This window comes from Butyrivibrio sp. AE2032 (genome assembly GCF_000702965.1).
Window position 1 is genome coordinate 173,015 of the sequence record NZ_JNLF01000004.1, and the last position, 115,343, is coordinate 288,357.

The following is a 115,343-nucleotide window of genomic DNA, read 5'->3' on the forward strand; positions in this document are numbered from 1 at the left end:
CCATAGTTACGTTCACAATATAAACCGGCGGCAGTTGCTCTATATGGAAGAACAACATGCCGCCGACAGCTAATGCTACACCCAGTATGAAGAACAAAGAACCCAATCCGGCTCTAACCCTGAAATTCTTGGATTCAAGATCTATGATCATAAGCCTTCTGGCCTCTGCAAAAGATTACTCGATCGTCAAAATATCAGAAAAGCCTGTTACTTCAAAGATCTCCATTATCATTTCATTTACATTGGTAACTTTCATACCGTTCTTCTTTGAGAAGATCTTATGAGTGGCAAGAAGAACACGGAGTCCTGCAGATGAAATGTAATCGAGACTTCCGAGATCAAACAGCAATTCATCAACACCGTCCACAACGGGCTTGAGAGCTTCATCGAGCTCGACTGATGTATTGGTATCGAGTCTTCCCTCCAAAGCAAAAACAGCCTTGTTCCCATTAACCGTCTTCTTGATATTCAGCATTTGAATTCCTCCTTATATCGGCATGATAATGCGTCAAATTTATATGATAAGTATAACACATCATTTTCCGAACGCTCGAAAACAGATTATTAACTTTTTAATATCCCTGAATGAACGGATATCACACCGCGGACGAAGTCTTTTTGCGGATAAGATAAACGGCAATATACACTATGAGTACGACTGTAAGGATCAAAACGGCGGCACCCGTTATCTCAAAACCGTCAAAGCAGTAATCCGCATATTTCTGCATTCCGGGATTATATACGGAATAAGGCTCGATGAACCTCTCATCTCCGTAAGAGCCCTCTTTGTCCCTGCAATATATTCGGAGTTTTTCTTCTTCTCCTTCAGTTCCGTCTATATAAGATGACCCGTACTCAAAAAGGAGATTCACGTCCCTGCTGCCGATATCACCCGCGAAGAGCCATTCCACGGTACTGTAGCATTCGTAAAGTTTACCGTCTATCAGCACATTATCCTCTTTCCTGCATCCGGTATAGACCTTACCGTAGCCCGCACTCTCCGCTTCGCTTTTCTGACGGGCATGCGTATCAGATACGCTTTTCGAGACGCATACAAGACCCGCAACGCAAGCTCCGCACAATACGGTCATTACAAGAATGAGGACTGCCAATACTTTCCAGCCTTTCCGCACCTTAAGCGGTCTTGACTCTATCTTCTCGTTATTGCTGCGCTTTACCATATCGTTTATCTCCTCGATGTCGTTCTCGGTCCTGACCGAGTCGAGGGCATAAACGACAACGCTTATCGCTCCGACATATATGAACGCCATCCAGAAGTTCGAAGGATAGAACCACCCTGCTATAAATCCGAAAGCGATGACTATCCCGGTGATCACAAAGTATTTGATGATATATCCAGTAAGGATCGGTAATGCCGTTATCTCATCGAAAACATAGTTTACGACAGAGAGGATAAGCGCCAGTCCGAAAAGCAGGAATACGAGCTTTATCTCTTCCGTAAAACCGACGCCCGTGATCGAAAAAGCAAAGACCGTCAGTATCATGAGCGCTGCGAAGATACATGTATCTCTTAATATCTTTCTCATAACAGCTTTCTCCTGAAGATCTTCTTTATGTCCTTTAGGTATTTTCTGGACACGATGAGTTTCTCACCGTTATCGAGCACAGCCTCCAGATGGCTGTTCTTTATCTGCATGATCTCCTTTAAGTGCGAGACATTCATGAAACAGGTTCTTGATATCCTGACCAGATCGGTATCCGCGATCGCGGAATCAATGTCCGACATGCTTCCGTCGTATCGGTAAACATCTTTACGGGAATAGATGAATGTCTTTCTCTCGACATTTTCGATGTAGTATATCTCCGAGATATCAATGCTCACGGTCTTCCCGTCAGCCTTGCCGGTAAAGCCTATGCCGATGTTCTTTATCCTGGAGATAAGCCTTTCAACAGACCTGTCGTACTCAGGATATTCAACGATAACCGTAAGCGGCTGATCCTTAACCTGTCTTTGCTCTACCCTCATTTATCCTTACCAAAACAATCTTAATGCCAATGCACAGCACATCGGCAATAAGGAGACATATCCCCGCAAGGAAGCTCCACGGAGCCCATGTAAGCGCTATAGCCTTTATCCCTGCTCCGAAGATCACGGGGAATAGTATAAATATCAGTGCCGTTATCAGCGCAAGTACAGATCCTGTCACGATCAGGAGAACTTTCTTCCTTGTCATAAAGGCAAATATAAGTCCTGCGGCTCCCAGTACCGATACCACAGTAAATATAATATCAAATACTGTCCAGACATCACAAATCAAACCGCTCTTTCCCTGACCTGAGGCCATTGAAAAAATGCTGTTGCAGAGGCTGTCCGTGGTTGCCGCCACATTGAGATTGGTAAGCACGCACACACCGGTCTGACTGCTTCTTGAGAATACGATCCTTGATGAATAATTCGGCGTGCCTCCGGAGTGGCCGGTAACGCCGCCGTCAAACATTTCCCAGCCGGCATAGTAATCCCCTTCGTTCTCCAGTCTGGAAAACACCTGTTCCATATCAGTATCGGCGCCGCCGATCCACGCCTCCATCCATCTGCCGATATCGGATGTATCCGAATAGAAATAACCTGCGGGTATGCTTCCCTCCCTTACAGGTATCTCATAATCGAAGACGGTCCTGAAGCCGAGTCTCGTGCCGGTAACTATACTTTCCCTGCTTTCAGGAATTCCTGCATAAGTCGAATCCAGTCCAAACGGCTCCAACACCAGTTCTGTCATCGCTTCACGGTATGAAACGCCTGTAACATTCTCTATTATCAGACCGAGCAGATCGTAGTTAACATTTGAATACGCATATTCAGTACCGGGCATACTCTTAAGTTCTCTTCCAGATATGCTCTCCGCCCATTCTGCAAGAGTCATGTTCTCATCCGCCGAAGGATAGTCCGTCTCACTGTTCGTATAGCCGCTCCGCTGGGTCATTAGATCGTCTACAGTTATATCCGCTTCCGAAGACATGTAATATGCCTTAAAGCCCGGTATCAGGTCGGATACCTTATCCTGCCCGCTTATAAGACCTTCATCCATCAGTTTCTGCGCAGCAAGGCCCGTGAAAGCCTTCGTCATGGAACCGATCTGGTACAAAGCCTCACTATCACCATAGTAAGTTGTCTCGCCGTGGTCAAAAACTACAACGCTCACATCTCTGCATTTTGTTTCCGCCTTGAAATCAGATATGAGACCGTCGATGCCGCTTCCGGTTCCAGCCGCAGAAGTAAGATCAACGAAAAGCATCACGGCTGCAAGAATAAGGTTTCTGATCATCGTCACATGCATTCCTTTCGGTTTACTTAAGCGCATCGTAGCTTAAGCAAATGCAGCAGACAATAAGAGCCTTCACTTGTTGCAAATGAGGTTTCGCGAAATGCAAATCCGGGCGGTGTCACGCCTTCCTGACTGCACTCTTTTTGAAGATCTTGGCCTTGAACTTATTGATCCATTCGGTAGCTTCTTCCATGCGCAGTATAACAGCCATGGCAAAGTAAACGACTATCGCAACAACACCCTTGACTGCATCTATCATGAGCTGCATGATCTTTCCGCCGTTTGCGGGAAGCCAGATATTTACAATAAATACGACAGCACTCATGACAGCGGCGCAGAGTGCAGCCTTCAGGAGAAATCTTACTATCCCGTGCGGAGCAAGTTCCTTACGTCTGCAATAAGTGATGCCGAGCATGATCATCTGGCATATATTGGCAAAGGAATAAGCGAGAGACAAAGAGATCGGGCCGGCACCGAGCGTGACAAGCAACTGACATGAGAGCGGAGTCATTACAAGTGAGATAAGGCCTGATATCAAAGGCACCCTGGTCTGACCGATCGCATAAAATGCCTGATTGAAGACATGCACAACAGTCGCAGTCACGATAGCGATGCAAAAGCCAAGAAGGAATGTTGACGCTGAATGTGCATTGAGATCCGTATAATTGGACGAAGGCCACTGATAGATTGCCTTTACCACATCGACGCTCAGCACGGCGATTATGGCAGCTGACGGTATGGTCATGAAAAGCGCGCTCTTCATTGAACGGGAAACGAGTTCAGATGCCTTCGAATAGAGGTTCGATTTGTAGGCGCCTGCGAGTTCCGGCGTCATTACTGTCGTGATCGCAACGACGAAAACGGTATAAGGTATCTGCCAGATCGTCGATGCATTTCTGTAACCCCAGACATGGATCTCTCCGAACTGCAGTGCAAAACGGTAGAGGACTACCGTGTTTATCTGGATTATGGATGCAGATATGAGGATCGGGATCGCGCGCCTGAACAGCTGAAGGAATTCCTTGTCCATCGGTTTGAATATGAACCGGAACTGCTTCATCTGCCTGAAGCCGAACGAATACTGGCATACAAAATATATTGCTGTAGCAACAAGGATGCCGGCAGTAGTCATTACGAGATTCTTCTGTGAATTGCCGCCGAAGATGATAACGGCGACGATGACCAGGATATTATAAAGCAGAGGTCCGAATGAGGTAATGGTAAAGCGCCTGTACGATATCAGGATACCGTTGCACAGCGCGGCCAGCATTATGAAGAATATCTGCGGGAATAAGAATTTGGATGCCTGAGCAGCGAGCATCAGGACCTCAGGCTTTATGTCATCCTTCCCTATCGCATAAAGATTATAGATCGGTTCTGAGAATATGGTGCCTAATGTGCATACTACGAGCATGCCTACACTTACGACTGAAACAAAAATGCTTATCGTACGGACGCCTTCCTTCTCCTTACCAACCGCAAGCTGCGCGCTCAGATAAGGCGCAACAGTGGAAAAGATGGCTCCGCCGATCAGGAGATTAAAGAACAGGTCCGGTATCGTGAATGCAAGCGAATATGCAGCGCGGTATATGCCTGCCTCGTCGCAAAACTTCCTGCCGAGAATGACATCGCGGATAAGTCCAGAAAACTTTACGATGATGCTGCCCAGGCCGACAACAAAAGCGGCCAGCCCGAAGCTCATACCCTTTTTCTTTTTTGGTGACGCAACTGCTTTGTTGCCTGCTCCGTTATTCTCAGCCACTTATTCTCTGCCTTCCATGATAAGCGTAATAGCGGTATTCAAAGCCGCAAGAGCGGTCGTCGAACGCACAAGATCTCTTCCGCCTCCGAGATCCATCCTGTATGAACCCGAAATGCATCCTTCCACATTTGGTCCTGAATAGCAGTACCCCACAAAGACCGTTCCGACAGGCTTTCCGGGGAGAGCTCCAGTGGGACCGGCTATACCGGTGACGGCAACTGCCAGATCGACACCGAGGATGGCTTTCGCACCCTCTGCCATTGCAACGGCGCATTCATCCGAGACTTCAGTATTTGCATCTATTATCCCGGACGGAACACCGAGCACGCGCTCCTTTATCTCATTCGTGTATGAGACTACAGAACCCTTGAATACTGCAGATGCGCCCGGTACATTAACGACTGAAGAAGATATCATGCCTCCTGTAAGACTTTCGGCAAAACCGAAAGTTATCTTCTTTTCTGAAGCAAACTGAACGAGTTCTTCAGCTTTGAGACTAAGTCCTTCGCTCTCAGTCATTGCCCTTCCTCGCTTTCCTCTCGAGCCATTCGGTCTCGGTGATAAGGATCTTTCTGGGCTTGCTTCCCTCAAAAGGTCCGATGACCTTCGCCTTCTCAAGTTCATCTATGAGTCTTGCGGCTCTCGGATAACCGATGCCGAGTCTTCTCTGGAGTACGGATACGCTCGCGCTTCCGTTCTCGATTACCGTCTGTACAGCCTGATCGAAAAGATCGTCGCCGTCAGAAGATCCGCCTGAAGAGCCGCCCGAAGAAGAACCGGAACCCTGGTCTTCGCCAGAAGTTACTCTGTCGATATCCTTGATGATCGATTCGTCATACATTGACCCGTAAGTCTTCTTGAGGAAGTTGACGACGGATTCGACCTCTGCGTCAGACAGGAATGCACCCTGGCCTCTTACAGGCTGGGGAGCGCTCATCGGTGCATAGAGCATGTCGCCCTTACCGAGGAGCTTCTCGGCTCCGTACTGATCGAGTATTGTTCTGGAATCTACGCCTGACGTAACGGCGAATGCTATTCTGGAACCGATGTTGGCTTTGATGACACCTGTAATGACATCAACGGAAGGTCTCTGCGTTGCGATCAGCAGGTGGATTCCCGCTGCTCTTGCGAGTGCCGCAAGTCTGGAGATATATGTCTCGACTTCCTTGGCAGCGACCATCATGAGCTCCGCAAGCTCGTCGATAACTATAAGGATAAGCGGCAGATGCTCAGCTTCGGGAACATCCTGATACTTTGAATTAAAGCCTTTTATGTCTCTTACCTGGCCTTCTTCAAAGAGCTTGTATCTCCTCTGCATCTCAGCAACTGCCCAATTAAGTGCGCCTGCAGCCTTCTTCGGATCGGTGATGACCGGCATGATGAGATGCGGTGCGCCGTTATAAACAGAAAGCTCAACGACCTTGGGGTCGACCAGGATCATGCGCACTTCTTCCGGTGAAGAATGAACAAGGATACTTGTAAGTATGGAGTTGATACATACCGATTTACCCGAACCCGTGGAGCCGGCGATCATGAGGTGAGGCATCTTTGCAAGATCGCAATAGATCGGTCTTCCCGGGATATCTCTTCCGAGAGCTACGGTTAGCGGTGTTGATGCCTTGAATTCCTTTGTTTCGACCAGGCCTCTCAGGTGAACGGCAGTCGGTACATCATTAGGGATCTCAATACCGATCGCACTCTTTCCGGGGATAGGCGCCTCGATTCTTATGGAGATTGCTGCCATTGCGAGCATGATGTCATCCTGCAGACCGGTGACTCTCGATACCTTCGTACCTGTCTCGAGCGTCAGCTCAAATCTCGTGATCGACGGACCATGCGTTATATTTATGACATTTGCAGTAATGCCGAAGCTCTTAAGGGCTTCTTCGAGTTTTCTTGCCTTCTCTTTGAGTTTTCTGTCGAGATCCTTGTCAGCCTGCTGCTTCTCATCAGGTGCCAAAAGATTGACAGGTGCGGGTCTGTAATTTCTGAGTTTTCTCTTCTGCATCTGAAGCGCTGCTTCATGCCTCTTAGTCTCTTCAGCATACTCAATGTCAGGAACGTTCTTTACGGCATTATCCTTCCTGGCATCCTTAAACACCCTGCCTTCGGTCCTGCTGAAACCCTCTCTGTCTTCATTGCCCGCATTAATGGTTATCTCTCCGGGGTCTTTTGACGGAACGGGTGCGGCCGGAGGAACCGGTACGGGAACAGACTGTCCCTGTGCTTCAGCCGGCTGGTTATTCACAAACTGGCTGATCCACGGCTCTCTTACCGAACGTTCGGGTTCTGAATAGTCATAGCCGGAACCTTCCGCTTCCTCCCTGATCTCATAAGGGTCTTCAGAACCGCTGTAGATATCTGTTTCCGCATCAGATGCTGATGGTTCCTGACTGCCCTTGTTTTCGGACGGAGTCAGATCATAGAAATCGTTGCTCTTGGGATCGAGGAAAGAAAGCGGCTTCTTGGCCTTTGTCTTCTTTGCCTTGCCGGGAACGCTCAGAGGGTCTGTAGTATATCCGAAATCAGCAGAAGGATCGCGGCCCTCCGATACCTTGTATTCCTTCTCGTTATAAGCGATCTTTCCGGGCTCCTGGTCAACAGCATGCACCTGTCCTCCGGTAAGCTTATCGACATCTGTAAATCCCGAACTGCCGTCGATCGGAAGATTTGTCATGAAAGGTCCCTGCTTCTCGGGATTTCCGCCGTTCTGAACAAAGCGCGAACCGCTGTTTGCGCGGTTATTATCCGAGATCATGCCGTTGTTGCCATAAGTTACGACAGCAGTCCTGCCTGAAGCATTTCTTCTCTGAGGCTCAGGATCACCGTATCCGTTGCCTGAATAGATCCTGTAATTCTGATCTCCCTGCTTATGTCCTTTGTGTGAGACGACGGAATCGTATACCTTGCCTGATGCGGTGCTGATGGCTTGGGCCGTCTTCTTTGCGGTTGCTTTTATGGATACCCTGAACACGAGCAGGATCTGAGTGAGCAGGAAGACAATTATTGTCATTACTCCGATCACTTTGCCTGTAACCTCATAAAGCGCTACGGCTATACCGCCGCCGATGATGCCACCGGTGAGCACGTAAGAAGAACTTGCAGGGTTGCCGATAAGATTTATGTCTGTTCCCGATTCCCACAAGAGCGAAAGAGCCTTAAGCGCCGATGTCTTGCCTTCGGCGTTCTGGCACAGTCCCTCGAAATAGATCATGTCCATCGATATGAGCGCAAGGAGCGCCGATACGGAAACAAGAAGCAGTATTATGCTCCTGACTCTGATTCCGGATACGCCCTGCCTTTTCTCAAAAAAAACATCAAGCGCAACATATAGTATATAAACGGGGATCGCATAGGCAGCAACACCGATAAGTCCGAGGAAAAACGACTTAACGGCTGAACCGATTATACCCGTAAGGGATACAGGAAGATAAAAGATCAGGATTATTGCGATCGCTGCAAAGAACAGAACGATCCCGGCAGCTTCTTTGCGTGACGTGTCTCTGCTCAAATTCCGAACCTCCTGGCAGCCTTATACAAAAGGACCAGCGTCTTGGCGTCCTTTATCGAGCCGTTTTCGGCCATCTCGAGAGCTTCTTTCAGCGGTAACTTCACTGTAGCTATATATTCGTTCTGGTCGGGATCTCCTCCCTGATAGACCAGACCTGTCCCGATAAAGAGACTGATGATCTCGGAGCAGTATCCGGGAGTGGCAGCAATGGCGCCGACGCTCTCGATATTTCCTGCGACAAATCCTGTTTCCTCAGTGATCTCTCTGGTAACGCAGGCAAGAGGCTCTTCACCTTTCTCGAGTTTGCCGGCAGGCGCTTCGAGCATTACCTTCTCAAAGGGGCTCCTGAACTGCTTTACAAGATAGCAGAAGCCTTCATCATCAACGGGAAGGATGCATGCTCCGCCCGGATGCTTTACGATCTCCCTCTTGGCAGCTCTGCCCTCGGGAGTAGTGATATCCTTTACCTCTACGTCAAAGATCCTGCCTTCGAAAACAGTTTTCGAAGAAACAGTCTTCTCAAACAACATATCGTCACTGCAATTGATCTTACCCATCAATCTTTCCCCTTATTGCTGCTGATCTTCTTCCATTCTGCCACGGCGAGCTCGTCACAACGGTTATTGAACTCATTGTCTGCATGTCCCTTGACCTTATGGAAAACGACCTTATGGGTTGAAGTTAGCACCAGAAGTTCCTTCCAAAGGTCGCTGTTGGCAACTTCAGCCTTGGCGCTGTTTTTCCAGCCGTTCCTTATCCATTTGCCTATCCAGTCCTGAGCGAACGCATTTACCACATAGGCACTGTCACTGTAGACATCGACCTTACACGGGCGTTTTAAAGCACGGAGGCCTTCTATGACCGCCATAAGCTCCATACGGTTATTGGTCGTATTATCCTCGCCTCCGGAGAGTTCTTTTTTTGCTCCGCCGGCCATGAGGATAGCCGCCCAGCCGCCCGGTCCGGGATTACCCGAACAGGCACCGTCTGTATAGATTGTAACCTCGTTGATGACTGCCATAGAGTATTGGCGGGCTTATTTATTGCCCTTCATCTCCTGGGTCTTGTCGTAAGCGGCCGTAACTGACTTGATGACCGCATTCCTGAGGCCGTTCTCTTCGAGTGCCATTACTCCGGCAATGGTGGTTCCTCCGGGGGAGCATACCATGTCCTTAAGTACCGCGGGGTGCTTTCCCGTCTCGAGAGCGAGCTTGCCCGAACCTGCGACGGTTGCAGCGGCGATCTTAAGAGCGTCTGCCCTCTTGATGCCGAGGCTTACCGCAGCATCTGCCATCGCTTCGATAAAGAGCATGACATAGGCGGGACCGGTTCCGGATACGCATCCTATCGCGTCCAGCGTATTCTCATCGCAGAGGATCGATTCTCCGCATGTGTTAAGAAGCTTTATTACAAAATCAGATTCCTCACTGCTCAGTCCCACGGGGCAGACAGCAGATACGCCGAGTCCTACCTGAGCGGGAGTGTTCGGCATGATCCTTACGAACTTTCTGCCTTCACCGAGGATCTTCCCGATCCTGTCGCATGTTACGGCTGCGGCTATGGAAAGAACAACAGCACCGGGCTCAAGACTGTCCTTTATGCTCTTTAACGCATCGTCGAAATGGACAGGCTTTACTGCCATCAGGATATAATCGGCACCTTTGACCGCTTCCTGAGCGGAAGATGCGGCATTTACTCCGAGTTCTTCGGCGCACTTGGTGCACGCCTCCTCATAAACATCAAAGCACCAGGCTTCCGACGGGCTGATGACTCCGCCCTTAACAAAACCGCCCAAAAGAGCTTTTCCCATGTTCCCGGTACCGATAACTGCCAACCTCATAACTTTTCTCCTTATTTATATATAAGATAAGCGCTACAATCTTAACATTACCCTTGACATAGTGCAAACCAACGAATAAAATACACGTTGCACATAGGGGAGTGGCTCAACGGTAGAGCAGCGGTCTCCAAAACCGCCGGTTGCGCGTTCAAATCGTGTCTCCCCTGCCAACAAAAAAGAGTTTCCGATACTTCGGGAACTCTTTTTTTGTAATCAAATTGTCCCAAAAACGGGTTATTTCTTCCTTATCAGCGATGCGCCGCAGAAAGAACACACACTTTCATTCTCCGCCCTGACGGAACCGCAGTTCGGACAGTTGGTGTAATACTTGTGCTTCAGGAACTCGGCTCTTTCATCCAACTCCTTCTGGACAGCCGCATTTTTTTCGACAAGTTTTTCCGTAACCTCGTCTTCGGTTTTCGTCTGCGCTTTTCTCTTATAGATCTGACCCGCAACTATATACGCGGCAAAAAGAACCATAAAGATACAGGGCGTATAGAAGACAAGGTTATCGAAGAAGACGAAGGGCGCACCCTCCAGGCCCGAATTCTCGAAAACCGGTATGACCAGTTCATAGTAAAAGTTAGTGGCAAAGAGAAAAAGGTTTAATAAGATCCCCGCAATGCCTATCGGAAGGGAAAACTTGAAAAATCTGTCTGCCATCACCCTCTCCTTCCCGGATGCTTATCCGCTTCCTCGTCTGCTGCCGAGATACGGTGAACCGCACCCGATAATCCGTAATCAAAAGACTTGACCTCCAAAGAAGCCCCGCAGAACGTGCATGATCTTAAGGCTTTGGAAGCCTCCGCGCCGCAGTTCGGGCAGTTATTGTAATACCACTTCCTGCTCAGTTGCGATGTTATGAACTCCTCGGTCTTGAGTCTTTCTTCTGCGGCATCGATATCACCGACGACTCTGACCGCGCACTGATATAAGAGCTTGTCCCTGATCTTTACTATCAGGCAGCAGATAAGTGAACTTAGCAAACACAACAGCGAAGGAAGGTAAAAGATAAACTCGTCAAAGAACTTAAATGCCTGGTCGCTCATCGTCGCCCTCTCGAAAAAGGGTATAACGGCTTCATAGAAGAAAAGATTGACCACCATGCATACAAAGCCGATCCACATCCACATAAACAGGTTCAGCCATAAGATCTTCGGAGTCCTGCCGATCAGTTCGCCTACTTTCTTTTTGTTTTCCTCTCCGTATTCCTTGTCGAAAAAAGATATGCAGAAACAATCTTTGGACTTGGCCCAGGATTTTCTGTCACGGGAGATACCGTAAGGTCTGTCGCCTTTCCATATCCTCATACCGAAGGACGGAACATAGCCCTTCAGGAAGTATGATACGACCGATGTCCGGTCATATTCTTTTAGACCGTACAAATAGAAGAAAATGCTGACAAAGAATATTATAAGATTCAGCCAGTTAAGTCCCGGAAGAAAACCTTCCAAGACCATGGCCAACATATACAAGAATATAACAAAACCTACGATGGCGTACGCAGAAAAGCATCCCGTTAAGGATTCATCCCCGTTACCCGAATAACCGCCGCCCGAAAAACCGCCGCCGGAATAACCGCCTCCGGAAAAACCGCTTCCACCGAAGCCGCCGCCGAAACCGCCGCCATGATGTCCGCCTGAGTGGCCTCCTCCACCGTGAAATCCTCCGCTGGCCATATTCCCCTACCCCCGAAAAACATTCTGAAAAATATTATAGATTACGGGGCAATTTTGTAAACAGACAACGGAAACAGATGTTGTATGTCAGGTTGAAGCAGCGGATTCCTGTACGGACTCCTGTACAGATTCCTGCACTGTTTCGGAAACAGCTGCAGAAGATGCAACTGCGAATTTCTCTTCGGTATCAAGGTTATATCTTATCTGTGAGCTGTTCAGAAGCGCCTTGGGCACCACATCGAATGCGATATAGTTGACTTCGTTCTTTGTGACAGGGACCATCCTGAAGGCATAATCTCCCCTTGAATCGAACCTTACATCACTGCCGTTATATTCACCCATCAGCTTGAGTGAGATATCCATGGCATCGTTCATCGTCAGATCGGGATAGAGCGTCAGCAGGATGTTCGAAAAGTACATCCAGACAGGGTTTACGTCTTCTGCATATTCGATATAGATCCTGACATAAGCCAGTTCGTTGTCGGTCTTTCTCGTCGCACCGTCGATTCCGGAATTTACCAGATAGCTCCTGGATTCACCTTCGAAAAAGTCTGCAAAAGACCTGTTCGCGGAAACGATCGCCTTATCGCCTAAAATGCTCGGATTTGTATCAGGATCAACATAATCGATACCAATGAAGCCGATGTCAAGGCCATTATTCATCAGCGCCTTGGAAATATCCGCAGCATCAAATCTGGTCCTGAATTCTTCGAGCGTCATTCCCATGGAAGGACAGATAACGTTGGGAAGGATGAAATATGCGGCACCGACAATGATAGCCACAAATACGAGCAGGAGCGATACGGGAATGAGCGGATCCCTCTTGCACTTCTCGCCGAAGGAAAGCTTTCTGAACTCCTCATTGGCCTTCTTTGTCTCTTCATCTGCTCCGGCTATGCGGACGGTATCGGCAGCATTTTCCTTGCCGTCAGATTCTTCTGCAGTTTCTTCATCTGCAGCAGTTTCCTCAACATCTGACTTCTCTTCAACGGGCTCTTCAGAAGACTCTTCAGACTTTTCTTCCACAGTCTCCGAGAAAACCTCTTCCGTTTCTTCAGCGGCATCCGCCTCAGCGATGTTTCCGGCGTTCTTAACTTCGTTTTCTATATCATTGTTCACGGGCTTTTTACCCTTATTCTTATGTTTTGACATATAGGAATCCTCCCCTTAGACGCGTCTATTATAGTGATAAAGTCCGTTCTTGTAAAACAAGGAACGGGCAAGTTAACCGCGAATCGTGTAAAATAGTTGCAGAAACGCTCATTTCAAAGGGGGATACGGGAATGGCACATCTTTTGATATCAGGCGGTACAAGAGGTATCGGCAAGGCCTGCGTAAAGCTTTTCGCCAGCCATGGCTATAAGGTATCGTCATTAAGCCGTTCAGGCAGATCTGACGAGATCATCGAAGGCGTCACTTACTATCAGTGTGACGTAAAAGATCCCGAAGAGGTCGGACTCGCAGTAAAAAGCGCGGTAAGGTCTTTTGGTGAAGTGGATGTTCTTATCTCGAACGCAGGCATCTCGGTATCAGGGCTTGCACAGGACATGAAGTTCACGGATTACAGAGACGTAATGGATACCAACTTCGGCGGACTCTTTAATCTGGCAAATGCAGTTATTCCGGGCATGGTGGAACAGAGATCTGGCGTAATTCTTGCAGTATCTTCGATGTGGGGACAGACGGGCGCTTCCTGCGAGGCACTCTACTCAGCGAGCAAGGGCGCTGTCGATTCATATATAAAATCACTGGCGAAAGAACTCGGTCCTTCAGGCATAAGGGTCAATGCCGTATCACCCGGTGTCATTGATACGGACATGATGAAATGCTATAGCGATGAGGACAGGGACGCACTCTGCGCGGAAACTCCCGCAGGCAGACTCGGTACTCCTGAGGAAGTCGCGGAAACCCTTTATTTCCTGCAGTCTGAGAAGGCTTCGTTCATCACAGGACAGATAATTGGCGTAAACGGCGGATTCCTGATTTAATTGCTTTGTTGATTTCAATCATTTAAAATATTAAAACTGTCGCGCATTTTTGCGGCAGTAAATATGCCTCAGAAAGGAGAGGATTTTTATGGCTACAAATAATTACTCCAAGATCACACCCGAGATCTTGCGTCTTGCGCAGATCTGTCAGTCAAATGCCATAGATCCGGAGCTCTACACCAAATATGATGTCAAGCGCGGCCTGAGAGACATTAACGGTAAAGGCGTCCTTACGGGACTTACCAAGATCTCCGAAGTCAATGCAACGCAGGTCGTCAACGGCGAGACAGTCCCCGCTCCGGGCGAGCTGTTCTACCGCGGCATCAATGTAAAAGAGATGATCAAGGGACAGCCCGAGGAAATGCACTGCGGTTTTGAAGAGACCACCTATCTTCTTCTCTTCGGAAAACTACCGAATGAACAGGAGTTAAGGGATTTCCGCGCGCTTCTCGCAGAATCGCGTTCCAAGATGCCGAAGAACTTCTTCAGGGACGTTATAATGCAGAAACCTTCATCAGATCTGATGAACAATATCCAGAGAGGCGTCCTCAATCTGTACGCTTACGATACGCAGGCTGCGGACATTTCGATCCCGAACGTACTCCGCCAGTCGCTTGAGCTTATATCAATATTCCCGAGCATCGCTGTCCACAGTTATAATGCAATGCGCTATTATCTCGACCGCGATTCACTGGTTGTACACAGACCGAGACCGGACTTATCGACTGCTGAGAACTTCCTTTACATGCTGAGAGCGGACAACAAGTTCACACCGCTCGAAGCAAAGATATTAGATGTATCCCTCATGCTCCACGCTGAACATGGCGGCGGCAACAACTCCACATTCACGACTCATGTCGTAACAAGTTCCGGCACCGATACCTATGCATCGGTCGTCGCTGCACTGAGTTCCCTTAAGGGACCGAAGCACGGCGGAGCGAACATTATGGTGGTCAAGATGTTCAAGGAACTCGAGAGGAGCATCTCCGACTGGGAAGACAATGACGAGATCCTCGCTTATCTCGAGAAGATCCTTCACAAGGATGCATTTGACCGTTCAGGCGTCATCTATGGCATGGGTCACGCCATCTATTCGATCTCCGATCCCAGAGCACAGATCTTCAAGCGCTATGTTAAAGACCTCTCTGCCGAGAAGGGCCGCAGTAAGGAATTCGAATTCTATGAGAGAGTCGAAAAGCTCTCTGCCGAGCTCATCGCAGCTGAAAGAAAGATCTACAAAGGCGTATCCGCAAACATCGATTTCTACAGCGGCTTCGTTTATTCGATGCTCGGTATCCCGATGGAACTCTATACTCCCCTCTTTGCAATCGCAAGGATCTCGGGCTGGTCGGCACACAGGATCGAAGAGCTGAACGGCAAGGGCAAGATCATCCGTCCCGCATATAAGAGCGTTCAGGAAAGAGTCGAATACCATCCCATAGAAGAGCGCTGATGATCCTCTTGCTCCAACAAGTTTGACCTATGGCTTGATTCCGTTTGAATCAAGCCATTTTTCCACATCACCGGGCAATGCCGATCCGCCGGAATAATGAACAGACAGTCCCTCGCCCATATCTGAATCAGGAGCGAGTTTTGCGATCGCAGTAAGGCTCTGGCCGAACCTTCCGCCGCCGTGAGAGCAGAATCAGACATGTTTTTCTTTTGAGTTTGAGGGCTTGTTCTGAGCCATAACTCCTGCAAGCGGATGCGGAACATAAGGTTCCTCGAGATACAGGATTTCATCGTCTGTCAGCTCAAGTTCTGTTGCTCTTACCGCACCTTCGATGTGATGCATTTTCGTCGCACCGACAACGGGGGCAGTTACCTTGGTAAGGAGCCAGGCAAGCGATACTTCAGTCATTGAAACGCCGCGCTTTTCCGCCAGCTCGGCAACACGGGCGATGATGATGTTATCAGTATCGGCTGTTGCATCGTATTTGAATCTGGCATAGCTGTCTTCAGCTGCACGTTTGGTATCACCTTCTCCCGGTCTTCTCGAAAGACGCCCGCTCGCAAGCGCACTGTATGGAGTAAGGGCAATATTCTCTTCGGAACAGTAAGGGACCATCTCTCTTTCCTCTTCACGGAAGATCAGATTGTAATGTCCCTGTACTGAAACGAACTTGCTGAAACCTTCCTTTTCAGCTATCGCATTTGCTTTGGCTATCTGCCATGCAAAGCAGTTCGAAATACCTATATATCGCACCTTTCCTTCTTTTACAATGCTGTTAAGACCGTCAAGGATATCGTATACAGGAGTATTCCAGTCCCACATGTGATAGATATAAAGGTCAACATAATCCATGCCGAGATTGGCAAGACTCGTATTGATCATGTTCCGTACATGCTGCTGTCCCGATATTCCCCTTTCGATCTCATCCGGAGTACGTGGAAGGAATTTTGTAGCAACAACAACATTTTCACGCTCTGCAAGATCTCGGAGTGCCCTTCCTACATACTGCTCACTCGTGCCGCTTTGATAAGCAATGGCCGTATCAAAGAAATTCACGCCGAGATCAAGACCCTTCTTGATGATCTCCCTTGAATGTTCCTCATCAAGAGTCCAGCTGTGCTGCCCTGTTGCAGCTTCGCCAAAGCCCATGCATCCCATGCAGATACGCGAAACATTCAGATCAGATTTACCGAGTTTTGTATATTTCATTTTAAGTGCCCCCTTATGCTTTTATCAGAGAAGTCTCAAAAGACAGTTCTTTGTAATGTCATAGACCGTATGGTAAGTAAAGCCGACATGTGCCTCATCCATAGCCTTACGCTGTTTATCCGTCACTGCCGTATAAGGATAGATACCGAACATAAACGGGAAGAAAACATATACGAAATCACTGATGTCATCTTCACTCTTATCAGGACAGAACTTTTTAAGAAGACTTATCATGATCCTGATAGATTCACCGTAAGCGACCTTGAAAGAGGTCAGGAGTTCAGGTCTGCTGTTCGACTCCATATCGTAGTTATTCATTGCAAGCAGCTTCAGGAGCTGCTCCCTTTTTGATATAGACGAAGCGATCTTATCCGCAAGCTGTTCCCTGCCAAGCTTCTCATTCCCGTTCAGGATGCTCTGAAGATCTTTATTCCAACGGACGTATTCCCTTTCAAAAAGCGCAAGGAATATCTCCTCCTTCGTTTGGAAATAGTTGTATATCGACGTTCTCGTGAAAGAAGTCACATTGCCTATCTCCTTTAAAGTAATGTCCTTGAAGCTCATAGTCTTATAGAGCTTCTCACAGGCATTGACGATCTCCTCTTTTCTCGCAGCAGTCAGTTCCGGTGATCCCTTTGGCATTTCCTTTTCCTCGTTTTCTTCATTCTGACACAGTGTCAGTTTTATTCTAACCACATTCTGACACAGTGTCAAGATAGAGAAACCGAACGATCATCTGGACATAAAAAGAGGCCTCTCTTTCGAGAAAGCCTCTATAACTCAAAAACCTGTTAACCTTTTAAGTCAGGGATAAACCTTCAGTTCTCCTCTACCTTTCCGAAAAGGTTAAGTCTGAAGAGCATTGCCTCATCGTCAGGATCGGAGCAGCTAATCTTGGCATTGCATACGATACCGCCTTCGATGAGCTTCATGATGCCTGTGATCTGGCTGAGCTTGCTCTTGAGGTTGAAACGGTCACCCTCATCTGTAAGAAGGATTACGTCTCCCTTGCACTCGTCAAGTGCCTTCATAAGTGTAGCAACATCAATGTTGTCTAAGTAAAATGCTTTCATATCTATTACCTCCTAAAAAGTATTTTCTGTCCTTTTTCTATCCCCAAAGGCTTTCCCTTTGGACAGCCTAATAGTACACTTACTCCCCATTCCAAACAATGGATTTCTTAAACATATTGCATAACACAAAGGTTCTGCTTTTGTGCATAATGCACAAGAGCAGAACCTCGTTTTTTGTGTTAGATAAATTGTCCAGAAACCCGCAGATTTAATAAATACGGGTATTTCAGGCATTAATCGCTGATGAGTTTTGATGCGTACTTTGTGTTGTCGAATGTTGCGAAGTAATCGTTAAGAGTCTCAGCCCTTCTGATCTCTTCGACGGACCCGTCTTCCTTGAGAAGGAGTTCTGCAGACCAGAGTCTGCCGTTGTAGTTATACCCCATGGCAAAACCGTGTGCACCGGCATCGTGAATGGCAAGATAATCGCCCATTTCGATCTTCGGGAGCATCCTGTCTATGGCAAACTTATCGTTATTCTCACAGAGGGAACCTGTTATATCATACTTGTGATCACAAGGTTCATTCTCCTTGCCGAGAACGGTGATGTGGTGATAAGCGCCGTACATTGCAGGTCTCATAAGGTTAGCTGCGCAAGCGTCAACGCCGATATATTCCTTATAGATATGCTTTTCGTGTATAGCCTTTGTGATGAGCATTCCGTAAGGAGCGAGCATGAATCTTCCCATCTCCGTATAGATGGCGACATCGCCCATGCCTGCAGGAACAAGAACGCGCTCGAACTGTTTTCTTACGCCCTCACCAATGGCCATGATGTCATTCTGGGTATCTTCAGGTCTGTATCCGATACCTACGCCGCCTGAAAGATTAATGAAAGCAAATTCAATGCCGACCTTCTCGGAGATCTCGGCTGCGAGTTCAAAGAGCTGGCCTGCAAGAGTCGGATAATATTCGTTTGTAACAGTGTTACTTGCAAGAAATGCATGGAGTCCGACCTTCTTTACACCATGTGCCTTGAGCTGTGTATAGGCGCTTATGAGCTGCTCCTTTGTCATTCCGTATTTGGAATCACCGGGATTATCCATGATGCCGTTGCTGAGCTTGAATACTCCGCCCGGATTATATCTGCAGCTCATCACCTCGGGAAAAACAGGTCCGAGGATCTGCTCAAGGAAAGGGATGTGAGTGATGTCGTCGATATTGATGATTCCTCCGAGATTTGCGCAGAGAGCATATTCTCTTGCCGGAGTATCGTTCGAGGAAAACATGATGGGACCACCGACGGCGTCTGCCAGGATGAGTTCCGCTTCGGATGAACAGTCAAAACCGAATCCGTAATCGTTGATGATGTCGAGAATGTAGGGATTGGGTGTTGCCTTTACGGCGAAGAATTCGTTAAAGCCCTTATTCCAGGCAAATGCCTCTTTGACGAGCTTGCAGTTCTCTCTTATTCCCTTCTCGTCGTAGATATAAAAAGGGGTGGGATGTGTCCTTGCTATCTCTTCGATCTGACTCTTGGTTACAAACGGTTTTTTCTCCATAACTATACCCTCTAAAAAACAATATGAGGTAAGTTAACATTTTATCGGGCGAAAAACAAGAGATTTGTGCTATATTTACTCTTAATAAAAGGCGGTCATTCCGCGCGGCGTGCACCGTCTGAAATAAGGGAGGAATATCATTATGGACCAGAACAGCATTCCTGAAGAGTATCGTCCGATATCAATGTGGGGTTACTTCGGATATGAGATCTTGTTCTCTATTCCGGTAATCGGCTTCATCTGCCTCATCGTCATGGCATTGGGCGCCAGGAACGTAAACAAGAAGAACTTCGCCAGATCTTACTTCTGCTACACGATCATCGTATGTGTTGTTGCACTGCTGATCTTCGCGATCGCATTCTTTACAGGCGCGATCTCTTCACTTACGGGCAATTAACCCGTCTCGATTACCGTCTCGACTGCAACAATGTCCTCGTCTTTATCGAAATTGCCCGTTATACCGTATCCGGTATTAGGCACGACACTCGAGTAAACACAATCGGCTGCGATCAACACCAGGAGGGTCACTGCTATAGCCAGCAGGACCCTTCTGTTTATCTTGCGTATTAACGAATCCAGGAGCGGGGCAAGGACATAGATAAAGGCTATGGCGCAGATGCCGAATACAAACAATCCCTCGGCGCAGACCCTTCCGTTGATATTAAGGAAATATCCGTCATAATTCCACCATTCGTGACCGAACAGTTTCTCGAGCAGCCAGCCGGTAAAATACTCGACAGTTCCGCAGAGCGTGATCGCCGAGATAAAGAATATAAACGGTCTCTTCCTGAGGCTTGCGAGCAATATGAGAACGATCAGTCCGCCGAACCCGTAGATCGGGAGCCAGGGGCCGTGAAGGACACCCCTGTTTATCAGCCTTCCCTTCATGAGGAAGTAATACAGAAGTTCCCAGGTCCACCCGAAACACGAGAAGATGAAGAACATCATGACAAGTGAAGCCACCGAATAATGTCTCAGATAGTGGATATTCTCAAGAGAAGGGATCTTTCTCTGATCCGGGATCGGTGAAAGCCTTGACGGATAAGATAATCCGTCTGCCTCGTTCTGATATGCCATCATCTTCATCTTGCGGGACTCGCGGTTCTCATATTCGATCTCATCCTTGCTGTTCCAGAGGACTACACCGAAATACTTGGCAAAGAACTTCTCTCTTCTGCTGTCGAGGCCTTCAACTGAATACTCGGGCCTTGCCAGTTCCTCCTTTACATCCGAATATGTATCGAGAAGCGTATTTGTGTCCGCTCTGACAAATAGATATTCATCGTTAAGGATCTCCGTTCCCTTGAGTTTCTTTTCCTTTGAATAATACCTTAACCTTGAATAGAACTCTGAATAGCAGCAGACATAGTAAGGATTTGCATAAACCAGATTGGATATGCCGAGCGTGAAAAAGCCCAGTATAAACCAGCCGGTAAAGCTCATAAACAGGAAAAACAGCTTTCTCTTGTTCCCTTTCATCATCCTCCAGGAAAGAAGCAAAGCCTCAAAGGGTCTGACATCCGGGTTTTCCGCAATGATATAAGGTACCATCGCCAATCCGCAGTGGATCACAGGATAAAGGACCACAGTAGACATTCCGACTATCTCGAAGACGGTCTTAAGTCCCATTACTAAAGATGCTCTCACCCATCGCTTAACCCGGATAAAATAAAGATATCTCGAGAACGGGACTCTTTTATATATCCTGCCTTCAAGGAATATCCTTCGGCTGGCTGCCAGATAAACATTACGGACAAACAGCCATGTGAACGCTGCAAAGAACAATGCCATCAGGAGCATCAGCACCTGGGCTACGTTCCTTGAGCCTACAAACTGCGTAACTATGGAATAGACATTTGAGATTATCGTATCTTCAACAATGTAATTGATGACCTGATTCAGTATTCCCCTCGTCCTTCCGAAGACTTCATTTGTCGCCTCATCAGAGAAAGACTGGTTATACAGCATCTGCTCTACACCCGTATATATTGAATCGGCATCCCCGTCGATCTCCCTGTAAGCATTTTCGATGCGCTCCAGGCCCTTTACGTCTGTAAACTCATTTACCGCGTTGATCGCATCATCGACCACCTGTCTCCTGATACTGATGAGGGTGTCAGACGCAACGAACTCTGTCTGGAGTATAAGCGCAAGAAGACATGCAACGACATACATCAGATAATGATGCTTGAAATTCAACTTTGCATCACGTTTAAGTTCCTTACGTGAAAATGTAAAATTGTCTGTCTCCAAAAATGCCACCTACCCTTATTACGGCATATTCTAACAAAAAAATCTGATGTCTCAAATATTAATATTATAAAAGGCTGCCTCACAAGTGATCGTTGCACTTTTGAGACAGCCTTAAAGCACTAAGCCGGTTTAGCCATCAGCCTTGATGCGGACGGCCTGTTCAGGTTACATGCAGGTGTATCCACCGTCGACAGGGAGATTTACGCCTGTGACATAAGTTGTAGCGGGAGAAGCGAGGAAGCATACTGCTGTGTCGAGCTCGCCGTCGTTGCCGTATCTCTCGAGAGGGATCATAGTCCTTGCATTAGCCTGGAAGAACTCTGAATCAAGAGTCTCCTTTGTAAGAGGGCTGTAGAAATAGCCCGGGCAGATGCTGTTTACTGTAATATTGTACTTACCCCATTCGGAAGCAAGTGCTCTTGTAAGGTTGACTACGCCGCCCTTTGCTGCATGGTAAGGAGATGCGGGAGCAACCTTGTTTCCTACCAAACCGTACATTGAAGCAATATTTATGACTCTGCCGAACTTTGCAGGGATCATAGCCTTCTTCGCGATGGCTCTGGCCATTCTGAAAGAACCGAAGAGGTCGATGTCGATCTCGTTCTGGAACTGTTCGTCAGTGATATCTTCTGCAGGAGCTACAGCGCCCGTCCCTGCATTGTTTACAAGGATGTCGATCCTGCCCATCTTAGCGATGATCTCATCTACGGCAGCATTAACCGCATCTGTATCAGTAATGTCGAGCTTTACTGCAAGTGTCTTTACACCGTATGTCTTTTCGATATCTGCGCAAACCTCGTCGAGCAGATTCTGGCGGCGCGCAATGGCTACGATATCACAGCCCTGATTTGCAAGAGCCTTAGCCATCTGAACACCGAGTCCTGTGGAGCAGCCTGTAATAACAGCAACTCTTCCCGTTAAATCAAAAATGTTAGCCATATCCATTCCACCTCTTTTGATATTTTTGGCCGGAGTCTTTTAACTCCACGAAAATTATACATAACCCAATATGGCCGATTAAATCAGGAACATTTGTCTTTTTCAGCAATTTGGCCTCAATCTGTGCCGTTTCCATTAAGTTTTGCTCTCGTTTGCAAATAAAGCCTTTCGAATGATTTTCAATTCAGTTCCCGGAAGGAGCAATTCCTTACAAAATGTTATAATGTGCTTATCCAAAAAATCAGCAGGAGGATAATCCATATGAAGTTTTTCAAAGGCAAGTGCGGAACTGTTGTAACCAAGCTTTTCGAGACAGAATGCGAAGGGGGGCCTCTTGAAGAACTTATCCCCAATACCACCGATGCCGCAGGCGAGAAGCATGTGCCTGTTATCTCCGTCAACGGACAGGAAGTTACTGTAACCGTAGGTGAAGTCGCTCACCCCATGATGGATGCGCACTATATCACGTTCATAGCTTTGGAGACAGACAAGGGAGCCGTTATCAGACAACTCAAGCCCGGCGAAGAACCCAAAGCCGTTTTCACGATCGGTTCTGATGAGAAGGTCATAGCAGCTTACGAATACTGCAACCTCCACGGGCTCTGGAAGGCAGAGGCCTGATATCCTTAACACCGGTCCGGACCGTTCATGGAGACTAAAACAACAATAGACAACATCAAGCTCTCAAGATTTGAACTTATCTTTTTAATTGCCTCAGCATCAGTCACGATAACATTCGTGTCCTGTTGTTCACCGCTCTTTCCGTTCAACCCGTGGGATGATGTAAACGTCTTCTTCGTGATCGGAAGGGGCATTATCCATGGTCTAGTACCTTACAGGGATCTGTTCGACCATAAAGGTCCGCTTCTGCATTTCATTTATGCATTGGCGGCCCTTATATCCGAACGGTCATTTGCCGGTGTATGGTTAATCGAATGTGCCGCCGCTTCGGTTTACTCGGTATTCTCATGGAAGACCGTAAAACTCTTTACAGATCCCGGGAAGTTCACAATAGCAGTTATGCCGCTTTTCTCCGGCGTTATCTATACGATGTCGATGTTCAACTTCGGCGGCAACTCCGAAGAACTTTGCTTTCCGCTTCTTGCAGTTGCGTTCTATATCGGGCTTAGAGCGGCAGTAAAAGGCAACGGTATACCCGCTGACCGCGACGCGCTCATATGCGGTATCATTTCCGGTGCTCTTTTCTGGATTAAATACACATTCCTGGGATTTATGGCAGGCTTTGTCATCTTCATAATCATAATGGTTATAAGAAAGAAGATGTTCGGCAGGCTCTGGTCACTCATCTGGAGATTCTTTGCAGGCCTAACGTTCTTTACCGCCCCGGTGCTTATCTATTTCATTGCGAACGGAGCTTTGGGCGATCTTTGGGAAGGATATTTCAGGACCAATCTGTTCTATTATCACGGCGGAACAGCGGAAAACATGCCTGTATATCTCAAAGTTTTAAGGACCTTATACTATCCTTGCTCAGGGCTCGTCAAGATGGCTTTGGAATACCCCTCGGCATGCGTCATGATACTGCTGTCACTCATCTCATTCGTGATGATGAACAGATCATACAGAAAAAGAGTATTCCTGTTCTTTTTCCTGACGTTCGCCCTGTCATTGGGATTTGTTTTCTCCCGTAATGTATATGTATATTATTACGGATATCTTCTGTCATATATTTACTGTCTGGCACTTATCCCCTGCATTAAAGGATTGCAGAAGCTCGTAACCGCTTCAAAACAGAATCCGGGATTCATAACCAAAGCTCTTGCTGCAATGCTTGCCATATTATATGTGTTTACAGTCTACATGGGTAAGAACAAATATCTTATGTTCAAACCCAAAGATTTCACCTCTCAATGCAGGATCGCGGAAACGATAAGACAGACACCAGACGCGAAGGTATTGGTATACGGTGTCATCGACTCCGGCTTCTATACGGCTGCCGGGATACTGCCGCAGAACAAATACTTCTGCTACCTCAACATCTGTGATTCCTATCCCTATATCCTTGAAGAACAGAACAGACTGATAGAAGAAGGTTACTTCGACTACATAATCACCTATGCTTTCCCGGAAGAACATTGGGATAACTACGAGAAGATCCAGGAAGAGACTAACCTCTTCATAGACTTCACCTGTGAACCGATCCTTGAAGGATATAATCTTTATAAGAGGATCTGAATCAGACCACCAGTCTCCTGACATATGGATGTACGAGCAGAGGGTTTACCTGAACCTTGACAACATCCCCCTCTTTTACCTGACATTCTGTAACATCTACAGTCATGTGGGATACGCCGATCCTGCCTATGACCGGATTCTGTCTGCCGTTGATCCAAACGCTTAATACAGGATCTGATGAGATCCTTCTCATCAGGTTCTTGACTATGCTGCAAAATGAAAAGTCCATTGTCCCCTTCTGGATCAGTCCGATCCCGCAGCCTGTTCCGACCCTTACTACCGCAAGTGAACTGTCTCTTTTAAGATAAGCTTCTCCACTGTATCCGATATGCTCGCCTTCCTGTCTGTTGTAAACCGAAAACACTTCGGATTCCAGCCATACCGCTTCCTCAAGCCCGCTCTTTACGGATGATTTTCCGAGAAGCGCACTGCCTACCCTTACAGCATCGAAACCGAGAGAACCGAAGGTCAGCGACGCTTTTGAATTTGCGACATGACAGATACCGGTATCAACACCCGTAGCTCTGATACGCTCCAAGGCCGACTTGAATACGCGTATCTGTTTTTCAACGCTCTTTTTGTAATTGCTGTTGCTGCCGGCAAGATGTGTAAAGCACCCTTCGAAAGAGATGAAATCCTCGTAATTCTTAAAATACGGAAGATCATCCGCATTGAAACCGTATCTTCCGAGACCGGAATCGATCTGAATATGTACTCTCGGTCTCTTTCCGGTAAGCTCATGGATATAGAGCAGCTCGGGGATCTGATTCTTATTTCCCAGGGCAATAACGACGTTATGCGTTACCATCATCATCAGTTCGCTGAAATCGGAAATCGGAGTCAGCATAAGGATGTCGGTCTTGCAGCCCTCTCTTCTCAATGCAACGGCTTCGCAGGAAGATGTAACGGCATACATATAGATATCCTCATCTTTTATGATGTTGTAGAGATTGGCGACTCCCAACCCGTAGCCGTTTTCCTTTACGACAGCGATCACCTTCGCTTCTGTCGTTTTCTTAATATATCTCACGTTGTTTACGATAGCCTCCTTCTTTATAACGAGGGTGGCGTTTTTATCAAAACAACAATTGTTATCTGTATTCTCAAAGAAAAGTTCGTCGCACATAAGAGTCACCTCACTTTCTGTATACAGATTAAGGGGGCGAAATTTCAAATCATCTTCATATCAGCATCAAAACGACAACAAGATTGTGAGAAAAAGCAGGCTAAAATGAGGCACGGGAACAACAAAAAACGCCGGAAACCCTTTATCCGGCGCCATTTGCGGCGTTTTTAACAACAGGCAGCGCTTTTATCCTTTTACACGACCTGGAATATGTAAAACTTCAGATAATCGGTCTCAGGCACATTCCAAAGTATGGGGTGGTCAGGAGCCTGTGTTCTTGCTTCTATCTGCCTCAGGCTGACTGCGGCATCTCTCGCCGCAGAAGAAAGCATCTTCCTGAACAACTCATCCGTCATGAAATGCGAGCATGAACAAGTGGCAAGATAACCGCCTCTCGGGAGCAGTTTCATCGCCTTCAGATTTATCTCCTTGTAGCCTCTGCCGGCTGAATCTACGGTATCTCTGGACTTGGTGAATGCGGGCGGATCGAGGATTATGTAATCGTACGAGTGATCCTTCTTCGCAGCCATGTTTGTGAGCAGCTCGAAAACGTCCTCACAGACATAATCAATCCTATCCTCCAGGTTATTTCTTACCGCATTGGCTTTTGCCATTTCGACAGCCTGGGACGATATGTCGACACTGGTTACGTGTCTGGCTCCGTTAGCGGCACAGTTCAGACCGAACGAACCCGTGTGTGTAAAGCAGTCGAGCACATTCTTGTCTTTTGCTATCCTCGCCGCGGCTGTCCTGTTATACTTCTGATCCAGGAAGAATCCCGTCTTCTGACCGTTCTCAACATCAACGGAATACTTTATCCCGTTCTCGGTTATCTCGGTAATGCACGGATAATCCGCTCCGCCATACCATCCCTTGAACAGTTCAAGACCTTCCTTCGTCCTTAAGGCAAGATCATTACGCTCATATATACCCTTAAGCGGTTCTCCGATCTCATCGAAAACATCTCTTAAGGCTTTGTATATTACATCCTTATTCATCTCAAGGCCGAGACATGCGATCTGCGTTACGGCAATGTCACCATATCTGTCACAGGTAAAACCGGGCATCTGATCAGCCTCTCCGTGGATAATCCTGCAGCACTTGAAATCATCACCCTGCATTACAGTCATACGGTACTTGACCGCATAGAGGATGCGTCTGTACCAGAACCTGCCGTCAAAAACATCATTGCTGTTGCGCGAGATAATCCTTACGGCGATCTTCGATCCGGAATTATAGAAACCGGCTCCCTGCCAGCTCGAACCCTCAAAACAGTCAACTATCGAACCGTCAACAAGTTCTCCTTCAGATGACAATATCTCATTCCCGTAAACCCAGGGATGTCCGTTCTTCAAGGACTTCGCAGCCTTTGAAGATATGCTTATCTTTGAATATGGTCTTTCAGATCTCATCCTGCCCCTTCAGATCAAGCCCATTCATCCTGAGACTTAGGCTTTCTGATCATTGAAAGTATAAGCTGTTCTTCAACAAACCACTGGTTTGTCGAGGGCTTGTGACGCATTGTTATATATCTCTTTGAATCTGCACCGGAAGACTTCAGGAAGATCCTCATCCTTCCGTCAATCTCCTGATCAAAACCTTTTTCCGTCTCGATCGTGTAAGGCATGGAGGGCGTGTAATCGTTATCAGGAGATGTTCCGTTGAAAAATGAACGTACCACATAGTCTCCGTCTGCCATCCTGTCAGCAAGGAACTGCTTCTGGAACGGGGTAACCTCATAAGGACCGTTAAGAAAATCCAGCATCTCAAAGGTCTCTTCCTTATTCACCATATAATGCATCATTACGGCTACAAAAAGAGCAGCTCCATATTCAGGCTGATCCAGAGAAGCCTGGGGCATAGCCTTGAGTTCTTCAAGATTACCGGGAAGCTTTTCGAATGTAATGGTCATGGTATTATCCTCCGCATTATCTTTGTCGCAGTCGCGGACCGCTAAAGCACATTATAACATTTAGGCAGAGCATTCGACGAATACAAATGCCCTGCCTAAACCACGGAGGTATAAAAAATATGGATCAAACGGCGCTTGCCTTTTCTGTCGGGATATTGCTGACTGTAACGACGGAATCAAATGTGTCGACGATCCTCTTGACCTTCTCACTGCCCATGCAGTACATCCTGCAGACGTAGTTGACCGATCTGTTCTCGTGGCAGCAAAGTATGACGACACCCGCATTCTCGATGCTTCTGCCCATCATGAAATCGACTTTCTCCCAGAATGAGCCCGCAGGGACCGTACATTCGATGTAACGCGTATCACACGGCAGAAGCCTGATGCCGACACAATCGGCATAGTACTTTCTGATCAGGTCACAGGCTTTGCGGATATAACGCCTGATGGTCCTGTGCGTATAGAAGAGCTTTTCAGCTATAGCCTGCTCCGACAATCTGGAATTAAGATATTTGACAGCAACATCGTATTCGTAGTCCTTCATGTTTTCCGAAGCGTAAGAAAGTGCATTGCGGATGTTAGCCTTGATACTGGCATAAGTCTTGACATACTCCGTATATCCGTTGTCGGCAAGATCCTTGACCACACGGTCGAGCATATAAGGTCTTCTGAAAACGTCTCTTACAGTACAATTAAAACTAATCATAAAAATCCTCCCTTATTCTCAACTCTTATGCTACTATAATAGAACATATGTCCGCTTCTTATGTGGTAATGATAGCACCTGTACACCCGGAAGTAAAGGAAAGAATTATTACATTTTACTACATATTGGGGTTTAACATACTGATTTGCTTCTATTCCCTCTATTTTATATTTGATTTATATAACTATATAGGAATTATAGTTTCCAATTCACAAATTGTTTTTATCTTATTTCGCCGTTAGTACCACTTTCATTTTTCCCTTATGTTAAAATTTGATTATTAATAAAAGATTGAGGGCCTTATGCGGACACATTACCTGATCGAGCTGGCTATTATATCCTTGATCTTGGTAGCACTGATCATTGCTACTGTATTCAAACGGAAAAAATTCCTTGAAAGAACCGCGACCAGCCTTTTCAATTATCTCCTTTCCATTGTTATACCTTTAGCCGGAAATGCATTGGCATTCTTTACCGATTCCATGATGATCGCCAAAGCAGGCTATACCGTCATGCTGTTAGGAGATTGTTTCCTTCTCTATAATCTCATGGTATTTGTAATGGACTATTGCGGATTCCGTTTCAGACGTTCCGCGGTTCAAACGGTAATGGTCGTTGTTCTTGTATTCATTTCGCTTTCCGTATTGGCCAACATCTTTTTAAGTACGCTCTTCACCATAGAACTGAAGACACTCGAAGACGGCAGCACATATTTCGCCATGGAATCAGCGTGGGGCAAGCTTTTGGGATTCTGCCTTATCGAATCCCTGTTCGTTCTCATGATCGCCATACTTATCAATAAGTGTATTCAGATATCCTCGGCATATCACGAGCGGTATATCGTGGTTATGCTCGCGATATTCTCCTGTCTCGGTTTTGAGTTCTTCTCTTTCTCTGACAGACCGACCGACAGAGCTATAATCGGATATATCATCTGCGGACTTCTCCTGTTCATCTTTACGTTCATCTACAAGCCTCTCTTCATCAGAAGAAGACTTGCCGACGTTGTTGTGGAGAATCACACAGACGGCATCATCTTCTACGACACTGACGTCAACGCTCTTTACGCTAATGACAGGGCATATGAGATCCTGCACATCTCATCGGGAAATCCTGACAAATGCACGGATAAACTGATCGAAGTAATGGGCGGAGCCGATCTCGGCACAGACTTTGACATTTCGACCAAATTCAGAGACCAGGGAAAGGACTTTACATATCTGCGTATAACACACCGTCTGATGAAAGACTCCAGGCAGAAAGATGTCGGATCGTTCTTCTCGATCCACGATGATACGGATCAGGTAAATCTCAACGCAAGGAGAAAATATCTTGCGACCCACGACGAACTTACAGGTCTTTCCAACCGTACGAGTTTCGAAGAACAGGTAACAGAGATCATGAGGGCAAATCCCGATGAACCTTATTATCTGCAGGTCTCGGACATCAATGACTTCAAACTCATCAACGATGTCTACGGAAGGGAAAAAGCCGATCAGATACTCATCAAGATAGCCGAAGACCTGAAAGTATTCGCACACCCCGGTTCTGCGATATGCAGATGGAGAGGAGACATCTTCTGTGCTTTCGTTAAGAAGTCCACAGTCGACCTTGAAGCACTGGAGACGCAGATTAAGGAAACATGGAGTTCTTCAGACATAATCAATTCTCAGGTCATCATCCACGTCGGCATCTTCGAGACATCGGCACTCGATAAGGAAGAGAATCTTTCCGTCAGCGCCATGATAGACAGAGCCATGCTCGCCATAGCAGGCATAAAGAATGATTTTAACCGCTGCGTTGCCATCTACGACAACAAGTTAAGAGAAGACAAACTCTGGGAGCAGCAGATAACTGGCGAACTCGGCAAAGCCCTTGCAGAAGATCAGATAATACCGTACCTCCAGCCGCAGTACCGTGCTGACGGACATCTTGAGGGCGGTGAGGTGCTCGTAAGATGGAATCACCCTGTAAAGGGTCTCCTCTCTCCTTTCAAGTTCATCCCGACATTCGAGAAGAACGGCATGATCGCAAGGATAGACCGTCACATCTGGGAATCGGCCTGCAAGATTCTTGCTGACTGGGCCAAAAAGAAAGACGGTCACGAGGGACTCAATCTTTCGATCAACATATCACCTAAAGATTTCTACTTCATGGATATTTATGAGGTCATAACGGGACTTGTGGAAAAATACGGTGTTGAGGCAAAGCACCTTCACCTTGAGATAACCGAATCCTCAGTCATGAATAATGCCGCAGAACACATCAAGACCATCAACAGGCTCCGTGATTACGGATTCACGGTCGAGATGGACGACTTCGGCAGCGGCTATTCATCACTCAACATGCTCAAGGATATGCCTGTAGACGTACTCAAGATAGACATGGTCTTCCTCGGAAAGACATCAGATTATAAAAAGTCCAAGATCATTTTGAACAGCATCGTTGATATGGCCAACAATCTCGATATGCCTCAGATAACCGAAGGCGTTGAGACCCGGGAACAGTTCGACATGCTCAAGGAGATGGGCTGCAAACTGTTCCAGGGCTATTTCTTCTCAAAGCCTGTTCCGCTGGAGGAATTTGAGAAGCTTCCTTTGATCTGGGAATAAATAATCAGTATATCTTTGAGCATACTATTGTGCATTGCAATCAGTTAACCAGAAACATCGCCATTATAGTACAACGTGTATATGGCATCCTTTTGTTCTTCTCCCATTATGGTAACGATAACACTTTCTTCGTTCCAATTAACTTTCCAATTGGATTCGCACATGGCTTTTCCGTCATTGGATAATGAAAAATCAACACTACTGATCTTTTTATTATTGTTATCCTTTAAAACGATCCTGCCGTCTTGAGAGCCAAACGGCCAATCCGGACTGCTTGTAGCCTGCAATTCAACGACATATTGCCCATTGGTCCGGGTATCTTTCGTACGGGGTATATGATCGACTATTTCCAGGAGAACCGGAATAGCTGCAATATGAAGTATTATTACTGCCAAGGTGATCAAAAACCCTATAAGACATCCGTGAGATTTTGGTTTTGATCCATTAACACATACATCTGTTTGATTATCCATACTTAACCTTTTTCCGGTTTAAAATATCTCGCATCATTTACTTCAGAAACTACACCCCTGCACTAAAAGTGTATATATTACTGTCTCCGTTCCTGTCTGTTATGGTTATCATCGAGTTATCGTAGTCCAAGCCGGGAATCGTCAGGGTGCCTTCCAATTCTTCATCCGAAACCACAAATCCTTCCACTTTTTGGAAAATAACATCCGTGACAATTATTACCATATCATCTTCAACCAGATAGACCTGATACTGCTGAACATCATGGTATTTCCCGAATGCTTTATGTAAATAGCCGGTCTTATCAGCCAATTCATCTATTTCAGTCATACTGATGTGATACGGAGTTTCCACATCATCGCTTGAATAATTATCATTCACTATTGCTGCTATGCCTGATATAACATCAATCCTTTTTTCATCCGGCACCCTGTATCTGCAAGACGAAAACATTAAACACACACACATCGCAAATATCACGATATAAATCTTCTTCTTTACTTCTCTCACTACAATCTCCACATATATTTTTCATTATCCGCAATATCTTCAGTCGAATATAAACCGGGAGCTTTAATTTCAAAGGCTCCCGGCTGTCATCTATGCACCTATCGTTACAAGCACGCCTGACAATACGCAGATCGCAACATAAGATACCGCCGTAAAAATAATTCCGGCTCTTATATGCGGCTTTCCGCGGTTTACCGTGGCTATTGTCATCGTTGCAGCAAAACCTAGCGCGAGAGTTGCCCACATTGCGAGGATCCTCTTCGGAGTATAGCCGTAATAGCTGTAATACAGCCCCAGCTTGCTCATAGCGATAATCGCAAAGATAATGCTCTCTGCCATCAGCATCGTAACCAGTATCCTCGAAGGCAGCGAGAAATGCCCGTCGGAATCTGTCTTGCCCAGCAGTATTATCGCCAGATAAACACACATGTTTACCGCCATTATGCCGACAAGCTCAAAGAATCCTTCCCTTGCGTAATGCGATACGAGAAGTCCGTCAGGAACCTGGCCCAGGAATCCTCCGAGCATATATGCAAGACGCTTGATGAAGAACAGGATATAGGCGAGAACGAATATGCCTGCGGCGATATATACGATGACGGATGATACGGATTTGCCCTTGCCTCTTATCTTCAGGAGCCAGGAAGCGACACGTTTTTCCCTGGCACCGTCTGACTTGGCACTTCTAGACACGAGGCCGTAAAGGTAGAAGCAGACAGGGATCGCGAAGATCGCTCTTACCATGATCGCTTCGAGTTTCAGGCTCACAAGATAATCGGCAATGTTTCCGAAAATATCATCAAAGAAGTTTCCTATATCCTCATCTATCGAAGACATGAGACAGACGGATATAAATAGCAGGACAAACATTATTATGATGAACAGTATCGCGCCGATGGGATTCTTCCTTGGAGCGGCTTCCGCTTCCTGATCAGCATCGGGTTTCTTGAAACACTTCCAGTCGATGACAAAGTTCGGGAATCCCGCAAAAGACTTAACATAGAAACCGTGGATCAGATCCGCCGGGATAAAACCGGATGTCTTTCCGCCCAAAAGGATATCATTCGATATCAGCACCGAATAAACGGCACAAAGATGCATCCCCAAAAGTGACAGTTCAGTATCGGGTCCTATAGAAGCGGTCAAGCCTGCAAGGAAAGTCATCGCATACCAGAAAACCGAAGCCTTGGAAGGCATGGATGCTGCCCCTCTCCTGCCTCTTCTTACTATCTCGTTGAAAAGAATGAAAAGAAGCGTAAACACCGGGTATGTCAGTGATAAAGTGAGTTTTCCTCCGAACAGTTCAGGCCCTGCACCAAGTTCTTCGGAAAAATCCATAACGAGCCTTAAATAAGCGTATGCTAATGGATAGGCCAGGAGAATTCCCAGCCTTTGAAATATAACTCTTTTGTCCATCTGTGATCAGTCCTCTCTAAACTCGAGAATGTCTCCCGGCTGGCAGTCAAGTGCCTTACATATGTCATTCAGTGTCGAGAATCTGACGGCCTTTGCCTTCTGATTCTTCAATATGGAGAGGTTAGCCTGTGTGATCCCTATCTTCGCGGCAAGTTCACCGGAGGAGATCTTACGCTTAGCCATCATTACATCAAGGTTTACTACGATCATGTTTCTCCTCCTTTCTCAGATCGTGAGATCCATTTCTTCCTTCATGGTTATAGCCTTATCGAAAACAACTCTTACGCTCATTACGACAAGCCCCATGAACAGTGCAAGTATAGCCAATATCCAGCTTCCGCTCCAGATAAAGCCGCCTACCGTGCAGTCAGCTGCTATCCCGACCAGAGCACCGGTGATTATCAGCATCAGCTTTGTGTTTACCCGGTCAAAGACTATATCCTTGCTCATGTTGGATAAGAGCTTGAACAGCGAGACCAGTATGAAGTAGGCACCGACCGTTCCCAGATAGAATACCACTGTTAATATCACAACTCTGAGTGTATCAAAAACTTCCGCCCAGATAAATGCTATATATTGAGTAATAACGATACCGAATATATCTGCAACAACTACCATTGCTATAAACAGCACCGTTGCGATCTTTGACCATCTTATGATCCCGTCGTTATATTGCATAGACTCTTTCCTCCTCGAAAAAACTCAAGCATGCCTTATAACCGGTATACTAACACAGCGTTTTCCGTTTTTCAAGAGTTTTTTATCGTTTTTCGATATATTTTTTCTGTTTTCGAAATGACGCAAATCGCAATACGCTTGACATTGACTAATTCCGTTTCAGCCGAGGAATGATATGGGCCTGCTTATCTGTCAACGCCGGACTTTATGTTGCTGACATCCATTACGCCTTCCCTGTCCGGATCTCCCAGGACCTTGATCTTGCGTCCGATCTTCGCGATTATGACGCCGTCTCCGGGCTGCACGCTGCCAAATTCTTCCTTATCCACGGTGTAGCTCATCAATGTCTCATCGCGGTCTTCCATATAGATATCAAAGACATACTGATAAGTGGCATTTCTGTTATCCTTGACTTCCTGCACCCTGTTGGCAGCAAGAACAACGCCCCTGCGGATGCCTCTGGCCCCGCCGACAATGCCGAAGATAAGCTCACCGGTAACGAACATGACCCCTCCGAGCAACAGGAGATCTATGATCTGTGAAAAGAGATTGTCAGGCGGAATGATAATGAAATTAACAAAGAACCAGGCGCTTGCAAGAAACGCTATGGACAGAAGAACAAGAAAGACCACATTTTCTTTGATACGCGCTTTCCTGACCTGCTTCAGCACTTCTTTGTCACTCTCCTGGACCTTGTCGAACTTAAGGTCCTTTATTGATATTGATTTCTTCAGATAATCAGAATAATGATTGCTCATATACCCTTCTTCCTATATCCCGTTTTTATTATTTCAGTGTAGCCGGATCGATAACGTTCAGGCTATTGTATATGTAATCCGAAAAAGTATCTACTATTCCAATCGGCGAAAAACCGGTGATCAGCAGAATGCTGTTGCCTTTCAGATAAACCCCTTTCATCCAGTCGCAGTTGCCGTCCCTGTTGGCCGACAGTGAATAAGTGATCGCATAGGCATATCCGTCCTTATACCCGGTCTTGTTCGTATGATCACTGTTCAGACTCGAAACATATGCATCGTAATAAGCCTTGGCCTCGCTCTTGTCATCGAAATAGAACACGCAGCAGTCGGTTTCGTATACGGAATTCAAGACCTGTTCTTTGGCAGCTACCACAATGATATCGTTGATATTTGCTTTCGGATAATAGTTGTTTTCATTTACATAGTTTTTATAAAGTTTCTTTGCTTCCGCCGCATCTTTGGAGACATAATAAGCTGACCGGGACTGCCTGCTGGAGAAACTGCTTATTGCGGAATCCGCATTTGATCCGCCGGTAAATTCATGTATACCGTACATCCCGACATATGTTTTGACAGCTTCCTTATCAAAAGGAGTACTGCTCGTACAGCCTGTAATGATACCGGAAACGAACACACAAAAAGCGATCAAGGCACAAACCGGTTTTCTCATACCATATCACCCCCGTTTTTCAATCTTCTGAAAACATAATACAATAAGCCGACATTTTAATACAACTGACAGTCAAGCAGTTAAAAATGTACAGAATCACTCTGATCACTTCTCTATGCACGGTTAAAGAATGCGTTTATCACATCGTAGTCTTTGCACTTCGTGATTATCAGGAAACGGTTTGAGGGATCGACATAGACATAGTAATCTTCATAGTTCATCTTTTCCTCAAAATGAGCATCGGTCTCATAGTAAATATCAACAGTCTTATCCTGACGGGTTCTGTATCCTGAAACGCCTCTATCCTGTTTCCATTCCTCAAAACGATCGAATCTTACGATCTCAAATCCGTATTTCTGATAGTTACCGGTAATACTTATATCCCCGCATTCTCCGATGGTATCCAGGTTCTCTTCCGCGTACGATTTGAGCGATTCCGCGTCAGACGGCGAACCTTGTGTATCTTCCGTGATCCTGTGGGATGCAATACCGTAATAACCGTATTTATAGTTGCTCAAATAAATATCCATATGGAAAGATCCGGAAGAAACATCCTCGTATGTTAAGCCGGTATCTTCCAGAAAACCATCCACAGTCACTCCTTCCGGAAGCATATCATCACTGATGTCAAAATTCTCTTTTAAGAAAACGGAATCGAAGGCAACGATCTCTGTACTGTCCGTGAGTTTTTTGTGACGGTCTGGTGTTATCTCGTTTGCATAGGCTACGATCGTTCCCCAATTATCGGGAAAACCGCCGTATCCGAGCTTCAATGCACACTGCCATTCGCTGTTGGCATCGTAATAAACGATATCTATCTTGTATGCGTAAGGATCGCCGGCATCTCCGAATACGTCCGGCAGTTTATTGATCTCATCGATCAGCTTCATGGCTTTATCGCTTCTTAACCATGCCGAATATTCGCTGTCGTCCCATCTGTTATATCTCAACAGGTTATTCCAGTTATCCTTATTGCCTGTTGCGGAGATAACCTCCAGCTTGTCTATCCCGACTTTTTTCGACGGATCATAATCTTTTTCCTTACAGCCTGCAACAGTAAGCACGATTGCCGACAGAAGAGTGAAGATCAGAACTGTTTTTGCAATACGGAATCTGTTTTTCATGATATCCTGAGTTTCCTTATTGAATCATCATTTTGATTCCAATATCTCACCTCGCAGTCGTCACATTCGAATTTGCCCGAAAAATATCTGCAGAAATATTTTTCGGCTTCCGCTCTGTAGATGATATTGTTGTAATCCGTAATGAGTCCATTCTCAGTCTTCAGAAGTCCGATCTCTTCCTGCGGATATTTCTCCGATCTGACTATTGCCATGGTTGAGGATTGCCCGCCAATCGGATTAAAGGCAGGACCTCCGTACTCAAAATGATCGTCTGTGAACGTATTATTCATCGTCATTCTCCCGAAAAACAGGATAGATCATCAGTTCTGATTGGGAAGCGTGGAAAAAGCGAGAGCTAATACTACTAAGATCATGTAGATAAAATAGATCGCATATATGATCGTCATCGCTATGCCCGCAAAGATCGCGCCTTTACTCAAAGCCGCACATGTCTTGATCTTTGGCGTATGAATTCCGCCTGAAGCCACATAATCGACTATAGCTTTGTGATTACCCGTTCCAATAAAAATAGCGACTATACTCGCTACAGGAAATGCAGCACAAACAAGTCCCGCGATCGCTTTTTTAAGAAAGCCTGACGCCTTCTCCTCATACTGTGCATCCATTATTGTATTGTTGTCCATATTATCCTCCGTATTGAAAGTGGATCCGCGAATACCGGAAACCAATTTTCACTATTTTATCAAATCATTGTCAGAATCAACGCAGATCAAAACAGCTTTTGATAAGTATATGAAGCTACATCAATCCAGCTGCCGAATGCCGGTTCATAACCTTCATCTGTTTCATCATTACCGAAATCATAATCAAGCACCCTTTTCTGATAGTTTTGTATGCCGAAGTGTTCGAATAATATCAGAGGTTAAAATCAAGAACGTTCGTCTTGATATAATCCATTATTCTTTCATCAACATCGTTGTTAGTGATGCTGTAGTATTTTCTGCATTACCACAGCATCTTTAAACATTCCATCGACATAAAAGTATTCTTTATATATCCCGATATCAGCAAACCCCATTTTACGATACAAATGAATGGCTCTTACATTGTCAGAGATAACTTCCAGTTCTATAACAGCGATCTTCATATCCTTTGCCTGCTCGATAATTCTTTTTAACATTTCTGTTCCTATTCCCTGATTCCAGTAATCCTTTCGTACTGAGATCGAAAATTTTGCCCTGTGACGTATTCTTGCGGGATAATATCCGTCTAATTCTGCTCTCGCTATGATCTGATCGTTCTCAACAGCTATCAGGACAACACTATTCTCAGAGTCTTTACTCATAGCAAGTTTCCGTTTTACGCCTTCAACCGGAACATTAAACTCATTTTCTCCATGCATCAAATAATCAGATTCTCCACCAACCTGATTCAGATATGAAATCATTTTCTCCGCATCATCTGAAACAGCTTCTCTAATGATATATGTATTGTTCATTTAATCCTCCCGTAGCCGTATCTTCTAATACTTTCTATCTTATAACCTGTTATGAAATGACCTTCGTCAAGTAGTATTTTTTCTTCATATCAATACCTTTCATCTAACAACATTTGGAAAGAGCCAATATAACAGTCTCCGACAAGTAGCCACTCTGTTATTCGTGGATTGGTTACCGACAGGCTAATGGTTTCGTCGAGAGCCTTGCTATCTAAGATCGTGGATCACCTGATCAGGTGCGCACATAGTTCGTCCGCAACTGGCTCAACCGTCATGTGTTTTTGGCTCCTTCCAAATATCGTCAGCTATGTTTCTCATTAAGCTACCCTTTCTTCAATGTTATCTGTCATCATTCCCCAAACAAAACAGGCAAGTTCTCTTGCTATGGCTGCTATCGCGACATTTTTCTTCTTTCCATGCCGTATCAACCTATAGTACTTACTGCGCATTCGGTTGTTTGCCCTATCTGCGTACGATATAACTTGAACACTGTTTCCTTGTTGGCGTTTTTTCAAGTCCTTTGATTTGTACCCGATATTACCTTTACATATTCCCCAAGCAGCTTCTACAAGAAGCCTTCGCAGATTACTGTTCCCTGCCTTGGTGATCCCAAGTCGATTTATCTTATCGGAGCTTGAATGTTCACCTGGTGCCAGACCAAGATATGCTGCATAAGCATTACCCTTTGCAAATCTTTTGAAATCTCCAGTCTCAACTATCAGAGATAATGCGACATGTGTTTTAACACCAATAAAACAACCGAGTTTCTTTACCTTATCCGCATACTTTTCCTGTGCAGCTATTTCCTCGATGCGAGTGTCGTATTTTTCTATCTTGTCAGTCAATTCAAAATATGTGGCCATATACTCATCAAGAGTTTCCTGATATAAAGGTGGCAGTTTTATTGCTGATAGCCAGTCCAAATGCATCTGAGTCCATTTACCTTGAGGATAGTAGTATCCGTGACGAAGACAGAATGCGTTTATCTGTTGCTTGATTTTTTTCAGGGCAAGTTTATGGTCATCACGCATTCGCAGGTATTCCTTCACGGAATCGTCATCTTCTGTAGGAATATACACAGGATGGTATCCGCCATACGATAGGCATTGTGCAATCATTAATGCATCTCGTTTATCTGTTTTAGTCCTCTTTCCTTGTTGGGTAAGCATCGTAGTAGGGGCCAAGATTACGCATTTGACACCTGCGGAAGTAAGCTGATTGTACAAGGTATATCCCAAGCATCCCGCTTCGTATCCGCATTCAATGTCATAGGTATCGTAAGGATCAAGTTTCTGTTTCACTTTCTCTATAAACATCAATATGTTCTTATAATCCGGTGCGACCTGAATTTTGGCATAGATCCTATCGTCAGCTCCGAATACAGGTTCCATTGCGCATAAGGTGTAATTTGTGCTGTGGACATCCATTCCTATCTTTAGTATTCTGTTCATAGTGACCTCCTTTGTATGTGGTAAATCCCATAGCTTTAGCATCAACTTTAAGCATATAGGTAAATCCACGATGCTACAAATGTGAGGTCATTTCATATTATCTAACACAAAAATATAAAGATTTACCTGTTCATGATATTCCAAATACCTGTCAATCATTATAAATCCCTCATTCTCACCAAACGAAAGACATTATTATTCAGCGACAAAAGAAAAGCAGATGACGTAAAAAACAAGCTGAACATGCTAAAACCAGCACAGGATCAAGGCATTCATCAATCTTAAGCCACTCTTCAGCCACTTAATTTCTATTTCCTCACACCTGGTTTCATATTATTAGAAGTTAGTTTAATTGAATAGATAAATGGGGATATATGTTGTGTCATCAAGCCATTCATCATGAACGATCAATTGATAACTTCCATTAGATTGTGACAGAATTACATATCTGCTAAACAAATACCTTCCTCATAATCAAACGATGTAAGAAAATTGAGCTTCTCATTTACAACAAGCACGGAATAGACCTTAAGAGTTTCAAAGCAAACTATTGCCTCATGAAATTCATCAGTGGGAATGGACGAACTGATAATGCTGGAATTAGATGAATACTGTCTTGAAAATATCGATGCCATTTATTCAATGAAAAACATGGATATTCTGAATGTAAACAGATCAACAGCAGCTCTAATAGATGAAAAGAAATTGAAGGAGATTTATCCAGACAGCCAATTCAGGTATTGTGTCGTCGATTATGGTGCCCCGCCAACAAAACGCAAAAAGAAGTAAACAAGCAAATCGGACTTATATCATAATAATCTAAGCCGAGACATCCCATACTCCCAAGGAGCTTTGAGCAGGGGCCTTTGAGGAGTTTTTGAGCTATTTACTCTGCTCAAAGTATATAATGAAAAATATGGAACAATTGATAAATGATTGACTTTGATGGAGGAAATCTCATATGCCAGATAACATTACCAGAAGCGGCCGCAGAGATTTATATGATCACTTGATTAATGCCGGAGTAATTCAGGCATTGAATATTTACGATTCTGCCTGGATAAAGACTGCTGGTATTGAACAGCTTGATCCGGACGATGAACTATATGATCCTGATATGTCTGAATATGATACAGAAGGCGAGAACATACCAGATGAGGATTACTGCCCTAAGTATACAATCTGCCTTTCAAATGAGACATACTGCGGAGACGGAGAGAGCCCCTATCCTGAAACAGTTCGAATAATCACGCTTATCTGTAAAGATCTCGAAAATGGAATACTACTGATATCCAGAGGAGGCACCCGAACTGTAGAACATAAGAATATCGACGTGAGCATAGATTTTGAGTCAGATATTATCAGTAATAAAAATAAAATAACTGAAGCAATTATAAATATATTATAAGAGACAGGATAATCGGGACCATTAATACGAGAGCAAAAACTGTATTGCACTGTTAGCATCCATATCAGATTTAATGTATCCCCCTGTTATTCCTCCCTGGATATGTATTTGATCAGCATTTCCGGCTGTTATTTGAAACCCAACAGGATAATCAAAGCCTTGGTTGTTGTAATTAAGAATGATGCTATACCCGGAATCTAAAATGCCGGTCTTTCTGGGTCCTGTAGGATAATCATAATGCGGTGATATAGTAAATTTTTTATAATCCCCCAAATAAAGACCATAAACAACATAGTCGCAAATCCAAAACTGCGAAACAGCTTCTATCGGATACTCCGCAGCAATTTCATCGGGATTCCAGATTATAGCATCTGCATTCTGTTTCAAATATGTATATATTTTCTCTTCATTGGTAAAAAGATCATCTATGATTTGAACCAGCTTTTCAGCCAAAGCCCTATTCTTGTCACTAATCCCTTCTATATATACAACACACAATTCAGCCCCATTAACGGTTTGGATCACCTTAATCGATTCAAGAATCTCAGGTTCATTCTGTCTTAGATAGTTATGAAGGAAAACCTGACAGTACCGTACCATATCAGAATAGTCGCCATTGAAGATTTCAGTTATACGTGCACCGACTAAATTCAGCTCATAAAACGCAAAATCAATTGTAATCGATATGCATTCTTTTCCTGTATGTGTATATACATAATTTCCCATAGTCATTCCTCGTTTTGTAATTAAAACCTAATCAAGTAATATGTCCATTACTAATCCTCCGCTACAGAATCCAAATCGTAGTCAATCCAATCTTATAGTTCAGAAACACTCTCACATTTTTCAGAATTGATTTGGATCTGATCTAACTGGTATCTCGTTCCGTCTTTTGTGTTAACGACACATTTATCTTCCGCAACTGAACCTTCAGGTACTGTGCCCGGTAATACATAAGCTGAAAACCTGTAACAAAGAACCCCCCCATCGGGTCTTCATCATGACAACTGTAAAAGCACCTTAGGAAATATGAGGCTTCACTAATACTCGAAAACCTGCATCTTTCTTCATACCCCTTCTGCCTGTCTGTAAGCTTTATAGCTATCTCTTCATTATTAATGATTCCGGCAATCCTTAACAAAACATAAAATACCTCCTGTAATCAAAATCCATGTTTATCTGACTTGATTATAGGAGGCGGTATGGGACGAAAATGTCTCATCAGCTATTGATTAGGACCCCTGGGATTCGAACCCAGAACGCACGGCGGTACAACCGTTGCTCTATCCTATTGAGCTAGAGTCCCTCATTGGAAGCATTTCAAAATATGGATACTTGCGCTTAAACCTCTCATCTGCCATGCGACAACCATTAACAGTAGCATACGGCTTCAGATCAGTTTCAAACAGTTCAGCATTATCATCCAAAGCAATAGACTTATCTGAAATAATGTATTTCAATTTTTTCATACAAACACTTCACCTCCTTTCTTACCATAAATTTTAATTAGCACCATGTACTAAAATGCGTACATCACAGGAATTTAGATATGTATCTGAGTCTAAGGGCAAGAAACATATAGACCGCATCAATCTCCGAAAGATATAATGATAATGTAATCCATCCTCGGGAGGCCACTATGGTTTATTTATCCAAGTCCAAGTACTACAACTACAACAACTACTACGACAACCACAACGGTTGCAGAAACACCCCCTGCACCTGTTGAAACAACCCCTGCACCTACTGAGCCTGAGCCTACGGCTACGACACCTGCAGAGACAACTCCCGCTCCTACTGAGCCCGAGCCTGCAACACCTAATCTCCACGCTACTGCGGATATTAGAGTATGGGTAAATGTTGACGGTGGCACTGAAGAGTTCTATCTCTACGGCGTTACGGTTTACAGAAACTCTGAGGATCTTCCTTGGATAGATGCCGACTACGACGCTCTTGAGGCCGAGATCGATGCCAGATACCCTGATTGGGTTTCTTATGGTACTCAGGTCACCAATGTCAGAGATGCAAGACCTTAAAAGAGGCGTTTAATATGAACATTAAGGAATTCAACTGGTACTGTAAAAGTGAGCTCACAGCAAAGATAATTGCTGACTACGACGCTCACACTGTTGATGTGACCAACTTTAAGGACGACAGTTATTACCTTCCGTTCTCGCCGGAAATCAAGCCGACATGGGAACAATGGCAAGCAGTTCTTCAGTCGCATTGCCCTTCCAAGCACAACGCTTTTATCCAGGAAACTCTTAAGGAACTTGCCTTAGATCATTACGATGTTCTGGAGATCATTAAGAAGACTAAGGGGGCTATGGGCCACACCAACTGCACCGTTGAGCTGGCTAATGACGATATGCCTGCATCAGATAATCGGATTTCCTTTTGGCGAGGAAATCAGGGGAAGTTCTGCAAGTCGGATAGGTTTTATAAAGCCGATGAATACGGTTACGAAGCTGCGTCGGAATATTTGACATCTGAGATATTGCGGCATTCTAATTGCACAGATTATGTGACTTACGAGATGGTTCCTGATCACTACCATTATCAGAATGTCGCTCGCCATTGTTGTGAATCTGAGGTGTTTTTCGACGGCTATCCCGAAGGCAACGAAATAACTCTGGCTGAGTTTATGCAGACCCATTCTTCCCCGGACGATCTAAAAGAACTGACCGACCCTAACAGCAAGTTTCGTGCCAGACATACTTTGTCCGAGACCATATCGAAGTTGGTCGACTTGATTGTCACCGACACAGGTCTTGTTGACTTCGGCGGCTATCTGACGGCTGTAATGGAGTTAGATGCTCTAACCCGCAACGACGACAGACACTACAACAATCTTTCGCTCATACAGTTCCCTAACGGGCTATGGAAGATTACTCCGATATTCGATAATGGTTCAGGTTTTGGTGCCAGAGACAAAGACCCTGCTTCAGGGGGTGTTTACGGTACGCAAGGACCGTGGCTCTTTAACGAAGCAAGGTATTACAAGATCGGTGTCCGCCCGTTCTCATCCAGCTTTGAGAAGCAGGTTAAGGCTTGCAGGAGCCTCTATGGACCCAGGCTTCAGATCCGAAATGATATTGATCTCAGCCCTGCTTTCGAGCGCATAGCGGCCGTTTACGGAAAGCCAGTTGCTGACCGCATGGAGTCGGTATGGACCCTGTCACAGAAAAAGCATGAGGATATGTTCGTCCCAAAAATCACCAGACCAGCATACTCCAGCGAACAATCACGCGTTCAGGGTAGCCTTTAATGCTCGGCTGATTAAAGCCGGAATTGATGCTAATCAGCGGTGTTATGTTCTTGGGCACTGTATGCAAACTAACGAGAAGCATTATTCATTTGGCTATGAAAGAACAGTTGAAGATGTAAAGAAAAGGCTTATTGAAAGCGCATGAGATCTGTTCAACCACGTTCAACCACTTTTTGCCAAATTAAAAGGGTCTCAGAAAACCCTGAAACCCTTAAAACACTGGTGATCGTGAGCGGATTCGAACCGCTGGCCTACCGCTTAGGAGGCGGTCGCTCTATCCAGCTGAGCTACACAATCGATTACTGAAACTCAGAGATTATATCACAAACCCGGCAGACTATAAAGACAAGTTTCCACAAGCATGACAACAAGTGATATCAGGATCAGGTAAAACGGCAGTCCGTCGATATATCTGGACTTCGAAACGAATATCAGTCGCCTTCTGATAACGGACAAAAGGCCCGTCATTACTATATCCGTCGCAATTATGAATACCAAAGTCACGAGCAGATGGTCGATCCTGGGGATGCCAGGGTTTACCAGGAAGATAAGCGAGATAAAAGCCGAAGCTACGGAAACTTCGCTGATAAAGTACCTCAGACCGAATATCGAGCTCCTGAAACTATGCTTGGCGGCATAAACGGCAAGAGAACCCAGGAGCAGTGCAGTCACCTCGCAAACGGGAAGTGCCGTTATCCTGAAAAGATCCTGATCGGTAAATAAACTCAAGGCATAGAGCGCTGCGGCGCAGCATATGCAGACCAGTGCAAACTCTCCCCTGGCGCACAGGAACCGCCTTAAAGCGGCGATGTCCGCAACAGGTATGTCCCAGAACTCAGTAAGTTTCTTGGATGTGGCGCTCCTGGGGATACCCGTTACCCTTGATATAGCCCAGCTCATCAGGATAATGAACATGACAGAAGCCAAAAGTGAGACAAAAACATATCTCTTTTCAAAGATGTATGATATCAGTGTTCCGAATACCGAGCTTATAAGTGCTATAAGATACGGGAAAAGAACTTCCTTTCCGAATGCAGGTTTTGTGAACTTGTCATTATCGTCATCCTTGAATCTCGCAAGCGACATGATGCCTATAGCCATGGGAATGAATCCCGCGGCGGCATAAGGCGTACACAGACCGAGCCTGTATGAGAATTCACAGGCAGCGATAAACAGCGCCATAATGAACGCAAACGAGATGACTGACAGATTTCGCGGCATGAAAAATCTCAGTGTCAGGGACCATAGCAGCAGACAGACGAAAGAACATGCGACAGGCCACCATATGAGATTGCCAGATATCATGAATTCCAGACAGAGCGACAATATCGTATAGCCCAGGAATAAAGAACTTCTCGTTGTCAGGTATTTGGCCGGCCTGATGTGGATCGCCGATACCTTATCGTCGATCTTCCTTCTGGACTGTTCGTTATCGAACGGTGAATTGTATTTCTCGGTAAACAGTCCCATCAGTTAACCTTCCAGTTCAGATATTCCTTCAGGAATTTGTAGCAGGTGTTGCATGCCTTGATAACGGTCCTGGTCTCATCGTAGTAATCAGGCACGGGAGCGATGAACGATGCCATCTCGGACATCGGCAGATCATCCATACTGTCGGTTATGATCTGATTTTCCGTAAGTCCACCTGGCGTAAGACCGTCCTCCGTGGAATCGTAATCCGGCGTATTGTTGTTTCCGTCGCCGTCCTGAACCGCAGGTGTTGCCTCAGGTTTCTGCGTCTCCCCGCTCCAGGTTCCGTTTATCGTCGCTTCTATCTGCCTTACAGGCATATAGCCGACAGCCACGTTATCATCGTTATAGATCGTATAGAGTTCCGGGGTCTTTTCGAAGGAAAAGACGACATTTCCCTTCTCGTTAACGTATTTGGCAGCTTCATCTTCCTTGCCTTCGCCGAAAACATAGAGCAGTATCGCATTCAGATCAGCCATGTACTCTTCTTTTCCATAGCCTGCCTTCGAGTTTGCAATGCATTCCTTTGACAGGTCGACAAACGGCCTGATATCGCACGTAACGCCTTCCACGATGTCCGTGGTACCGTCAGACTTCATTGCCAGACGGTCAGGTTCCTGGCATTCGAGCAGCGCGTGGCAAAGATTGTAAGACTGCGTCGCCCAATCGAGGCCGGAGATAATATAGGCACCTTTAAGCGAAGCCTCGCTCCTGTCCTGATTGGTCTTATCCGTACTGAAAGCATCCCAGTTGACCCTGGTGATGACGCCGTTTTCGATCTCCATTTCGACATAATCGATGTAACGGCTCCTGTCATCGAAAAGGCGCTGGGCATAGTAGACACCGTCATTTAAGCCTTCCACGGTATAGTTCTCGGAGTTATCGTCATCTTCAGAATAATCTTCCGTTGCAAAGGTTATAGGTATCTGTCTTCCTATCACCTTTTCCTTAATAAGTTCCATCGCATCTTCGCCGATGTAATATGCATCATCGATCTCGGAATTATCCAAAGCAAGACCTGTGACTCTCGTACTCTCATAATCCAAAGATACAAGTATGCCGAGATCCTGCTCACCTGGAGATTTGACAGTCAGATCGACAACATATCCCTGTGGTATGCCCGCCTGATCGTATCCTATATAAACGCCGTTTATCTCAGGAAAATCATTCAGTGCCTTGCTCTTGACCTTCTCGTAAGAGGAACAGTCCAGTACTTCCTCAAATCTTGAATGGTATTCGTTCTGTATACGTCTCGTAGCGTTATTAGACGACAGGAGATGTCCTCCGATGACTATTGCCGCACCGAGGATAAAAAGAAGTATCGCTTCAGTAATGAACTGCTTGAGCTGGGAATGCGTCATCATGAGAGATCCACCTCCCTCGAACGGATCTTTCTCCTGGACAACGTCTTAGAGAAGAAATCAAGCACGAATGAAAGGAAGTTGACCGCAAGCACAGGAGACAGCATAGATACCATGGGACTTAAGAATGGCTTGGTTACCATGGTCAGCAATCCGCATACCACGCCTGCAAAAACTCCGGCCGCAAACCTCGACGGCATAGTGGTAAGATCGCCGAGAAGGAATACGGCGATAAAGAAAACACCCGATGACAGCAGATATACGATCATGCCGTCAAAACTGAACGTCCCCGTCTCGACCAGCATGGACATCGGGTAAAGGAGCATCAGCGTAAGGATATAAGAAATAGGAGAATATAATCTCATGGTACCCTTGAGGGTAAGGAATAAGCCTCCTATCATTATGCAGATAAAACAAGCCGTTCCGATAAGCCCGGGATAATTGCCGCTTATCAGTTCCAAAAACGAGAATCCCGAATAGTCGGGAAGGCGTACAGGTTCACCCTGGAATACCAGACTCATCAGAGCAAATCTCGAATTTTCTTCTCCGTAAGAAAAGCCCTGGACGCCCGACGGGAATACAAGTTCGATGAACAGTCTTCCTGCGCAGGCGGGATTTATGAGGTTGCTTCCCGCGCCTCCGAAAACCTGCTTGGTGATCACTGAAGCAAACAGCACGGCTATGAGAGCTATTATGAGCGTTGTGTCAGGCGGCAGCATCAGTGCTAAGAGCAGACCCTCCACAAGCGAGCTGAAATCGAAATAATCGCTGCCCGATCTTCTTCCGGTGACTCTCGCGCAAAGGTTGTCAGACATAACGAAAGCAAGCATGCAGAACAGTATCAGTACCGCCGCTCTCAGTCCATAATAGTAGATGCCGCATACTGCACACGGGATAAGTGACGCAAGGAGCGTCATGTAGATGTACGGAGCATTCTTCTCCGTATGAATGAATGGAGCAAGCTGTTTCTTGTCTTTGCTCATACTTCCTTATCCTTCTCAAAAGGCAGAGTGATCGAATCAGGCGAGGACGCCCGGCTCTTCTTATCTCTGTCAGGGTACTCTTCGAGGAGAGAAGCTTCGCCGACAAAAGACGCAGCCTCAAGTTCCTTATCAGATGCACCGCTGTTATCAAGGAGAGAATTGATCTCAATGATCCTTCCCTCGCCCGCAAAACTCGCGATGGCGGTAGTGAGATTGATCCCCGCCGGGCAAACGTAGGAACATGAACCGCAGGCGATGCAGTCTCTGGCTCCCTCTTCGGCTGCCTTCTGCTTCAATCCCTGGTTCAGCATCTCATATATCGTATTTGGAGAAAGGTTCATCGGGCAGCACTCCGAGCAGAGACCGCAATGAATGCATGGTGTTCTCGGAACTTCGGCCCGTCTTACGACGGATATTACAGAGGTTGTCTTGACCACGGGAGTATTCTCGGGATCTGTTATCTCGATACCCGTCAGGCAATTGCCCCAAACGATCCTGTCGCTTCCTTTCTTTATGTCCTGGGCATTGGTAAGAAGTTCAGATACGGGAGTTCCTACCGGCACAAGCATGTTATGTCCTCCGGACGCATCTCCGGATACAGATACTATCCTGCTCATCATCGGGATGTTGTCAGATAATGCCTCCCAGCAGGCAAGCATCGTTGAACAGTTGAAGAGAACCGCGCTGCAGGTCTTCTCCAAAGTCTCACCCAGCACAAGGTTCTTTCCGTAAAGAGCTCTTGCGACAAGCCTGTAATAACCCTGAGGAAAACGCTCACGGAAAAGTTTTATGTCAAACTCAAGATCCTTGAAATCATTCCTTATCTTATCTATGGAATTCGCGATCGCCTGACGCTGTTCTTTTCTGTTCTCGGAAATAAGGAAAACGCATCTTGACGCGCCTACAGCCCTGGCACAGGCACAGGAACCCAAAACCACATAGTCGGGATATTCCGTTATCGCGACAAGATCCGATGTCGAATAGGGTTCGCTCTGAAGGCAGTTGACCAGGAAATCCTTAACGACTTCCGTCTTTGCCCTTTTCAGTTTTGCGGCAGTGGGTATACCCTCACCGCCCATTCCGCATATTCCCGCGTCTCTGATTATTCCGATAGCTTCACTCGCGGAGAGTTTGAATCCGGATCTCGGCTTTACGGAATCGAGCCTTGTCCTCTTCATGTCATTAACAATGGTAACGGCAGGAGTGATTATTCCGTTCGGAAGTGTTATCTCGGAAATTTCTGTTACATATCCGGAGATGCCACTGTGCACAGGCACGGAGAATGTCCCCTTAGCCGGGATCCCCACACACTGACCGATCCTGACATAATCACCCTTTTTCACGGAAGGAACCGCGGGAACGCCGGAGTGCATCTTCATGGGAAGGATTATCTTCGCGGGATATATCCTCTCGAACATGATCTCCTTGACAAAAGGGGAACGTTTCGAAAAATTCAAAACGTCCCCTGTAAACAATCCTCTGTAAAATGAATATCGCCTGCGGTCTGACACTTTATCTGTTCCCGTTACGGTAGGATATCAAAGCACCTGACTTATCAGTCGGAATAACCTTCGAGCTTCTTTGACTTAGGTGATCTGTTGAGCTTGCGGATCGCTTTTGCCTCGATCTGTCTGATACGCTCACGTGTAACTCCGAGTTTCTTGCCGACCTGCTCCAGTGTCATGGGCACGCCGTCCTTGAGACCGAATCTCAATTCGATAACTCTTCTTTCCCTGTCTGTCAGTCCGTTAAGAGCCTGGATGAGATCTTCCTTGAGAAGGATCCTCGCAACTTCCTCTTCGGGTGCTGCGAGCTCGTCGTTGGAGATGAAGTCTACCAGATGACTGTCCTCTTCCTCACCGACAGGCTTATCGATGGAAATGGGATCCTGCGAGATCTTCTGGATCTCTCTGATCTTTGCCTCATCCATGCCCATTGCCTCAGCAAGTTCCGTTGTTGAAGGTTCTCTTCCGAGATCCTGAACGAGCTGACGCTGTACTCTTGTGAGTTTGTTGATGGTCTCTACCATATGAACGGGGATCCTGATAGTCCTTGCCTGGTCGGCGATGGCTCTTGTGATAGCCTGACGGATCCACCAAGTGGCATATGTCGAGAACTTAAATCCCTTCGTGTAGTCGAACTTGTCGACTGCCTTGATAAGACCGATGTTTCCTTCCTGGATGAGATCGAGGAGGGAAAGACCACGGTTCATGTATTTTTTTGCGATGGATACAACGAGTCTCAGATTGGAGTTGATAAGAAGCTCTTTTGCTTCCTCGTCACCCTTTGCCATTCTCTGGGCGATATCTTTCTCCTGCTCTGCATCAAGGAGTTCTATCTTACCGATCTCCTTGAGATACATCTTGACCGAGTCATCGACAACATTGGCATCCTCACCGTCAGTATCAAGATCGCCGTCATCCGCATCAAGGTCAGGATCGCTGATCTTCACGCCGGCATTCTCGAGCTCTGCTCTGAGATTGATGAGCTCATCGGGTTCGATCTTGAATGATTCGGTAAGAGTCTCGAACTCTGTCTCCGTAATCTGATTATCGTTCTTTTCTGCGAATTTTTTAGCGTGCGCCATCGCTTTCTCAAATTCTGTCATCTGATAGATCACCTCGTAAATCTTCGAATGTAATACTGTCTGCTAACTAAATGCCGCGTGTTGCGGCCCAAGAGATCACTTGCTCGTTTCTGTCGGTTCAATGATCTCAACTGCCTGCTGAACATCCTTGGTAAGACCGTCTTTTGTGACTAAGAAGATCGTATCGGGAGTATAGATGCTCATCTCAACGTCACCCGAATCATTTCCGCGCTTCTCTGCACGGAGCTTGGTGTAATTCGAATAAAGTGCCTTGGCTTCATCATCAGTGATATCTTCTGAAGTACCGACCTTTATGTACTGGCAGCTCAGGCCGTATATGTTGAACTGTCTGTATGATTCGGCAGAATCTGAAGCCGGAGTGTCGAAAATGGTATTTATATCAGCTGTGATAGAGTCGGTAAGAGACTTTCTCGTGATAAACAGCGGAATGGCAATTGCGAGTATGATCGCAACCAGAGCTACGGAACCTGCTGCCATGCCGATAACAAGTTTTTTGGGAGCCTTGACATCGTTAGGCGAGATCTCGAATTCATTTGCCTTGAGTTTGGTGCTGTCTGACAGGGGCTTTGAAACTTTGTCCCTCTGAACCGCCTTCTCAACCACGTCAGGCATTACGGGGTTCGAATAATAATGCTTGGAACCCTCCTGCTTCTCGAATTTCTCGTTCTTGAATTCATGTCCGTCCGGATTTGCAAGAAGCTCTGCTGCCTCTTTTGAAGGGAAAACACAATTGCAGAAAACGCACTCACAGAGTTCATCTCTGTCATCAAACATAACGAGAGAACCGCAGTTTCTGCACATACCTTGTTTAGTTGCCATTAATAATCATCCTTTGTCTTGAAGTATGCTCTTTAAGCAAACGCGCCCGTATGCGGATACAGGGATAAAGGTGTAAACTGGCCGTAAATACGGCATTCCCTTTGCGTAGGCATAGTTATACTTATAGCAATCGTAAATTATAATATGCTAATGGTAGCACGTCAAGCACAGTTTACAAGTCCCTTGACACCCCCGTCTCCCCGTCTGTATTATCAGTTCTGACACCGATGAACAGAGAGGTTTCTCCATTGCCGAGCCGCAGATCCAGACTTTATCCTGACTTTAAACCCTCGAACGATACAGAGAGGTTTATGCTCGAAGCCATAAAAGAAGCCGAGAAAGCTTTGGATCTTGGCGAATGTCCCATCGGCTGCGTTCTCGTAAAGGACGGCAAGATATTTACCAGATCCCACAACCTCCGCCTTACGAGGGGAAACGCACTCGCTCACGCCGAAGTGATAGCGATCGACAGAGCCTGTAAAAAGCTGGGAGACTGGAGACTCGAAGACTTCGACATGTATGTCACGTTAGAGCCGTGCACCATGTGCTCCGGAGCGATCATCCAGTCCAGGATCCGCAAGGTCTATTTCGGCGCTTACGAACCGAAGAGCGGTGCTGTCGTCTCATGCAATGACATTTTTGAGGTCTCACACGGACACAATCACAAGGTCGAATTCGAAGGCGGCATCATGGAAAAAGAATGTTCCAGGATGATGCTGGACTTCTTCCGCGCCATCAGGAAACGCGACGCAGGCAAGAAAAAGAAACCTGACAACAGGTAACCTTCCCTACCGTTTATACTTCCACGAACTCTCCATAGCGCACCAGGTACAGATACTTATGTGCGACCTTTATTCCGTCTTCTTCGCATGCCGCAGCATAACTGTCGAGCTGAAAAGCATGTCTTGCGAGAGCCTCATCCGCACGCTGTCCGGGATTTTCGCCCTCGAGCCTGTCCGTCTTATAGTCCAATATCACATAACCGTCATCAGTCTTATATATCAGGTCGATGATACCCTGAACAAGCACGGAGTCTCCGGATTCACCGTCGACATAGACTGAGAATACGATCGGCTTTTCCGAGCGTGCCGTTCCCTCGTCAAAGCTCTTTAAGATGGCCGGGCATCTCGCATCCCTGCAGAAAGCGATTATGCCGTTCTTGAATTCCGAAGCAACCTCCAGAGCGTTATCCGCAGAACAGGTATTGAGGAATCCGCCGTCGATAAGAGCCCTGATCTCATCGTCAAAAGACACTTTGCCTGTCCTTATGCCCTCAAGATCTATAAATCTCATTATCCTGTGTAGTATCGTACCCTTCGCGGCTGCTGTCAGCATGGATACATTTGCACTTTCGAAATCATCGACTGCTCTTATCTGCATGTCGACATGCGTCGTCTCGAAAGGTTTGTCAGCCGAAGCCACTCCCGTTACCGCAACCTTGAACGGAATATCGACACTCGCGCTGTACTTATAATCCGGAAGTACCAGTTTGCCGTCATCATCGAATTCGGCAGACTGTTTCTCTTCCTTTTCCTCGGGTTCTTTTACCGGTTCCTCTTCAGCCTTCTTGTGCGCACCGTATATCTCAATGACTTTCTCAGCCGTCAGGTCAACAGTTTCAAAACCTTTTGCATCTTTTCCTTCGAGATCGCGGAAAGGAATGATTCTGACTGCGGAAAGATCGCCGACAGCCGCAATATATCTGAGCGAGTCGCCGTCAGAGCTTCTTGCAAGGGCACTCATGAGGATATACGGAAGCTTCATGTCACCGGCAAGCCAATGACGTTTGTCAAACATGGTATCCCGGTATTCCAAAGCCTGCGTGAATGCGCTTCTCATGGAACTCGGCTTGGTCCTGTCGCTCACATCACACGTGGTTATTATCGACAGATCCTCTTCTGCCCTGGTAAGCGCCACGTAAAGAAGCCTTATTGTTTCCGAATTGGCGGCAAGCTTCATCTTCATCTTGTAGATATTCTGCTCAACGGAATGCCTTCTCGTGACAGCATCAGGATCATAATCTTCAGTTATGAAGCCGTCGTCCCTGTCGAACATTATGCTCGTAAGAGTATCCTTCTTCTCATCCTGTCCGCCTGTCGCAACAAGGATAACGAACGGAAACTCAAGACCTTTGCTCTTATGGACCGTCATGGTCGTGATCTTGTTCTTGTTCGCATCTGTAACTTCGATCTCAGCCTTTTTGATCTGTATCTTCATCTGTTCAAGGGCCGATGCGATACCGGAAAGATCAGATCCTCTCCTTTTGAAGTTATCCGAGAGCCAGTCCTTAAAGACATCGAACTTGCTGCTGTCGCCTGTTCTCGCTTCGAGAGTGGCCTTTATGCCGGTCTCACGGTAGATGAGCTCAATGATGTCATCTATGTCCGCGACCATCGCCCCCATCCTTATCCGGTCGAAAACATCGACAAACGCGCCGATGCGCTTTGCAAGATCGGAATCGCTTTTTTCCGCAAAGACCCTGAGTCTCAACATCAGCGGTTCCTTATCGAGTGAAGCGCCTTCCAACTCGTGAATGAACACCTGCATCTTCGAGATATCCTCAACGGTGAAATTTGAGAACCTGTAGTTCGAGAGCATGACACCGGCAAGATATTCATCCCTGTATTCATTTCCGAGGCAGATGAGGAAATTGATCAGCCTGTGGATATCAAGATCTTCAAAGACATCCGTCGTAAACCTGCCGGATGCCTCCACCTTTCTGCCGTCGCCCAAAACACAGCCGTTAAGATATCTTGCTATGTTCTCGGCCTGGTTGTTCGAAGCCGTAAGCACGCATATATCCTTAAATTCAGGCTTGCTGCCGTCAATACGGGTACATTCTTCCATATACCGCCTGACTTCGCTCTCAACTGCTGCACAGACAGCTCTCGGACCGGGTTCGGTCTTGTCGTTATCATCAGGTTTCTTAAAACCCCTGTCGGCGATTATGACCCTCGGAAGCCGGCCGTGCCTCGTCTCCTTTGCCCCGCTTAAGCGCTGGTCCAAGTCGTATTCGATCTCCGAAGCGTCTTTGCTCATGGTCTGCTTAAAAACATAATTGGCAAAGGCCAGGATCTCACATGTACTCCTGTGATTTTCCTTCAGATAACGGACAACGCCCTTCTGCGTTCCTGCATTGATCTCTTCCATCCTGTTGCCGAAGATATTCGGATCGGCGAAACGGAACTTATAGATGCTCTGCTTGATGTCACCGACGCGGAAAACATTACCCCCGGCACTTTCAAAGCATTCAATGATCTTGTCCTGAAGCCTCGTGTTATCCTGGTACTCATCGACAAAGATCTCTTTGAACTTCTCTCCATAGAATCCGGAAGCCTCTTCAGTCTTCAGGATCTCATATGCCGTATGTTCGAGATCGGAGAAGTCCATGCCATGCATACTGTTCTTTAATTCCGCATAGATCCTGTCCGTCATCTTGAGCAGTTCGACAAAGCATCTGACGGCTTCTGTACCTGCCTTCTGGTTCGTGAGCATCTGCTCTTTTTCAAGGCCGATCAGGCTGCTGAATTCCTCCGGAAGATCATACGGGTTCTCATATTTGACTCCTTTCCAGGAATCCGGATCGATAAAGTGCCTGAATGCGACCATGGCAAGAAAAGCCTTGTCATCGCCTCCGAAGTCAGCTCCTTTGAAGATGTTGTTGTACTGAAGCCCTGCGAGCTCCTTCAGCGGAGCAAGATATATGAAGAAATCTGCTCCGGTATGGGAAGCGTATGCATCAATGGCGGCATCGATCCGCTTAACCGCTTCATCTATAAAATCACGGTTAGTGTATTCTACAACTATCTGATAAGCATCATGAGATGCCAGCACCGCATCGAACTCACTGTCGAGCAGCATCGACTTTATCTTCGCAAGAAATTCCACGATCTTCTGCGTTATCTCGTTGCCGTCTTCGAAATACATTATCAGGCCCTTTTCATCACGCTCCTCGCGCTGACTTACAAACCTCTCGCATACATCCAGATAATCGGGAAGACTTCTCAACGTCTTGTATATGCCTGTCACGATATTAACCAGAGAAATGTCGCTTCTTCCGTCACCGAATCTTCCGGTAAACCTGACAAACGCATCATCTTCAGAACCGCACTTCGCATACAGTTCCCTGACAGCATATTCCGCAGCGGACTGAAGCAGCACGCCTCTCTCGCTCTCGGTGATTATCCTGCACGAAGGATCGGTAAATTCGGCCATTGGGCCGTCTTCTATCAGATAACCTTTCTCCTTGATGACACGCGAACAGAATCCATGCATGGTCTGGATATATGCATTGGGAAGCAGATCTATCTGTGACGACAGATGCGATGCAAGTTCATTGTCGCCTGCGGCAACAGCCTCGTTCCTCAGTTCCCTCAGCTTTGCTTCTATCTTATCGGACATGTGAGCTGCGGCATCTTCGGTAAATGTAACGACGAGCATACTGTCTACGGAGAGTGTGCCTGTCTTGACCTCATCACCTATCCTTGCCGTAAGCACGGTCGTCTTTCCTGAACCCGCAGATGCGGAAACGAGGATGTTATTAAGCGGTTCTTCGATTATCTTTTTCTGTTCGGGAGAAAAATCCATAACTCACTCCTCCTTTCCCTTATCTTCTTCATCAGCTTGGTCCAGTATCTCTTTCATGGCGAGGATCGTACGTCTGTCTCCACGGTCCATACTCTTATCCGCGCCGATCTTCTTGGTGACGTCATCGTATCCCGGATCTTTCCTGGCTCTTCCGCTCGCTGTAGGTTCCGCGAAATTCTCTGATTTCTTGACGATATCTTCATACTTGCTCTTCGAGCCGGTATTAATCTGAGGTCTTCCCTTCGATGAGGACGGATCGTTTCCGCAATATCCCTTATAGCAGCAGTAACTGCACAGATCCAGATGCGGAACTGCAGTCACGGCGTCAGCCTTGCCCTGTGATATCTGGTCAACGCTTTCCTTTATGATGTGCTTTGAATATCTGATGGCTATCTTTACTGCCTCGTCATCATAACCGGAAAGCTGCGGGAGACATACGAGCGGCTCATCGTCTATATTGGCTTTAAGTCCGACAAGAACATAACCGTAGTCGTCTATTACCGCTTCATTTCCTTCGCGGACATTCTTATCAAGTATCGCTCCGGAATATGCGGGAAGCTGGATCTGGATCCCTTCCAGGAGCTTTACGGCGTCTACGGCTTTATCGCCGCTCTTATAGTCGATCGTTCTTATATGAACCGTGCCGTCCGCATCTTTCTTCATGTCAAACCTGTCAATAAAGCCGGAGAATTTCAGATCTATGCCTTCGTAAGGTATATCCAGTGTAAGGCCTTCCCCGCCTATCTTTTCCTCCACGCCTTCAGGGACAAACCCGGTATCGACGGAATCCTGCAAAACATCTCTGAACATCTTGCCGAACATCCTGCGGAGCTTGGCATATGTATCCATCTCAAACGTCTTATCAGTCGGATTGCCTTCTTTATCGACTGAACCGAAAACCGCTCTGGAAGCAACTGCAGCCTTCAGGCATTTGTCCGCAAATTCATCGTATTTACCCTCATCTTCAAGGAGTTCTCTTGCCATCTTTTCAAACACCGCAGGATCTTTACCGCTCTCATCCCTCAGCGTTCTGTAAGCAGTCTCGAACATTCCGTGGATAAGACTTCCGAAGGAATTGACCTGCACCTTGGTGTTGTCTTCTCTCGGCTCGATCCTGAGCTGTTTTTTGAGCATGAACTGGAATGCGCATTGCCTGAAGCTTTCTATCGACGAAACGCTGACATAAATGACCTTGGCCTTCCCGCCGTCCCTGTTTACTGTAAGAAGTCTCGACATGATATCGGGAGGTATCGCTGCCTTTTCAAAATCGTGATTGAAGATCACCTGTTCACCGGCTATGGGATTCTTAAACGTGTTTACTATGTGGTACTCAGGATCAGTGCATCTCTCGAGGAAATCGAAAACACGGCTCTTAGCCGCACCATACTCATGCACCATGCAGATCCTGTCAGTTGCGGATCCCAGTATGAGACAGGCCGTAATGAATTCCTCACGCATCTTGCTCTCCGCCTTATCAGGCAGTTCGATGCTTTCAGTCGAAGAAGACAGGCTCTTGAGTTCGGAACCGCTCAAAAGGCCTTCCCTCATCCTCATATACGGAAAATTATCTTTCTGAGCACCGATGATAAACAGCACTTTGCACGGTGTCACAAAAGCGTGCTCGGGAGTGGTTATCTCGATCGAATCCACCTTCAAAGGGATCGTTCCCTCGGTACGGTTCCTCATGTCTGTCCTCAGCATGGAGATAAAATCCTTCTGGCTTATCTCACAGTCGTTCATCTCATGAGTCGAGCACATGAGCAGGCTTACGAGCTCATCGTATCCGCGCACCAGAGCTACTGCCGCAGCATCGTCCCCGCGGTCCGATAATTCATCCCTCAAAGGCTCGATAAAGCTTCTCATCTCATCGAAATACTTGAGGCTCGCGCCGGCCTTCCCGGCCAGGGTCTTTTCGCTATAGATCAGATCACAGGCTTTCTTCAGCGGAATGAGTTTTCCGGTAACGATTTGCTCATAAAAGAACTTTCCCGCATCGACAAAACCTTCATCAATTCCGGGAACTGTCCCCTTTATTATCCAGAGTTTCCGTGCCTTTCCGTTCTCACCGTCATCAATGTCGACATAGGCATTCTCATCAAAGAGCCTGACGGCATCAACTATATTCTTTGCGTAACAGTAATTCTCAAAACTGTCAGCTATATAAGGCGGTATCCTGAGCATGCCGGAGCGCATCGCCTTCATGACGAGTTCGAGCGCAAAACCGGATCTCGGCAATTCCAAAAGGATCTGCATCATATATGGAACGACAGTCCCTCCCAAAGCGATCTTGCGGTCGATAAAAACATCAAGACCGTATAATTCGGCAGTGCTCCTCATCCTGGGGAGGATATCCTCATTGCAGCATACTATCCTTATGTCACGGTATCTGTATCCTTGGTTCCTGGTAAGATCAATGATCTCACTGAAAATGTATCCGACCCTGTCATCAATGCCTGCAAGCTCGGCCAGTCTCACTTTTCCTTGTGTATCAAGTCCTTCCGGATTAATATCAAACGCAAAATCGTGAACAAGAGCACTTAACACGTCATCATTATCAGGAACGTCAAGCAAATCCTGAACGGCACCGTTTTCTTTGAGCATCTCCATGAAATCCGCACCGGTCTTATACACGGAGGAGAATCCGGCATCGCAGCTTTCCGCAAGGACATTGAATTCGATATCGCTCCCGAGATCCGACAGGAGAGATACGAGCCTTATCTCTTTAGGCGTCAGCATACGGGTAGCACCAAAACCGATAAAGACGATCTTAGACTTTAAGACCGCGGAAAGTCCGCTCCTTCGCCTCGATGACAGTTCACCGGCGGACAGCTGCGACAGTTTCTCACATGCCATCGCGATAGGTTCACGCAGAAGATTAAGACCGAACTTCACATTCAGATGCTCAAGCTCGCTCATTATGAGATGGAGATCCCTGAGCTTATTTACAAACGCAGGAGATGCAGATGTGTTATCCAGAGAACTTATGGCATTCCCGATGTCGGAGATACCGACTCCGTATCTCGAGAAGTCGCCAAGGAGAGCTATCATCATATTGATATAGTCGATCCTCGAAGACAGAGCACCGAAAGCCTTCAGCTTGTCCCTGTTATTAGTCAGGATATTGTAGATTGCGTTGCGGAGCATGATCTCCCCGCCTTCGGCGACATAATTGACACCGAGATCGTCAAGGATGTTTCCTGCGAGTTTCCTGAAGCTCAGAACGTCGCCGGAGACCAGCGATGCGGAAAGCGTCAGTTCACCGCCTTCGACATCTATCCTGCTGTTTTCCCTGCCGCCGTCCTCTTTAAATGCCAGGACTTCACGTTCAACCTGCGCCTTGGCAAATTCCGGAGCGACGAAGATTATCTCCCTGCCGGCTGATTCCTTAAGCGCTGCTTTGATAATGTCACCGGAAACAGGCTTTATCGCACTGTAAGTCTTGAATCTTATCATAACCATACCTCAGAAATTCTTTCTGATATGATTGTACGATATGTCCTGTCTTTTTCAATGCGATTAATGGGACAGTTCACATGGTCATGACCTTGATGTGTTCCTGTTTTTTGAAAAGTTCAGAACCGACAATGGCATTAAACGGATCACTGTATCCGCGGTTGTCCGGAAGAACGTTGACAAAAACTATATCAGACAATTCACCACACATAAAACTGACCGTACTCGGGAAAAGGAATATCTTCTTTCCGTCAAATATCTTATCGAGCAGCTGCCCCGGAATGTTCTTGGGACATTCTATTATCTCCATAGAATCGCTTGTGTAAACGAACTCATCTCTGGGGTGCCTTTTCAGAACGATCTGATCAAACCCGAAAACACGGATAATGTAATCGACTATCTTAACCGTAAGGCTGTCATCCGCACCGAAATCCTCTCCGAATGGCGTGGTAAAGAGCACCGGGGTCTTGGGATCCAGATGGGAAAGCTTGCTGATGTCTTCCTCATATATCGACGCAAAATGTCCGACAACCTCATCCGTTACATCCAGAGCACAGACTGAAGCGGCCTTCGCGGTCGAAGATGCAAGTTCTGGTCTGAACATATAGAGTCTTTTGCCTTTATAAAATGCATATCCGTTTTCAGCCGGAACATAGTCGAACAGTCCGTCTTCGACAAGAACAATCTCCGCGGCATTCACACCGGCGTAAAACGGGAGCAGATCATCAGGAACATAAGAGGACATATATACCCTGTTCCACACGGTTCCGCATATATCTTCATATCTGACGTATCTAAGCGCCGGATAGAGTCTTACGATATCCTTTTGAAGCGAGGCAAAAGTCTCAGGATTACACACATAATGGGGATTGATGGTATAAGCATCCTGATCCGAAGGGATCCGGACCAGACATTCTTCCATAAAGATCATGATATTCTGGATCAGATACAGATTGCTTGTCATATGGCATTTCCTTCATGGTACAATCTTTTCATATAGATTATGCACCATTTTGCATTTGTGTAAATGCCGGAAGATATGAGCAAGACAGACAAGATACCGATCAGGAATAAGAACATCAGGTTATTCATCAGTTCCACTTTCAAGGATTTTACCGAAGAAAGAAGGATACTGAACGAAGAAGTATTTCCGGAGATCTCGAGATACTGCGAAGAGAAAGGATTTGTGTTCCAGGTAGTAGACCTGAGATACGGTGTCCCTCTTGAAGCGAGCGAAGATCACACGATAATGAAGATCTGCCTGGAAGAGGTTGCCAGATGCCGCAACACCGGCTACTACTTAAACTTCCTGATGATGCTCGGTGACAGATACGGTTATACACCCGAACCCATGTCGATAAAGAAAGAGGACTTTGATCTCCTCATCGATTGGGTCTGCACTTATCACGGTGAACTTGAACCGCTCATCAGGAGCCACTACACCCTGGACGAGAACTTCATTCATCCGTCATATGCATTCCATGCCGGCAAAGACACAACTGATGAACAACGCGAAAAGATGCAGGAACTGTTCAAGCAGGCATTCCTGAGCAGTGAACTCCGTGAGAAGCTCGGAGAAGGAAAAGTCAATGAATACTTCCTTTCGGCCACAGGACAGGAGATATGGAAAGGAATGCTGAGCGTCGATGACGAGGAAGCGCTTAAGCACATCATATGCCTGTACCGTCATCAGAGATCGGCTGAACCCGAGACAGGCATTACGCAAAAAGCTCTTAAGACGCTGTTATCCGATGTAAAAGAACATTTCGAGAAACACAGCATAAACAGCAGTGATTCCGTATACGATCTCGTGTGCGAAGACGAACACGATGCCCGTTACTTTGAAGAATTCAAAACAGATATGTTGTCCGCCATCAGAAGGATCGCGGATGACTCGATAAAACAGTATATTTCAGCAGACATCTCAGACCGGAAAAAGCACGACCTTTTCATGCGAAGCTATCTGGGCCTCCCTCCGGAAGGTCCTTACGATGCCGGCCCGCTGATGCGCGGCCGTGAAAAAGAGCTTTCAGCCGTACAGGCTTTCCTTGATGAAGATAAAGAACACGACGTGTGTCTCATTTCAGGAAAACGCGGCAAGGGCAAGACTTATCTTATGGCTCTGCTGGCGGCGAAGATGCAGAACATGGAAGAACAGGGTGACTGCGTAATCTGCAGGTTTGTCGGAGGGACTCCGGGAAGCACCGATCCCGTTATCCTGGTGGAAAGCATCTACAGGCAGCTATGTGCGGAAGCAGGCATTACCGCAACCCCTCACACCTCATACAGCAAATCGTGCGAAGCACTGAAATATATCATCGCCGAATACTTCGGGAGCAACAAGAAACGCAAGGTCTTCATTATCGTAGACGCGGCTGACCAGATCGCTTTCAAGCGCAAGGATGAAAGGACTCTCTGGATACCCGAAGGCATATCAGACAATGTTAAGGTCATCGTCAGCAGCAATGACAAAAAATCTGTTCCCAAAAACACACCGGCAATAAGACTCGGGAGCTTGAGATCTGATGATGTATCCGAGGCCGTATCCGCACTCCTTTCCAAAGAGGGACGCACTGTCAGCAGCCAACAGATGGAACTCCTTCTTTCCGTCTACAAAAAAGTGGGCAGGCCCATTTACATCAGATATCTCGCAAACATCATCACGGGCTGGCAGAGCTCTGATTTAAAGCGTCCTGCAGATCTCGGAATAACCGGAAACGAGAAAGATCCGAAAGATTATATTGACGAAGTCCTCGGGATATACATCAGCGGTCTTCAGAAGAAATTCGGTAAAGCTCTGGTCAGATACACTCTCGGATATTTACTGATATCGGAACACGGATTATCCGAAAGAGAACTGCTCAGGCTTTTGGCTTTTACGCCCGAAGTAATGAAAGAATACAAGAACTACTTTCATGCCAGGAAAAGTGATGTAGATAAAATAACCAAGCTCGGTGAGATACCTTATATGGTATGGTCACGTTTTTATTACAGTGTCAGGGGATCACTTAAGGAAGTCGAATTCAACGGCGACATTCTTTACGATTACTATCACCTCACGGCAGCCGAAGCCGTGGAACATATACTGGGCGACGACTTCATTAAAGAATGCCGCAGCCTTCTCTGCAGTTACTATGAGAGCAGACCATACTTTCCTTTCGAAAACAAACTGAAACCCGACACCAGAAAAGTCTCCGAATTAACATATCAGTATTGCCGGGCAAAAGACACCGGACACCTTCTGGAACTCATAAAGAGCCCTGAGTACATATCAGCCATGTACGGTGCCGGCAATTTCTATATGCTTACTGATGTTCTGAAAACAGTCTGGAAATCGTCAGGCCGTCAGAAGGACGCCATAGCAACAAAGATGTTTGAAGACACTCTCAGATATTATGTCGGGAACGATGTCACAGATCCTTTCCTTGAAAGAGTTCACAGTGCCTTGGCATTCGATGAGGATGACAGGATAAGAAGTCTTCATAAAGCAGTTTTCGAAAAAGGCTTCAGCGCACCTTATATCGAGTCATTGATAAAGGAAGTCTATACCGGCAGAGATACCTCCGCCCTGGCTAAATTCTTTGAGCTTCAATGCAAAGCCAAAAGGATGAACTCCCTCAGAAGAAAATACTCAAAGCAGCAGGAAGTGGAAGATCTGCTAAATTATCTCGAGAGTGCTGACGGAGTAGCCGTTATAGAAGATTATCTCGGGTCAGCACCGGAGCTGTCTGACAAACAATCCAAGAATCTCTTCGCGGAACTTTCCAGGATGTATTATGAGATATCTTATGTAAACTATCTGTCAGGTGATAAAACCGATGCAAGAAAATACATGAAGCGCAGCATCAGTTATGCAAGACGAAGCAACAATGAGATCAGCATGCAGATCTCCCTTCTGGTCTATTTTCAGATCATCATGTATACCAATCCTCTTGCCATACACAGCAAATACTTTTTGAAAAAATATATCGACACGGTAAAAAATGCGCTAAAGATATTTTCCGGGAACAGCAGCGATAGCGAGAACGCGTCCAGATGGGTTTCCAACGCATATGTTTATCTCGTTCAGGGTTACTTTTTCAGCAACAACAGAAAGATGGCCGAAAAATATGAGAATAAATACATGGCCAGTTCCTGGATAAGGAACAACAAGTCACACAACAAAACCCTGCATCCGTACACACTTATCCTGAGCAAAGACGACAGCGGACTCAAAGACTCCGTAACAGGAGCGATCGAGAAACTTAACAAAGCCAGGACAAAGGGCGAAGGCATCAGCATCGAATTTGCCGTTCTTGATCTTTATCTGATGCTGGCAGGACTGAATAAACTCATCGACAGAACAGGTGCCGCCGCATGTTCCGGATTTATCAGTGACGCTTCCGGGTTCTACGAATACTTCTATAACACCGGCAACTGTACCGATTCTATGGGCAACATGTATTTCAAAGAACATATCGACAGTGAATACAGAAAGATGAAGGAAAAGACAGACATGATCTGATCCTGATCAGACGTATCCGTTCCTTGGCTCTTTTGTCAGTTTGTCATTTCAAAGAATCCATCAGTCTTATCTTGGGTCTGTCAGGTTTCTGCTCAAAACTCAAAGTGCAGATGAGAGCGGTTGCAACGCCCTGAAGATCAAAGTGGGAATTGAATATCCCGATACTGTTCGAATACTTTTCACCGATATTGATCTGCGGAAGTCCCATAGAATAACCGAAAAGCAGATAAGGGATATTTACGTGCATGATCTCCCTTACGGTCTTCTTTTCGATGAACAGCACTCTCTTATCCGTGATCACTTTGCCCGTCTTTCCGTGAACAAAGATGCCGTCATCGTTATAAAGGATGATCTTTTCCGATGTCTGCAGGTTTCCTGATATCCTGTTTACGATATCTCTCATATTTTCCTCACGGATACCTGGTGCCGAGATCTCGTTAAAATTCAGCAGATAATCGCGCATATACTGCACTATCTTCTCAGACGAATCATAGTCGTTCAGCGTACGGACAAAAGCCGAGATCGTGGGAGCGGTCTTCGGATTATCAAGAAGTTTCTTATAGTCCCATTCGTAGACAAACCAGTCTTTGCTTACAGGGCTGTCACCGACTTCCTTCCTGGTCGTATCATCGAGGGTAAATTCACTTCCGCAGTATTTGCATACCAACCTGTTTCTGTTGTCGGAAAGCTCAAGTTTTCCAGAACAGTTGGGACATTTGTTTAACTCCATTATTGTTATCTCCGTTACTCGTATTCGTAATAATAGATGTCGCCATTTTCATCGACATTGAACTCAACAAAATCTGTCAGATAGAAATCGTAATAGATGTCATCGATACAGAATGCATACAGGAAATCAGCGGTATCCAGTGGCGCATAGACGAGTTCGAAAGTTCCGGAAACAACATATTCAGCACCTTCCCACTCATACTCATTGTCATCGTCTTCATCAAGTGATATGGAGACATATGTCGGAACGATCTTATCTCCCGGAACCACGGGTGTTACCTGTCTTGAAGAAGCACCGTTCTCATCTATTCCGTCCCAGGCACCTTCAACAACCGCTTTTCCCGTATCCAGGTCCATCCTGATGCGAAGATTAGTCTCAATGCCGTTCAGAAGCACGGGAGATGAATAGATGACATAATCATAGTCCATGTCAACAATGGAAGTTGACAGATTCTGTCCGTCAGGAAGGGACAGCCAGTAACCGTCAAATCCGTCTTCGAACTTTCCCGTCTCCCAATCACAGTAAACGTCATAAGTCTCTCCGAGAAGCAGAGCCTCATTTTCTTCATCGAGCACCTGATAGACAAAGGCACTGACTGATGATGTGCGGTCAACGCTCTTCGGAGTAAGCGTGAACGAATAGTAGCCGTCTTCGTTGATGCAGGGTTCTTTAAGGAAACTGATGCAGGGACTCTCACCTGTCGGCTCATAATAATCCGCATAGTCCCAGTGGTCGTTGTTTACTGAACGGGTGCGGTAGAATCCGGAATCGGAATCGTAATCAAAGAATCCGCCTGAGCTCCAGCAGTCATCGTCATCAAACCAATAATCATCGCTATAGCCGAAATCATCATCCGAATAGCCATAGTCATATGCGGTGTAGTCATAATCCTGGTCTTCGTCATCACAATACCAGTCGTCTTCATCCTCATCGTAATACCAGTACTCGTGTGACGATTCATCATAGTAATAACAGACATCATCTTCGGTGAAATAATAATAACCGGAATCGGCATCATAATATCCGTAATCACCATCACCGTAATCATCATAGTTGATGGAACTGCTGAAATCCTGACGGTCCACAAAAGAAGAATAAAACGGACTGATGCTTACATTTTCGAAAATGCTGAGTTCCATAGAACCTTCAACAGACAGAGGATAATAGATGGACATTCCGGAGCACCCGTAATGCCTCTTACCGGTAACGTTGTATGAGACGGCCGCATTTATGGCGGAAATGGCATCATCTACGTCAACATAATCACTGCAGGCATTGATAAGACCGCCGAGATCGACCATGTTCGTATATCCTTCCAATCTGTTGTTGCCGCCGAAATTATCAGCCGCCTCTATCTCCCTGATCATGTCCGTAAGTATCGATGTGCTCTCACTCGCCTCATACATGCCTTTCGCAAAGATATTGAAAGCCTTTATAACATCATCGATCATATCGAGTTCGATAACGGACATGGTAACATCATCACAATCATCGTCTCTTTCGCATGCCTCATAAAAACTGTCGCAGACTACTGTTCCGACATCATCGCCGCTGCATTCAGGGTTTTGCGCAAGATAATCACCGAGCGCGGTGTAATCCCATCCGCTCCCGGGTTCCGTTTCCTGTGACGCTATCATGTAACTGGAATATGAAGCAAGGATGTTCGCCGTCTCGACAGTACTCATCAGGCACGCATCAAAACCTATAAACTCGAAACGGTCGGTCATGTCCTCGAACGCACTTAAGAGCGCGCAGTCGATCTCACGAATACCCAGAGAATCGGAATCATATAATTCATCGAAGCATACTCCGGAAATGCTTCCTCCGCCGTGATTCCAGAAGATGAGACCCATGCGCTCGGCAGGATATTCCTTTACACCCCACTTCAGAAAATCAGCCAGTGTCGCCGAGTCGCCCATATTGGAATCCTTCAGGCTTTCCACGAGAACCGCATCGTGGTCCTCAATTACGAACCTGTCGCACCCGCCGTCAGAAGCATAATTATTCTGCCATTCATATGCACCTCCGGTCTGGACAACAAAACGCACTTTATCAGATGAAGCGGCATCACACATTTCTTCAAGATCGTATGTGGCCGCACCGTCATCAGACTCAAGATCAGAGCCGCACAGATATACAAATACAGTCCAGCTCCCGTCTTTAGCCATGGGTTTCTCGGCAGATTCCGGTCTCGTTATAGTCGTATCACCGGTATTACGGTCAACCGTCATCTGAACCGAAGCTGCCGTAAGCAAATGGCTGTCACGGTCATCAGTGGGTTTTGTCTGTGTGGTCTGATGGGTCTCATGACCATCGTCATCATAGTCATCATCAAAATCACAGCCTGTGAACAGGCTCAAAACAAGGCCGGCGGCCAAAATCGAGGAAAGTATTCTTTTAATATGCATATAATAACTCAGCTCCTTATTATCTCAACTTGCCTAATGATACCCGAAATAGGTACAACTGCAAATAATATCTTCGTCTGAACGGAACATCAGCAGTTGCCGGTATACACATACTTCAGAGTCTCCCGCGCGGTTTCGGCAAGTCCGTAAACCGTTCCCACAGGCGTGGGAGGACGGTCGGTCATATGAAAACACGGGAAAAACCTGGAGACATGCAGAGGGATATCTTTGCCGCACACATTGCCGGACGCGTCTTTCAAAGAAGCTATCCAATCTGTCATCTCCTTGATCATTTCATGAGAATCGTTGATCCCGGGAACGATGAGGCAGGTCAGTTCAACGTGCGATATCTTCACAGCCTCCGTTATGAATTCCATTGTCATCCTCATATCGCCGCCCATAACATGCTTATAAGTATCGGGATCGAAACACTTGAGATCGATATTCATCGCATCGATATAAGGTCCGATCTCTTCCAGGACGGACAGTTCCGCAGTACCGTTGCTCACTATGACATTTTTCATTCCTTTTTCGTGCGACAGCCTGGCAGTATCGCGAACGAATTCATAACCTATAAGCGGTTCATTATATGTAAAAGCGATCCCGATATTTCCGTTCTTTTTCTGTCTTTCCGCTGCAGATACCAGTTGTTCCGGGGTTATCGTCTCTGCACTTACGGTAAATTCCGCTGATTCTTCACCCCATGAGATCTCGCTGTTCTGACAAAAAGGACACCTCAGATTGCAGCCGTAGCTTCCTGCGGATAGAATCTTTGAGCCCGGATAGAAGCGATGGAGAGGTTTCTTCTCGATAGGATCCAAAGCCAAAGCGGTTATCTTTCCGTAGTTTGAATCAGCAACCCTGTCAGCAAGACCTATCCTCGCTCCGCAGAAACCCATACTGCCTTCTTTAAGATCACAATGCCTGAAGCAGACATGACATCTGGACATATAACCTACCCCGCACGTTAAGTATGACGCACCACTTCGAAGCGCTGGAGATAATACTTCTCATCAGGACTTATGCCGCCCTTCTGCATCGCGATCGCAACCTGGTAATCGACTGTATCCACACCTTCCAGATCAGGAAGCAGAAGACCGCGTCTGCCATCGGAAGTCGAGACTATAACTCCATAACGTTTAACATCAAGCTGCTCCTTCGACTCGATATCTTCGGGATCGCCAAGAACATCGACATTGATCTCGAGGAACGGAAGTTCATCTTCCGACACAAGATCGAATCTCGGATCACTCACAGCCGCTTTTATTGCATTATTTGCTATTTCCTGCGCTATGCTTCCCGTGGTGGGAAGTATCGTTCCTATACATCCGCGGAGACTGCCGTATTTATGTAGGGACACAAATGCTCCTGCTTTTTTATTCAGAAGCTGATCTATATCCTCTCCGTCCTTTGCGAGCTGATACAGATCATCAGGTATACTGAGCCTTTTGCGCTCTCTGACATATCTTTCAATCGAGAGTCTGGCTAGACGGACATATATGTCAGATGCTGCCATCTTCTCTGTTTCAGCCTGTTTTGCCCTTGTAAGATATTGCTCCAGGAAATTTCTTTCGGAGTCATCTCCGTCCTCAGGACGGAATGTGCATATTCCGTAACCTACTCCGGTTACATCTTCGTGAGACAGAACTTCCGCTCTGACTTGTTTGCCGTCCCAGATACCCGCCATTATCACGAATGAACGGTGTCCGCATTCAGCGGCCTTGTCACAGAAATCCTCGCTGAAATCGAAGAGTTCGTCAAACCGGGCACTGCCCATGACGTCCATGATGCGGTCGTCATACTCGGGGCCTTCTTTTGCAAACCCGTACGGACCGTAATCCTGAAGTTTATGTGAAAGATCTCCGCTCGCAACAAAGACCGCCCGTCTTCCGAGTTTTTCTATTGCTTCCGCAATTATAAGACCCAGCCTGTAGTGTTCGACTAAATGTAGTCCTGAAAGCCCTATCCTTACTATCTTTCCGCCCTTGTATTTTCCCCGGATAAACCACAAAGGGACCATTGTCCCGTGATCAAGTTCCTTCTGTTTCTCGCCAAGTGTACCGCACGGAAACAACTCAGTGTCAGCTATCTCGCAGATCGCATTTACGAGTTCCTCATCGTATTCCTCATCAAACGTGACAGATGGTGCACCAAACCCGGAAAACGACCCCACGGCTCTGTTTCCGGGAGAAATATGAAAATAGTCGCCGTACATAACGGAATGCGGACTGGTGATAACGATCGTCTCGGGCTTGATCGCTGCGATCTCGTCAGCTACCTTCTCATATGATGCGATTGTCTTCGCAACCTGCTTCTCGCTTCCCCTGCCGACACCGGGAACGATCAGAGGGGGATGAGGGACCATAAATGAAGCAACGAACGGCATAATGTCACCTTCTTCCGTTAATACTGTTCGGATGTTAAAACTTCGTTTTTCTTCTTCAATTATATCATTGCAAAAGTATCAGAACCCGTCCGGTCACACCGCTAAAGCCGGAAGGACTTTGGTCTCGACGAATTCAACCCTGTCATATATAGCAGGCTTGAATGTGCCAGTCACTCCGACGGAAACACCCAGTTCCTTATTGACGTAGATCAGATTACCTCCGTCACCTATCGCTGCAAAGACCTCTCTTCCGCTGTATGGCTTGTACCAGAGATATCCGTACTCCATATTTCCGAATCTCTCACCAAGCCTGATACGGGGCTTGAGCATTTCTTTCATGTAACTTTCCGAAATGATCCTCTTTCCCCCGAATACTCCGTTGTTTAAGACCAGATCTCCGAGTCTGGCAAGGTCTCCGGCGGAAAGACACAGTCCCCACCCGGCCGTAACAGAACCCTTGGGATCTGAATACCATTCATTCTTTCTGGGAGCCTTATTCATGAGAAAAACAAACTGATCTTCTTTTGAACTGTCGCCGTGGATCTTATGCTCAGGTATTCCCAATGGCGTAAACAATTCCATGTTGGCCAGATCGATCAGTTTCTCACCGGAAGCATTCTCGATTATCCCGGCAAGGATCTGTATTCCGAGTGTCGCATACTTAAACTCACCCGTTATTCCTGCGCGCCCTCCAAGAAGATCCAGCACTGCCAGTGTCCAGTCATCTGAAGTGCATACTTTTTTCCACGGTTCGGAACGGTACTTATATGGTGCCGTCATGGTAAGAAGATGCTCTACTGTTACATCGTAAATCGTTTTCTCTCCGCGCTTGATCTGATAACCGGGAAAGAATGATATGACCTTCTGACCAACATCAGAGATGTAACCTTTATCAATTGCGATACCCGTCAGCAAAGACATTACGCCTTTGGTCACCGACATGACATTGACCGCATCGGAAGTCGTATATCCATGCCAGCAGTCCTCATAGACGGCAGCACCATCCTTTGTGGCGCATATCTGGCAGATATTGCTCTCGTTACCCTTGCTTTCCTCAACTGCTTTGTGGAGTTCATTTTTGTTCATAATAAGCCTCTTTTAATCAGTATTCGGACGTCCTGATTAGTAGGCTAATATGATTAAAAATTCTTTTCAAGTACTTTTTATCCGTTGATCTTTCTCATGCATCTCATTGCATTGAGGATAGCGATTATAAGCACTCCGACGTCACCGAATACGGCAAGCCACATGTTAGCTATTCCAAGTGCACCGAGGATAAGGATCACCGCTTTGACACCGAGAGCGAAAATAATATTTTCCCAGACGATCTTCATTGTTTTTCTCGCGATCCTGATGGCATCGGCGATCTTCGACGGCTTGTCGTCCATAAGAACGACATCAGCAGACTCTATCGCAGCATCGGAACCCATCGCGCCCATAGCGATACCGCAGTCTGCGCGCATAAGTACGGGAGCATCATTTATCCCGTCGCCGACAAAAGCAAGTCTTCCCTTTTCCGAGCTCAGCAATTCTTCCACTTTAGCTACTTTATCCGCGGGAAGGAGCTCAGCAAAGAATCCGGTCAGTCCGAGTTTGTTTGCAACACTTTCGGCAACGCTGTGCTTGTCTCCGGTCAGCATGATAAGCTTCCTGACGCCGACATTCTTCAGCCCCTTAACGGCAGCTTCGGAATCGGGTTTTATCTGATCGTTGATAATGATGTGTCCGAGATAATCGACCACTCCGTTATCTTCTCTTGCAACGTGTATTATCGTCCCGGTCAGATGACAGTCGTGCCATTTGGCACCGCACATCTCCATGAGCTGGCCGTTGCCGCAATAATATGTTTTTCCGTCCACTACCGCTTTTACGCCCTTGCCCGCGATCTCACTTACGTCACCGATAAGGGACTTGTCGATATGTCCCTCATGCGCTCTTACGATCGACTGCGCAACAGGATGGCTGGAAAAGCTCTCACAGCATGCTGCGATATCTTTCAGTTCAGCAACGCTGACTATATTCGGATGGACATCATCAACTTCAAATACACCCTTGGTCAGTGTTCCCGTCTTATCGAAAACAACAGTATCTATCTTCGAGAGCACTTCCATATATCCGGCACCCTTGATCAGTATGCCGTCCTTGGATGCACCGCCAAGGCCTCCGAAGAAAGAAAGCGGAACAGATACGACAAGAGCACACGGGCAAGATACAACCAGGAAAACACAGGCTCTGGTAAGCCATTCTTTCCATACTTCCCAGCTGCCTATTCCCAGGAAGAGCGGAGGGACGATACCGAGTATCAGCGCTGCGATAACAACTGCAGGTGTATAGTATCTTGCAAACTTCGTGATAAAATTCTCGACTTTTGCTTTCTTGTCGGAAGCATTCTCGACAAGTTCCAGTATCTTGGATACGGTACTCTGTCCGAAAGTGGATGTAGTTCTTACTTTTATAACTCCCGTAAGATTCAGCGTACCCGATATGACATTATCGCTGTAAGTCTTATCGACCGGAGCAGACTCGCCTGTCAGAGCCGCCTGGTTAACTGTACTCGTTCCTTCGATGATAACACCGTCCAAAGGGATCTTTTCTCCGGGTTTTACAACAATGGTCTCACCTATCTCAACTTCGTCGGGAGAAACTTCGATCTCTTCTCCGCCTCTTAAAACGCAGGCACTGTCAGGTCTTATATCCATAAGCTTGGCAATGGATTTGCGCGACCTTCCGACAGCTATGCTCTGAAACAATTCTCCAACCTGGTAGAAGAGCATAACGAATGATGCTTCCGGATATTCACCGGTGCCGAACGCACCGACTGTGGCGACCATCATCAGAAACTTCTCATCAAACACCTGACCGTGGATCAGATTGATAAATGCAGTCTTAAGGACGTCATATCCTGCGATAACATAGGGAATTGCATATAAGATGAGCTCAACCCACCACGGCAGTTCGACAAAATGAAGAACTGCTGCGATAACCGCCAGCAATGCCACTGCGATGATTATCCTGATGAGCATCTTTTTCTGTTTTTTGGTCAGCTTGTATTTCATAACTAATGATCTTCTACCACGGATAAATTACAAAGCCGCAGCTGATGCACTGCGGATTGTTGTTCTCAGAGTAATACGGTGCAGTCAGGCTCGACTTTTGCGATAGCCTTAACAGCGAGTTTTACTATCTTGTCAAACTCGTCATCATCAGCTTCGATGGTCATCTTCTGCTTGATAAAGCTTACCTCACAACACTTAACGCCGGGGATCTTAAGGATGGCTTCCTGCATCTTCATGGCGCAGTTTGCGCAATCAAGATCTTCAAGTTCAAATGTCTTTTTCATATTTATTTCTCCTATAAATTTATTATTCCGTTAAATGCTCATATCCCTGAGCGATAATCGACTTGACGTGTTCGTCTGCAAGTCTGTAATAGATGGTCTTCCCGTCCCTTCTGCTCTCAACCAGATTGGCGGCTTTCAAAACCTTCAGCTGGTGTGAGATAGCTGACTGGGTCATGCCAAGAAGATCAGCTATAGCACATACACACATCTCATCTTCATAAAGTGCATACATTATCTTGATCCTGGTCGTATCCCCGAAGATCTTAAACAGGTCTCCAAGGTCCTGTAACAGCTCATCTGCGGGCATATCGGCCTTTACATGTTCAAGCAATGCGTCGTGATTATGAGGCATTTCGGTTATCTCCTTCCGCATATCATATGAACGATTGCTCATATGTTCATTTGTTCATTATACTATCACATCGTTTTTGCAGTGTCAACTAGGTGGATCACCACCCCCAAAATGCCGAAAATTAAGGCTTTTTTGCAAAAAAAGTGCTCAAATTCCCTTGTTTTTAATGTCAAAGAACTTTATAATATCGACATTGTCGAGGGGGAAAGACCTCTAAGGCAAAAGATTTTTTAACCCATTAGGGAGGAATTAATAATGAACAGAACAGAATTAGTTGATGCAATCGCTGTAAAGGCTGACATCTCCAAGAAGGATGCTGACGCTGCAGTTAAGGCTTTCATCGAAGTAGTTTCTGATGAGCTTCAGAACAAGGGTAAGGTTCAGCTCGTTGGTTTCGGTACATTCGAGACATCCGAGAGAGCTGCAAGAACAGGCCGTAACCCTCAGACAGGCGCTGCTACAAAGATCAAGGCTTGCACAGCTCCTAAGTTCAAGGCTGGTAAGGCACTCAAGGATAAGGTTAACACAAAGCCTTCCAAGAAGAGCAAGAAGTAATCTTAATCAACTGATTATGCTAAATAGAAGAGGTTGTCCCGGGGACAACCTCTTTTAGTTTGCTTGTTTTCATTTCGCGCTATATAAACAGAGCGATGATATCAGGTATGTAAGAATTAACGAACAGAAGCAATGCCATGGAGAAGAATATCCACATCTCGGGGCTGTGTGTAAGCGTGCGGAGAAGCTGCTTTCTGGGCATCTCCCCTTCTCTTGCGACAAGCTTGAACTTCTTTCGCTTGACGATCAGGAGAATGAAGCCCGCAACCTGTATCCCGGTGATGATGAGAAGCCAGACGACCATCAGAAGCAGGATCGGCAGAAGTGAATTCATTGCCTCAGTATAATCGGCAAGTTCTTCCACCTGTCCTGTCTCGAAATTAAAACCGGTCCGCTTGATCAACTCAGCCAAGAGTTCAGTCGTTATCGAAGATGTAACCAGATTCAAACTTCCGTGAAGGATCATGGTATATATTATCCTTCCCGTACGGATGTAGACAAAACCTAACAGAACCCCAATGAAGAAAGTGAAGAAGAACTGCTGGAAATTGCCGTGCCATAAGCCGAACATTATGCCGGACATTGCGCAGCTGATGAATTCTCCGTGACGGAGCGTCCTGTCTATTAGAAATTTTCTGAACAGGAGTTCTTCAAAGATGGCCGGAAGGATTCCTACGGTAATGATCCTGATGACAGTGTTTGACGTAAAGAGAAGATCCTGAAGCTGGCCCAGTGATTCCTGTTCCTTTATTGTTGTGGGCAGTGTCAGAACGGTATGGATCGGCATACCCATCAAAGAACCTACCTGGGCAAGTCCGTAAACCATCAGTATGAGCACAAGGAGCTGTCCGAATTTGATCGTCTTCTTCTCTATCTTTACTGTCGGAAGACCGCGGAGTACAAGTGCCAGCACCAGCGTGCATACGACACATACATTAAACGAATTCATTATAAGATAGATGGTTGAGTAATTCTGCATGTAAAAATCATGGAAGAATATCTTCATAATGTATCCCATCACTCTCATTACGAAGATAAAGCACCAGCCGAAGATGGCATATCTGACGCCTATTGCGGCGATCATATCACCTACAGTATCCGTACTCTTGCAATAACGTGTAAGAATGATAAGTAATCCCAGAAGCGGTATCGCAAAGGCAGCGATAAAAGGAATACCGAAATATTTAGTCTCATCACCGAAAGCAATGCCATTGACATTATTCAGGCACATGACCAGAGCCATGACTGCAACAAGTATTATCGCCGTTACCGATAAGCCCTTGCGCAAAGTTTTATCTTCCATATTAACCTCCCATTAATCCCGTTATGAAGCAACACGTTAATTATACTCAAACAAAAGTGACTTATCCTTAACGCTGCCTTAACATCACAGGAAAGAATATTGTATTTTTTTCAGCAAAATGCGAGTATACTGTCCTAGTTAAATAATTATAAAGAGGAACGTATATGTCAGATACAAAAATATTCCGCATCTTTGTAGTGAATCCCGGAAGCACCTCCACCAAGGTCGAGTTTTTCGAGAATGAAAAGAGCGTTCTCGAAGGCAATGTTTTCCACGATTCAGCGATACTGAAAGATTTCCCCACCATTAACGACCAGCTCGATTACCGCATGGAATATGTTATGAAGTGGCTGAAAGATAACAATATCGATCTCACAGGCGTTGATGCGATCGTCGGCAGAGGCGGTGCATGCTACCCCATCGAAGGCGGCACATACGAAGTGGACGACAGACTAATAAACGATATCCGCGAAGCTAAGGGCGGTGTTTATCACTCCAGCATGCTCGGCGTACAGATGGCAAAAAGACTTCACGACGAGTTCGGCGGCAGACTTCTCATGGTCGATCCCATCGTCGTCGATGAATATCAGGATGTTGCCAGGATCACAGGTGTTAAGGGTATATACAGACACTCAGCAACACACGCGCTTAATCTTCGTGCTACAGCTCATAAGTATGCTAAGAGCGTCGGCAGAAAGTATAACGAGATGAACCTCATCGTATGCCACATCGACGGAGGCATCACCATCACAGCTCACAAGCACGGCAAAATGATCGATGCCAATGACGGCAGCGGCGGAGACGGTCCGATGACTCCTACAAGAATGGGAACAATGGCCATAACCGATGTTATCACCAAGCTTTACGACAGACCCAAGGAAGAACTCAGAAGTCTGTGCATGGCTACAGGCGGTCTCTCATCCTGGTTCGGCACATCCAATTCAGATACGATCCACGAAATGGTTGAAGCCGGTGATCCCAAGGCACAGCTCATCTGGAATGCCATGATCTATCAGATCACAAAGTGGATCGGTTCAATGGCATGCGTACTTCACGGTGAAGTCGACGGAATCGTGTTGACCGGCGGACTGATGCGTTTCCAGGATGTGCTGGGCGGCATTGAGGAAGCGTGCGGATGGATCGCGCCCATCGCCTCATATCCCGGCGAACTCGAACATGAAGCCATGAGAGCTGCAGCGCTCAGAGTATTAAGAGGCGACGAACAGGCAAAGACATATCCCGGCAAGCCGAGATTTGAAGGCTTCGATTTTCTTTAAGGAGAACAAAACCATGAGTTTTATTGAGACGATCAAAACAAGAGCAAGAAGTGATGTTAAGACTATCGTTCTTCCCGAATCAGAAGACGACAGAACTATACTCGCGGCAGCAAAAGTACTTGCCGAAGGAACCGCTGCGCCCATCATCATAGGAACCGAAGAAGAAGTCATGGGTTCAGCCGCAAGACTGGGCGCTGACCTGACAGGCGTACAGATCCTTGATCACACCAAATCGGCCGAGATAGATAAATATGCAACCCTCTTAGCCGAGATAAGAGCAAAGAAAGGCATGACCTTCGAAAAGGCAAAAGAACTCATCTCTGGCGATAAGCTCACATTCGGCATCATGATGGTCAAATCAGGTGATGCTGACGGCCTTGTATCAGGCGCATGCCACACATCTGCAGACATGCTCCGTCCTGCTCTTCAGATCATTAAGACAGCTCCTGAGAGAAAGATAGCGTCGATCGCATTCATGTTCGATATTCCCGACAAGTCCATCGGCGAAGACGGCATCATCCTCTGCGCCGACTGCGCACTGATGCAGGATCCCAATCCTGAGGAATTAGCCGAGATCGGAGCAGAATCTGCTGCATCTTTCGAAGCTCTCATCGGCAAAAAAGCCAAGGTCGCTTTCCTCTGCCATTCCACAAAGGGTTCGGCAAATCACCCCTTCGTAGACAAGGTAGTTGAAGCAGTTAAGATCGCTAAGGAAAAGTATCCTGATGTACTCCTGGACGGCGAACTCCAGCTCGATGCAGCCATAATTCCTGAGATCGGTGCATCCAAAGCTCCCGGTTCACCTGTTGCAGGTCAGGCCAACGTCCTCATCTTCCCTAACCTTGAGGCCGGCAACATCGGATATAAGCTCATTCAGAGGATCGGCAAGGCTGAAGCATACAGCTTCCTCCAGGGTCTCGCAGCACCTGTTAACGACCTCTCCAGAGGATGCAGCGTAGATGAGCTCGCAGGCGTAATCTGCATCACAGCAGTTCAGGCTCAGCAGATGTCAGCTGCAAAATAATAAGATCAATACAATTGATGTAGAATAAAAGAAGCGTTGATGACCTCAGCGCTTCTTTTTGATTTATTCTTCGCAGAGGGGCTTACTATGTGGAACGGACTTAAGATATCAGAAGTATATTTCGAAGAGTATGGTCTTCCCATGCTCGAAAAAGAATTCGCGGAATATAAGGATCAGATAGCGGCAGGTCTTGCCGGTCAGACATCCGAATGTTTCGGATATGACGACTACATCTCGAGAGATCACGATTACGCTCCGGGCTTTTGCTTATGGCTTCCAGAAGAACTCAAAAAGAAGATCGGTGATGATCTTCAGAAAGCATATGACTCACTTCCTGCAGACGAGTTTATCTTGAGACACAGAATGGATATCGGGATGGCAGAACCGAGCAGGATCATGACTGGTGCAAGAAGCAAACGCGTCGGTGTTCACAGTATCGAAGAGTTCTATTATGAGCATACGGGAATAACAGCAGCACCTGTTTCAACACAGGATTGGCTTGCAACCCCGCAGATGTATCTTGCCGAAGCCGTAAACGGAAAAGTGTTCCGTGACGTCTCGGGAGAGTTCAGTTCGATTAGAAAAGTATGGGAAGGATTTTATCCTGAAGATGTATTAAAGAAGAAAGTCGCTGCAGACCTGGCCATGGCCGGAAAGACCGGTCAGTTCAACTATGATCGCTCCATAAAGCGTGGTGATGTCGGGGCCGCATATTATTGTGTTACGGAATTTATATACAAGATTTCCGCGGCATTGTTCCTTCTCAACGGCCGGTATATGCCATATTACAAATGGCGTTTCAGAGCGATGGAAGAGTTTACCACCTTGAAGAGTGTCAGACTACCGCTTATGAGGCTTTCTCAAATGAGCGAAGAAGAAAGTTCAGCTAAGGTCGATCTTATAGAAGAAATAAGCGGTATGGTTATCAAGGAACTGGTAGCTCGAGGTTGGTCTTCGGGCTACAGCGACTATCTTCTCGATAATGCAAAACTCGTTATGAAGACCATAAAAGATACTGAGATTGCATCCTGGAATGTATTCGTCGGTGAAGACTGATCGGGGTTAATTCTTTTCGGTAACCACAAGTGTTATGCAGCCGGATTCCTCGACCGGGGATTCTATCCCGGGTTCATCCCGGGAGATCCCATAGTAAGAGGTACTGTTTCTGATTCCGTTCCAGCGTGCGAAAACCATAACAAACACCATTGTGATTGCGAGCAAAAAGCCCGCAATCACAACGAATCCGCTCCCCATATCTGCGGCATAATTCTTAAACTTAACTGCTAAATCCGGAAACATGTTTTTTCCTCCTTTGCTTTGCTTCTGATGGTATTATTGCAAAGGGAAAAATCAAAAAAGTACTAAATCGGCATCAAAACGGCATCAATTGCAAAAAAATCAGGATATCCGTTCTTCCCGATTCAAGGTCATTTTTCTTCCGGCACATCAGACTGAAATCCCATACCGAGCAGGATGAAAAGGAACGGCGCTGTATAGAACATCGTATTTCCGAAGCATGCAGAGATCAGATAAGCACAGGCTCCGAGCAGAGCAACAACAGTTGACGGCGAAAGTTCAGCTATCTTTTTTACCGCCTTGCGGTAGATGCTGACGATCGCGAAAATATAAACAAGTCCTGCGGGAATACCATAGAACACTGCGTATTGCAAATACTCATTATGAGGGCGGTTGTTTCCGTCAATCGAATTCTCTGCAAGCATTACGCGTATGCCTTCCGTTCCCCATCCGAAGACAGGCTTTTCCAGAATAGCTCCCACCGTCAGTTTCCAAAGGAGCCATCGTCCTGTCCCGGCATATTGTGCGGTCTCTCCCGCAGCATCTGGAGAAGATGATGTTATGTCCGATACATCCCGGAAAAGCTTCATAAAACGCTGGAAGTTTTGCGGTACTGCAAGGAACCCGGCCGCAAAACCGGAGGCAAGGACCGCCAGGACAGGCAGCACCGCGCGTCTTCTGCCCTTTTGAGTGGCAAGGAATACCACACAAGTAACAACAACCGCACCAAAACAAGCCAGATAGCAGCCGCGTGTATTGTTTGCGATCAGTGTAAAAGCGTGCAGTGCTGTGGATAACAGATAAAGTATCTTAATAACCGTCTTTTTCTCATAAAGATACATTGCAAACGAAACCGTGGTTGCGATAGCCAGATAATATCCGAAATGATTGTATTGAAAGAAGACTGCCGTCATAGTGTTCTTTTCCTGGATAAAATGGAAAAACCAGACAGGCAGTATCCCGCTGAGATCCAGGAGCGCCATGACCGAAATGAAACTGCTCGAGACAAGAAAAGAATCGAGCAGGAATCTCTTGGTGCGTTCATAACGTATCATCGAAGCACATCCGAAAAAGCAGATGATATAGCACAGGAACGTGGTTAACGATTCCGCACGGTAAAAGTCACCAGTCATCGCCTCTATCGTGAAGCCGTTTAAAAGTGTGGAGATGATCATCAAAACCGCCATAATCAGGAACCAGAAATGAGGTCTGTGATCTGAAACAATGCTTTTCAAAGATCTCTTGGCAATAACCAATTGAGCAAAATGACATGACATTACGATCAGGCTCAGGATAACCGCGGCTACCCTGATCATTGTGACGGTAAGATCATAACGCCACCCGCTGTAGACCGCTATCTGGACAAAATAAACTGCGGGAGATATCAGGAACATAAGCGCCGGAACTGCTGCCATCAGATCAAGATCCGTTTTCGACGGGAGCATAAAAAGCTCTTTAAATGTTTTTACGTTATGAAAACTCTTGGCCGGATCAGACATTTTCCCTCCAGAACCTGAACAACCTGTCAGAACGTACTCAACGTATATTCATCCAATACGACTTTCACGCTGATCCCGAACGTGTAGTTCTTTGAATCCCTGAATACGAGCCTGATGCCGTTGGAACCGACATCGGCCCATGAAGTAACAGGAGTATATGATATCAGTTTAGCCGAAAGCTGCTTCGAATAGTGATTATATAAAGCATTTCCGAAACGCTCGCATATAGTCTTTGAAAACTCAGGATCATTTTCGATATCAGGTATAAGATTATTCCAATCAGGGTCATAATCAGAATATTCATTGGTATATACATCGTAATAATCAAAACGGAACTCGCAGCTAAGGATCGCTCCTGTCTTGTCGTCAAGAAGGCACTCAAACTTCCAGCTGTTGTTCAGCCATACCTGCACTTCCCAGATGACTATTGTTCCTCTGTTGCTCAGATTTACGAGATTAGGCGTAGCTTTCCATCTTTTTGACACATCGATCTTATAACCGGCAAAATCACTCACGAAGTCACTCATTATCTGTTTGATCTCGTCTTCCTGTATAAATATACCTTTATCTATCTCTATAGCTTCGGCCAGATAGTATTCATAATTAGTTATGTTGATCTTCTGATTCATCGACATGTCGTCCCTGTATGACAGATTGATCTGCTCGATATCCAGGGATGCCTGCTTGCCCTCATAGATCTTGTCATTAACATTGAAATATGCCAGCGGAAGGAACCAGCCAAGCAGAGCCGCCATCACAACAAATACCGAAACAACAAGGGTATATATCTTTCTCATTTTGATATCTCCCTTATCATGACAGTTACACAGGTGCCGTTGCCTTCTCTCGAGGCAAAAGAAATGGTTCCTTTGTGCAGTTCTATTATCTCTTTACAGAGCGTCAGACCGAGACCCGCACCGCCCTGCGCTCTCGAACGCGATTTATCTACGCGGTAAAAAGCTTCGGTGATATGCCTTAAAGCTTCCTCAGGCATACCCCTTCCGTTATCAAAGACGCGGATACGGTAGCTTCCCTTTACCTTCTCGCCCATGATAAGGATATTTCCGCCGTTATCAATTGCTTTTCTGGCATTGTCCAGCAGATTTGTGAGAAGCGAGCTGAAGAGATCAGGATCGGTGGCACAGAGTCCGGGAGTGCATTTGCACTGAAGGACTATGCCTTTCTTTTTATAGACAGGCTGAAGGTGCAGCGTAAGGTTTTCGATCAGCTGCTGCATATCTGTCGGAATGAGCTTTATGCTGGCATTTTCCCTTTTCATCATAAGGAGATCCAAAAGCTTTAACGAAAGTGACTCGAGTCTCTTTCCTTCGGAGAAGATATAATTCGCAGCTTCCTGGGATTCCTCTTCGCTTAATGCCTGGCTTCTCAGAAGGTCCGCATATCCGATGATCGACGTCATAGGTGTTTTCAATTCATGGGCAAAACTTCCCATAAACCTGTCCTGATGATCCATGGCAAGATTCAGTTCGTTAATATTCTCGGTAAGCCTGTCTGCCATGTTGTCAAAGTCGGCGCCGAGCTGTCCGATCTCATCATGAGTCTTGGAATTGACCCTGGCTTCAAGAAATCCGGAAGACAATGCTCTCGCAGTCCTCGATACCTTGGCAAGCGGCTGGGTCATGAGGTATGAAGTAAGCCATGCGGTAATACCGCCCAACAATATCAGCACGATAAGGACCTGGTGATAGGTCCTGACCTGCTCGTCCCTTGCCTCATAGACAAAAGAAATATCATAAAGAGCTATGAGTTCGAGCGGTCTGCCGTTGGTCTGAACCTCACCCTTTATCTCGTAAAAATGCCGTGAATCCCTTGAGAAAAGAAGCGACTCAAAAGCAGATGACGTCTCAAAATCCTCGGTATCAAAGCCCGTCAGATAAAGAACCTGTCCATTCCTCGTAAGCCTCATTCCCACAAGGCCTTCCGCAGTATTCATTCTCTCAAGCGCATTGCTTATGCTTGACAGATCCTGCTGGATATCGACATAGTTTACGAGCTGCACCGACTGCAGGATCATCTCGTATGACTCGGCGGTAGTCTTTTCCACCTGGGCAAGACTGCTCCTGAAATTCTGTGATATCAGAAGAACGCCTCCCACACCGTAACTCAATGTGAGAAGCCATACCATTACGAGGAGCATCTTCTGCCTGAAACGCATTTATTATGCCTCCAGCCTGTATCCGACCTTGGGCACGGCGTGGATGACTTCCTCCCAGCCGAGTTTTTTACGAAGTCTCTGAACATGCAGATCGACCGTCTTGCTCCCGTACGGGAAAGGCTCGTTCCATACACGCTCGTATATCGTCTCTCTGTACATCGCGATACCCGGATTTCTTACGAAAAGCAAAAGCAGTTCATACTCCTTCGGGGTGAGCGCGATCTGATAACCGTCCTTATAGACGATCATGGCCTTCGTATCTATCGTGAGACCGGCAATGTTGATCTCAGTATCAGTCTTGTTATAACGGCGAAGCACAACATTGACTCTGGCGAGCAGCTCGATGATCTCGAACGGTTTGGGAAGATAATCCTCTGCGCCGAGCTCCAATCCCCTTACCTTGTCCTCTACCATATTCTTTGCCGTAAGGAATATGACAGGTATCTTCATCGGACGGATATACTGCATCAGAGAAAAACCGTCGATCTTAGGGATCATGACATCCAGAAGGATAAGATCGAAATAGTTATCCCTTATGATATCCAGAGCTTCCTCGCCGTCAAAAGCGCACATACATGAATAGCCCGCTTTAGTCAGACTCATGCGGATGAGATTGGATATAGGCTTCTCGTCTTCAACTACTAAAATATGTATCATTGAAAGTATTTCCTTCCCCCAAAGTGTACAATCCTAATTATTTTACCACTAGTTGGAATTTCACTGATACATAGTATTTTTATTATTGTCAGCTTATTCCGGTAACCTTGAAATCCTTATCCTCAACAGCTTTTGCAAGGACTTCATCAGCAACATCCTTTTCGAGCACTACAACAGCCGTGCCCTTATCGTGGGATACATCAGCTGAGATAACGCCGTCCAAGGCTTCCAGAGCCTTCTTAACGGTTGCTTCACAGTGTCCGCACATCATGCCTTCAATCGTGATCGTCTTTTCCATAGTGTTTATCTCCTTTTCATTTTTGATCTCTAATTCTTTAAGCCTGTTCCTGATATCGCTTCCGGCCTTATCGCGCCTGGTATCATACGGTCTTACAAGATTTAACCTCAGTGCATTCATGCATACCGTAAAGCTTGACAGGCTCATTGCAGCAGCACCGAACATCGGTGTCATGGCAACTCCCAAAGCCGCATACGCACCTGCTGCAACAGGGATCAGCGCGATATTATAGATAAATGCCCAGAAGAGATTCTCGTGGATATTCCTTATCGTTCTTCTGGATATCCTGATAGCTGCCGCAGCATCTTTAAGAGTCGATTTCATGAGCACAACATCAGCAGCATCTATAGCAATATCCGTTCCTGCGCCGATCGCGATCCCTATATCGGCTGAAGTCAGCGCGGGTGCATCATTTATGCCGTCGCCGACCATTATCACCTTGCCGTATTCTTTGAGCTTATTTACGATCTTCTCCTTGTCTCCGGGAAGGACGTCGGCAACAGTCATATCAACGCCTGACAGCTTTCCTATCGTATCTGCTGTCCTTTTGTTATCGCCCGTCAGCATGACCGTATAAAGGCCCAGTTTCTTTAACTCATTTATCGCTTCGGATGAGTCTTCTCTTATAGTATCTGCCACAGCGATAATGCCCATGAGACTGCCGTCGGACTCAAAGAAAAGCGGTGTCTTTCCCTTTGCCGCAAGCTCTTTTGCCTTTTCTTCGAAAACAGCATCAACAGATCTAATAAACTTTATGTTTCCGCCTCTTATATTCTTTCCGTTTACTGTTCCTTCCAGACCGTTGCCGGCACTGATGCGGAAGTTCGCGGCATCTTCAAGTTCAACGCCGTGTTCTTTGCAGTATTCTGCAACCGCTTTTCCGAGTGGATGCTCGCTCTTTTTTTCGAGCGCATAAGCTGACTTCAGGAGTGATCCTTCATCAGAAACGGGAATGATGTCTGTGACCTGCGGAACACCGCTTGTGATCGTACCTGTCTTATCAAGGACAATTATCTCAGCCCTGCCCGTCTGCTCCAGCGAACCGGAAGTCTTAAAAAGGATTCCGTTCTTTGCAGCAACTCCGTTACCGACCATTATCGCAACGGGCGTTGCAAGACCCAATGCGCACGGACAACTTACAACGAGTACCGAGATGGCTCTCGTAAGCGAATATCCGGTACCTGCGCCCGTGACAAGCCAGATCACGAAAACAACAACTGCAATAATGAGTACACAGGGAACAAATATTCCTGAGACCTTATCCGCGATCCTCGCGATGGGCGCCTTCGTTGCAGAAGAATCGCTCACCATCTTTATTATCTGCGCAAGCGTGGTATCTTCACCGACCTTCTCGGCACGGCATCTGATATATCCTGAACTATTGATGGTACCTGCTGATACCCTGTCGCCTGCCATCTTATCAACAGGCACTGATTCACCCGTAAGAGCAGACTCGTCGACGGCGCATTCGCCTTCCACTATCCTGCCGTCCACGGGGACAGCTCCGCCCGGTCTTACGGCATAGATATCTCCGACCATGACTTCTTCAACAGGAACGGTTACTTCCTCACCGTTTCTGATCAGAACGGCAGTCTTCGGCTGGAGGTTAAGAAGTCCCTTGAGAGCATTCGTGGTCCTTCCCTTCGATATCGCCTCAAGAAGTTTTCCTATCGTTATCAGGGTCACGATCATGGCCGCGGACTCAAAATAGAGTTCATCCATCAAAGCCATCTGAGCCTCGTGAGAGCCCGCCGTTGTCATGTGTAACAATGTTACAAAGCTGTAAATGAATGAGACTCCAGATCCCATGGCGACCAGCGTATCCATATTTGTGCTCTTATGAAGGAGCGCCTTAAATCCGTTCACGAAGAACTTCTTATTGATCACCATAACGATGCCGGCAAGGAGCATCTCAATGATCCCTATCCCGATCATGTTATGCTCAAGGAACTTTGGCGCTGGCCAGTTCCACATGGACACACCCATGGAAAAATACATCAGTATGAGCAGGAATAAACTCGAACTGATAAGCCTGTTTCTGAGGACCGGTATCTCCTTATTTATTAGCTGTTCTTCCATGCTCTCGAAAAGGTGCCCCTTGGCTTTCGCACCGCCTTCAAGCGATGCGCCATAGCCGGCCTCTTCCACAGCCTTTATAACTGCCTTGGGGTCAGCGGAGCCTGAGACGCTCATTGAATTTGTGAGAAGCGATACGCTGCACGAGTTTACGCCCTCTACGCCGTTCACTGCCTTTTCGACATGTGACTGGCAGGCGGCACAGCTCATGCCGGTAACCAGGTACTTATCAGTTCTTACTTCATTGTTTTCCATCAGGAATACGCATTCTAAGGTTGATATTTATTTCATAAGTTTCTGAAGAAGCTCAACCAGCTCTTCAGTCTTTTCTTCCGATCCGTTTCTGATATCTTCAGCTACACACGTTCTTATGTGGCTTCCGAGGAGCACCTTCGAGAAGCTGTTCAAAGAACATTTCGCAGCGCTGACCTGAGTTAAGACATCAACGCAGTAAGCATCTTCCTCAACCATCTTCCTGATGCCCCTGATCTGGCCTTCAATACGGTTCAAGCGCGTAATGAGATCCTTTATCTCCTCTTCGGATCTTTCCTTGGTCCTGCAGTGCGGACATTTTTTCTCAGCCATCGCGTTACCTCCGGTCATATACCCCCTTGGGGTATCTATATCTTGCATAACTATATACCCCCATAGGGTATGTGTCAAGTCCAACTTGCAAAACCAACTACGTTAATATATATTTCTTTTGCTTAAACAAAAGGAGTTAAAATGCGCAAGACCAGGCCACAGGGAGTAATACTGCTTCTCATCACTGCCATCATCTGGGGTTCATCTTTTGTTGCTCAATCGATCGGCATGCAGAGTATTGACGCATTTACTTTTACCGGGATCAGAACTGCTCTCGGGATGCTTTTCCTTCTTCCCTTCACACTCATAATCAACAAAGGATTCGATCTTAGCGCCCCGACTCTTAAGAAAGGCCTGATCCTGGGCATCGTCTTTTCATTCGCACAGAATTTCCAGCAGTTTGCTTTTTACTATTCAACTTCAGGAAAGATTGCATTTGTCACTGCTTTCTACATGTTCTTCGTGCCGCTCTTCTCGGTCATTTTCTTGAAGAAAAAGATCGCTGCGCTTACATGGATATCGATCTTCATAGGCCTTATCGGTCTGTTCTTTCTCTGCATCAATCCTTCAGAACTCACAGACATCAATCTCGGCGACATACTTGCGCTTATCTGTGCAGTCTTTTACGCTGTCCAGATTATGGTTATAGATAAATCAGTCGAAGACGGAAAGACGAGCGGCGTGCAGTTGTCATTCATGCAGTTTTTCGTTGCTGCGGTAATATCGATCGTCGCGATGTTTATTTTCGAGAAGCCCGTAATCGCAGATATAAAGACCGCAGCCCCTTCCCTTCTTTATTCAGGAATAATGAGCTGCGGCATAGCATATACTTTTCAGATACTGGGACAGAAAAAAGCAAGTCCCGTTGTTGCCTCTCTATTAATGTGCCTCGAGTCGGTCTTCGCAGTTATTACCGCTGCAATAATCCTTCACGAGAACATGCTGCCAAGAGAGATGGCAGGGTGCCTTATCATGTTCGGCGCGATCATCCTTTCTCAGATTTCGGAGTCTCTTTCTGCAAAGAAGAAGAATCAGGTGTCGGCAGAACATACTTGAGAAGTACGACCATACCTACCATCAGCGCGATTCCTATCAGGAGTGATATAGCTGCATTCTTTACAAATCCGGCAACCATATAAGTAATGAATGATACGGCTGCGCATGTAAGTGCATACGGAAGCTGTGTCGAGACGTGCGCTATGTGATTGCACTGTGCACCTGCAGAGCTCATGATAGTCGTATCAGAGATCGGTGAGCAGTGGTCTCCGCATACGGCACCTGCCATGCATGCAGATACGCAGATAACGGCAAGCGTAGCCTTGGCAGGATCGGGATCTGTAAGCTTGAACACTTCGAGCGTGATCGGGATCAGGATACCGAATGTACCCCATGATGTACCGGTTGCAAATGAAAGTCCGCATGCGATAAGGAAGATGATCGCGGGAAGCATCATATTGAAATCGCCCTTTGATGACTCAACGATGCCTGCTACGAATTCAGCAGCGCCCAAAGACTCTGTCATGGCCTTCAAAGACCATGCAAGCGTAAGGATCGTAATAGGAGCGATCATTGCCTTGAAGCCTTCCTCAACGCAAGTCATGCTGTCCTTGAAGTTCAATATCTTTCTTGCAAGATAGAAGATGATCGTGAAAACGATTCCGCCGAACGAGCCGTAAGCCAGGCCTACGGAAGCATCACTGTTTGCAAAAGCTTCAACGAATCTGGCAAAGAATCCGCCCTCAAGTTCACCGCTGTAAAAACCGCCCGTGTAGAGCATTCCGATCACGCAGCAGATAATAAGGACAACTACCGGAAGAACAAGGTCAATTACCTTACCCTTCTTCTCAACAGTCTCCTCTTCTTTTGTATCGACCGGCTTAACTGTATAGATATCACCGTTCTTCGCATTGATCTCATGACGAGCCATGGGACCATACTCTATCTTGAATACGGCCATAAGGACCATCATAAGGATTGTAAGAAGCGCATAGTAGTTATAAGGGATAGCCCTTATGAACAGCATGAGTCCGTTTGTGCCTTCAGGAGCGAATCCTGAAACAGCTGCTGCCCATGAGGATACCGGTGCGATGATGCAGACAGGAGCTGCGGTCGCATCGATAAGATAAGCAAGCTTGGCTCTTGAGATCTTCTGTCTGTCAGTAACAGGTCTCATAACGGAACCTACCGTGAGGCAGTTGAAGTAGTCATCGATGAAAATGAGCACGCCCAGACCGATAGTAGCAAGCTGTGAACCGACTCTCGATTTAACATGCTCCGAAGCCCAGTTGCCGAATGCGGCAGAGCCTCCTGCTTTATTCATCAGCGCCACTATTATTCCGAGGAATACCAGGAATACCAGAATGCCGACATTATAGGAATCAGATAGTGATGCTATGATCCCATTGTTGAAAACGTGCTCCAACGCCTTTACCGGATGAATATAAGGGGCAGCGTTTCCCAACGAGAAAAGCACGCCGCCTGTCACAATACCTATAAAAAGCGAACTGTAAACTTCTTTCGTGATGAGCGCCAGCACGATCGCCACGACCGGCGGCACAAGCGCCCAAATGGTGTTGTACAAAATAGGAACAAATTCAGCGTCCATAAAAACCTCCGGGAATAAGGATAGAACCATAATAGCACGGTGCAATGACTGCCTCAAACCGCAAAAGCAATAAAATAGGGCCTCTTAAAAAGTCATTCTGACATTTGACGGTCTTTTCAAAAATGAAAAGCCCCCGGAGAATAACTCCAGGGGCAATATCATCAAATGATTATTCGTCAGATCAGAACTTGCCTGCCTTAGCAGCTTCCTCAACTGATACTGCTGTGGAAACAGTCATACCAACCATCGGGTTGTTGCCTGCACCGATAAGACCCATCATCTCAACGTGAGCAGGAACTGAAGAAGAACCTGCGAACTGAGCGTCAGAGTGCATACGGCCCATAGTATCTGTCATACCGTAGGAAGCAGGACCTGCAGCCATGTTATCAGGGTGAAGTGTACGGCCTGTACCACCGCCGGATGCAACAGAGAAGTACTTCTTGCCTGCCTCGAGGCGCTCCTTCTTGTATGTGCCTGCAACAGGGTGCTGGAATCTTGTAGGATTGGTGGAGTTACCTGTGATGGAAACGTCAACGTTCTCCTTCCAGAGGATTGCAACGCCTTCCTGAACGTCATCTGCACCATAGCAGTTAACCTTAGCTCTCGGAGAATCAGGATTCTTGGAGTAGCATGTTCTGGAGAGTTCCTTGAGCTCGCCTGTCTTATAGTCATACTCTGTCTCAACGTATGTGAAGCCGTTGATTCTGGAGATGATCTTTGCAGCATCCTTTCCGAGACCGTCAAGGATAACTCTGAGAGGCTTCTGACGAACACGGTTAGCCTTCTCAGCGATACCGATAGCGCCCTCAGCAGCTGCGAATGACTCGTGGCCTGCGAGGAATGCGAAGCACTCTGTGTCCTCTTCGAGGAGCATCTTTCCGAGGTTACCGTGGCCGAGACCTACCTTACGTCTGTCAGCAACTGAACCGGGAATGCAGAAAGCCTGGAGACCTTCACCGATAGCTGCAGCTGCGTCAGCAGCTCTTCTGCAGTTCTTCTTGATAGCGATAGCGGCACCTACTGTGTAAGCCCACTTAGCGTTCTCGAAGCAGATAGGCTGAATGCCTTCGATGAGGTGATATACATCAAGACCTGCATCTTTTGTGATCTTCTCAGCTTCTTCGATGGAAGCGATTCCATATTCAGCAAGCTTAGCGTTGATCTGGGGGAGTCTTCTCTCGTATGATTCAAATAAATCTGCCATTTGTCATTCCTCCTTATTCCTTACGCGGGTCGATGAACTTAACGGCATCATCAACACGTCCATACTTACCGGAAGCCTTCTCAAGAGCTGTAGCAGCATCGTCACCCTTCTTGATGAAATCCATCATCTTACCGAAGTTAACGAACTTGTAGCCGATAATCTCATCGTTCTCGTCGATAGCGAGTTCTGTGATATAGCCATCTGTGAGCTCGAGGTAACGGGGACCCTTAGCGAGAGTACCGTATGTTGTACCTACCATTGAACGTGCGCCCTTACCGAGGTCCTCGAGGCCTGCACCGATCTGGAGTCCGTCCTCAGAGAAAGCACTCTGTGTTCTTCCGTAAACGATCTGGAGGAAGAGCTCTCTCATTGCAGTGTTGATGGCATCGCAAACGAGGTCTGTGTTAAGAGCCTCAAGGATCGTGAGTCCGGGAAGGATCTCAGATGCCATAGCAGCGGAGTGTGTCATACCGGAGCAGCCGATCGTCTCAACCAATGCCTCCTGGATGATACCGTCCTTAACGTTAAGAGACAGCTTGCAGGCGCCCTGCTGAGGTGCACACCAGCCGATACCGTGTGTGTAACCGGAGATGTCCTTAATCTCCTTGGAGCTTACCCACTTTGCTTCCTCAGGGATCGGTGCGGCACCGTGATGAACACCCTGATGAACAGAGCACATGTTCTTGATCTCTGTTGAATAAATCATGTCTATTTCTCCTTTCCTTTCAAGGAATTTGTTGGTGGAATGAAACATAGTTTCCGAGTGTCCATTATATAAAAGTAAGGGGTGCTTTTCAACCGATAAAAAGGGCCATTTCGGCAGAAAGAAACAATTCTATGAAACGTTTCAGATGTAAAATGCCTTGTCGATCAGCCCGTACTGTTCCCTGCCCGCATCCAGAACGCCGATCGAGCCGACAGGCAGGTTACGGTTCTCCGGGATCGGCAGTGTTATCTGCATATTTGCAACGGGCTGACCTTTGACGGATACGATGATGACGAGCGAACTGTCCAGCAGATCCGAAAACTTCGGGCACTGCTCCTCCCAAATGCTGACCAGGAGCTTTTCGAGCGTTTCCTGGTCGGCATCCTCAAGCTCGACATACATCTTAAAAACAGAATAACCGGCTGACGGAATCAGGGACGCATAGTCGTCACCATACCTGTAACTGCCGAAATCAAGTCCCTCGCAATATGCTTCAAGATGCATATCCGAAGGCATATCAAACTTTTCATCAGCGTAACGGTTCAGGTCTTCACGGAATCCCTCATTCTCGTTCTCAAACTCCAGGATAAGGTATCCGTGGTCATCAAAATCACCCTCACGGTTACGGCTTACCGTAAATGAACGGTCCTTAAGCAGTATCGGGGAATATACGTTGAACTCCTCATCTTCCATATCATCGAGCTTGATCTTACAATCCGCCGCAACTTCCTCGCCGTATTTCTCGGACAGCATTTCGCGTATAACGGGAACATTCTTCGAGTAATAGACCAGTTCCCTGCCGGAATATACGAGACACGGAACAAGGATAAGCAGAACAAACACGCCTGCATATATACCTGCGGGACGTTTTACCTCCCTTGGGCGCCTGATTATATACAGCAGTCCGAACAGGATCTGATAGATGAGACAGACCGGATATACCGGGAACAGGATTGAAAACATGAGTCCCATATATCCCACTGCTTCAAAGCCGTAAACATAGCCTCTGAAAGCATCCCCGCCAAAGAAAGTGTCAGTGCCTGCAACTGCGGCCCATACAAGGATCAGGTAAGGGATAAAACTGAAATAGAATATGACAAGACCGGCTATTCCGCCGCGGCTCAATGTCTTTTCTTCACTGGCCTTCTTTCCCATCGGATACGACTTTTCCTCCATAACACTTTGAATATCAAAGTAAGTTTAGGATATCACATTTTCCTATAGGCATACAAGTTAATATAAGACAAAAGAGTTGCCTCTGAAGTGAACCCGTTACTTTCGAGACAACTCTAAAACTGTTGATCGGATTTAAGTCCCTGCCCGTATTTATCTTATCGCATCGACCATCGATTTTACATAAGCTCCGACCTTTGCAGGAGCATCTTTTCCATACTCGGCCACGATCTTTACGATGGCTGAACCGACGATCACGCCGTCGGCGCTCTTTGACATAGAAGCAGCCTGCTCCGGAGTTGAGATCCCGAAGCCGATCGCACACGGTACATCAGTTGAAGACTTGACTGCAGCGCAGAGCGACGGGATATCAGTCGTGATATTGCTCCTGACGCCGGTAACTCCTAGGCTCGATACGATGTAGATGAAGCCTGATGCCTCTTTCGCGATCATGGATATACGCTCATGTGAAGTGGGCGCGATAAGGGATATCAGGTCTATGCAGTATCCCTTGCAAATAGTATCGAACTCATCCTTCTCCTCATAAGGCACGTCAGGCAGGATGAAGCCGTCGATCCCGACCTCAGATGACTTCTGACAGAATCTCTCGATCCCATAGGAGAATACAACATTTGCGTATGTCATGAAGACCATCGGAATCGTTACACCCATCTCTGTTCTGAGCTTTCTTACCATCTCGAAAACCTTATCCGTTGTGCAGCCCCCTTCCAATGCTCGAAGGCTTGCCTCCATGATGACGGGACCTTCAGCGGTCGGATCCGAAAAAGGGATTCCGAGTTCGACTAACGAAGCGCCTGCATTCTGCATCTCAACAACGCACTGTGCCGTTGTCTCAAGATCGGGGTCGCCGCATGTGATAAAAGGAATGAACGCTTTACCGTTCTCAAATGCCCTTGCTATATTACTCATTGATATCCTCCCCTCTGTAACGCGCGATCGCAGCACAGTCCTTGTCACCTCTGCCGGAGATCGTGACGACCATAATTTTGTCCTTGGAAAGCGTAGGAGCGAGCTTGATCGCATGAGCTACCGCGTGTGCTGATTCGATAGCCGGGATGATGCCTTCCATTCTGGACAGGTACTCAAAAGCATTAACTGCCTCTTCGTCTGTAACAGCAACATACTGCGCTCTGCCTGTATCGTGGAGGTTAGCATGCTCAGGGCCGATGCCCGGATAATCAAGGCCTGCAGAGATCGAATAAACAGGTGCGATCTGGCCGTACTCATCCTGGCAGAAGTAAGACTTCATGCCGTGGAAAATACCGAGCTTGCCCGTATTGATCGTAGCAGCCGTCTCGAAAGTATCGATGCCTCTTCCTGCTGCCTCACAGCCGATGAGGTTAACTTCCTTATCCTCAATGTAATGGTAGAAAGATCCAATGGCATTTGAACCGCCGCCGCAGCATGCGAGCACGTAATCAGGAAGGCGGCCTTCCTTTTCGAGCATCTGTGCCTTGGATTCTCTTGAAATCACTGCCTGGAAATCCCTTACGATAGTCGGAAAAGGATGAGGACCCATTACGGAACCTAAGCAGTAATGAGTATCGTCGATTCTTGTAGTCCACTCACGCATGCACTCGGATACCGCATCTTTAAGAGTAGCCGTACCGGATGTTACCGGAACAACGTCAGCTCCAAGGAGCTTCATTCTGTATACGTTAAGTGCTTGTCTCTCGCAGTCGACCTTGCCCATGAAGACAACACATTCCATACCGAAAAGCGCTGCGGCAGTTGCTGTTGCAACACCGTGCTGGCCTGCGCCTGTCTCTGCGATAAGTCTTGTCTTGCCCATCTTCTTTGCGAGCAGGGCCTGGCCCAAAACGTTGTTGATCTTGTGGGAACCTGTGTGATTAAGATCTTCCCTCTTCAGGTAGATCTTTGCGCCGCCCAGATCTTTTGTCATCTTCTCTGCATAGTAGAGATTTGACGGACGTCCTGCATATTCGTTCAATAACTCCGTGAGTTCCTTATTGAACTCCGGATCGTTCTTATAGTGGTTATAAGCTTCTTCAAGCTCGATTACCGCATTCATCAGAGTCTCGGGGATATACTGTCCACCGTGTATTCCGAATCTTCCTTTTGAATCAGGCATAATTACCTCCCGTACCTTACAGCTTTAATAAATTCAGCTATTTTCTTTTCATCTTTGATACCGTTTGTCTCAACACCAGAGCTGACATCTACAGCAAAGGGTTCTAACATTCTGATTGCTTCGCCTACTGACTCAGGATCTAATCCTCCTGCGAGGAAATAGTCCCTCTTGAAATCCTTCAGGATGCTCCAGTCAAACTTCTTGCCTGAACCGGCACCCGAGTCGATCATGACATAATCAGCGCTGCTTTGTGCGGCCTTTTCGAGAGCGCCCTCTTCAGAAGCTTTGTAAGCCTTGATTACAGGACGGTCAAGAGTCCTTTTAACGTATTCGACGTATTCTTCCGACTCGTGGCCGTGGAGCTGGACCAGCTCGACTCCTGAGATCCTTGCGATACGTACAACGTTATCTATGGGTTCGTCCAGGAACACTCCGACAGGCTTTATGTCTGCCCTTAAGAGCGAGATCAGTTCATTTGCCTTATAAGGATCGACATATCTTTTGGACTTCTCGAAAAAGACAAAGCCTGCATAATCCGCACCATGGCGGTTAACAGCAATGATGTCTTCCAATCTTTTTAATCCGCAGATCTTAAGTTCTGTACCAAACATCACGTCAATCCTTTCAAAGACTTCAAAAATGCCGTCTTATCTTCTGCTCTCATCATTGACTCTCCGATCAGCACAGCGTCAACGCCGGCCTTTTCGAGAGCTTCGACTTCAGATCTCTCCTTAACGCCGCTCTCTGCAATGAAAAGCGCCTTGTCAGCAACATACTCTCTTAATCTCAGGCAGTTGGCCGGATCGACCGTGAAATCTCTTAAATTGCGGTTATTGACGCCTATTACTCTCGCGCCTTCACCTAATGCCATATCGCATTCGTTCTTATCATGTGCCTCAACAAGTGCAGTAAGTTCCAGTTCGTCGCAGATCTTAATATACTTGCCGAGCGTACGGGAATCAAGGATCGAGCATATAAGAAGGATTGCTGATGCTCCTTTTGCCCTTGCCTCATAGATCATGTACTCATCTATAGTAAAGTCCTTGCGGAGAACGGGAATCTTCACGTTAGAAGCGATCTCATCCAGGTAATCAAGTGATCCCATGAACCACTTAGGTTCTGTAAGGACAGAAATACATGACGCTCCTGCTTCCTCATATGACTTGGCGATATCAAGATAAGGAAATTCCTCTGCGATAATGCCCTTCGAAGGGGAAGCCTTCTTGCACTCGCAGATAAAGCTGATTCCGCCTTCTTTAAGTTTCTTCTCGAACTTAAAGTCCGTAGAAGGAGCGGCATATGCCATATCCATCACCTTGGATAAAGATACCTCGAGTTTTCTGTCGAGATATATCGTCCGGTTATGTTCTGCGATCTGTTCGAGAATATCAGCCATGGGGAATCCTTATTTTCGATTAATTATTAGATTCTTCAACAAACTTGTTGAGTGTTTCAAGAGCAGCGCCGGAATCGATCAGGTGCTTAGCCTGGCCAACGCCCTCTTCGATCGTCTTTGCCTTGCCTGCTGCATAGAGTGCAGCACCTGCGTTCATGCATACAACGTTTCTCCTAGGGCCTGTGATCTTGCCTTCGAGGATTCCTCTTGTGATCTCAGCATTTTCTTGAGGAGTGCCGCCTACGATATCTTCCTTTGTGGCTCTCTCGAAGCCGAAGTCCTCAGGCTTGATCTCATATGTTGTGATGGTTCCGTCAGCTCTTAATTCTGCTACGAATGTTTCAGCTGATCCGGAGATCTCATCGAGCTTGTCTTCACCGTAAACAACGAGTGCTCTCTTAGCGCCAAGAGACTTCAGAACGTGAGCTACGGGCTCTGCGAGGTACTGGTCGTATACGCCAAGGAGGTAGAAATCCGGCTGTGCAGGATTCGTCAAAGGTCCGAGGATATTGAATACCGTTCTGAAACCCAATTCCTTACGGATAGGTCCTACGTACTTCATCGATGTGTGATACTTCTGTGCGAAGAAAAAGCAGAAGCCGACGCTCTTTAAGAGCTCTACGCACTTCTCGGGTTCAAGATTGATGTTTGCGCCGAGAGCCTCAAGGCAGTCAGCAGTTCCTGACTTTGATGAAGCTGCACGGTTTCCGTGCTTTGCGACCTTGATGCCAGCCGAAGCTGCTATGAAAGCTGATGTTGTTGAGATATTGAAGCTTCCTGCCCTGTCTCCGCCTGTTCCTACGATCTCAAGGACTTCCATATCGCCCTTATCTACCTTTGTTGCGTGGTCACGCATTGCAGCTGCGCATCCGGTGATCTCATCGATGGTCTCAAATCCAGCGCTCTTTGTTGACAGTGCAGCGAGGAATGCAGCGTTCTGTGTCGATGTTGACATACCGCTCATAATCTCGTTCATTGTCTCGTAAGCCTCATCGTATGTGAGATCCTGCTTGTTTACGATCTTCTCAATTGCCGCCTTAATCATTTTTCTTTCTCCTTTCGGCCAGTTAGTTGGTTTCTGCAGGAAATAAAAAATCCCCAGCAGGAATTATAGTGTTCCTGCCGGGGACGAATTAAATGCTAATCCGCGGTGCCACCCTGGCTTTGCGTTTGTGAGACGCACACTCATAGGATACCAACATATCCCGGACTGCTTACGCGAGTCTTACGTTGCACATTTAATGCACCCTCCGCGGTCCATTTGATAATCCGTTTCCCGCTTCACTCTCAGCATCGGAAGCTCTCTGTAGGGTCTGCAACTACCTTTATCTCCGCATCAACGGTTTGATTGTTATGACAAAAATAATACTGTTTGTACGAAAAGTCAACAGTTTTCCAGGATAAAAAGAAGCTGACTGCCAAAATGATGTAAGTCACCAGGCTGTGTCAACTTCTTTTATTTGTTTTTTACTTAATCTGCACTTGCATCATTATCAGGACGGATAGAAGAACTGTTCGTATTTACATTTAAGCTCGAAATCCTGAACTTTTACTTTTCTCGGATACCACTTTGCCACGAAGTCAACCAGAAGCTGATGATCGCCGAATCTGTAGAATTCCCTGCAGATGATCTTTGTTGTCTCTGTGATGTCCTTTGTGAGTCTTACTACATACATTCTGTAGTAGATGTACTTGCTCTCTTCGAGGCTGAGGCTCAGCATGTCCTTATCTCTGATCTTCTCTACATTGCATCCGGGACCACCACCGGAAACCATATCCAACTCTTCCTTACCGATCTCTCTTTTGTCTAATCTAATATCTGTCATTGCCGTATCCTCCGTTTTTCTGTGTTTTTGTTTGATGGCTTCATTATCAACGGAAAACGCAGCCCTAACAATCGTTAATGCGTCAGCGGTCTGTGGCTTAAGCAACACATCAGAGACGGAGTGTTGCTTAAAGGAAAATTATTCCTGCTGTTTTTTGAAAAACAGAGTTGAAGGGCTGCCTCTTAAGTGAACAGACAACTTATGAGACAGCCCTCCTTAACCCGGTAAACGCAATCAGCTTGCGTTATCAACAGCTTCCGTCGTAAGTAAACTTCGTGTTATGGAAAAAGTATTCATCGTGTACATTCTCGACGCTTCCGTTTCTGACCGATACGGCCGTATAGAGGAACGGTGTGTCTGCAAACTGCGCGCTCTTGATTATCTTTATGTTCCTGACATTGACTTCCTTGGGAGCTCTTAACGGCTTTTGGTAAACAGTTCTGTTATTAAGGAAATCCTCGTCTATTTCGATGTTTGATATGTCCACATTCATGAAAGGACATGAGAACACCTGAACGCCGTATCGGAAGAATGCCGAGCTCGTCACATCACTCGCGTCGATCGTCATGCCGTCGATGTTTACTTTCGTCGGCATTGTGCAGTAATACTCAACGCCGTCCTCAACTATAGTGTCATATGCGTATGGATAAGCGGGATTCGGATTATAGTTCGAGAAGATGACATAAGGCGTATAACGTTCCCCGATGTACCACCTGCAGTTCTTTATATTGATATTGCCTTCCCAGTAGCTTCCGAAGTCCCTTCTCAGGGTAATAAAATGTTCCGCATAGGAAGTGACGTTCTCTATGTTCATGTCACCGAATCCTACCGCGGCGATACCCATGTAACCTACCGTTGAATCCTTTACGGTAAGGTTATACGTACCCATATGAGCATCGATCCTGTTTATCCTGCTGCCGTTCTGAACGGTGATGCTCTTGCAGAAATTGGTTCCTGTTGTTCCCCATCTTGCGGCGTCCATTATTCCCGTTTCATCGTAACGCACAGCCGGCAGGTTCTTATCGCCTCTTATGACCGCTGCGGCATATTCATCGTAGAAATCGACTGACTTAGAGCATACGCAGTTGTCCAATGTGATGGCAGCAGCATACTCCGCATAATAATCGTAAGGTGCAGTGCTGTTAACGTCACTGTTGTAGTTATATACCCTCAGGTGGTTTGTCAGAACACAGTTCTTAAGAGTTACATATGCGCAGTGATCGAGGACAAAGAATCCCTGATACGGCGCGCCCAGCCTTGCGTGATAACCGCTCTTTCCCGAATCGAGAGAATAGTAGCTTGTGCCGGTAAACTGCTTCTCTTCACCTGCGAGATAATGCTCAACACCGTCTATAACAACATTCGAACGAACGATGTTGATCCCTCTGCGGACATATTCATGCGAATCGAGCGTATTGACTATGGTCGTGAAGACGCCTCCCCTGACCGTTAATGTTTTCTCATCGATAGGATATTTCTGGATCAGGTAGATATCATTGTCCCAGTTCCACTGAACCGGTGTTGCGGAATCTATTGAACCGTCCCTGTTTACGATGATGACCTCTTCCTGTTCACGAGTGCCGGCAACCGCATTTGCAGAACCGTTCCTTCCCCATCTCTGGACCTGAGACTTAAGCACGTAAAGCGCCTTTTCCGGGAAGGCGCCGTAGCTTCCGACGCTGAGCTGCGTCTGTCCTTTATCGATCTTATGATTATCCATTGCATAAGCCAGTGCGGCGGAATAGGAATTATAAACAGGATAATCCGAAAGAGCCGGGCTTAAGCCGAGATTTATCTTCTGATAATCAGGATGCGATGCCGGCAGATCCTTTTCGTATTTCCAGGTCCAAGTTCCGTCAGCCTTCTGCGTCCAGAACAGGTTCGGATTCATCCATTGTTTTACATAAGGCTTGCTTGGTTCGACGGTAAACAGATAACAGTTCTTTTCCGCCAGCGTCATCTTCGAATCGTCAATGATAAACTCCGCTCCCGTCCAGTCGGTCTCAGTCATTATCAGAGCGCCTTTGGTATTGTTCTTATCCATGTGTCCTATATAGTAGACCGCTCCCTGATCAGCCTTTACCGGAAGACCCTTCGCGTTTGCTTCTGCATGAGTCTTTACAATGGCATCGTAATCGTCAGTCTTTCCGTCGCCCTTTGCGCCGTACATCTTATATGTGACATAATCCGTGGTGATCTCGACGGGATCTTCAACAGGCTCATCTACCGGGTCATCAACAGGATCTTCGACAGGGTCGTCTACAGGATCATCTACAGAATCATCGACAGGGTCATCCACAGGATCATTTCCCTCGCCGCCTTCTCCCGGATCAAGACATTCCCGGAATGCGGCATAGTACCAGTAGATACTCTTTACGAGCTTGAAAAGAGGATCTTCCGAATCGCTTCCGGCAACGAGATACGCATAACTCATGACACTGTATTTAAGCGTAGCCTCAGCGCCGTCGACAGTAGCTTTCACCTCATAGGGATGAACGATATCCCAGGCTTTTATTCCGGGGATCTCTATGTAGCAAAGGCCTTTCTCCTCATCGTATAAGATCTCGGAAGGTTCACCGTCGATAAGGATCTCACATGAATCATAATACCTCGTAACAGCATAATAATGACGGATGGCAATGGTATCGGAGAGCACGAGACTCGTTCCGTAATACGTTGTGCCGTCAGCGATCTTTCCGCTCAGTTCCGGAGCATACTCCGAGAAATCCGCATCAGTTATATCGACGGGGATGGAACCTGCACCCGAAAAATAATATTCGGCACATGTTCCGTAATCGTCGATCGCTTTTGCAAGACGTCCCATTTCATCTTCACGTTCTTCGAGTCGCAGGAGATAATCCTTTACCGAATAACAGACGATTCCGTCTTCCGCACCTTCATTCTTCAGATCGACTTTATTCGTCACGGAATACAGCGTGATCGGGAGTTTTTTCGATATCTCGTTCGGACTCACCGGATGAGAGATCTTATAAGTTCCGTCCTCCTGCTTCCCGTTGAGTTCGTATGTTGCTCCGTCAATGATGACGCTGCCGTTCTCAGCCATACTGTCACTGATCCCGCCGAGGAATACATTCAGGCCCAGCGTTCCCTCACCGACAGTAAGCGAAAAACCTTCGACCCTGGCTTCGTCTTCAGTGGCAAATGCGGTATGCCCGAGTCCCGGGAACACAAGTGAACCTAAGACAAGAGCAGCACTAAGCACCGTCAGCATCAGCCGTTTTGAAACCGTCCTCACTTTTCCTTCCATCTTATCCTCTCCTTTTTATCAGTATGAAGCACCGCGGTCTTCTGAACTGCACCATGCATCCGGCACATGCCCCAGATATTCCGTCGGCGGTTTGTCCCTGTAGATCAGACTGTAAAATTCGTTCCCGTAAGTCGTGAATATATCGTTATAGAGTTCAGTGTTTTTCTTTTTGTATGTTGAAGGTGTCGCGAACTCGTAAACCTTCATGTTGCTCTTTACATAACGCCAGCAAAGATGTGTGCGCCTTGTCCTGTACTGATGGATCCCGGTATCACCGGCGCAGGCTTCCAGCGCCTGATTCCAGAGCGATTCGCATTTCGCGAGTTCAGACTGCGGCATCTGATTCTGAGCATCCATTTCCTTCGGATAGTAATTCGCAAACATCTGTGAAGCCGAAGCATTGTAAGTCATTACCTTATTGCGGAAATAATATGCGTTGGTTCCCGCCTCATGGTTCGGTCCGACGTTGCTGTGGTTCTTCGCCTGCTTCTCCATCACATGCATCGCTTCGATAATGTACTGTCCGCTCTTTCCGTAAAACTCGTTGCAGAAGAATTCCATCTCTTTGTCGACGTCCGCTTCAGGGTTTTCGAGCAGCACGTTGCCCAGATAGATCCTGAGGTCGCCAAACTCGGTATTCAATCTGTTGTGAGCATCGTTGCTCTGCAGATAGATACCCGTAACTCCCAAATCGTAGTAGTGTTTGATATCGTGTGACATAGCACTGATGTTAAGATAAGGTCCGCATGTATACTGCCAGTCCGCATTGTAATCCCATATCCAGAGCTGACCGTTACCTTCACCCCTGCAGAGGTCTGCCCAGCCTTTAAGGTAGCTGTACATCTCGCCGCCGTTCCTTACGCAGTCGGGATCGTCGCAGTCGTGCGCGTAGCACCTCTCGATGGCGGCATATCTTATTATGACGTGATCGTCAACAGTCATTCCGACCGGCGGATTATTGTTCCATACATAAGCGAGCATATCGATGTATACATTCTTATATCCTGCCGCTTTTACTTCCTTCGAGATATTGTTGCAGAGCTGGAGATAAAGTGCCGCATCCAAAAGTCCCTCTTTCTTATTTGAAGGTTCATGTGCCAGACGGAAATTCACACAGTCACTGCACATGCACAACGTTCCGTTGTCTGCCTGAGAGAGCGAGATTATCTGCATCGGCGCGTTCTTGTCGTATCCGCCGTTCTTCAGGATGTCGAAAACATGATCCCTGATTATCGGATACACATCGGGATTGCTGAGACAGAGCTGGTCCGTCGATCTCACATATCCGTCGTCCGTCTTTACCTTCGCATAGTATTCCGGATGCGAAGCATAGTATTTTGAAGGCGGAACGAATTCGGCCAGGAGAGTATGCGCCTGACCGGGCTGCAGGCCACCGTATGCGTCCTCATCTGCATTAGACAGATACCAGGACTGATAACCCGGGCGGTTACTGACATTGAGATTCACATAAAAACCGTTCAGACCGCCTGACAGCGAGAACATCCTGTTCTCACCTGCATCTGTCTTTCCGAACATAACGTCGATATCCGTAAACACGAAAGCGCGCTCCTGCTCGATATCTATCGAAGCGGAATACTTGAAGTGATCCTGGTGGGTGATGTATCCGTCTTCGAAGGAAAGCCAGAAATATCCTCCGCATAAAGACAGGAATTTCACGGCACCGTCGATGGTTCCGCGCTTCCCGTTTCCGGTTATCGCTATGCCGCCGTCGTATGACTTGATCTTATAAGCTCCGTCAGCACTGGTGGAAAGAGTTCCGTGGGGACGGTTCGTGTTGCCCACCGAGATCTCAAATCCCCTGCTGCCCTTAGATGCAGTGTCGTTTATCACAGACGGAGTATAACCGTCTTCCCTTGCGATGTATTTTGCCAGGATCTCTGCAGCATATTGTTCTTCAGCCGTTGCATTCTTCGGCAGTACTATGACTGCTTCGGGCATGTTCTCGATATATTTGCTGTTCTTGTAAGTTGTCAGCGGATCTTCATCGCCTCCGGTCTCTCCGCCTGTTTCCCCGCCGGCCTCTCCGCCGCTTCCGGAATTATATGACTCCACGAAAGCCTTGGACGATTCGCCCAAAGTAACCATATACTTTACGAGATCTTTTAATTCCGAAGGATAATCACCGTTTACTACCGCACTCGCGTAACTCTCGTAGCTGTATGTCTTTGTACTGCTTACTGCCTTGTCGCCTTCCCTGATCACAAGGTCAAAAGACGATCTGAAATACAGTGCGTTAACGTCATTAAACCTGACCTTATATTTGCCGTCCGCCTGTTTTTCGAAATCATTTGACGTAACTTTATTTATATATTTTTGACCGTTGATCCCGGTGTAGCTCATCTCCGCAAATGTACCGGCAGACGGTGCATCATCAAACGTTACAACCGCAGCCAGATCAACGGTATTTCCAAGCAGGAGCGCAACGCTTTCTATATCTGCGGAAGCATTTGACAATGGCTTGTCTTTCCAACAGGAAGAAGGATTTTCTATCCTCGGAGTTCCCAGGGATCTTTGCGAAGCGGTAAGATCTTTATTCACGAGATCTCCCGTATTTACTTTAAAATAAAGCTGTGCAGCTGCACCGTAGTTAAGCATATCTACAAGAAGAGTACACAGTTTTATATTGAACTGCTCGGCGCTGCCTTCACAAAGAGAAAGAAGATACAAAGCATACTGCTTCAGACTTAAAGACACTGTTCCGCCGGCATATGTCTGACCGCCGTTATCAGCGCAGAGAGTGCTCTTTACGGTGTTTCCCATCTCCGCCGCACTTATGCCGTTAAACACGAATGTGTATTCGCCGTTGTCGAATTTATATTCGGTTATCTCCGTAGTTTCCCATGTGCATTCTGAAGCTTCCGGTGCATACTTCTGGAATTCCACTTTAAGCCTTACATTCGAAAAACTTCCGGGTGTATTTATCCTGCATTTATATATGATCGCAAAACTGTTCTCGACCATACCTGCAACTTCTACCGTTGCATCGAGCGGCTTAGTCTGGTCGGCATTTACTGTGGAAAACGAAAAACAGCTGACAGTGAATAACACTGCCAACAACAGACCGAATATCCTTCGGCTCGGGCCGGACGTGCAACGCATATTAGTCTCCTTCTTCCAACTAATGTGTTCACATCAAACCCTATCTATAAAGAAAGCACATACCAAAACTATCACAGAAACCGCGATCGGGCAATACCAAGTCAGAAAACAGGTTGTTGAATCGTTCAGGATGAAAGTGTACCATTTAATATGGTGATCTATATTTTTCAGGAGGTATCCGATGGGTAAAAGAATTAAAGTGAAGTCCGCTGTGCTTTTGCTTGTCGTCTTCATGACGATGACTTGTTTTTCCTTCGGCGTTAACGCAGCCGGAAACGGAAAATGGGTAGAGGACTCAAAAGGCTGGACTTATCAGACAGGCGATTCCTGCTACAAGAACCAGTGGGCGCAGATCGGCGGTAAATGGTATTATTTCGATTCTGAAGGCTATATGGAATCAAACTGCTACCGTGACGGTTATTGGCTTACCGGAAGCGGAGCATGGGATCCCAAATACAGCCACGGCACATGGAAGAAGAATGATACCGGCTGGTGGTATCAGGACGGCAGCTGGTATCCGAAGAGCGAGTGGCTCAAGATCAACGGCAAGTTCTACTACTTCAACGATAAGGGCTATATGGAGTCCTCCTGCTACCGTGACGGCCGCTGGCTGACATCGAGCGGAGCATGGGACACGAGATACAGCAACGGTATGTGGAAGAGCAATTCCACCGGCAAGTGGTATCAGGACGGAAGCTGGTATCCGAGAAATCAGGGTCTGTGGATCGACGGCGAGTATTATGAGTTCGATGAAGCAGGTTACCTGAAGGAAAACAATTCTTCCGGAGATAATGAGACCGACATAATCGAATTACCGTTCGTACCTGTCTGAGTCGTATCAAGATCTAATCGTATTAAGGACCGTTTCAGTGTGATGAAGCGGTCCTTATTCTTTCCTCACGGCACGCAGATCGCCGATGGCATCGAAATAATCCCACCATTCTCTGGATATCTTTTTTCCTGCAGTATTGCCGCGTTCAATGAACGGTGAAGCCTGGAAAACCGGACCCTCCAAAAGTCTTATCCCCTTAGGCGTAGCAAAGAAGCGTCCGCAGCGCGGGCATGCAAAGACACGGGAGGGACTTATCAGAGCCTCTTTCTGTTCGCCCAGATAAAGCTCGGGATCATTTCCTTCCGGGAAGATCACCTTATACAGTCTCGTACCGCAATGGAAACACTTATATGCCGAAGCCATGTAATTTCCGCATATATCACCCAGCGGACCTTCAGGAATAAATCCGCGGAACGAGAACATTCCTTGCAGTTCTTCCTCTGACCTGTCCATTACATACCATTCCGTGTATTTATCCAGTGAATCTTTCCATTCGCCCAATGAGCCCCGGCCGATGTTCAGACAGAAGACATCATCCTTTGCAAATCTTACATCCAGATAATCCTCATCAAAATGCACCTTGCTGAAACCGGTATCAAAAAAAGTCATATTAAGGCAGTCCAGAACTTCTTCAAGATCGTCATGCATACCGCTCTTTTGCATGATCCTGGCAATAATGCACTCGTCATTTACTATGATCTCCGGCAGCGGAGTGCCAAGCATCCTGCATAAGTTAAGAGACAATATCATAGCCATCGCATATACCTTGTGTGCTTCAACCACGGTATCGTGATCACGCTTATCTCCTCTTAACAGATACCTGACAAGAAGATGTCCTTTACAGATATGCGCTTTGCAGACCTGCTCCATAAGATAAACATTGCGTCCGTAAAAAGAAAGCTGTGTCTTCAGATCTTTTTCCGCATTATCAAGATATGCTTCCGCTTCCTCGAGATCTCCTTCAAACAGATAAAGCTCTGCAAATCTTACAAGCGGCTTGGCATAATAAGAGTTTTTATACAGCGGATAACCCGCCTCTCGCACATAAAAATTTGCCCTTTCAAGACAGATTATCGTCTGGAGTATCGCTGAATGATGATAACCTTCCTTTTTGGAGAGGATCTCATAAAGCTCATCGGAAAACCTTGCCAGACTAGCTCCGTTGGCACCACTGTCAAATGAAGGAGGAATACTCAGTACGAGCCTGTTAAAGGTTCTCATGGCACTCAATAACAGATCCTCTGTCTCGCCTTCATATTCGTCATTTACGAGCCCTTCCAGATGCTGGATCGTGAGCCTTGCAACAGAAGCAGGAAATCCTTTCGAAGCCGCCTCACGAAGCAGGAGATTGGAAAGAATATAGTTTCTCTCCGTTCCGTCACCGGTCTCATAAGCGATCGCGAGAAGATGTTTGTATTCAGGCGTCATCGAAGGAATGTCTCCAAACATACTCCTTACGCTGATGAGTTTCTCAACAAGGGCATCCTTATCATCAAAATCCAATACTTCCTCAAACGCGGAAAAGACCGATCTTACGGATGAAGCATCGGTATCGTCCATGAAAACGGGAATGAGTATCTTCCCCTCGGCGACTGCCTGCGGGTACTCTTCGCGGATAACATAATTGCCGTCTTCCATCAGGTGCGGAGTTACGACAAAGATTATGATGTCAGACCCGCTGATCTCGTTTTTCAGCCTTTGATTAAAGTCTTCGCCGGGTACGAGAGCACTGTCAAAGAACACTGCCATATCACGGAGTTCCGGGATCTCTCTTATAAAATCCAAAAGTCTGAGCAGCTGATCGATATCCTTTTTTCTGTAACTGATAAATGCTTTGCAGCGGAAAAGATCAGCCCTGATCCTTTTCTGCTCCTCGCTCAGATCTATCATGCGGTATGGTTCAAGAACGCTGTCGAAATAAGTCTTAAGATCATCTTTGAATGTTTGAGTTCCTCTGTCGAGCAGATGGATCTTTCCGCAGATCCTGCTGAACTCCTCGCCTAACCTTCCTGAGTCCGCTGACTTTACGGGAAGGATGCGTACCCTTTTCTTCATGGCTTCGGGAAGCATAAGGCAACGCGCGAAACCGACTTCTTCCAGGAATCTCTCTGACACGACAAAAACGATCAGCGACAGTTCATTTGTCCAGACTGAAGCATCTTCTGCTGAAGGAGCGGCATTCGGATTCTGCACATGAACGATGCAATCAGAAAACTCGAGCATCTCTGCAGCTACATCCATCATCTCATTAAAGTCGGACGGATGACCGAACACACCGTACAAATGCCTCTGCGCCCGGAGTTCCGATGAGCCTTCCCTGCTCAAAATAACGAAACTATTTGTATTCTCCGCAACCAGGTTCATACAGCTACTCCTTCAAAATGCAGTATCAAAAAGGGAGGCCGTTTCTGACCTCCCCTTCATCTTAACCTAACTTGTATGTGTTCTTAACCATATCGTAGGAGGTCGTATCCTTATCAGTGTATTCGACCGATACGAAATGCAGTCTCGAACTGTTATCCACGAACAGCCATATCGCAAGATGTTCTCCGCTCGTATACACTCCGGAAACGGAATATGCATCGTATCCGCCGAGTTTTGTCGATTCCATCGTAACGTCCGTGCAGCCCTCACTCTCCATGCTCTGCTTCATGAACTCGGCATAAGCCTTGGGTGCATCGCTGTTATAGAATTCCTTGTATACCGACAGATTAACGATCGTACCTGTATTCATGTTGATCTTCATGACTCTGGATTCATAATAATCATCCTGACCGTCAGCTTCATACCAGTCTGCCCATCCATCGCCTGAGAGATCGACCGTACCGGTGATGCTGTTACCCATTACAGAACTGTCTGAAGACGTTGTGTTCTCGGTAGACTCTGAAGTCATGGAAGTCTCAGTAGTTTCCGTAGTCTCTGTTGTGTCGGAAGGTTCTGTATATTCTGTTGTCTCGAAAATCTCGGATGTGGTCATGTCAGGCTCGGTTGATGTGGTAAGTGCAGTACCCGTAAAGTCGACATACTCGTCTTCCTTTATGAATGTCGTATAAGAAGCCGTCTCCATATTTGCGATATCGAGAACGTTATATGTCTTGCCGCCTTTTTCAGGTGTAAGGAAGAAACCGAAGTAATTAACTGTCCATGATGAATCAGCCTGATCTACACCTCCGACGATCATTTCCTCATGTACCAGGGAGATGCAGACAAGATTCTCGGTCTCGTAATCATCATTCATCCTGATCGTCTGGCGGAGCTCATCTCTTGTAACGCCGTAATCATCAAGATCTTCAGTAATATAATCCATAGCGTCCTCACCGACATAGATCTCATAATGACCTGTGTAGTAATTGTCGGAAAGATCGAAATAGGACTGATAGTATGTGAAAGACTTATCCTTCTTGGTGAAGACAAGATATGACTGGTCGCCTTTTGCTATCCAGCTGTTCTTCTCAATGATCTTCTTATAGTCAGTCTTTCTGTCATCATCATCATCCGTTGTAGTGGAAACAGGTGTTATACCTCCAAGGAAATCAAACTCCTTGGTAAATTCGTCCCATGAAGTAATGAAGTAAAATGTCATGGAGACGATGATTATCGATGAAATGATGATACCCGCGATGGCAAGACCCTTGCCGCCCTCCTTCTTCTTGGAAGAAGAGAAAAGACCGATGACACAAAGGATAAGACCTATCGGACATGTAAGACCGATACATGCGAGGCCTACAAGCGACAGTATAAAACCTGTCTTGCAAAGGCTGTTTGTCTTAGGTCTGTTGGATACAGGCGGAACAATTGGCTGTGCATATACAGGCTGGACAGGCTGGATAGGTATCGGCTGCTGGTAATCAGGCTGAACAGGCTGAGCTTCCTGGACAGGCTGATAAACAGGCTGCACCGGCTGAGCCTCCTGGACAGGCTGATAAACGGGCTGTGCCGGCTGAGCCTCCTGGACAGGCTGATAAACGGGCTGTGCCGGCTGAGCAGCAGCCAGAGCGCCTCCGCAGTTTCCGCAGAACTTGGCACCGTCGATGTTTTCAGCGCCGCAATTAGGACAGAATGACATAGATCTTTCTCCTTATTCTTATATTCCCAAACAAACCGCCGGAAGACCGGCGGATCGTTCATTCAACAACTTTATTCTCTTTCTTGCCTTTGGCTTCAGCTTTTGCATTTGATTCCGTTTTCTCTTCAGCTTCATCCTTGGCTTTCTTCCTGGCAGTAAGCCACGGGACCGCGATCTGCCTGTAGATATAGGAAAGAATGGCCGCAAGCGGGATAGCCAGGAGCACGCCCGGAACACCCCAGATCTTTCCTCCGACAACGAGGAATACGAGTACGAGGAATGCCGGTACCTTGAGTGCGGAACCGAAGAGCCTGGGCTTGATGACATAACCGTCGATGAGCTGCAGCGCAAGCGTAAAGACAAGGAACGGTATAACGAACTGGGGCTCAGCCAAAAGGAGGATGACGCCGCAGATGAAAGCACCGACGAATGGTCCGAATGTCGGTGCGAGATTGCACAGGGCAACAACGAACGAACAGAAGACCGCGTAAGGCATATGCATCGCAAACATAAAGATGCCGTTCACAATACCTACTATGATCGCGTCGATAAGTTCGCAGACGATGAATCTCGAGAAGATGGAATTGAATTTGATCCAGACATCCCTGCAGTTATCGTAATGCTTTGTCGGGATGACCAAAAGGAAAAATTCAGATAAGAGTTCGACGAGCTTCTTCTTTCCGATAAGAAAGTAAAAAGCCAGTATGATACCGATAAGGAAATTGAATGCACCTGCGCCGAGATCAGCTGAAAATTTCAGGACGCCCGTCGGTGTAATGTCATTGCCGAGGACAAACTTCCTGACAACTGCCGTGAGGCTCGACTGTTCATTTATGAAGTTCATAATGCTGAGCTTGATATCCTCATCCAGTTCGGTTGACATGACAAGCTGCTTCAGACTGTTCATATAGCCTGACAGACCCATCGCGAAGTTCGTGATATTGTCGATGAGCATAGGAGCTAAAAGGATCAGCACTCCGACTACGAGACCCAGAACAAATATCAGGGATACGCTGGCCGAGATTATCCAGGCGGCATCCTCGCTCTTCTTCATGAGCTTTTTGAGCTTGTTATAGATGAAGACCGCAAGAGGATTAACCGTATATGCGAACACGGCACCTATGATGACGGTCGAAGTTATCGTAAGAAAGGAATTGAAGAACTCTTTCACGCTGCCGATGTTGGATACCAGCATATAAAAGACTACGACGATGCAAAGGGATATAGTAAGCCCCGTCCATCTGTTCTTCTCGTATTTACTGAAACGCTCTTTATATTTGACCATGCGAGTATTATATCAGCATGCCCCTTATAAATCACCCAAAAATAACAGTTTAATCAAATCTTAATACGCCGGTTCAATACCAGACAGATAAACACCGTAAACAGGCCCGCCGAGAGGATCACGACGATGTCGGCAGGAGCCAGGACGAGTTTCCCCAGACCTTCAAAGAAGAACCCCTTGCCGAATCTGTACAGATGTCTGTTGAGAAGCTTCATCTCCCCGAAATACATGACAACCGTTACCAGCACTGATACTGCGGCGGGCATCAGAACTGCAGGAAGTCTGCCTTTTCCGAGAGTAAACGATCCCGCAAACACTCCCATCGTGATCCCGAGCAGCACGAAAAACACACTCATCAGCACTGCCGATACGGGCCTTACTATCAGCTCGCCCGTCCTGTAGAAAGACGTAAAGCATGCCCATATGCACATACCGAGAAACACCATGGCTGTAACAGCCTGGACAGTAAGAGCTTTCTTCCTTTTGCAGTCACCGGTCAGTGCCATCTTCGCCCAGCCGTAAAAACAGTTCAGGAAAGATGTTATCAGTACTACGGAGATCAGATAGAAATGTATCTTGAAGGACGGACTGTAACCTCCGAGAAGGATGTCTACGGCTTCCCACGTTCTTGTCCTGTACTGTTCAGGCGGAACATAGCACAAAGACATCTGCCAGCTTCCCAGAGTGACAGTCCAGTCTGCCCTGACCAGTATCCGGGTCTCCATAAACCACTCCGCCAGAAAAAACACTGAAGCCGAGAACACCGAAGCGATCAGCAGGTCAAACTTCACAGATAATCTCTGTATGAGCGGCATAAGCAAAACACCGAGTATCAGCGATACTGCCACGGGGGTGTACGGTATGATGTATTTCGGGTACTCCTCATAGGGAACCACGCCTTCAGTCATCATTACCGTCAGCACTTTCACGCCCATAAATACCGGATAAAAGGACATGGCGAGCACGCCTGCCAGACACGACAGGCAACGGATCCTGTATCTTGAGTTGTTCATGTTAATTGCCTTTCCAGCCGGTATAGTCCTGATAGACTGTACTGAATCTCGGGATCTCGACCATCTGCGAACTAAACAGCGCTCTGCTGATATCGTCCCATGTCACCGAAGGATCATCCACAAGCAGATAATATTCGTAAGAATCAAAGAGCGATGATTCCGAAGGTGCCTTTCCCGTCTGGCGGATCATATACTGATATGTCTCCACTGTTTCCGGTTTTTCCTCCGTGCTCATACGGGTACTGATCTTATATTCATTGCCGTCATATTCGATCAGACTGAAAAAGAGCTGCGGATACATATCCTTTTCTTCCTCATACAGTTCCTCACTTACATGTTCCCTGTCGAGCTCGTAATAATATGCACAGAGGACTGATGCGGGTTTCTTTTTCGAAGTATTGTTACAAAACTCTTCCCAGGTGTTTTTTCCGGACGTGCAGCCTCTTGTCTCAAATACCACAGCACCGGTCTTTTTAGACAGTTCCAGCGCCTCATCCGCCGAGCAGATCTTTTCGAAAAGCAGCTGTTGTTCTTCCGTTAATCCGCCTGATCCTTTACCTGCGCATGATGCCAGTACAAATACCGACAGCACCGCAATTAAAACTGCTGTTATCTTTCTCTTTCTCATTCCCATTCCTCCCGTCAGGCTGCATTTGTCAGCAGCGTATAGATGATAAAGATCACCAATACGGCAAAGCCTGCAGCCGATAAGACCGTCATTCGCTTATATGACAGCACATTCTCTATCCTCGTTCTTACCTTAGCCCCGCCGAAAGCGGATACGAGCAGACTCTTGCTTCCCGTGCACGAAAGAAGCGTCCTGGCATAATCCTTCCGCTCTTCAGCATCAAGACCCGATACGGCCATCTCATCACATGCAAGCTCAAGATCCTCCAGGAAGACCTTCAGGAATACCCACGAAAGCGGATTGAACCAGTGAACGGCAGCCGCCAAAAATCCCAGTATCCTCCAAAGATTATCCAGCCTTCTGATGTGTGTTTTCTCGTGTCTTATGATGTAAGTCAGATCTCTGTCAGAATAATCCTGAGGCAGTATTATCTTCGGTCTGAAGATACCGTAGACGGCAGGGCTGTCCACTTTTGCGGAAAGGCGGATATTATCCCTGAGGAGCTTTGAATCACTTATCTCTTTCTTCGTCGTTACATAGATAACGGTAAGTGAGATGATCAGCGCCAGAGCCACTATTATCCATACCATTCCGGCCACATTGAAGATATTCTCCAGGATGTTGACCTTATACGTTACAGGCGAATAACTCTCCGCGGCCATTATGGAATTCGTATACGAGAAAGCTATGTCATCCGTGGGCTGATAGACCGTAACGGTTCGCGTAGTCAGTCTTGATATCAGCGACATGAGGCTGTAAGGACTGTTAAGACCCACAGGGATACACATGCGGAAGAACGGAATGAACCACAGGAATACCGACACCCTGTGAGGTATTATCCTGATCTTCCTTATGAGCAGAACGATGAGCCCCATTAAAGAGGCCGTTATGCTCATATTGAATATCCAGTAGCAGATCTCTCCAAGCATTGCCGTCACCCGTTGTCTATAAGGTCCCTTAACTCTTCTTTCTCCTTGTCGGAGAGCTTTTCGTCTTCGAGCAGTGCCGAGAAGAGCGCTCTTCTCGATCCGCCGAAAAACCTGTTAAGCAGAGACTCAGCTTCCTTCTTCTGAACCTGCTCCTGAGAGACCAGTGGCGTGCAGATAAAGCCGGGCTCATCACGTCTGATGAAACCTTTTGCCTCCAGCTTCTTGATTACCGTGTAAGTCGTATTCTTATTCCAACCGATCGTTTCAGCGGCGATAAGGCTGATCTCTTTTGCGGAAAGCGGTCCTCTCTCCCACAATATCTCCATTACCTTCGCTTCACTGTCAAAGAGTTTTTCCTGCATGATGCGCCTCCAGACTATTCTTATAGTCTATACTACTGCGATAGTCTGAACATGTCAAGAGTTATCCATAGAGTGATGCTCAAGCTTTTGCTAAGGTGATTTCGCTGTTTCAATTATGGAATAAGTCACTACAGATAACTGTTGGTTCTGTTAAACATCAGCTTTCACGAAAACGTCACGCTGAAAGCTTTTTTCGTGACAAATTGAAGCAAAACGGAGTCAATTTGCAAATTTTCGTCATAAATTGCAGGTGTTTCATGAAGTTTTGGTGAAACTTAACTTAAAAAAATATTGAACCTGCGTTCCTCACCGTCAAGGCACGGCATGGGACTTGACCGGTCTCATAAATATCCCATAGAGCGGAAAAATAAGCAAAAGATAACTCCCGCTGTATGCAGGCGGGAGTTGGGCTTATATGTTACTTAATTAATATTCAGATGTGATCCAAGAGCGATTGATCCTTGATTCAATTCTTGAGAGTAACTCAACATTAAGTAATACTTACTTGGAAGTTATTTTGAATCAAGCAAGACCAACCGTCTGCTTGTTTGTGTTTCACTTCCCATTGGTCTCACCTCCTGTAAACTCTATTGAGTTCCTTTATCTGATGGCTTGAGTATAACACAACAGATGTCAGAATGTGTTACAAAATAGTGAACGATTTCTGACATGCAGATATCAAAACAAAACGGGATAAACTCTTCATATTAAAAAGTAAGCGGCTACAGTGGATTACAGAAATCTGACCCTCTAAGGTGATAAAAAGGGTTGAAAAGATGCAAATTCAGAGTAATTGCAGATTTCCGACCCTTTTAGATGTGGAAAGAGGGTTGAAAAAGCGCAAATGGTATTCAGAAAATGCAAAAGGACCGCCTCCTACAGTAATGAGACAGTCCTGATACTGCGGAGATTGATCCCTCGAATCAGATTATTTATATAAAATCAATTTGGAGCGGGGATACCGAAATCCTTATCACCGTCACGCGAGATAAAAGTCATGGGCGGAAGCTCGACAACAGATCCGTCTTCTGAAGACACTGCCTTCATGTAGAACTTCATCTCAGGATGAGGACAGTCATTTACCGGGTTCATCTCTTCATCGTACAGTTCGGAAACGACAACCGGAGCCATGTATCCTTCCGGCATCAGCACGTTTAGCGTGTCGCCCTTAAAGAGCTTATTTTTCTGTGTAACAATGTTACATCCCGTGTTTTTATCGAATCCGGTGGTTACTCCGACTACAAAAGCCGGCTTGTTATAGGACTTGTCCGGATCGATCTTGGCATCGTCGCACGGAGCATCGAAAAAGAAACCCGTGTCATAATCCCTGTGAACGACTTTATCCAATATCTCCTTCCAGCGGGGATCGACTTTATAGTTTTCTGGATCACTGCAGCAGAGATCGACAGCTTCCCTGTAGACCTTCGTAACAGCAGCGGCATAATACGCGCCTTTTATCCTTCCCTCTATCTTGAAGGAATTGATGCCGGCTTCAAGGAGTTCGGGCACATGGTCGATCATGCAGATATCGCGGCTGCCGAAGATATAAGTTCCGCGCTTATCCTCTTCGACCGGAAGAGGTTTGTCGGGACGCTTTTCCTCGACGACATAGTAACCCCATCTGCAAGGCTGCGCGCATGCACCGCCGTTAGATCTTCTGCCGGTAAAGTAATTGGACAAAAGACATCTGCCCGAATAAGAAACGCACATTGCTCCGTGAATGAAGCACTCAAGCTCGACATCCGAAGGAATGGCGGCTCTTATCTTCCTTATCTGTTCAAGAGAGACCTCACGTGCAAGGACAATCCTTTTCGCACCCTGTGCGGCCCAGAAATTGCATGCTGCGCTGTTGGTAACGGAAGCCTGGGTCGAGATGTGGATCTCCAGATCGGGACAGAGGGTCCTTACCATGGTAAATACACCGGGATCGGATACGAGCACAGCGTCCGCACCGCTTTCAAGACCGACGAATTTAACCGCATGCTCGAGACCTGTAAGATCTTCTTCAGTGGGCATAACGTTAAGAGTGACATAGCACTTTACTCCATGTTCATGAGCATAAGCTATGCCGGATCTCATCTCTTCTTCGTTGAAATTATCGCTGAAAGCGCGAAGGCCGTAACTCTGGCCTGAAAGATATACGGCATCTGCACCGTAAGCAACGGCGGCACGGAGCTTGTCGGGATTGCCCGCAGGGCTCAATATCTCAAAACGTGAACGGTCGTAACCCATAACTCTTCCTCTTCAGACAGTCTTCAAGATATCAGGTGTCAGGAATTATTACGAGGCCGCTCTCCGATGTCTCGGTAGGCTCGGTGGTCTCCGCAGGAGTCGGCTCCGGATCCTTGGTCCAGTTCTCCCTGTACTTCTCCACGTTTGCCTCGTGCTGTTCCAAAGTGGTCGCAAACGCTGTTCCGCCGTCTATTCCGGTAGCGCAGAAATACATGTAGTTGCAGTTCGGCTCCGGATAGAGAGCTGCTGAGATGGCATCAAGACCGGGCATGCATATGGGTCCCGGAGGAAGTCCCGGATTGGTATATGTGTTGTACGGACTGTCGTAATTGAGTTCGGCATCCGTATGAAGGATCGAGGGCTTGCCTCCGTGGATCTCGACCAGATAGTTGATGGTCGCGGATGAACCCAGGAAATGCATGGACTCATCATCGGAATTCATACGGTTATGGAAAACAGCCGAAACAAGCATCATGTCAGAAGGCTTACCAGTCTCCATCTGGATGACGGAAGCCAGAGTGATGACCTCGTCCATCGACATGCCGAGTCTCTCGGCCCTGACGTAGTATTCATCGTAGAG

General features: G+C 46.6%; 101 protein-coding genes and 3 tRNA genes (2 of these 104 running past the window's edge). 18 read left to right on the forward strand and 86 right to left on the reverse strand.

Going from position 1 to position 115,343, the window contains the following annotated elements; translation table 11 throughout:
• From BO18_RS32890 to proC, 11 genes are all read right to left on the reverse strand, one after another.
• Positions 1–151 carry the start of an ATP-binding SpoIIE family protein phosphatase gene (locus BO18_RS32890; RefSeq protein ID WP_051688804.1) on the reverse strand. 1,829 nt of this gene lie to the left of the window's left edge, so the window shows 151 of its 1,980 coding nt (coding positions 1–151); the start codon lies at positions 149–151; its stop codon lies beyond the left edge, outside the window.
• 24 nt (positions 152–175) lie between these two features.
• Entirely contained in the window at positions 176–475 is a 300-nt protein-coding gene (locus tag BO18_RS14900) for an STAS domain-containing protein (RefSeq protein WP_185752474.1), read from the reverse strand.
• 121 nt (positions 476–596) lie between these two features.
• Positions 597–1,547: a DUF3021 family protein gene (locus BO18_RS14905; RefSeq protein WP_034447585.1), complete on the reverse strand. Its 951-nt coding sequence runs from the start codon at positions 1,545–1,547 to the stop codon at positions 597–599.
• Positions 1,544–1,987 (reverse strand): LytTR family DNA-binding domain-containing protein, encoded by a 444-nt coding sequence (locus BO18_RS14910; protein WP_034447586.1) that lies wholly within the window; start codon positions 1,985–1,987, stop codon positions 1,544–1,546. The genes BO18_RS14905 and BO18_RS14910 overlap by 4 nt, the downstream gene beginning before the upstream one ends.
• A complete protein-coding gene (locus BO18_RS14915) occupies positions 1,962–3,284 on the reverse strand; it encodes a serine hydrolase domain-containing protein (RefSeq protein ID WP_034447588.1) in 1,323 nt (440 codons plus the stop codon). The genes BO18_RS14910 and BO18_RS14915 overlap by 26 nt, the downstream gene beginning before the upstream one ends.
• A 118-nt stretch (positions 3,285–3,402) precedes the next feature.
• The gene (gene murJ / locus BO18_RS14920; protein WP_034447591.1) at positions 3,403–5,046 is read right to left on the reverse strand and encodes a murein biosynthesis integral membrane protein MurJ; all 1,644 of its coding nucleotides are present in this window, start codon (positions 5,044–5,046) and stop codon (positions 3,403–3,405) included.
• Positions 5,047–5,565, reverse strand: a complete 519-nt coding sequence (locus BO18_RS14925) for a CinA family protein (RefSeq protein ID WP_034447592.1) — start codon at positions 5,563–5,565, stop codon at positions 5,047–5,049.
• Positions 5,558–8,557: a DNA translocase FtsK gene (locus BO18_RS32895; RefSeq protein WP_051688805.1), complete on the reverse strand. Its 3,000-nt coding sequence runs from the start codon at positions 8,555–8,557 to the stop codon at positions 5,558–5,560. The genes BO18_RS14925 and BO18_RS32895 overlap by 8 nt, the downstream gene beginning before the upstream one ends.
• The gene (locus BO18_RS14935; protein ID WP_034447593.1) at positions 8,554–9,114 is read right to left on the reverse strand and encodes an NUDIX domain-containing protein; all 561 of its coding nucleotides are present in this window, start codon (positions 9,112–9,114) and stop codon (positions 8,554–8,556) included. Before BO18_RS14935 ends, BO18_RS32895 begins: the two co-directional genes overlap by 4 nt.
• The gene (rnhA, locus tag BO18_RS14940; RefSeq protein WP_034447595.1) at positions 9,114–9,578 is read right to left on the reverse strand and encodes a ribonuclease HI; all 465 of its coding nucleotides are present in this window, start codon (positions 9,576–9,578) and stop codon (positions 9,114–9,116) included. Before rnhA ends, BO18_RS14935 begins: the two co-directional genes overlap by 1 nt.
• Positions 9,579–9,593: 15 nt before the next feature.
• Entirely contained in the window at positions 9,594–10,397 is an 804-nt protein-coding gene (gene proC, locus BO18_RS14945; RefSeq protein ID WP_034447597.1) for a pyrroline-5-carboxylate reductase, read from the reverse strand.
• Between the two features lie 95 nt (positions 10,398–10,492).
• Here proC and BO18_RS14950 point away from each other — a divergent pair.
• Positions 10,493–10,567: transfer RNA gene (locus BO18_RS14950), tRNA-Trp, on the forward strand.
• Positions 10,568–10,631: 64 nt separating this feature from the next.
• On the opposite strand, the gene BO18_RS14955 is transcribed toward BO18_RS14950, so the two are convergent.
• From BO18_RS14955 to BO18_RS14965, 3 genes are all read right to left on the reverse strand, one after another.
• Entirely contained in the window at positions 10,632–11,060 is a 429-nt protein-coding gene (locus BO18_RS14955) for a hypothetical protein (RefSeq protein ID WP_034447599.1), read from the reverse strand.
• Positions 11,060–12,076, reverse strand: coding sequence for a hypothetical protein (locus BO18_RS14960; protein WP_034447600.1), 1,017 nt, complete (start codon positions 12,074–12,076; stop codon positions 11,060–11,062). Before BO18_RS14960 ends, BO18_RS14955 begins: the two co-directional genes overlap by 1 nt.
• 87 nt (positions 12,077–12,163) lie before the next feature.
• Positions 12,164–13,228 (reverse strand): hypothetical protein, encoded by a 1,065-nt coding sequence (locus tag BO18_RS14965; RefSeq protein WP_034447602.1) that lies wholly within the window; start codon positions 13,226–13,228, stop codon positions 12,164–12,166.
• Between the two features lie 131 nt (positions 13,229–13,359).
• On the opposite strand from BO18_RS14965, the gene BO18_RS14970 reads away from it, so the two are divergent.
• Both BO18_RS14970 and BO18_RS14975 read left to right on the forward strand, forming a co-directional pair.
• Positions 13,360–14,064, forward strand: a complete 705-nt coding sequence (locus BO18_RS14970; protein WP_034447605.1) for an SDR family oxidoreductase — start codon at positions 13,360–13,362, stop codon at positions 14,062–14,064.
• 88 nt (positions 14,065–14,152) lie between these two features.
• A complete protein-coding gene (locus tag BO18_RS14975) occupies positions 14,153–15,517 on the forward strand; it encodes a citrate/2-methylcitrate synthase (protein ID WP_034447607.1) in 1,365 nt (454 codons plus the stop codon).
• A gap of 192 nt (positions 15,518–15,709) precedes the next feature.
• Here the strand turns inward: BO18_RS14975 and BO18_RS14980 are convergent, their stop codons facing one another.
• The 4 genes from BO18_RS14980 to BO18_RS14995 form a co-directional block, all read right to left on the reverse strand.
• A complete protein-coding gene (locus tag BO18_RS14980) occupies positions 15,710–16,726 on the reverse strand; it encodes an aldo/keto reductase (RefSeq protein ID WP_034447610.1) in 1,017 nt (338 codons plus the stop codon).
• 24 nt (positions 16,727–16,750) lie between these two features.
• Positions 16,751–17,368: a TetR family transcriptional regulator gene (locus tag BO18_RS14985; RefSeq protein WP_034447612.1), complete on the reverse strand. Its 618-nt coding sequence runs from the start codon at positions 17,366–17,368 to the stop codon at positions 16,751–16,753.
• A 176-nt stretch (positions 17,369–17,544) separates the two neighbouring features.
• Complete coding sequence (locus BO18_RS14990; RefSeq protein ID WP_034447614.1) at positions 17,545–17,799, reverse strand: hypothetical protein; 255 nt, start codon at positions 17,797–17,799, stop codon at positions 17,545–17,547.
• 233 nt (positions 17,800–18,032) lie between these two features.
• Positions 18,033–19,301 carry a diaminopimelate decarboxylase gene (locus BO18_RS14995; protein ID WP_034447616.1) on the reverse strand — a complete coding sequence of 423 codons (1,269 nt, stop codon included), beginning with the start codon at positions 19,299–19,301 and terminating at the stop codon, positions 18,033–18,035.
• Positions 19,302–19,443: 142 nt separating this feature from the next.
• Here BO18_RS14995 and BO18_RS15000 point away from each other — a divergent pair, with 142 nt between their 5' ends.
• Complete coding sequence (locus BO18_RS15000; RefSeq protein ID WP_034447619.1) at positions 19,444–19,698, forward strand: hypothetical protein; 255 nt, start codon at positions 19,444–19,446, stop codon at positions 19,696–19,698.
• Here the strand turns inward: BO18_RS15000 and BO18_RS15005 are convergent.
• Complete coding sequence (locus BO18_RS15005) at positions 19,695–21,554, reverse strand: DUF975 family protein (protein WP_051688806.1); 1,860 nt, start codon at positions 21,552–21,554, stop codon at positions 19,695–19,697. The two genes, BO18_RS15000 and BO18_RS15005, sit on opposite strands and share 4 nt — an antisense overlap.
• Before the next feature lie 165 nt (positions 21,555–21,719).
• Positions 21,720–22,493 (reverse strand): SDR family oxidoreductase, encoded by a 774-nt coding sequence (locus BO18_RS15010; RefSeq protein WP_330379552.1) that lies wholly within the window; start codon positions 22,491–22,493, stop codon positions 21,720–21,722.
• Positions 22,494–22,754: 261 nt separating this feature from the next.
• On the opposite strand from BO18_RS15010, the gene BO18_RS15015 reads away from it, so the two are divergent.
• Positions 22,755–23,114 (forward strand): desulfoferrodoxin family protein, encoded by a 360-nt coding sequence (locus BO18_RS15015; protein WP_034447623.1) that lies wholly within the window; start codon positions 22,755–22,757, stop codon positions 23,112–23,114.
• A 27-nt stretch (positions 23,115–23,141) separates the two neighbouring features.
• Entirely contained in the window at positions 23,142–24,689 is a 1,548-nt protein-coding gene (locus tag BO18_RS15020) for a glycosyltransferase family 39 protein (protein WP_034447625.1), read from the forward strand.
• 1 nt (position 24,690) lies between these two features.
• Here the strand turns inward: BO18_RS15020 and BO18_RS15025 are convergent, their stop codons facing one another.
• The 4 genes from BO18_RS15025 to BO18_RS15040 all read right to left on the reverse strand — a co-directional run bounded on the left by BO18_RS15025 (position 24,691) and on the right by BO18_RS15040 (position 28,433).
• A complete protein-coding gene (locus BO18_RS15025; protein WP_034447626.1) occupies positions 24,691–25,815 on the reverse strand; it encodes an alanine racemase in 1,125 nt (374 codons plus the stop codon).
• A 194-nt stretch (positions 25,816–26,009) separates the two neighbouring features.
• Positions 26,010–27,227: a class I SAM-dependent rRNA methyltransferase gene (locus tag BO18_RS15030; protein WP_034447627.1), complete on the reverse strand. Its 1,218-nt coding sequence runs from the start codon at positions 27,225–27,227 to the stop codon at positions 26,010–26,012.
• A 14-nt stretch (positions 27,228–27,241) separates the two neighbouring features.
• Positions 27,242–27,727, reverse strand: a complete 486-nt coding sequence (locus BO18_RS15035; protein WP_034447629.1) for a DUF6935 domain-containing protein — start codon at positions 27,725–27,727, stop codon at positions 27,242–27,244.
• Between the two features lie 124 nt (positions 27,728–27,851).
• The gene (locus BO18_RS15040; RefSeq protein ID WP_034447631.1) at positions 27,852–28,433 is read right to left on the reverse strand and encodes a hypothetical protein; all 582 of its coding nucleotides are present in this window, start codon (positions 28,431–28,433) and stop codon (positions 27,852–27,854) included.
• A gap of 302 nt (positions 28,434–28,735) precedes the next feature.
• Between BO18_RS15040 and BO18_RS32900 the strand changes: the two genes are divergently transcribed.
• Entirely contained in the window at positions 28,736–31,045 is a 2,310-nt protein-coding gene (locus tag BO18_RS32900) for a GGDEF and EAL domain-containing protein (RefSeq protein WP_051688807.1), read from the forward strand.
• A gap of 44 nt (positions 31,046–31,089) precedes the next feature.
• Here the strand turns inward: BO18_RS32900 and BO18_RS15050 are convergent, their stop codons facing one another.
• The 12 genes from BO18_RS15050 to BO18_RS15105 all read right to left on the reverse strand — a co-directional run bounded on the left by BO18_RS15050 (position 31,090) and on the right by BO18_RS15105 (position 39,582).
• Positions 31,090–31,518 (reverse strand): hypothetical protein, encoded by a 429-nt coding sequence (locus tag BO18_RS15050; RefSeq protein WP_034447633.1) that lies wholly within the window; start codon positions 31,516–31,518, stop codon positions 31,090–31,092.
• Between the two features lie 49 nt (positions 31,519–31,567).
• A complete protein-coding gene (locus BO18_RS15055; RefSeq protein ID WP_034447635.1) occupies positions 31,568–32,026 on the reverse strand; it encodes a hypothetical protein in 459 nt (152 codons plus the stop codon).
• Positions 32,027–32,116: 90 nt separating this feature from the next.
• Positions 32,117–33,442, reverse strand: coding sequence for a DUF4153 domain-containing protein (locus BO18_RS15060; protein ID WP_034447637.1), 1,326 nt, complete (start codon positions 33,440–33,442; stop codon positions 32,117–32,119).
• Between the two features lie 6 nt (positions 33,443–33,448).
• A complete protein-coding gene (locus BO18_RS15065) occupies positions 33,449–33,652 on the reverse strand; it encodes a helix-turn-helix domain-containing protein (protein WP_034447639.1) in 204 nt (67 codons plus the stop codon).
• 15 nt (positions 33,653–33,667) lie between these two features.
• On the reverse strand, positions 33,668–34,120 hold the full coding sequence (locus BO18_RS15070; RefSeq protein WP_034447642.1) for a DUF2975 domain-containing protein: 453 nt from the start codon (positions 34,118–34,120) through the stop codon (positions 33,668–33,670).
• 185 nt (positions 34,121–34,305) lie between these two features.
• Positions 34,306–34,878, reverse strand: coding sequence for a hypothetical protein (locus BO18_RS15075; RefSeq protein WP_034447644.1), 573 nt, complete (start codon positions 34,876–34,878; stop codon positions 34,306–34,308).
• 28 nt (positions 34,879–34,906) lie between these two features.
• Entirely contained in the window at positions 34,907–35,548 is a 642-nt protein-coding gene (locus tag BO18_RS15080) for a hypothetical protein (protein WP_034447647.1), read from the reverse strand.
• A gap of 113 nt (positions 35,549–35,661) precedes the next feature.
• On the reverse strand, positions 35,662–36,672 hold the full coding sequence (locus tag BO18_RS15085) for a hypothetical protein (protein ID WP_034447649.1): 1,011 nt from the start codon (positions 36,670–36,672) through the stop codon (positions 35,662–35,664).
• Positions 36,669–36,962: a hypothetical protein gene (locus tag BO18_RS15090; protein ID WP_034447651.1), complete on the reverse strand. Its 294-nt coding sequence runs from the start codon at positions 36,960–36,962 to the stop codon at positions 36,669–36,671. The genes BO18_RS15085 and BO18_RS15090 overlap by 4 nt, the downstream gene beginning before the upstream one ends.
• 30 nt (positions 36,963–36,992) lie before the next feature.
• A complete protein-coding gene (locus BO18_RS15095) occupies positions 36,993–37,316 on the reverse strand; it encodes a hypothetical protein (RefSeq protein WP_034447652.1) in 324 nt (107 codons plus the stop codon).
• A gap of 296 nt (positions 37,317–37,612) precedes the next feature.
• Positions 37,613–38,131 (reverse strand): GNAT family N-acetyltransferase, encoded by a 519-nt coding sequence (locus BO18_RS15100; protein ID WP_034447654.1) that lies wholly within the window; start codon positions 38,129–38,131, stop codon positions 37,613–37,615.
• 317 nt (positions 38,132–38,448) lie between these two features.
• Entirely contained in the window at positions 38,449–39,582 is a 1,134-nt protein-coding gene (locus BO18_RS15105) for an IS110 family transposase (RefSeq protein WP_034447655.1), read from the reverse strand.
• Positions 39,583–40,173: 591 nt separating this feature from the next.
• On the opposite strand from BO18_RS15105, the gene BO18_RS15110 reads away from it, so the two are divergent.
• A complete protein-coding gene (locus BO18_RS15110) occupies positions 40,174–40,371 on the forward strand; it encodes a hypothetical protein (protein WP_185752475.1) in 198 nt (65 codons plus the stop codon).
• A gap of 172 nt (positions 40,372–40,543) precedes the next feature.
• The gene (locus BO18_RS15115; protein WP_034447660.1) at positions 40,544–40,990 is read left to right on the forward strand and encodes a hypothetical protein; all 447 of its coding nucleotides are present in this window, start codon (positions 40,544–40,546) and stop codon (positions 40,988–40,990) included.
• 21 nt (positions 40,991–41,011) lie between these two features.
• Here BO18_RS15115 and BO18_RS15120 read toward each other — a convergent pair whose 3' ends face one another.
• The 3 genes from BO18_RS15120 to BO18_RS34365 form a co-directional block, all read right to left on the reverse strand.
• Positions 41,012–41,716 (reverse strand): hypothetical protein, encoded by a 705-nt coding sequence (locus BO18_RS15120; protein ID WP_034447663.1) that lies wholly within the window; start codon positions 41,714–41,716, stop codon positions 41,012–41,014.
• Between the two features lie 507 nt (positions 41,717–42,223).
• A tRNA-Tyr gene (locus BO18_RS15130) sits at positions 42,224–42,296 on the reverse strand.
• A complete protein-coding gene (locus BO18_RS34365) occupies positions 42,274–42,459 on the reverse strand; it encodes a hypothetical protein (RefSeq protein ID WP_081861079.1) in 186 nt (61 codons plus the stop codon). Before BO18_RS34365 ends, BO18_RS15130 begins: the two co-directional genes overlap by 23 nt.
• A 581-nt stretch (positions 42,460–43,040) precedes the next feature.
• Between BO18_RS34365 and BO18_RS15135 the strand changes: the two genes are divergently transcribed.
• Complete coding sequence (locus tag BO18_RS15135; protein WP_034447668.1) at positions 43,041–44,258, forward strand: hypothetical protein; 1,218 nt, start codon at positions 43,041–43,043, stop codon at positions 44,256–44,258.
• Between the two features lie 220 nt (positions 44,259–44,478).
• Here BO18_RS15135 and BO18_RS15140 read toward each other — a convergent pair.
• From BO18_RS15140 to BO18_RS15170, 7 genes are all read right to left on the reverse strand, one after another.
• Positions 44,479–44,555: transfer RNA gene (locus BO18_RS15140), tRNA-Arg, on the reverse strand.
• 24 nt (positions 44,556–44,579) lie between these two features.
• Positions 44,580–45,728: a hypothetical protein gene (locus tag BO18_RS15145; protein ID WP_034447671.1), complete on the reverse strand. Its 1,149-nt coding sequence runs from the start codon at positions 45,726–45,728 to the stop codon at positions 44,580–44,582.
• Complete coding sequence (locus tag BO18_RS15150) at positions 45,728–47,092, reverse strand: hypothetical protein (protein ID WP_034447672.1); 1,365 nt, start codon at positions 47,090–47,092, stop codon at positions 45,728–45,730. Before BO18_RS15150 ends, BO18_RS15145 begins: the two co-directional genes overlap by 1 nt.
• Positions 47,089–48,072 carry an RnfABCDGE type electron transport complex subunit D gene (locus BO18_RS15155; protein ID WP_034447674.1) on the reverse strand — a complete coding sequence of 328 codons (984 nt, stop codon included), beginning with the start codon at positions 48,070–48,072 and terminating at the stop codon, positions 47,089–47,091. The genes BO18_RS15150 and BO18_RS15155 overlap by 4 nt, the downstream gene beginning before the upstream one ends.
• Positions 48,069–49,529 carry an RnfABCDGE type electron transport complex subunit C gene (locus tag BO18_RS15160; RefSeq protein ID WP_185752476.1) on the reverse strand — a complete coding sequence of 487 codons (1,461 nt, stop codon included), beginning with the start codon at positions 49,527–49,529 and terminating at the stop codon, positions 48,069–48,071. The genes BO18_RS15155 and BO18_RS15160 overlap by 4 nt, the downstream gene beginning before the upstream one ends.
• 98 nt (positions 49,530–49,627) lie before the next feature.
• Positions 49,628–50,680: an RNA polymerase sigma factor RpoD gene (gene rpoD / locus BO18_RS15165; protein ID WP_034447677.1), complete on the reverse strand. Its 1,053-nt coding sequence runs from the start codon at positions 50,678–50,680 to the stop codon at positions 49,628–49,630.
• A 75-nt stretch (positions 50,681–50,755) separates the two neighbouring features.
• On the reverse strand, positions 50,756–51,499 hold the full coding sequence (locus tag BO18_RS15170; RefSeq protein WP_034447679.1) for a hypothetical protein: 744 nt from the start codon (positions 51,497–51,499) through the stop codon (positions 50,756–50,758).
• Positions 51,500–51,747: 248 nt separating this feature from the next.
• Between BO18_RS15170 and BO18_RS15175 the strand changes: the two genes are divergently transcribed.
• Positions 51,748–52,281 carry a nucleoside deaminase gene (locus tag BO18_RS15175; protein WP_255350959.1) on the forward strand — a complete coding sequence of 178 codons (534 nt, stop codon included), beginning with the start codon at positions 51,748–51,750 and terminating at the stop codon, positions 52,279–52,281.
• A 13-nt stretch (positions 52,282–52,294) separates the two neighbouring features.
• On the opposite strand, the gene BO18_RS15180 is transcribed toward BO18_RS15175, so the two are convergent.
• From BO18_RS15180 to BO18_RS15190, 3 genes are all read right to left on the reverse strand, one after another.
• The gene (locus tag BO18_RS15180) at positions 52,295–56,086 is read right to left on the reverse strand and encodes a UvrD-helicase domain-containing protein (protein WP_034447681.1); all 3,792 of its coding nucleotides are present in this window, start codon (positions 56,084–56,086) and stop codon (positions 52,295–52,297) included.
• 3 nt (positions 56,087–56,089) lie between these two features.
• Positions 56,090–59,539 (reverse strand): PD-(D/E)XK nuclease family protein, encoded by a 3,450-nt coding sequence (locus BO18_RS15185; protein ID WP_034447684.1) that lies wholly within the window; start codon positions 59,537–59,539, stop codon positions 56,090–56,092.
• Positions 59,540–59,615: 76 nt separating this feature from the next.
• Positions 59,616–60,503 (reverse strand): hypothetical protein, encoded by an 888-nt coding sequence (locus BO18_RS15190; protein ID WP_034447686.1) that lies wholly within the window; start codon positions 60,501–60,503, stop codon positions 59,616–59,618.
• A gap of 75 nt (positions 60,504–60,578) precedes the next feature.
• On the opposite strand from BO18_RS15190, the gene BO18_RS15195 reads away from it, so the two are divergent.
• Complete coding sequence (locus tag BO18_RS15195) at positions 60,579–64,043, forward strand: DUF4062 domain-containing protein (RefSeq protein ID WP_034447690.1); 3,465 nt, start codon at positions 60,579–60,581, stop codon at positions 64,041–64,043.
• Between the two features lie 43 nt (positions 64,044–64,086).
• Here BO18_RS15195 and BO18_RS15200 read toward each other — a convergent pair whose 3' ends face one another.
• The 8 genes from BO18_RS15200 to BO18_RS15235 form a co-directional block, all read right to left on the reverse strand.
• Entirely contained in the window at positions 64,087–64,773 is a 687-nt protein-coding gene (locus BO18_RS15200) for a hypothetical protein (protein WP_034447691.1), read from the reverse strand.
• Between the two features lie 14 nt (positions 64,774–64,787).
• Positions 64,788–67,181: a clostripain-related cysteine peptidase gene (locus BO18_RS15205; protein ID WP_034447693.1), complete on the reverse strand. Its 2,394-nt coding sequence runs from the start codon at positions 67,179–67,181 to the stop codon at positions 64,788–64,790.
• Positions 67,182–67,270: 89 nt separating this feature from the next.
• Positions 67,271–68,131: an AmmeMemoRadiSam system radical SAM enzyme gene (amrS, locus tag BO18_RS15210; RefSeq protein WP_034447694.1), complete on the reverse strand. Its 861-nt coding sequence runs from the start codon at positions 68,129–68,131 to the stop codon at positions 67,271–67,273.
• Between the two features lie 17 nt (positions 68,132–68,148).
• Positions 68,149–69,567 (reverse strand): AmmeMemoRadiSam system protein A, encoded by a 1,419-nt coding sequence (gene amrA / locus BO18_RS15215; protein WP_034447696.1) that lies wholly within the window; start codon positions 69,565–69,567, stop codon positions 68,149–68,151.
• Between the two features lie 93 nt (positions 69,568–69,660).
• Positions 69,661–70,653: a serine hydrolase domain-containing protein gene (locus BO18_RS15220; protein WP_034447697.1), complete on the reverse strand. Its 993-nt coding sequence runs from the start codon at positions 70,651–70,653 to the stop codon at positions 69,661–69,663.
• Between the two features lie 77 nt (positions 70,654–70,730).
• Positions 70,731–72,611 carry a heavy metal translocating P-type ATPase gene (locus BO18_RS15225; RefSeq protein ID WP_034448593.1) on the reverse strand — a complete coding sequence of 627 codons (1,881 nt, stop codon included), beginning with the start codon at positions 72,609–72,611 and terminating at the stop codon, positions 70,731–70,733.
• A gap of 77 nt (positions 72,612–72,688) precedes the next feature.
• Entirely contained in the window at positions 72,689–72,907 is a 219-nt protein-coding gene (locus BO18_RS15230) for a cation transporter (RefSeq protein ID WP_034447698.1), read from the reverse strand.
• Positions 72,908–72,929: 22 nt separating this feature from the next.
• The gene (locus BO18_RS15235) at positions 72,930–73,259 is read right to left on the reverse strand and encodes an ArsR/SmtB family transcription factor (RefSeq protein WP_242856582.1); all 330 of its coding nucleotides are present in this window, start codon (positions 73,257–73,259) and stop codon (positions 72,930–72,932) included.
• Between the two features lie 255 nt (positions 73,260–73,514).
• Here BO18_RS15235 and BO18_RS15240 point away from each other — a divergent pair, with 255 nt between their 5' ends.
• Positions 73,515–73,814, forward strand: coding sequence for an HU family DNA-binding protein (locus BO18_RS15240; RefSeq protein WP_028508121.1), 300 nt, complete (start codon positions 73,515–73,517; stop codon positions 73,812–73,814).
• A 79-nt stretch (positions 73,815–73,893) separates the two neighbouring features.
• Here the strand turns inward: BO18_RS15240 and BO18_RS15245 are convergent, their stop codons facing one another.
• On the reverse strand, positions 73,894–75,117 hold the full coding sequence (locus tag BO18_RS15245) for a CPBP family intramembrane glutamic endopeptidase (RefSeq protein WP_034447701.1): 1,224 nt from the start codon (positions 75,115–75,117) through the stop codon (positions 73,894–73,896).
• A gap of 164 nt (positions 75,118–75,281) precedes the next feature.
• Here BO18_RS15245 and buk point away from each other — a divergent pair, with 164 nt between their 5' ends.
• The 3 genes from buk (at position 75,282) to BO18_RS15260 (ending at position 78,474) form a co-directional block, all read left to right on the forward strand.
• The gene (gene buk / locus BO18_RS15250) at positions 75,282–76,394 is read left to right on the forward strand and encodes a butyrate kinase (protein ID WP_034447703.1); all 1,113 of its coding nucleotides are present in this window, start codon (positions 75,282–75,284) and stop codon (positions 76,392–76,394) included.
• A gap of 13 nt (positions 76,395–76,407) precedes the next feature.
• On the forward strand, positions 76,408–77,418 hold the full coding sequence (pta, locus tag BO18_RS15255) for a phosphate acetyltransferase (RefSeq protein ID WP_034447704.1): 1,011 nt from the start codon (positions 76,408–76,410) through the stop codon (positions 77,416–77,418).
• 87 nt (positions 77,419–77,505) lie between these two features.
• The gene (locus BO18_RS15260; protein WP_034448596.1) at positions 77,506–78,474 is read left to right on the forward strand and encodes a DUF4037 domain-containing protein; all 969 of its coding nucleotides are present in this window, start codon (positions 77,506–77,508) and stop codon (positions 78,472–78,474) included.
• Between the two features lie 6 nt (positions 78,475–78,480).
• Here BO18_RS15260 and BO18_RS15265 read toward each other — a convergent pair whose 3' ends face one another.
• From BO18_RS15265 to BO18_RS15295, 7 genes are all read right to left on the reverse strand, one after another.
• Positions 78,481–78,717, reverse strand: a complete 237-nt coding sequence (locus BO18_RS15265; protein WP_034447706.1) for a hypothetical protein — start codon at positions 78,715–78,717, stop codon at positions 78,481–78,483.
• A 128-nt stretch (positions 78,718–78,845) separates the two neighbouring features.
• The gene (locus BO18_RS15270; protein ID WP_034447707.1) at positions 78,846–80,213 is read right to left on the reverse strand and encodes an O-antigen ligase family protein; all 1,368 of its coding nucleotides are present in this window, start codon (positions 80,211–80,213) and stop codon (positions 78,846–78,848) included.
• Positions 80,214–80,239: 26 nt separating this feature from the next.
• The gene (locus BO18_RS15275; RefSeq protein ID WP_034447708.1) at positions 80,240–81,010 is read right to left on the reverse strand and encodes a hypothetical protein; all 771 of its coding nucleotides are present in this window, start codon (positions 81,008–81,010) and stop codon (positions 80,240–80,242) included.
• Entirely contained in the window at positions 81,007–82,389 is a 1,383-nt protein-coding gene (locus BO18_RS15280) for a sensor histidine kinase (protein WP_034447710.1), read from the reverse strand. Before BO18_RS15280 ends, BO18_RS15275 begins: the two co-directional genes overlap by 4 nt.
• 3 nt (positions 82,390–82,392) lie before the next feature.
• Positions 82,393–83,046 carry a response regulator transcription factor gene (locus tag BO18_RS15285; protein ID WP_034447711.1) on the reverse strand — a complete coding sequence of 218 codons (654 nt, stop codon included), beginning with the start codon at positions 83,044–83,046 and terminating at the stop codon, positions 82,393–82,395.
• 88 nt (positions 83,047–83,134) lie between these two features.
• Positions 83,135–85,675, reverse strand: a complete 2,541-nt coding sequence (locus BO18_RS15290) for a heavy metal translocating P-type ATPase (RefSeq protein ID WP_034447713.1) — start codon at positions 85,673–85,675, stop codon at positions 83,135–83,137.
• Positions 85,676–85,702: 27 nt separating this feature from the next.
• A complete protein-coding gene (locus tag BO18_RS15295) occupies positions 85,703–86,005 on the reverse strand; it encodes a metal-sensing transcriptional repressor (RefSeq protein ID WP_034447714.1) in 303 nt (100 codons plus the stop codon).
• 141 nt (positions 86,006–86,146) lie between these two features.
• Here BO18_RS15295 and BO18_RS15300 point away from each other — a divergent pair, with 141 nt between their 5' ends.
• Positions 86,147–87,061, forward strand: a complete 915-nt coding sequence (locus BO18_RS15300) for a DMT family transporter (protein WP_034447716.1) — start codon at positions 86,147–86,149, stop codon at positions 87,059–87,061.
• On the opposite strand, the gene BO18_RS15305 is transcribed toward BO18_RS15300, so the two are convergent.
• The 12 genes from BO18_RS15305 to BO18_RS15360 form a co-directional block, all read right to left on the reverse strand.
• On the reverse strand, positions 86,991–88,610 hold the full coding sequence (locus tag BO18_RS15305) for a Na+/H+ antiporter NhaC family protein (RefSeq protein ID WP_066738346.1): 1,620 nt from the start codon (positions 88,608–88,610) through the stop codon (positions 86,991–86,993). The two genes, BO18_RS15300 and BO18_RS15305, sit on opposite strands and share 71 nt — an antisense overlap.
• Before the next feature lie 181 nt (positions 88,611–88,791).
• Positions 88,792–89,814 (reverse strand): GGGtGRT protein, encoded by a 1,023-nt coding sequence (locus BO18_RS15310; RefSeq protein WP_034447717.1) that lies wholly within the window; start codon positions 89,812–89,814, stop codon positions 88,792–88,794.
• 13 nt (positions 89,815–89,827) lie between these two features.
• Positions 89,828–90,520 (reverse strand): iron-sulfur cluster assembly scaffold protein, encoded by a 693-nt coding sequence (locus BO18_RS15315; RefSeq protein WP_034447718.1) that lies wholly within the window; start codon positions 90,518–90,520, stop codon positions 89,828–89,830.
• Positions 90,521–90,661: 141 nt separating this feature from the next.
• Positions 90,662–91,675 carry a hypothetical protein gene (locus BO18_RS15320; RefSeq protein ID WP_034447719.1) on the reverse strand — a complete coding sequence of 338 codons (1,014 nt, stop codon included), beginning with the start codon at positions 91,673–91,675 and terminating at the stop codon, positions 90,662–90,664.
• Positions 91,676–91,846: 171 nt separating this feature from the next.
• Entirely contained in the window at positions 91,847–92,623 is a 777-nt protein-coding gene (gene trpA / locus BO18_RS15325) for a tryptophan synthase subunit alpha (RefSeq protein ID WP_034447721.1), read from the reverse strand.
• Positions 92,616–93,806, reverse strand: a complete 1,191-nt coding sequence (gene trpB, locus BO18_RS15330) for a tryptophan synthase subunit beta (RefSeq protein WP_034447722.1) — start codon at positions 93,804–93,806, stop codon at positions 92,616–92,618. Before trpB ends, trpA begins: the two co-directional genes overlap by 8 nt.
• Positions 93,807–93,808: 2 nt before the next feature.
• Positions 93,809–94,417, reverse strand: a complete 609-nt coding sequence (locus BO18_RS15335) for a phosphoribosylanthranilate isomerase (RefSeq protein WP_034447723.1) — start codon at positions 94,415–94,417, stop codon at positions 93,809–93,811.
• Entirely contained in the window at positions 94,417–95,202 is a 786-nt protein-coding gene (gene trpC / locus BO18_RS15340; RefSeq protein WP_034447724.1) for an indole-3-glycerol phosphate synthase TrpC, read from the reverse strand. Before trpC ends, BO18_RS15335 begins: the two co-directional genes overlap by 1 nt.
• Positions 95,203–95,221: 19 nt before the next feature.
• Positions 95,222–96,247 (reverse strand): anthranilate phosphoribosyltransferase, encoded by a 1,026-nt coding sequence (gene trpD / locus BO18_RS15345; protein ID WP_034447725.1) that lies wholly within the window; start codon positions 96,245–96,247, stop codon positions 95,222–95,224.
• A 448-nt stretch (positions 96,248–96,695) separates the two neighbouring features.
• Positions 96,696–97,028 (reverse strand): hypothetical protein, encoded by a 333-nt coding sequence (locus BO18_RS15350; RefSeq protein ID WP_034447726.1) that lies wholly within the window; start codon positions 97,026–97,028, stop codon positions 96,696–96,698.
• A 247-nt stretch (positions 97,029–97,275) separates the two neighbouring features.
• Entirely contained in the window at positions 97,276–100,296 is a 3,021-nt protein-coding gene (locus BO18_RS15355) for a hypothetical protein (RefSeq protein WP_034447728.1), read from the reverse strand.
• Between the two features lie 18 nt (positions 100,297–100,314).
• Entirely contained in the window at positions 100,315–103,416 is a 3,102-nt protein-coding gene (locus BO18_RS15360; RefSeq protein ID WP_034447729.1) for a DUF4838 domain-containing protein, read from the reverse strand.
• A 181-nt stretch (positions 103,417–103,597) separates the two neighbouring features.
• Here BO18_RS15360 and BO18_RS15365 point away from each other — a divergent pair, with 181 nt between their 5' ends.
• Positions 103,598–104,248, forward strand: a complete 651-nt coding sequence (locus BO18_RS15365) for a hypothetical protein (protein WP_034447730.1) — start codon at positions 103,598–103,600, stop codon at positions 104,246–104,248.
• A gap of 54 nt (positions 104,249–104,302) precedes the next feature.
• On the opposite strand, the gene BO18_RS15370 is transcribed toward BO18_RS15365, so the two are convergent.
• The 9 genes from BO18_RS15370 to mltG form a co-directional block, all read right to left on the reverse strand.
• Complete coding sequence (locus BO18_RS15370; RefSeq protein ID WP_034447732.1) at positions 104,303–106,612, reverse strand: toll/interleukin-1 receptor domain-containing protein; 2,310 nt, start codon at positions 106,610–106,612, stop codon at positions 104,303–104,305.
• Between the two features lie 61 nt (positions 106,613–106,673).
• On the reverse strand, positions 106,674–108,314 hold the full coding sequence (locus tag BO18_RS32905) for a zinc ribbon domain-containing protein (protein WP_051688809.1): 1,641 nt from the start codon (positions 108,312–108,314) through the stop codon (positions 106,674–106,676).
• Between the two features lie 58 nt (positions 108,315–108,372).
• Positions 108,373–109,599 (reverse strand): AI-2E family transporter, encoded by a 1,227-nt coding sequence (locus BO18_RS15380; protein ID WP_034447733.1) that lies wholly within the window; start codon positions 109,597–109,599, stop codon positions 108,373–108,375.
• A 53-nt stretch (positions 109,600–109,652) separates the two neighbouring features.
• Complete coding sequence (locus tag BO18_RS15385) at positions 109,653–110,612, reverse strand: hypothetical protein (protein ID WP_034447735.1); 960 nt, start codon at positions 110,610–110,612, stop codon at positions 109,653–109,655.
• Between the two features lies 1 nt (position 110,613).
• Complete coding sequence (locus tag BO18_RS15390; protein WP_034447737.1) at positions 110,614–111,240, reverse strand: hypothetical protein; 627 nt, start codon at positions 111,238–111,240, stop codon at positions 110,614–110,616.
• Positions 111,241–111,254: 14 nt separating this feature from the next.
• Positions 111,255–112,169, reverse strand: a complete 915-nt coding sequence (locus BO18_RS15395; protein WP_034448602.1) for a M56 family metallopeptidase — start codon at positions 112,167–112,169, stop codon at positions 111,255–111,257.
• A 5-nt stretch (positions 112,170–112,174) separates the two neighbouring features.
• The gene (locus BO18_RS15400) at positions 112,175–112,531 is read right to left on the reverse strand and encodes a BlaI/MecI/CopY family transcriptional regulator (protein ID WP_034447739.1); all 357 of its coding nucleotides are present in this window, start codon (positions 112,529–112,531) and stop codon (positions 112,175–112,177) included.
• Positions 112,532–113,473: 942 nt separating this feature from the next.
• Positions 113,474–114,763, reverse strand: a complete 1,290-nt coding sequence (locus BO18_RS15405) for a peptidase U32 family protein (RefSeq protein ID WP_066738347.1) — start codon at positions 114,761–114,763, stop codon at positions 113,474–113,476.
• Positions 114,764–114,794: 31 nt separating this feature from the next.
• Positions 114,795–115,343: the 3' end of an endolytic transglycosylase MltG gene (gene mltG, locus BO18_RS15410; RefSeq protein ID WP_051688810.1), read on the reverse strand. 666 nt of this gene lie beyond the right edge of the window; only the last 549 of its 1,215 coding nucleotides appear in the window; the start codon falls outside the window, past its right edge; its stop codon occupies positions 114,795–114,797.

Bases quoted from the DNA above. Each gene is read 5' to 3' on its own strand.
- BO18_RS14900 (WP_185752474.1), bottom strand. From the start codon at position 475: ATGCTGAATATCAAGAAGACGGTTAATGGGAACAAGGCTGTTTTTGCT.
- BO18_RS14905 (WP_034447585.1), bottom strand. From the start codon at position 1,547: ATGAGAAAGATATTAAGAGATACATGTATCTTCGCAGCGCTCATGATA.
- BO18_RS14910 (WP_034447586.1), bottom strand. From the start codon at position 1,987: ATGAGGGTAGAGCAAAGACAGGTTAAGGATCAGCCGCTTACGGTTATC.
- BO18_RS14915 (WP_034447588.1), bottom strand. From the start codon at position 3,284: ATGATCAGAAACCTTATTCTTGCAGCCGTGATGCTTTTCGTTGATCTT.
- BO18_RS14925 (WP_034447592.1), bottom strand. From the start codon at position 5,565: ATGACTGAGAGCGAAGGACTTAGTCTCAAAGCTGAAGAACTCGTTCAG.
- BO18_RS14935 (WP_034447593.1), bottom strand. From the start codon at position 9,114: ATGGGTAAGATCAATTGCAGTGACGATATGTTGTTTGAGAAGACTGTT.
- rnhA (WP_034447595.1), bottom strand. From the start codon at position 9,578: ATGGCAGTCATCAACGAGGTTACAATCTATACAGACGGTGCCTGTTCG.
- proC (WP_034447597.1), bottom strand. From the start codon at position 10,397: ATGAGGTTGGCAGTTATCGGTACCGGGAACATGGGAAAAGCTCTTTTG.
- BO18_RS14955 (WP_034447599.1), bottom strand. From the start codon at position 11,060: ATGGCAGACAGATTTTTCAAGTTTTCCCTTCCGATAGGCATTGCGGGG.
- BO18_RS14960 (WP_034447600.1), bottom strand. From the start codon at position 12,076: ATGGCCAGCGGAGGATTTCACGGTGGAGGAGGCCACTCAGGCGGACAT.
- BO18_RS14965 (WP_034447602.1), bottom strand. From the start codon at position 13,228: ATGTCAAAACATAAGAATAAGGGTAAAAAGCCCGTGAACAATGATATA.
- BO18_RS14970 (WP_034447605.1), top strand. From the start codon at position 13,360: ATGGCACATCTTTTGATATCAGGCGGTACAAGAGGTATCGGCAAGGCC.
- BO18_RS14975 (WP_034447607.1), top strand. From the start codon at position 14,153: ATGGCTACAAATAATTACTCCAAGATCACACCCGAGATCTTGCGTCTT.
- BO18_RS14980 (WP_034447610.1), bottom strand. From the start codon at position 16,726: ATGAAATATACAAAACTCGGTAAATCTGATCTGAATGTTTCGCGTATC.
- BO18_RS14985 (WP_034447612.1), bottom strand. From the start codon at position 17,368: ATGCCAAAGGGATCACCGGAACTGACTGCTGCGAGAAAAGAGGAGATC.
- BO18_RS14990 (WP_034447614.1), bottom strand. From the start codon at position 17,799: ATGAAAGCATTTTACTTAGACAACATTGATGTTGCTACACTTATGAAG.
- BO18_RS14995 (WP_034447616.1), bottom strand. From the start codon at position 19,301: ATGGAGAAAAAACCGTTTGTAACCAAGAGTCAGATCGAAGAGATAGCA.
- BO18_RS15000 (WP_034447619.1), top strand. From the start codon at position 19,444: ATGGACCAGAACAGCATTCCTGAAGAGTATCGTCCGATATCAATGTGG.
- BO18_RS15010 (WP_330379552.1), bottom strand. From the start codon at position 22,493: ATGGCTAACATTTTTGATTTAACGGGAAGAGTTGCTGTTATTACAGGC.
- BO18_RS15015 (WP_034447623.1), top strand. From the start codon at position 22,755: ATGAAGTTTTTCAAAGGCAAGTGCGGAACTGTTGTAACCAAGCTTTTC.
- BO18_RS15020 (WP_034447625.1), top strand. From the start codon at position 23,142: ATGGAGACTAAAACAACAATAGACAACATCAAGCTCTCAAGATTTGAA.
- BO18_RS15025 (WP_034447626.1), bottom strand. From the start codon at position 25,815: ATGTGCGACGAACTTTTCTTTGAGAATACAGATAACAATTGTTGTTTT.
- BO18_RS15030 (WP_034447627.1), bottom strand. From the start codon at position 27,227: ATGAGATCTGAAAGACCATATTCAAAGATAAGCATATCTTCAAAGGCT.
- BO18_RS15035 (WP_034447629.1), bottom strand. From the start codon at position 27,727: ATGACCATTACATTCGAAAAGCTTCCCGGTAATCTTGAAGAACTCAAG.
- BO18_RS15040 (WP_034447631.1), bottom strand. From the start codon at position 28,433: ATGATTAGTTTTAATTGTACTGTAAGAGACGTTTTCAGAAGACCTTAT.
- BO18_RS32900 (WP_051688807.1), top strand. From the start codon at position 28,736: ATGCGGACACATTACCTGATCGAGCTGGCTATTATATCCTTGATCTTG.
- BO18_RS15050 (WP_034447633.1), bottom strand. From the start codon at position 31,518: ATGGATAATCAAACAGATGTATGTGTTAATGGATCAAAACCAAAATCT.
- BO18_RS15060 (WP_034447637.1), bottom strand. From the start codon at position 33,442: ATGGACAAAAGAGTTATATTTCAAAGGCTGGGAATTCTCCTGGCCTAT.
- BO18_RS15065 (WP_034447639.1), bottom strand. From the start codon at position 33,652: ATGATCGTAGTAAACCTTGATGTAATGATGGCTAAGCGTAAGATCTCC.
- BO18_RS15070 (WP_034447642.1), bottom strand. From the start codon at position 34,120: ATGCAATATAACGACGGGATCATAAGATGGTCAAAGATCGCAACGGTG.
- BO18_RS15075 (WP_034447644.1), bottom strand. From the start codon at position 34,878: ATGAGCAATCATTATTCTGATTATCTGAAGAAATCAATATCAATAAAG.
- BO18_RS15080 (WP_034447647.1), bottom strand. From the start codon at position 35,548: ATGAGAAAACCGGTTTGTGCCTTGATCGCTTTTTGTGTGTTCGTTTCC.
- BO18_RS15085 (WP_034447649.1), bottom strand. From the start codon at position 36,672: ATGAAAAACAGATTCCGTATTGCAAAAACAGTTCTGATCTTCACTCTT.
- BO18_RS15090 (WP_034447651.1), bottom strand. From the start codon at position 36,962: ATGAATAATACGTTCACAGACGATCATTTTGAGTACGGAGGTCCTGCC.
- BO18_RS15095 (WP_034447652.1), bottom strand. From the start codon at position 37,316: ATGGACAACAATACAATAATGGATGCACAGTATGAGGAGAAGGCGTCA.
- BO18_RS15100 (WP_034447654.1), bottom strand. From the start codon at position 38,131: ATGAACAATACATATATCATTAGAGAAGCTGTTTCAGATGATGCGGAG.
- BO18_RS15105 (WP_034447655.1), bottom strand. From the start codon at position 39,582: ATGAACAGAATACTAAAGATAGGAATGGATGTCCACAGCACAAATTAC.
- BO18_RS15110 (WP_185752475.1), top strand. From the start codon at position 40,174: ATGCTGGAATTAGATGAATACTGTCTTGAAAATATCGATGCCATTTAT.
- BO18_RS15115 (WP_034447660.1), top strand. From the start codon at position 40,544: ATGCCAGATAACATTACCAGAAGCGGCCGCAGAGATTTATATGATCAC.
- BO18_RS15120 (WP_034447663.1), bottom strand. From the start codon at position 41,716: ATGGGAAATTATGTATATACACATACAGGAAAAGAATGCATATCGATT.
- BO18_RS34365 (WP_081861079.1), bottom strand. From the start codon at position 42,459: ATGAAAAAATTGAAATACATTATTTCAGATAAGTCTATTGCTTTGGAT.
- BO18_RS15135 (WP_034447668.1), top strand. From the start codon at position 43,041: ATGAACATTAAGGAATTCAACTGGTACTGTAAAAGTGAGCTCACAGCA.
- BO18_RS15145 (WP_034447671.1), bottom strand. From the start codon at position 45,728: ATGGGACTGTTTACCGAGAAATACAATTCACCGTTCGATAACGAACAG.
- BO18_RS15150 (WP_034447672.1), bottom strand. From the start codon at position 47,092: ATGATGACGCATTCCCAGCTCAAGCAGTTCATTACTGAAGCGATACTT.
- BO18_RS15155 (WP_034447674.1), bottom strand. From the start codon at position 48,072: ATGAGCAAAGACAAGAAACAGCTTGCTCCATTCATTCATACGGAGAAG.
- rpoD (WP_034447677.1), bottom strand. From the start codon at position 50,680: ATGACAGAATTTGAGAAAGCGATGGCGCACGCTAAAAAATTCGCAGAA.
- BO18_RS15170 (WP_034447679.1), bottom strand. From the start codon at position 51,499: ATGGCAACTAAACAAGGTATGTGCAGAAACTGCGGTTCTCTCGTTATG.
- BO18_RS15180 (WP_034447681.1), bottom strand. From the start codon at position 56,086: ATGGATTTTTCTCCCGAACAGAAAAAGATAATCGAAGAACCGCTTAAT.
- BO18_RS15185 (WP_034447684.1), bottom strand. From the start codon at position 59,539: ATGATAAGATTCAAGACTTACAGTGCGATAAAGCCTGTTTCCGGTGAC.
- BO18_RS15190 (WP_034447686.1), bottom strand. From the start codon at position 60,503: ATGACAAGCAATCTGTATCTGATCCAGAATATCATGATCTTTATGGAA.
- BO18_RS15195 (WP_034447690.1), top strand. From the start codon at position 60,579: ATGAGCAAGACAGACAAGATACCGATCAGGAATAAGAACATCAGGTTA.
- BO18_RS15200 (WP_034447691.1), bottom strand. From the start codon at position 64,773: ATGGAGTTAAACAAATGTCCCAACTGTTCTGGAAAACTTGAGCTTTCC.
- BO18_RS15205 (WP_034447693.1), bottom strand. From the start codon at position 67,181: ATGCATATTAAAAGAATACTTTCCTCGATTTTGGCCGCCGGCCTTGTT.
- amrS (WP_034447694.1), bottom strand. From the start codon at position 68,131: ATGTCCAGATGTCATGTCTGCTTCAGGCATTGTGATCTTAAAGAAGGC.
- amrA (WP_034447696.1), bottom strand. From the start codon at position 69,567: ATGCCGTTCGTTGCTTCATTTATGGTCCCTCATCCCCCTCTGATCGTT.
- BO18_RS15220 (WP_034447697.1), bottom strand. From the start codon at position 70,653: ATGAACAAAAATGAACTCCACAAAGCAGTTGAGGAAAGCAAGGGTAAC.
- BO18_RS15230 (WP_034447698.1), bottom strand. From the start codon at position 72,907: ATGAAAAAGACATTTGAACTTGAAGATCTTGATTGCGCAAACTGCGCC.
- BO18_RS15235 (WP_242856582.1), bottom strand. From the start codon at position 73,259: ATGCCTCATAATCACGACGCATTGCTTGAACATGTAAAGGCCGATATG.
- BO18_RS15240 (WP_028508121.1), top strand. From the start codon at position 73,515: ATGAACAGAACAGAATTAGTTGATGCAATCGCTGTAAAGGCTGACATC.
- BO18_RS15245 (WP_034447701.1), bottom strand. From the start codon at position 75,117: ATGGAAGATAAAACTTTGCGCAAGGGCTTATCGGTAACGGCGATAATA.
- buk (WP_034447703.1), top strand. From the start codon at position 75,282: ATGTCAGATACAAAAATATTCCGCATCTTTGTAGTGAATCCCGGAAGC.
- pta (WP_034447704.1), top strand. From the start codon at position 76,408: ATGAGTTTTATTGAGACGATCAAAACAAGAGCAAGAAGTGATGTTAAG.
- BO18_RS15260 (WP_034448596.1), top strand. From the start codon at position 77,506: ATGTGGAACGGACTTAAGATATCAGAAGTATATTTCGAAGAGTATGGT.
- BO18_RS15265 (WP_034447706.1), bottom strand. From the start codon at position 78,717: ATGTTTCCGGATTTAGCAGTTAAGTTTAAGAATTATGCCGCAGATATG.
- BO18_RS15270 (WP_034447707.1), bottom strand. From the start codon at position 80,213: ATGTCTGATCCGGCCAAGAGTTTTCATAACGTAAAAACATTTAAAGAG.
- BO18_RS15275 (WP_034447708.1), bottom strand. From the start codon at position 81,010: ATGAGAAAGATATATACCCTTGTTGTTTCGGTATTTGTTGTGATGGCG.
- BO18_RS15280 (WP_034447710.1), bottom strand. From the start codon at position 82,389: ATGCGTTTCAGGCAGAAGATGCTCCTCGTAATGGTATGGCTTCTCACA.
- BO18_RS15285 (WP_034447711.1), bottom strand. From the start codon at position 83,046: ATGATACATATTTTAGTAGTTGAAGACGAGAAGCCTATATCCAATCTC.
- BO18_RS15290 (WP_034447713.1), bottom strand. From the start codon at position 85,675: ATGGAAAACAATGAAGTAAGAACTGATAAGTACCTGGTTACCGGCATG.
- BO18_RS15295 (WP_034447714.1), bottom strand. From the start codon at position 86,005: ATGGCTGAGAAAAAATGTCCGCACTGCAGGACCAAGGAAAGATCCGAA.
- BO18_RS15300 (WP_034447716.1), top strand. From the start codon at position 86,147: ATGCGCAAGACCAGGCCACAGGGAGTAATACTGCTTCTCATCACTGCC.
- BO18_RS15305 (WP_066738346.1), bottom strand. From the start codon at position 88,610: ATGGACGCTGAATTTGTTCCTATTTTGTACAACACCATTTGGGCGCTT.
- BO18_RS15310 (WP_034447717.1), bottom strand. From the start codon at position 89,814: ATGGCAGATTTATTTGAATCATACGAGAGAAGACTCCCCCAGATCAAC.
- BO18_RS15315 (WP_034447718.1), bottom strand. From the start codon at position 90,520: ATGATTTATTCAACAGAGATCAAGAACATGTGCTCTGTTCATCAGGGT.
- BO18_RS15320 (WP_034447719.1), bottom strand. From the start codon at position 91,675: ATGGGAAAGAAGGCCAGTGAAGAAAAGACATTGAGCCGCGGCGGAATA.
- trpA (WP_034447721.1), bottom strand. From the start codon at position 92,623: ATGAGTAATATAGCAAGGGCATTTGAGAACGGTAAAGCGTTCATTCCT.
- trpB (WP_034447722.1), bottom strand. From the start codon at position 93,806: ATGCCTGATTCAAAAGGAAGATTCGGAATACACGGTGGACAGTATATC.
- BO18_RS15335 (WP_034447723.1), bottom strand. From the start codon at position 94,417: ATGTTTGGTACAGAACTTAAGATCTGCGGATTAAAAAGATTGGAAGAC.
- trpC (WP_034447724.1), bottom strand. From the start codon at position 95,202: ATGGCTGATATTCTCGAACAGATCGCAGAACATAACCGGACGATATAT.
- trpD (WP_034447725.1), bottom strand. From the start codon at position 96,247: ATGATTAAGGCGGCAATTGAGAAGATCGTAAACAAGCAGGATCTCACA.
- BO18_RS15350 (WP_034447726.1), bottom strand. From the start codon at position 97,028: ATGACAGATATTAGATTAGACAAAAGAGAGATCGGTAAGGAAGAGTTG.
- BO18_RS15355 (WP_034447728.1), bottom strand. From the start codon at position 100,296: ATGGAAGGAAAAGTGAGGACGGTTTCAAAACGGCTGATGCTGACGGTG.
- BO18_RS15360 (WP_034447729.1), bottom strand. From the start codon at position 103,416: ATGCGTTGCACGTCCGGCCCGAGCCGAAGGATATTCGGTCTGTTGTTG.
- BO18_RS15365 (WP_034447730.1), top strand. From the start codon at position 103,598: ATGGGTAAAAGAATTAAAGTGAAGTCCGCTGTGCTTTTGCTTGTCGTC.
- BO18_RS15370 (WP_034447732.1), bottom strand. From the start codon at position 106,612: ATGAACCTGGTTGCGGAGAATACAAATAGTTTCGTTATTTTGAGCAGG.
- BO18_RS32905 (WP_051688809.1), bottom strand. From the start codon at position 108,314: ATGTCATTCTGTCCTAATTGCGGCGCTGAAAACATCGACGGTGCCAAG.
- BO18_RS15380 (WP_034447733.1), bottom strand. From the start codon at position 109,599: ATGGTCAAATATAAAGAGCGTTTCAGTAAATACGAGAAGAACAGATGG.
- BO18_RS15385 (WP_034447735.1), bottom strand. From the start codon at position 110,612: ATGAACAACTCAAGATACAGGATCCGTTGCCTGTCGTGTCTGGCAGGC.
- BO18_RS15390 (WP_034447737.1), bottom strand. From the start codon at position 111,240: ATGAGAAAGAGAAAGATAACAGCAGTTTTAATTGCGGTGCTGTCGGTA.
- BO18_RS15395 (WP_034448602.1), bottom strand. From the start codon at position 112,169: ATGCTTGGAGAGATCTGCTACTGGATATTCAATATGAGCATAACGGCC.
- BO18_RS15400 (WP_034447739.1), bottom strand. From the start codon at position 112,531: ATGCAGGAAAAACTCTTTGACAGTGAAGCGAAGGTAATGGAGATATTG.
- BO18_RS15405 (WP_066738347.1), bottom strand. From the start codon at position 114,763: ATGGGTTACGACCGTTCACGTTTTGAGATATTGAGCCCTGCGGGCAAT.